The sequence below is a fragment of the Pseudomonas neustonica genome (assembly GCF_003797945.1).
In the GTDB taxonomy this organism is placed as follows: Bacteria; Pseudomonadota; Gammaproteobacteria; order Pseudomonadales; family Pseudomonadaceae; genus Halopseudomonas; species Halopseudomonas neustonica.
This window is the reverse complement of the sequence record NZ_RKKU01000018.1, coordinates 1-87,287: the sequence shown is the minus strand read 5'-3', so window position 1 is coordinate 87,287 and position 87,287 is coordinate 1. Positions and strand designations below refer to the sequence as shown.

Here is an 87,287-nt window from a genome sequence, read left to right as displayed (position 1 = left end):
TTGGGATTGATCTCGCTGCTGGATACCCAGCGGCGCCTTCAGTGTCAGTCATGAACCGCCGTATGCGGAACCGCACGTACGGTGGTGTGAGAGGGCGGCGGGAGTAATCCCGCTCCCTACTCGATCCCGGAGAAAAGCATGACCATTAACGTCGATGACGTAAAACTCTTAAAATCGCAGCGCCTGACCGATGAGGACGATGGCGGCGGTCGCGCCACGGGCGAGGCTGTGGTGGATGGTGAGATTAACAACCTGTTACCGGATATCAGCCGGCTTGACCGAACCCTTGGTCGTATCGCGCTGCGCAAAGTATTTGCTGGCGTGCTGACCGAGAATGCCGATCCGTACTTGGGCGCGCACTCCATTGTCACCAAGGCACCCGCTGATCCACGCGTGGCTGTGCTGCTATTCAACAGCAACAGCCAAACTGATGAGCGTGATGATGCGCGCTCGGTTATCGAGGGTTACGTGGTGCCCTCCACCGTGGCGCAGTTTGAGCTGCTGGGCGATCAGTTTGCAGGCCAGCGGGCGATCACAGGTATTCAGCGTCAGGAAGCGCGCGTGCCAGAAGTGGGCGACGTGTTCCAGCTGGTAACTAATGCCAGTAGTCAGTACGTGCGGGTGCAGGCGCTGGAGGCCACTCTGGAGGAGTTCATCTATGACTACGGCAACGGCAACTTTGTAAACTTCACGCGCCGCCGGTTGGCTATCACCATCAGCGCACCTTTGCTGGTCAAGTTCCCTGGTGGGCAAGCGGTGCCTGCAGGTACCACCAGTAAAAACCTGTCGGGTGATGACAAGGCGCGGGTGCTTGCAACACAGGTGGCGGACTCTGCCCGCTACTACGGCATCAGCCCTTTGGCTCAAGCAATCACAGCCGGGGACTTGTCGCTCAACGTGGCGTCGGTGTATTCGCAGCTAGTGCCTAGCGCGGTAAAAGAGAGCGCCCTGGTCAACCAGATCGGCGGCCCGCGTAAGCGCTTCATTGTGCCGGCCAGCCCTGATAGCCGCACCATCACGCTGAGCTTTGCTCAGGTAGTGGCTGGCCAAAGCCGCAGCTTTATCACCCACGGTGCCGCCTTGGGTAGCCTGTCGCTTAGCATCAATGGAGGCATATACGCGGACGAAGGGCAGGGCGAGCTGACCTGGCGCAGCGGCACCAACAGCTTTACCCGCATCACCATTGATTACGAAACCGGCGAGATCAACGCCTATCGGGCCAGCACTTTTACCGGCACCGCAAGCCTGACGTATCAGCCTGCGGCGGCGGTCACTGGCCAGTCAATCACGGGTGAAGTTGAGATCACCCTGGCCAGCCGCGGCTTCGCCTATACCCTTAACCTGGCAGACGCCAAGCCGCGCCCCGGCACCTTGTCGGTCAGCTTTATGGCGCTGGGCAAATGGTATGAGCTGCAGGATCTGGGCAACGGTGAGTTGTCTGGCGAGGGCAGCGGCACGGTGGACTTTGCCACGGGCGCCGTCAGCATCAGCCTCAACGCGCTGCCGGACGTAGACACCAGTTTGATTTACAGCTTTGTAGGTCAAGACGATGTGAACCTGCAAACCCACGTTGGTAGCGGTGATGTACCCATTATCCGCATAGATCATCAGCTGCCCTTTGATGGTGTTAATGCCGGCAGCCTGGTGGCAACGGTAATGCAGGGCGGCGTCAGCCAGACCCTGACCGATAACGGTGATGGCACGCTCAGCGGCGATGCGGGTACCGGCACCATTGCCTATGCTTCTGGCCGCGTCACCCTGGTGCTGAACAGCACGCCAGACCAAGGCAGCGCCATCGAGTTTGACTTTAACCAGGGCGGGGTGGATATAGACACGCCCCTGACTGGCAGCCCGGACACGGGCGGCATTATCACCGGCACTATACCGGGCGCGCCGCTTGAGCCGGGCTCGGTGCAGATCCGCTGGCAATCCAGCCAAGATCAAAAGGTGCCTGCGGGTGAAGGCACTTATGTGGGCACCACGCAGGTGGACTATGAGGCCAACGATGATGGCGCGGGCAATTGGGCTGGCTTCACCGGCAGCATCAATTACAGCACCGGCGTGTTTAGCCTCAAGGTCGAGCAGGAATACGGCTACACCGAGTTTTATACCGCCTACAAGAAAGGCACTTTCACCCGGCCAGCGCCAAGGCCCTACATGGCCGCGATCACTCAGCCACGGCAAGAGATCTTTGGCGGCACGCTGATGGTGCGCGCGCAAGAGGCGGGTGCCACTTACGCGGCTGAGAGCGACAGTGTGGCGGCGCCCGGTCTGCAGTGGGATCTGCTGCCGGCGGTGGGTGATCCGATTGTGCCAGGTAGCTTGCTGCTGCAATGGGGCGGTGAGACCTACGTGGATCGGTCGGGCATTCTGTTTCGCGGGCTGAGTACCACAACCAACGCCGGTACTGCCGTGGGCACCGTGGATTACGCCAGCGGTGTTGCCACGCTCACCAGTTACCCAGCGGGGCAAAGCGGCAATATCGACCGTGTTGCCTGTCTGACTGCCCGCGCAGGCTTCAGCACCACTCGTGCAACCTTTCGCACGCCGGGTGCGCCACTGCGTCCTGCAAGCCTGCAGGTGACAGCGGTGCGGGCTGACACGGCCGCGATTGTGACCGCCACGGCGGATCTCAATGGCGACATCAATGAGGGCATTGTGCGCGGTACCGTCGATAGCCAAACCGGCATTGTGCGGCTGAGTTTCACCACTGACCCTGATGATGATACCGACAGCAGTGATGTGCCGGTGATCGCCAGCCTGCTCAAGTACAACGCGGTGGTGCAAACCAGCTTACCGATGTCGGCCGAGCTGCTGGGGCTGGACCCGGTGCGCCTGCCGGCCGATGGGCGCGTGCCGGTTTTTCGTGATGGTGATGTGTTGGTGGTTCATCACACGGCAGAGCTGGAGGTGACGCCCGTGGCGGGACAGACCGTACTGCTGGACCGTGCCTATCAGGCCGCGATTGAGGTGGTCGATGCCAACGGCGTGTTAATGGCGCCGGACCAATACAGCGTTGACCGCGAGCAAGGATCGCTCACTTGGGGTAATCCGTTGCTGGTTGAGGATGCGGACGGTAACCCGTTGACCAGCCCGCTCTTTATTCAGGATCGCGTAGAGCACATGACGGTCTGCACTGAGGTGCAGATTACCGGCGCTATTGGTATTGGCTCGCCAGTGCCTTGGGATCTTCCCGCCGGCGAAGCCAGGGTAAGCAGTGCGGTGACCTGGGGCGATCTGCAGGCGCGGGTGTATCGCTGGTTTACGCAGCGCAGCTGGAACCAAGGCTCGCCCAATTGGGCGGATACGCCAAGTGGTGACAGCACAACGGCGCAATTCAACCTGCTGAACTGGCCTGTCGTGATCACTAATCAGGGCTCGATCTCTGGTAAGTGGGCAGTGGTATTCACCAGCGGCACGGCGTTCAACGTGGTTGAGCAAAGCCTGGGCGTAATCGCATCAGGCAACACCGCCACAGACTGTGCGCCAATCAATCCGGCGACGGGCTCGCCTTACTTCGTCATCAGTTGGCAGGGCTGGGGTACGGGTTGGGCGGCGGGTAATGCGGTGCGATTTAACACTGACGCCTGCCTGGGGCCAATGTGGGTAGTGCGCACTGTGCTTAGTGGGCAGGGCACGGTTGATGATGATCAATTCAAATTGCAGATCCGGGGAGACGCAGACTAATGGCTAATGCAACGTTGTACACCTCACAAGATCCAGGCGGTCCCGGTGTTTTTGCTAGGGGGCCAGTCCAATCTGCTTTTGATATTTTGGTACCTTGTTTAGTAACTGGATACGGTAATGGTTCTGACGCAAAGCCGGGTCAAGGCTGGACAATTTTTCATGCTGACTTGCCTACAGGTTTTATTCTGAAGGCCCCTGACGGTGTGTTCTATATCTTTATGATGCCGGTCGATACCAGCAAGGCTTATGACTACTACCAAGCTCAGATATGGATGGCTGAGTCTATATCTGAGCCAGTGACTTACCCTCCTGTGGGTACTAATGTTCGTTCAATGAACCATTCCCCGGACTACTCAACTGACTCTGATCGTCACTGGTTCCACTTTGGGAACTCAAATACTTATCCGGCTTATTGGGCAATAGCTGCCCGAGGTTCACAGGTCATTTTTTCTTTTTATACCAAGGCAAACGACTCGGGATACGGCAGCAATATGACCGCTACCAGTAACTATGGGGGGTCAACTTTTTTCGGTAATTTGAAGCTAAGAGAGCCAACAGCGCCAGTCTCAGGCCCTCAGAATTCTGCATTCATTGGGGGCGCTGGAGAGTACCCGGAAAGCCAGATTAGCTCGGCCAGATACTCCTTCAATATATATGGGTGCTACACGTATTTAAGGAACCCCTACACGGGCATCGCAGAGACCGGGTCGCTAGCGTCTCTGGTTGCTAGCCCCCTGCCTGGAGCGACCAATAACAGCTATAGAATCAATCCTGCTGATCCCGTTCTCAGTGACATTGTGCTAACTCAAGTTCAAGCATGGCTTTCAGGGACTGGCGCGGTGGGTTGGATACCCGGATTGTTTTATATGGGGTACACATCGCACTACGCTACGGCGGCTCTTATGGTAAGGCTGGGCAAGTCGGGCAGCTACTCAGAGCTTAGAAATCCAGTGTCTTTGGCGGGGGAGGAGTTCTACATATTTCCTAACTCTTTCGGGCACTGGACCGTCAGTCTTGATGAGAAGTACTGGCAATGAACATCTATTTTGCTCCAGTGGCGGAACTAGGGCGTGAGTTTCGTGCCAAGCTCACGGCAAGATTGCTCAGGAGGGATACGCCGGCCAGGTATGCGCAAGTGCCTTGGCCCAAACTGCCAAGGGTGCCTGTAAGTATTCAGGTCAATAGGGAAGGGGAGCCGTCAACTGACTACCTGGTGACAATGACCTCTGATGAAACCCTGACCATGCTTGCTTTGTTCACAAAGTATGGCCCCAAGACTCAGTGGTTTGATAGGGCGAAGATATACCAGACGGTCATTGCTCAAGCCTATGAGTATTCAGAGCCTCGGATGGGTATCACCCGCTGGCCAACGATTCAGCAGGGCGCGGACTCCTTTCTTTTTAACGTCATAGAGTCGGACGGTGGAAACCAAGTCTCCACCGTGCCTGCGTTGGTGGATGTGGCGGCATCGGTGGATGCGGTGCCGTCCGTTCGCAAGGTGGTTATCGTTGAGCTGATGGATGATGGCCAGTGGCGCGTTGCTGGTTACGGTGACTCTGACAAGGACGCTCTAGCAACACTGGATCTGCAGGTGACTACAACGGGTACGCACTTTGCGCTTGGGCTCGATGATTTTGGCTCTGTTTTTGTTCCGCGCCTGGATGTGTCTGTGGGGGATAGGGTTCGCCCCACACGCTTTAGAGGTTGGGTCTATACCGTCACTGAGTCGGGCGCATTACCGGAGGTTGAGCCAGTTTGGTGGCCCGTTGAAGGTGATAACTCGCCCCGCTTGTGTGGTACTGCGCGCCTGCAGGCGGTGCGCTATTACCGCCCCTTGGCGCATGGCCCGATAACTGTCGAGATGACCTGATGCTAACAACTGATATCCGTGCCGGCTGGAGCCGCGCGCGGCGTACCAGTGCGCGCGTAATTCACTCGCCCTGGTCTGGTATGCGCGCTGCTCAAGCGGCAGTTGCAAGTGGCTGGGAGTCAGCCGAGCAGGTGAGCCGTGAGGCAGCTTTGGGCTGGTCTGCGCTCGATGCCAAGGATGACAACAAGCAGCTTGCTTGGAGCGAGAGTGACAACCGTGACCACAGCGCGGCTAGTCCCTATGGGGCTGTGCCGGTGAAAGATGCAGGGCTGCGCGGTGCGTGGGATATGAGCATTGAGCGCACCGACCTGCGCATCATGCTGACGTACAACCCGAAGCCGGCGCGCAAAGACGCTGATACGTCTCCGCGCTATCAACGCAGTGATGAACATGGTCCTCGCTACGATGCCGCGCTGGAGCGTGAACGCAGCTTGTATGTGCCTGGCACTGGCCTGCTGGCGTTTAGCTTTGGCGGTCAGCGTTATGCACCCAGCACCGCGCCAAATGTGTTTTTTGATTTTCGCTATGAGCCGGCAGCGCGAGTGATTCAGCCGGTAGACAGCGGCACGACAATCAGCATCAACAAGGCGCGTAGCGTCAATCGGTTCTTGCATCTGTTGTGGGGTAGAGCGCGAGCGCTCGATCCGGTACCGACCGGCATTGAATACCCCGACTATCAAGGCCCTATCACGGTTATCGTGCCGCCCCCTGCAGAGCCCGACATTCTGGAGACCTACATGATTGCAAACAGCGTGAGCGTTGTTGTGCTGCCTGACCGCGTGCCGCTGGATATGACTGGTATCCGTATTGGCCGCGATATTGATTCATTCGCCTGGACACTATCGGCCCAGCTGTTTGGGCGCACATCGCTCAACCAGGTGCGGCCAGACGCTGCAGGCCCTAAGCAAGTGGAAGTGACCATCAATGGTCACGTGTGGGTGTTTCTGATCGAGCGCTACAGCGGCACCGGCAAGTTGGCAGATGAGCGCTACACCCTCACCGGCGCAAGCCGCACGCAGCTGCTGGCCGCCCCTTACGCACCGGCGCGTAGCCAAGTGAACACGGCTGCGATCAATGCAGAGCTGGCCGCCAGCAATGAGCTGATCAATACCGGCTTTACGCTTGAGTGGGATACCTGGCAGCTTGGCCCACCGGACTGGACGATGCCGGCGGGTGCTTTTAGCTATCAGGCCCAAACGCCAATGCAGGTGATTGCGGCCTTGGCAGAGACGGCGGGTGGTGTGGTCAGCCCTGCACTGGCTGATGACGTTCTAACCATTCTGCCGCGCTATCGCGCTCCGGTCTGGCAGTGGTCCAGCGCAATCATGGATCGCATTATCCCGGCGGCCATCGTCAGCGATTGGGGCAGCGAATGGCAGCCGCTGCCGGAGTGGAATAGCTGCTATGTGAGCGGCACCAATTACGGTGTTTCGGTCGATGTGCGCCGCGCCGGTACCGCCGGGGATAACCCAGCGCCGGACGTATTCACAGACTGGATGACCGGCACAGATCCGGCGCGCAGCAGGGGTACTGCCGAGCTGTGCAAAGGGGGCGATCAGGAGGTGGTCACCCTAGACTTGCCGCTCTTCCTGGAAGCCACCGCACCTGGCTTGGTGACGCCTGCGCAGCTGTGCGAAGTGCGCGACGTTGACGAAACCTGGCGCGGCCTGTGCCTGAGCACAGAGATCACCGCTGAAGGCGTTGGTGCAAGCCGGGTTAAGCAAACGCTGCGATTAGAGCGGCATCACAGAGAGGGCGCCTGATGGCAACGGTAAACCCCTGGAAGCGCTTCATCGGCCTGCTGCCCGGCGGTGAACGCACCGTTGGTACCGTCGCAGGCATTAACACCAGCGCCGGTACAACAACCCTCACTCTGCGCAATGGCGTGGCCGTTATGGTGCAAGGCACCAGTGTAGGGGTGGGGCAAAAGGCGTTTGTCGTGGACGGCAAAATAACCGGCCAAGCGCCGAACTTGCCGCAGTATGACGTAGAGGTGTGAGTAGTAAGTGGAAGCGGGAAAGAATGACAGCCCTACGGTCAATCGTCCCCGCTTATTACTTGGGTTGGCTTATGCCGCCTCGGCAACCTTTCGTCCAGTTACTGTCAGCGCTAACTGAGGATGATCCGTCACGTTGCCGCTCAGCTTCAGCTGGCCGTTCGCAATGGTTCCCTTAAATTCCACCTTGTAGTTGGTAATGCCCACCACTGAGCGATTACCTGCTTTCCATTGCTCTACAGAAATACTCGCAGTTACACCCGCATCTGTTCCGGTGAGAGTTCCGCGATAAAGAAAGTGGGCATCACCTCCGTTTACAGACCCATCTTTGATGACGATAAGGCCGCTACCAAAATCTTGTGTAGAGGCGCGGAAATTGACTTCGTAAATTCCATTGTCCATGGGCTTCCCTGATCTTTGAGTGTTGATCCTCGACACTAGCAGAAACGTGCTTTGTGACAAGCCATTTATCGCAGCCCGCTCATCCGGGCTTTTTCACTTCTGGAGAAAACAATGTCCTTAACCATTGTCCGCGCCGAGGCTATCGCTCCGGCGTTTACGCTGCTGCCTGCGAAAATGAGTAGCCCCGAGGCAGAAGTCATGTTGCTGGCCATCGGGCTGCAGGAGTCTCGCTTTACCTATCGCCGCCAGATCCGTGGGCCAGCGCGTGGTTTTTGGCAATTTGAGCAAGGCACGCAATCCAGCCGCGGCGGTGTATGGGGTGTTTTCCTGCATCACGCCAGCCGCGTCCATCTCCGGCGGCTGTGTGATGCGCGCGGAGTTGCGTTCGACCCTTTCGCGATCTACGCCAGGCTGGAGCATGACGACGTGCTGGCAGCAGGAGCAGCCAGGTTGATGCTTTGGACGGATCCGCACCCGTTGCCCGCGATTGGTGAGATGCAACAGGCGTGGGATTGCTACAGCGGGATCTGGCGGCCGGGCAAGCCGCATCCGGAGACGTGGCCAGCGCTTTACGCGCATGCGCTGGAGGTGCTGAGTGCTGACTAAATACAAGTTGGTTGGGCAAATCCTCGGAGTACTCGTCCTTGTCGCTGCGCTGATTGGTGGCGGCTTCGCTGCCGGTTGGCAATGGCAAGCGGCCAAGGGGGCAGCAGCACTTGCGACCGCTGATAGCCTTCACGCTCATGCCCTAGGCGAGATTACCCGCGCTGCTGCCGGCCAGTTGCAACGCCAACAACAGCGCGCTAATGAGCTGCAGCAGCAGCTCAGCGAGCTGGATAACAAACACTACGCGGAGATGACCGATGTACAACAAGACAATAACCAGCTTGCTGTTGAGCTTGCTGCTGCTGAGCAGCGGTTGTCAGTCCGTATCACCAACCCTGCAGCCGGTGCCGGTGGAGTGCCCAGCAGTGGCGCTGCCACCGGCGTGGACAATGGAGCCGGAGCCAGAGCAGACATACACCCAGCAATTGCGGCAAGCCTTGTCAGAGTGACGTCGCGGGCCGATGAGTGCCGCTCGCGGCTCACTGCGCTGCAGAATTGGGCGCGGTTGGTATCAACAAACTGAGGGATGAAGTAACACGGCCAGGACGGCCAAAGGAGGAGGGCGGTGCAGGTGATAATCCGCGTACATTGCGTTTTAGGATGCGCTCAATACGCGGTGTGCAGAGGGTGTAACGCGTACAAATTGTTTATTTAAGCTACTGATGCATAAGCTTTATAGGGTTGACTTGTAATCAGTAGGTCCCGAGTTCGACTCTTGGTGCCGGCACCATAGTTTTAATGCAAAAGGCTCATCTTCGGATGGGCCTTTTGCGTTTCTGCGCTTTGTCTATCGTTCCAAGTCCTGCTAATTCTCCTGCCGAAATTGCACTGGGTCACATCCCGCCTGCTGCACCGTTGCCTTTGAGTTTTTGTGTTCATAGCATCCAAGGTTCACAGGAGTGATAACAGCCAAAGGAGCTTGGCATGTCAGGCAAACCCGCCGCCCGTTTGGGCGATCCCACACAGTGTCCGCAGAGCGGGCACGGCAGTAATAACATCGCTACCGGCTCAGCCGATGTGCTATTCGATGGCCAGCCTGCGGCACGCCTGGGTGACAGCACCGCCTGTGGCAGCGCCTTAGTCGGGCAGGTCATCCCTAATGTGTTAATAAACGGTCGACCTGCCGCTGTGCTGGGTAGCACCGGTAGTCATGGTGATGTGGTTATCGGCGGTTCAGGAACTGTGATTATTGGTGGCGCTGTACAGGGTGACTCTGGTGGCGATTCCAATAGTGGCCGTTACTTTGTGCCGGGCTCTGCCGAGCCTACGCAGGCGCTGCGGCAAAGCACTTTTGATGACGGCGTTCCTTTCTCGGTCGAGGACGAAGAGGAAGAAGACGAGCAAGAGCTGCCGCTGCAACAGCGCATCACGCTGCGGGTGGGTATGTTTTTCGATGGCACCCTTAACAATATGAATAATGCTGCGTTTACGGCGCAGTGTAGGCAGGAGGATCTGAATCAGTTTGGCCAACCGACCTTGGAAGCTATCCGTAAGTTTTGTGAGGCGGAAGGCTATTCAGACTTCACCGAAGATGGGCGTTTTGAGTCTAGGCCAGATAACAGCTTTGGCAACGAAGCGAGCAATGTCGCTTTGCTGTATGACTTGTATATGGATCAGGCGGATATGCAGATAAATCCTGATGCTCAAGAGGCAAGTATTAAAGTTTACATCGACGGAATTGGAACCTTGAGCGGCGGGGATGATTCCCTTGCTGGATATGCCTTTGGGCAAGGTGAAACGGGTGTTTTAGCAAGAGTGAAACAAAGTCCTGAGGTTTTTATTAAGAAGTTGCGAGAGTTGTTGGATCACAACCCTGATGTTCTGATTGAAAAAGTTCAATTCGATATTTTTGGTTTTAGTCGTGGCGCAGCTGCGGCTAGGCACTTCGCGAATGAGGTGTTGTCGGCAGATGGCGGCGTTATGTCTCGCCATATTAGTAGCTCGCTCCCAACGTTTGTTGCTGACTTTAAATGGTCGTCCCACTCCAGCATCAACTTTATTGGCTTATTCGATACCGTGGCTGCGATTGGCGACCCTGCGCGCGGCCATATGAGTGTTGGTGACGCCAAAAACCCCGGAGTTAATTTGTATCTTGCCCGCGCTTGCGCCAAGCAAGTAGTGCACCTTACCGCCGCTGATGAGTGTCGGCATAACTTCAGCTTGAATCGGGTTAACACGAAGTATCACGAAGAACTGGTTTTGCCTGGCGTGCACTCCAATTTAGGTGGCGGGTACCCTAGTGTCATGCGGGAGAGGGTATTGCTAGGTAGGCCGAAATTGGTGCGCGGGAGTTACTACTCATTAACCGGTCTTGATAGGGCGCGCCTACAAGCCTCAATTGCGTGGCAGCAACGTGAAGCAGCGGAGGCAGCGTTTCGAGCTAAAGGTCTGCCGGGTAATGGGCGCTTCATTAAGCAAGAACTTAAACTGCTGCCGAGTAACCACAGAACGACAGGACAAGGCTCCGAGGGGGATGTCTTGCTGATGTTAAGTATGGATCGACTGGTGCGGGGCGAGCTATCGAGGGTCTCGCTGCGCGTAATGCACACCAAAGCCGTTGATGGAGGTGTACCGTTCGACACTCTCAACGAGCACGATAGGCGTTTCTCTATCCCCAATGATCTGCAGCCAATTGCTTCCAAAGTCATTTCGGCGGCAATGGCTGGCCAAAATGCAGTTTTGAGCGACAGCGAAAGGCACTATCTACATGGCCGCTATATACATGCTTCCGCTAACTGGAATGCCCGGTGGGGCTTTTTACCGAACAAGCCGCGCACTGATAACCAGCGAGCAATTTATGAGGATCAACAATGAAGAGGCTGTCTGCCATGGGTAAAACACTGATTGCGCTCACACTGCTGATTGCACTGACCGCGTGCGCTGGTGCGACTCCGTCGCAGCGTCCGTCTGACCCTGAGCTGCCTTACCGAACTTGGGAGATTGGGCTCTTGGCTCCAAACTACATGGAGGTCTGGGTGGAAAGCGTGGATGTAGTGGATCAACGCGGCTTTGCCTATGAGCGCGTGCATGGAGGCACATCATCTATTCAAAATCCGCCAGGAAATAAAGGAAATCCTGTTGGTTGGCCAAGTCGCCCGGGAGTTGGAGCAACTCGGCCAATGACAGGAATCGATTTGCCTCAGCACATTTTTGTGCGTTGGCAGTCTTTAGTCGAGCCGCAAATCTATAACGTGCGTGTTGATATCCCTGAGTGGGTTCGAGAAGAGATGGTCACGGGGCATACTGCCTATTGCCGCTTCGATGACAAGAATATAACGGGTTATCGCTACGCGGTTACTTTGGGTTTGGCGCCAGGGGGTATAGCCAAGGCATGGTTGACAGGCGCATGCCTTGAGCCAATAGAAATAGGGCGCTTTCAGGGAGTCGTCGAGCCCAAAGGCCCTTATGGCGGCACCTCGGGAGGTGAGTACTACCGTCCGCCAAGCGAGCACGCCCAGCACTACCTCGACACCCACGAAATCCCCTTCGAGAGTTGGTGAAGGAGACCGGCTGGCGCTATAAAGCGCCGGGTCGGAATGAGCGTTAATCCCGCTTTATTGGTGCGGCTGCCGCTATGGGTTTGTTTGTACTGGCTTCGTCTATACGCACAAAATCCACCACGCGATCCAGAGCCTGGTCGGATGCTTTTAGCAGTCCGGTATGCGCCTGAAATACATGCCAGAGTCCTTTGTAGCGCTCCAGTCGCACTTGCACGCCTTCGGCTCGTGCCGCATCGGCCAAACGCAGACTGTCATTTAACAGCAGTTCGTCTTCGCCTACTTGCAACAATAGCCTTGGTAGCCCTCTGAGCTTGCCGTACAAAGGGGAGACGGCAGGGTCGGCTCTGTCTTGTCCAGGTTGGCAGTAGGCATCACGGGCGAGATCCATCCAGGCTGGGTGGATCAGTGGGTCGCCGGCAGCGGGGTTGTGCATCTGCTCACCGGTAAAGTCGGTAACCGGTGAAAAGCACACCAATGACTCGGGCATGGGCAGGCCCAGTTGCTGCAGCCGCTGGGCGGTGACCAGTACCAGATTACCGCCGGCGGAATCACCGGCGATCGTGATTTGCTCGGGGCGATAGCCTCGGGTCAGCAAGGCCTGATAGGCAGCGACGCAATCATCGCGCGCGGCGGGGTTGGGATAGGTCGGTGCCAGCCGGTAATCCAGTGCGCAAAGATCCCATTTCCCGCGGCTGACCATGGCTGAGCACAGGCTTCGGTGAGTCGCGGGTGATCCCAGTATGAAGGCACCGCCATGCAGATACAGCATTACGCGCCCATCGCTACCTTCGGCCGGGCGATGCCATTCGCACGGACGTTCGGCGATCAGACCGCGGCGCCGGCTCACGCCACGCGCCAGTGGCATGGCGCAGGTCAAGGCCGATAGCACCAGACGCTGTAGCGCAAGCGGCACTGGTGGGCGAATCAAACCGCGAAAGAAAATACGTAGCACGGCGCGCAGAGAGGCGCGCAAGCGCGGCTGTGCTTCTGGTGTGAATTCCTGATCAACGTACGCAGTCATAGTCGCTCAGCCTTGGTTTGCGGGTGAGGTGGCGATAGGCAAAGGTGAAACCGGGCCAGTTCACCGTTTGCTTGCCCTCGGCGGTGAGGTACCAGCTGCTGCAACCTTGTGCCCAAACGGTGCGCTTGGCTGAGTGCTGAATGCGCTGATTGTAGTTCGACTGTGCTTCAGTTCTGACGTTGAGATAGCGCAGCCGACGGCGTTTTAGCGTTTGCAGGCACTGGGATATATAGCGGAATTGGCTTTCCAGCATATAGATGATCGAGTTATGCCCGAGGTTGGTGTTGGGGCCATAGAGCATGAACAGGTTGGGAAAGCCGCTGATACAGATGCCTTTGTAGGCCTCGGCGCCGCTTTGCCAGGTTTGGTTCAGATCCTGTCCGTGCAGGCCGGTAATCTGCATCGGTGAAAGAAACTCGGTGGCGGCAAAACCGGTCCCGTAGATCAATACGTCGGCCTGGTGAGTTTGGCCATCGCGGGTCTGCACGCCATCCGCCACGACTCTCTCAATGGCATCGGTTACCAGCGTCACCTTGTCATCCGCCATAGCGGGGTAGTAGTTATTACTGATGAGTACGCGTTTGCAGCCCATGGGGTAATCAGGCGTAAGTGCCGACCGTTTGTGCGGGTCTTTGATGTGTTTGTGCATGTGCTTGAGGGCCGATTTTTCCTCCCGTTTCGCCAGTGCCGGGAAGTAGACAAACGCCAGAGCACGGACTTCGTGGGTGCAGTACTGCCAGACGCGGTCGAGCTGATGCAGCCAGGCAAAGCGTGAGAGGCGAGCGCGCTTCTTATCGTCATATTGTCGATCGTCTTTGGGCAGGACATAGGGCGCGCTGCGCTGAAACAGTAACATGCTGGCGACCAGTGGCACTATTTGCGGCACAAATTGAATCGCGGATGCCCCCGTTCCGATGACCGCTACGCGTTTGCCGCTTAGATCTACGTCATGCTGCCAGCGCGCGGAATGGAAAGCGGGCCCGGCAAAGTATTCAAGCCCGTCGAGCTCGGGCATCACTGGCCGATTCAGTTGGCCGCAAGCAGTGATCAGGGCACGGCAGCGCAGTTCTTCGCCGTCGATACTGGTCAGGCACCAGAGCCCTTGGCCCTCATCGAAGCGGGCACTTTTTATCTCGCAACCCAGGCGCAGCCTTGAGCGCAGGCCGTATTTGCTGACGCAGTGTTTTATATAAGCGTGAATATCCGGCTGGCGTGCGTACTTGTGGGGCCAGTCGGTGCGAGGCTCGAACGAATAGGAGTAGAGGTGCGATGGCACGTCGCAGCCGGAGCCGGGGTAGTCGTTATCGCGCCATGTGCCGCCAACGTCGTTGGCTTTTTCGATGATCAGAAAGTCGCTGATGCCTGCCTGGTCCAGCTGTATCGCCATACCAATGCCGCCGAAGCCGCTGCCAATAATGATGGCGCTGAGTACGGTGTTGGAGTGATTTTTCTTATACATTGTTTTCTCCTGTTGCTGCCGCCCATCTTAGCGCTTGTATGGCGTTGCGTTTATGGCATAGTCGGTCATAAAACTGTGAATTTCGGACAGGCTTCCATCATGCAAACACTTTCTTGGCCAGCGCATAGCCGTATTACCAGCGTGCAACTTTTGGCTCAGTTCGGCACCGATAATGGCCTATCGCTGGATCAGTGTCTGCAAGGCACTGGGTTGAGTGTTTTAGCGTTGGCCAATCCTCAGCAGGAAGCAAATGCCAGTCAGGAGTTACAGCTCATCGCGAACCTGCTGGAGGGTTTATCAGATCAGCCAGCGTTGGGCCTCGCTGCCGGGCAGCGTTATCGTTTGTCGCACTACGGAATTTGGGGATACGCCTTGCTCAGCAGCGGCAGCCTTCGCGAGGCGCTGGATCTGGGGCTGCGCTATCTTGACCTCACTTTTGCCTTCAGCCGGATAGAGTTGCATGTCGAGGCTGATCGCGCTTTTCTGCAGCTTGATGCTCAAGTGCTGCCAAAGGCGTTACACGACTTTGTGCTATTGCGTGATTGCGCCGCCATTGCCTTGATTCAGCGCGAGCTCACCGGGCAGGAATCGCCCTTTGCTGCGGTAGAGCTGTGTTTGCCGATACCTGAAGCGCAAGAGCGAGTGCTTTATTGTGAGGCGCTGGGTTGTGAGCCGCGTTTCGCTCGACCGCATAACCGGATTGAACTCGACCAGCGACTGCTCGACTTGCCATTAGCGGGTGCTAACGCGGCAACGGCGCAGCTGTGTGAGGCGCAGTGCCGACAACTGCTGCAGAGCTACCGGTCGCGTGGCGGCTTGGCAGCGCAAGTCCGTGAGCTTCTGCTCAGCCGGCCCGGACGGGTGCTGGATATGCCGCAATTAGCTGCACGTCTGAACATTGGCGAGCGCACCTTGCGGCGACGGCTGGCGGCAGAGCAAGTCAGCTTCCGTCAGTTGCTGGATGAAAGTCGGCAGGCGCTGGCCGAAGAACTGCTGGCCGTTGAAGGAATGCCCTTGGAAGCCATAGCCCAGCGACTGGGCTATGGTGAGTTATCCAACTTCATACATGCGTTCAAGCGATGGAAGGGCATGCCCCCGCGCCGATACCGTCAACAGCGCAGTGTCGGTTGACGGTTTTGCCTCAGCGCTGTCATCAGTGCAGCTAATGGTTACCCATTCCGCCGACCAAAGGCGGCTCACCCAGAGCGCTGCTAAGAGTATCTTTGTTGATTACTGTGTTCTGTTCCTATCCAACATTAAGGAGAGTACCTGTGGCCGATCTTGATGCCTTCCGCCAGCAAACCCGTGCCTGGCTGGATGAAAACTGCCCACTGAGTATGCGTAAGCCGATGACCAAGGAAAGTGACCAGTGCTGGGGTGGTCGCAACTTCACGTTTGCCAGTGAAGACCAGAAGCTCTGGTTGGACCGCATGGCTGCCAAGGGCTGGACCGCGCCAGACTGGCCGACCGAGTATGGCGGTGGCGGTCTTTCGCAGGAAGAGCACAAGGTGCTGCGCGAGGAGCTGGCGCGGATCAGCGCGCGTCCTGCGCTGTCGAGCTTTGGGGTGTGGATGATTGGCCCGGCCATTCTCAAGTTTGGCTCTGAGGAGCTTAAGCGTCAGCATTTACCGCCAATCGTTCGCGGCGAGATTCGTTGGTGTCAGGGTTACAGCGAGCCGGGCGCCGGCTCCGATCTTGCCGGCCTGCAGAGCCGTGCGGTTGATGAGGGTGATCATTTTATTGTTAATGGCCAGAAGGTCTGGACTTCCTACGCTGATAAGGCTGATTGGATGTTCTGTCTGGTGCGTACCAACCCGGATGCCAAGAAGCAACTGGGCATCAGCCTGGTGCTGTTTGATATGACCACACCAGGCGTCAGCACCAAACCCATCAAGTTGATCTCCGGTAGCTCTCCTTTCTGCGAGACCTTCCTGGACAACGTGCGAGTTGAAAAGAGTCAGGTGGTGGGTGAGATCAACGCAGGTTGGACGATCGCTAAATACCTGCTGACCCATGAGCGCGAGATGATCGGCGGGATGGGCCGCACGGCCTCAGGACAGAAGACACTGGCGCAGATTGCGGTGGAGTGTATTGGCCTGGATGGCGGCAAGCTGGCGGACGATATGCTGCGCGGTGAAATCGCGCATTGGGATCTGGATGCCAAAGCCTTTGAGTTGACCGCCGAACGAGTGGTTGATGAAGCCAAGGCGGGGCAGGGCGTAGGTGCCGCATCGGCCATGCTCAAGTACTACGGCACTGAGCTGAACAAGCGTCGGCAGGAGCTCCTGGTGGCGCTGCATGGTAGCGACGGACTCGTCTGGGAAGGAGAGGCACACCGCGAGGGTGCGATTGCGCGTAACTGGCTGCGCTCCAAGGGCAACTCGATTGAGGGTGGCACGAGCGAGGTTCAGCTTAACGTCATCTCCCGCAACATTCTTGGGCTCCAGTAACCGGTTAGAGGATTACGTCATGTCAGCATTGGTATTGAACGAAGAACAACAGATGCTCAAGGATGCGGCCAAGCGCTTTATGTATGAAAGTGCGCCGGTCAGTCAGTTGCGCGCCTTGCGTGATAGTGAGGACGCAACCGGTTTCTCCCGTGAGTTGTGGCAGGGTATGGTTGAGATGGGCTTTGTCGGCACGCTTATTCCCGAGGCGCTGGGCGGCTCGCAGTTTGGCTACCTCGGTATGGGTCAGGTGTCTGAGCAGGCGGGTCGCAATCTCAGCGCTTCGCCCTTGCTTTCGACTGCTGTGGGCGGGGTTGCTGCACTGCTATTGGCGGGCTCCAACGATCAACAGCACGCGCTGCTACCCAAGGTGGCTGCCGGTGAGTTGTTACTCTCGCTGGCTGTGGATGAGACGCCTCGGCACAACCCCTCGCAGGTCAGTACCCGGTTGGAGTCCAAGGGCGATGGTTTTGTCCTCAATGGTCGCAAGCAGTTTGTGATCGATGGCCATGTTGCCGACAAACTGATCGTCTCCGCGCGCAGTAGTGGTGCCGATAGCGAGCGCGACGGCATCAGCCTGTTGCTGGTCGATCGCACGGCTGCCGGCGTTAAAGTCGAGCGTGTCAGCATGGCTGACAGTCGCAATGCGGCGCTGGTTACCTTTACCGATGTGGCGGTAGCAGCGAGCGATCTGCTCGGCGAGGCTGGTAAAGGTTTCGACGCGCTGGAGTTGACACTGGATGTGGTCAATGGGCAGTTGGCCGCCGAGTTGCTGGGCCTCTCGTTGGAAGCCTTTGAGCGTACTGTGGCCTACCTGCAGGAACGTAAGCAGTTTGGTGTAACGCTAAGCTCTTTCCAGGGGCTACAGCACCGTTGCGCGCATTTGTTCAGCGAGCTGGAGCTGATCAAATCGGTTGTACTGAAAGCGCTGATGGCGCTGGATGAGGGCGATGAAGATGCGTCCATGCTGGTGAGTCTGGCCAAGGCCAAGGCATCCGAAGTGGCTGAGCTGGCGACTAACGAGGCGGTGCAAATGCACGGCGGCATGGGCATGACCGATGAGTTTGATATCGGCCTGTTCATGAAGCGCGCGCGTTGCGTGCAAGCCCTGTTTGGTGACTTTCGCTATCACGCCAACCGTTTCGCCCTGCTGCGAGGTTATTGAGCGAAATACAGCATAGGCTCTTGCCTCGGCGCCAGACCAGCTATGCTGGTGCCTTGGTAAAACCTGAGGAACCCCGCATTGATCATTTGGTGCGGGGTTCTTTAATATTGGTCTGACCATTTTTGTCTTTTGGGTGCTGCTGCTCTGGTTGGGCATCCTACCGTTTACCAATTACTACGAAGGCAGGGCTAGGCACCCCGCGCTTGACTGGTTAACCTTGCTAGCACTTTGGCTTGAAGGACCCGACCATGCTGTTACGCGGAATGACCTGGCTGATCTTTTTTCAGCTGCTGGGGACAGGACTCAATGTCCTGCTGTTGCCTATTTTGCCGGGGCCTATCATCGGTATGGTACTGATGGTGGCTTATCTTTGCCTGCGCGGAGAGGTGAGTGAGTCTATTAGCCTGGCGGCCGGCGGCTTGTTGAAATATCTGCCTCTGATTCTGGTACCGCCAGCCGTCGGGATCATGGCCTATGGCGCCGAGATCGCGGCGGACGCGACCGCAATCCTGCTCACCCTGGCCATTTCGCTGGCGATCAGCTTGCCGTTTTGTGGTTGGTTGATGCAACGCATGATCCTGCGGCAGCAGGGCAGGGATGATTCGTGATGGGTAGCCTGCAAGAGGCCTGGGCGGCCATTCTCAGTCATCCTCTGTTCTGGGTCGGCATGACGCTGGCGGCCTACCAGTTCGGGCTGGCATTGTATGAAAGGACCAAGCTGGCAGTATTCCACCCGGTGCTGGTTTCCACGCCGGTGCTGGTGCTGCTGATTTGGCTGGCGGGCGAGGATTACGCACATTATCGGGACGCTGTCTCACCGTTGCTGGTGCTTCTGGGGCCTGCGACTGTCGCTCTGGCTATACCGTTGTACCTCAACCTGCGCCGGATTCGCAGTTTCTTCTGGCCCGTGGTGGTGTGTCTGCTGGTGGGCGGTGCCTTTGCTACTCTGATGGCGATTTTGCTGGCCTGGTTGCTGGGCGCTGAGCCCATGATCATGATGACCTTGGCACCCAAGTCTGTAACCTCGCCCATTGCCATGTTGGTTGCGGAGCAAATTGGTGGCGTTGCCGCCCTGGCAGCGGTCTTTGTGATGTTTACCGGTGTGCTGGGTGCGATCTTCGGCCCTTGGTTGTTGCGTATTTGTGGCGTTGATCATCCTGCCGCCTGGGGTATGGCGATGGGGATGACTGCTCACGCGGTAGGTACCTCGCGTGCCTTGGAAGAAGGTGAGGAGGCTGGCGCCTTCGCGGCCTTGTCGATGAGCCTGATGGGGATGGCGACCGCGCTGTTATTACCGCTCGCCGTCTCGTTATGGACTATGCTTTGAGTCAGATACGTTTTGGCCAGCTCTGTTGGGTAAGTGATCGCTCCCGATCCTGATTGCGTCTGATACACATCAGGCGCTTGCCTGCGGCAATTGGTCCGTTCCTTTATTGATCTATGTCAAGCAAACTGCAATCTGGAACATTCCAGTCTGTTGCGGAGTCACAGCCAGAGTCCCTGTCGCTTGCCACACTCTGTTAAACGGATAACCGGCGTCATAATTCCCAGAAGGAGCAGTACGCATGGAATTGGATCCTCTCCTGTTGTCACGCATGCAGTTTGCGTTCGTCGTGTCCTTTCACGCCATCTTTCCGGTGTTCAGTATTGGTCTCGCGACCTTCATCGCCTTCTTGGAAATGCTTTCATTCAAGACCGGTAACCCGGTTTGGGAGCGCTTGTCCAAGTTCTGGGTGCAGGTGTTTGCGGTGGTATTCGGCATGGGCGTGGTGTCGGGTATCGTCATGTCCTTCCAGTTCGGTACCAATTGGAGTAACTACTCCTACGCTGCGGCCAACTTTCTCGGGCCGATGCTCAGTTATGAAGTAATTACTGCCTTCTTCCTGGAAGCCGCCTTTCTCGGCGTATTGCTGTTTGGTCGTAACCGGGTACCCAAGGGCCTGCATTTATTTGCCGCCTGCATGGTGGCGCTGGGCACCATGATCTCAACCTTCTGGATTCTTTCCGCCAACAGCTGGATGCATACGCCAGCTGGCGTAGAGCTGCGTGATGGTGTGTTTTTCGTGACCTCCTGGAGTGAGGCGATCTTTAACCCATCCTTTCCCTATCGTTTGGCGCACATGGTGCTTGCCTCGTTCCTGACGGGTTCCTTTGTGGTCTCGGGGGTGAGTGCCTGGTATCTGCTGCGTGGCCGCGAGGTAGAGGTGAATCGCAAGGCGCTATCCATGTGCCTGTGGCTGATCCTGATCCTGGCACCTACGCAGGCGGTGGTCGGTGACTTTCATGGTCTTAATACCCTGGAGCATCAACCGACCAAGGTTGCGGCGATGGAAGCCAACTGGGAGACCTCATCGGGCGTGCCATTGTTGCTGTTTGCTTGGCCAGACAAGGAAAGCCAAAGCAATCTCATCGAGATTGGCATTCCCAAGCTGGCGAGCCTGATCCTGACCCACGACATTGATGGCGTAGTGCCAGGGCTCAAGGACGTACCTGTGGCCGAGCAACCCGAGGTGCCGCTGGTTTTCTGGGGCTTCCGCGTGATGGTCGGTTTGGGTCTGCTGATGATTGGCACTGCTTTTATTGGTTTGCTGCTGCGCTACAAGCAGCGTTACTGGCAGACGCCCTGGTTTTTGCAGGGGCTGCGGCTGATGAGTGTTACTCCCTTTATTGCGGTTCTAGCGGGGTGGGTCGTCACCGAAACCGGCCGATCGCCATGGTTGGTGTATGGAATGATGACGCACGCTGAGGGGGTTACGCCTTCACTAACGGGTGGTATGGCGCTGTTTACCCTGCTGGGCTACATCACGGTTTACTTGATGATCTTCAGTGCAGGCCTGTATTACCTGATGCGCGTATTGCAAGACGGTCTGGAAGTCGACGCTCTGCATGGCGAGGAGGACGATGATGTGCATCGGCCCTCACGTCCGCTGTCGGGTAGTGACGTGACATTCGAACACAAGGGGGCCTGAGCATGGAATCGCAAATCTTTGATCTGTCGATGATCTGGGCGATGATTATTGCCTTCGCGGTGATCATGTATGTGCTGATGGATGGCTTCGATCTGGGCGTCGGGATGCTGTTTCCGTTTGCCCCGGATGAAGATGCCCGCGACGTGATGATGAACTCGGTAGCGCCCGTCTGGGATGGCAACGAAACCTGGCTGGTGCTGGGTGGCGCTGGCCTGCTCGGGGCGTTTCCGCTGGTTTACTCGATCCTGCTACCGGCTTTGTACATTGGCGTCTTTTTGATGCTCGCGGGTCTGATCTTCCGTGGTGTGGCGTTCGAGTTTCGCTTCAAGGCGAAAACCTCACGCTATCTGTGGAACTGGGCCTTTGCCGGCGGCTCCTATCTGGCTGCTTTTGCCCAGGGCGTGGTGGTTGGCTCCTATATTCAGGGGTATAAAACCGAAGGGTTGGTTTACGCTGGTGGCGCCTTTGACTGGCTTACGCCTTTTACCGTGATGACCGGTGTAGGCCTTATGGCAGGCTACGCGTTGCTGGGTAGCACCTGGCTGATCATGAAAACCGAAGGTTATATCCAGCAGTGGGCCTACCGGGTTGCGCCCTGGTTGTTGGCTGCAGTGTTAGGTGTGTTTGGCATTATCAGTATCTGGACGCCGTCGGTGGACCCAAGTGCCTATGAGCGCTGGTTCTCTATGGTGCGCTGGATCTGGATATTCCCGCTGCTGGCGCTGTTTTTTGCCTATCAGATATGGAGTGGGCTGCGTAAACGCAAGGAAGTGGTACCGTTTTTGGCCACCATGGCGATGTTTTTCTCTACCTATTTTGCCTTGCTGTGGACCCGCTGGCCTTACGTTATTCCGCCCAATTTCACCTTGTGGGATGCCGCCTCGGCGCCGGGATCACAGCTGTTCCTGTTACTTGGGATGCTGTTTGTAATTCCGATCATCCTCGCCTACACGGCCTGGACCTACTGGATCTTCCGCGGCAAGGTGCGCGTGGGTGAAGGCTATCACTGAGTCTGGTCGCCGCAGTCGCAGCTGGCTGCGGCAGCAGGGGCTGGCTGTCAGGGGCTTGCTGCGTGCAGCGGTGCTGGCGGGGGTGCTGCAGACCCTCGCCATCATTGTACAGATGGGTTTGATCGCCTGGCTGGTGCATGCACTCCTGATTGTTGGGCTCCCTTTTACTTCTTTGTTCTGGCCGGCAGGCGGTTTGCTGCTGGCGATAATACTACGCGCGTTTGCTCAGGCCGCTCAGGAGCGCTGCGGCCAACATGCCAGTGCCAGGGTGCGACAGCAGGTACGTGAGCAGTTGGCTGCAGATTGGTCGTTACTTGGTCCGGTGCGCTTGGCCGATCGCTCCAGTGCGATGCTGACCAATCAATGGGTCGAGCAGGTCGAAGCCCTTGATGGTTATTACGCGCGTTATCTTCCGCAGCAGTGGCTCGCACTGCTGTCTCCTTTATTGATCCTGCTGCTGGTGTTCTGGCTTGACTGGCTCGCGGCGCTGTTTCTGTTGCTGGCGGCACCGCTGATCCCTCTGTTTATGGCGCTTATTGGCATGAGTGCGGAAAAGATCAGTCAGCAGCACGTGCTGGAGGCTGGGCGGCTGGCCGGGCATTTTCTTGATCGAGTACGTAGTCTTACCAGTCTGCAGCTGTTTGGTCAGACCGGGGCGGCCACAGCTTCGATTCGGGACGCGGCCGAGCGTTATCGTTCGGTAACCATGCGCACCTTGCGTGTGGCATTTCTGTCTTCTGCCGTGCTGGAGTTTTTTGCCTCGGTGGCGATTGCAGTAGTGGCGATGTACATCGGCTTCGGTTTGCTCGGTTATATAGATTACGGGCCAGCGGGGCAGTTGACGCTGTTCTCCGGCTTGCTGATCCTGCTACTTGCGCCCGAGTTCTTCCAGCCACTGCGCAGTCTGGCGCAGTCCTATCACGATCGCGCGGCCGCGCTTGGCGCAGCCGATGGCATGGCTGCATTACAGGTAGAAGCCGCCAGTGTGGCGCGTCCGCAAATGGTCGTGTCCGGTTCCGATGATAGCCTGGTGCAGATTAGCGGTCTGTCGCTGGACTATCCGGGCCGAGATCGGGCGTTGGACCAGGTTTCACTGGATATCCGCCGTGCTGAAGTGGTCGCGTTGGTTGGTCCTTCCGGGTCAGGCAAGTCGAGCCTGCTGCATTGTCTTGCCGGCTTCGTCACGCCGACGACAGGTGCTATCAGTCTGTTTGGGCAGTCGCCCGGTCAGCAGCCGCTGGCGTGGTTAGGCCAGCAACCCTTTTTGATCAAGGGAAGTTGGGCCGAGAATCTGCGTCTGACTGCACCGCAAGCGGATACCTCTGCGCTGTTGCAGGCGATTGAGGCGGTCGGCTTGAGCGCTCTGTTGGCCGCGCAACCACAGGGACTGGACACGCTGCTGGGCGAAGGCGGGCGAGGCCTTTCGGGCGGGCAGGCGCAACGCTTGGCATTGGCACGGGTGTGGCTGTCTGATGCTCCGCTGGTGCTGTTGGACGAGCCTACGGCCAGTTTGGATGAGCATAGTGAGGGCGCGGTCATTGTAGCGCTAAGGGCGCTGGCGGCGTCTGGCAGAACGCTGGTCATCGCTACGCATCACCCGAGCTTGATGGCGCTGGCCAGTCGACGCTACCACTTGGAAAAGGGGCGCCTGGCAGATGTCTGAGTTGAAGCCCTGGCTGGCCTTGATGATGCAGCGGCGTATGCGGCTGTTGCTGGGCGCCTTGCTGATGGCGCTGACGCTCTTTAGCGCGATAGGGTTGCTGGCGTTATCTGGCTGGTTTATTACCGCAACCGGGGTGACTGCACTGTTGTGGGCGGCAGGGCAGAAGGTGATGTTTGATATCTACATGCCGGGTAGCGGTATACGCTTCTTCGCGCTGACCCGCACAGTGGCGCGCTACTCAGAGCGCGTTTACAACCACAACACGGTACTCAGCCTGCTGGCAGATTTGCGCGGTCGGCATTTTGCTGCGCTGACGCTGCTTGATGGCGCGACCCTCAGTCGCCTGCGCGCTGCGCAGTGGTTAAACCGTCTGACGGCAGATATCGATACGCTGGATACGCTGTACCTGCGCTTGCTGGCGCCGCCTTTGGTGGCGCTGCTCGGCATTGTGCTGGTCTGCGGCTTGATCGCAGTCTTCCATGTGTCGCTGGCACTCATTGCCGGGGCAATGCTGCTGTCCTTGTTGCTTGCGCTGACCCTAGGTATGGCGCTTTTGGGTTTGCACTACAGCGCGCGACGGGTGGAGCAGTTGGACGCGTTACGCGTGCTGGCGTTAGAGCAGTTGCAGGGGCAGGCAGAGCTGGCGGCGGCGGGCGCCATTGAGCGGCATCGGCAGCACTTGCTGGCAGCCAGCCAGCAGATGCTAAGCGAACAGCTCGTGCTGCAGGGGCGTGTTGCCTGCGGGCAAGCACTGGCAACCCTGGGAGTAATGAGCACGGTAGCTGTGTGCCTGTTCGGCACGATCCAGGCTTATGCCGCTGGTGTGTTATCCGGGCCGGTGATGGTGATGATCCCGCTGGCGCTGATGGCCCTGAGCGAAGGCTTTGCGGGCTTGCCGGCGGCCTTCGCTCAGGGCGGTGCTACTCGCGCGGCTGCGACGCGCTTGAATCAGCAGGTCGCTATGAGCAGTCGTCTGGTCGAGCCGCTTGATCCTGCGCCCGTGCCTTCCGAGCTATCACTGCATTGGCAGGGCGTTGGCGTCCGGCACGCCGGTCTGCAGGATTTTGATCTGGTATTGCACAGCGGCGAGCGCTTGGCGCTGATCGGGCCCTCGGGTGCTGGCAAGTCCACGCTGGCGGCACTGGCATCACGTTTGATCGACCCGGATTGCGGGGTAGTCAGTGTGGGCGCTGCTGGCCCACGGGATGTATCGCTGCAGGCGCTCTCGCTGGAGCAGTGGCGAGCCAGGGTTGGTTATCTGACGCAGCAGACTGAACTGCTGCACGACAGCATCAGTGCCAACCTGCTGCTGGGTAACCCGGCAGCCACCAAAGAGCAGCTTTGGGCAGTGCTGGAGCTGGTAGATCTAGCGGATCTGGTCGATGCAATGCCAGCCGGTATGAATACCTGGGTGGGTGAGTCAGGTACACAGTTGTCCGGTGGTGAAGGGCGTCGCCTGGCGCTGGCGCGCGTGCTGCTCAAGGACGCGCCACTGATTATTCTCGACGAGCCATTCAGTGGTCTCGACGCCGCTACCCGAGACCGCGTCAGTGCGCGCCTGGAGCCTTGGCTGGCGGGTCGCACTGCCTTGTTTCTGGGGCATGACGCCGCACTGTTGCCACGGTCAGATCGCGTAGTGCTACTCGGCGACTAGTTCAGTCTCGTATCTTCTCCTCTTGATCTTTAATGCATGCTGCTGAGCCGCTGCGACCCCCCGTCGCAGCGGCTCAGCAGCTATTGTTGATGCATGTCAATTAGCCAGCTGCAAGCGCACTGTACTGTGGCTCGGCACTCAATGTGCAAAGGCTTGCGCGCTCGCGCCCAGCCCGCGGCTGACAAAACAGTCAAGGCTCCACGTTTGCCCTGAGACGGCTTTGTGCCAAGGGCTTGCCGGAGGTGCCAACCTGATCTGACGGCCCTTCCTGATTTTCCGCACTGCTACGGAGCATGCAGATGGACATTGTTGATCTTTCCAGAATGCAGTTTGCCCTGACTGCCATGATTCACTTTCTGTTCGTACCTCTGACGCTAGGGATGGCTTTTTTGCTGGCCATTATGGAGTCGGTGTATGTGATGACCGGCAAACAGATATACCGCGATATGACCCAGTTCTGGGGCAAGTTGTTCGGTATCAACTTTGCTCTTGGCGTAACCACCGGCTTGGCGATGGAGTTCCAGTTTGGTACGAACTGGGCCTACTACTCGCATTATGTCGGCGACATCTTTGGCGCGCCTCTGGCGATCGAAGCCTTGATGGCTTTCTTTCTTGAGTCCACGCTTTTTGGTCTGTTCTTCTTTGGCTGGGAGCGCATGAGTAAGGTCAAGCATCTGGCGGTGACCTGGTTAATGGCGATTGCCACCAACCTGTCGGCGCTATGGATCCTGATCGCCAACGGCTGGATGCAATACCCGATTGGCTCCGAGTTCAATATTGAAACCATGCGCATGGAAATGACCAGCTTCGCGGAAGTGCTGTTGAATCCGGTCGCGCAGGTCAAGTTTGTACATACCGTTTCGGCTGGCTATGTCACCGGCGCCATTTTCATGCTGGCCATTTCCAGCTGGTATCTGCTCAAGGGGCGTGATCTGCCGTTTGCCCGTCGCAGTTTTGCCATTGCATCCGCGTTTGGTCTGGCCGGCGTATTGTCGGTCATCGTCTTGGGTGACGAGTCGGGCTACGAGGCCGGTGAGGTGCAGCAAGTGAAGCTGGCCGCAATCGAGGCGGAGTGGGAAACCCAGGAAGCGCCTGCTGCCTTTACCCTGTTTGGCTTGCCCAACGAGGAAACGCAGCACACCGATTATGCCGTCAAGATTCCTGCGGTACTGGGCTTGATTGCGACTCGCTCGCTGGACGAGCAGGTGCCCGGCCTGCGTGAGATCAAAGAGAACAACCTGAAGCGAATCGTGCGTGGGCAGCAAGCTTACGATTTGATGCAGCGTATTCGTGCCGGCGACAAATCTGCGACCACGCTGGAGGCCTTTAACGCGGTGCGCGATGACCTCGGGTTTGGTCTGCTGCTCAGTGGTTATACCGACGATGTGCTTAACGCCAGCCCGGAAGAAATCGCGGCGGCAGTAGAGGCGACCGTGCCCAAGGTCTGGCCGCTGTTCTGGAGCTTCCGTGTGATGGTGGGCTGCGGCATGCTGATGTTGTTGCTGTTCGCTTGCGCCTTCTGGCATAGCGCGCGGCGCACTCCGGATAAACCCAAGTGGCTGCTCAAGTTCGCCATATTCAGTCTGCCGCTGCCTTGGATTGCCTGTGAGACCGGCTGGTTTGTTGCCGAATACGGCCGCCAGCCCTGGGCCATTGGTGAAATTCTGCCAACCCATTTGGCGGTGTCGAGTCTGTCGGTTAGCGAAGTGTGGTTCACGCTGATTTCCATTGCTGTGCTGTACACCATCTTCGTGATTATCGAGGTATGGCTGATGACCAAATATGCACGCAAGGGCCCGTCCAGCCTGCATACCGGTCGCTATGACCTTGAAACCACCCATGTACAGGAGGCTTGATCATGGATTATGAAGCGCTGCGGTTTATCTGGTGGTTGCTGATTGGTGTGCTACTGATTGGCTTTTCGGTCACCGACGGGTTTGATATGGGCGTGGCAGCACTGCTCAAGGTCGTGGGCAAGAACAACGACGAGCGCCGTGTCATGATCAATACCATTGCGCCACATTGGGATGGTAATCAGGTCTGGCTGGTGACGGCAGGCGGCGCGCTGTTCGCCGCCTGGCCGACGGTCTACGCCGCCTCGTTCAGTGGCTTTTATCTGGCCATGATGCTGACGCTATTTGCACTCTTCCTGCGCCCGCTGGCGCTGGAGTATCGCTCCAAGATCGACAATGAGCAGTGGCGCAGCCGCTGGGACTGGTTGCTGACGCTGGGCTCTGCTGTGCCAGCGCTGATCTTCGGTGTCGCCTTTGGCAACCTGTTGCAGGGCGTGCCCTTCCAGTTCGATAACCTGTTGCGACTGGACTACACCGGCAATCTGCTGGGTTTGCTCAATCCTTTTGCGTTGCTGGCCGGCGTTCTGAGCCTGCTGATGTTCGTCAATCACGGCGCAGCCTATCTGCAACTCAAGAGCGAAGGGCAAATCAAGGCGCGCAGCGAGCGGATCGCCAGTCTGCTGTCGCTGACTTGTGCCGTACTCTTTGTTCTCGGCGGTGTCTGGCTGTGGCTGGGGGTCGACGGTTACCAAGTGGTCAGTGTGATTGACACCAACGGTGCCAACCATACAACTGACAAGGTAGTGGAAGTGGTATCGGGTGCCTGGTTCAACAATTATGGCAAGCAACCGCTGCTGTGGCTGGTGCCGGCGTTGGGTGTTATCGGCTTCGTATTGTGCTCGCTGTTCAGTCGCTTGACCTGGCACGTGTCGGCCTTTGTCAGCTCGGCTTTGGCGATGGCGATGGTGCTGGTTACCACTGGCATCAGCATGTTCCCCTTCGTTATGCCGTCATCCTTGATGCCTAATCACAGTTTGACCATGTGGGATGCTACCGCCAGTGAAACCACGTTATCGATCATGTTTGTGGTGGCCTGTGTGTTTGTACCGCTGATTCTGGCCTACACCGCCTGGGGTTATTTCGTGATGCGCGGCCGCCTGAATGAACAGCAAATTCGCGACAACACTCACAGCATGTATTAAGGAGAACGCAATGTGGTATTTCGCTTGGATTCTGGGTGTGCTGCTGGCTTCGTCTTTCGCCATCGTCAACGCGATGTGGTTGGAACTCAACGGCTACGTGGGTGAAGAAGATCAGACCGACTGAGGCCTCTCGCGGCGGCGTACAGCACTGGCTGCGTCAGGTGCTGGCGCCGCACAAGCCATTGCTGAACGCTGCGCTGATGCTGGGCTATATCTCGGCCTTGCTGCTGGTGTGGCAAAGCTGGTTGCTGGCGCTATTGTTCTCCGATTGGCTAGTGGCGTGGCAGCAGCTAGGCGCCGCCGCGCTGAACGTCAGTCTGTTGCGCGATCTTCTGCCCTGGTTGCTGCTTTGTCTGCTGCTGCGCCCGCTGTTGCAGTATGGCCGCGAACGGCTCTGTCAGCAGGTCAGCCTGCGAGCGCGTAGCGGACTGCGTGAACAGTTGTTGGCACAGTTGGCGGCGCTGGGGCCAGGAAGGCAGGCGCTGGGCGCCGATGCGGTGTTGGGCAGCCGCCTGCTGGAGCAGGTTGATGCGCTGGATGGTTATATCAGCCGCTATCACGTGCAGCGCTATCTGGTGGTGTTGGTGCCGCTTACGCTGCTGCTCTGCATTTTCTATTACAGCCCACTGGCTGGCATCCTGATGCTGGTTACGGCACCGCTGGTACCGCTTTTTATGGTTTTGTTGGGTAAAGCGGCCGCCGCTGCCAGCCAGAAGCAGTTTGTTGCCCTGGCGCGTATGAGTGGCCGCTTTATGGATTTGTTGCGTGGCTTGAAGACGCTTCAGCATCTGCAGGCGGTACCGCAAGCCGAGGCTGAGGTGACCCAGGCGGCCGAGCACTACCGTGCCGGCACCATGGGCGTGCTGCGTATGGCCTTTTTGTCTGGTGCGGTACTGGAGTTCTTCTCGGCGCTGGCTATCGCGCTGGTGGCGCTTTACCTGGGCCTAGGTCTGCTGGGAATACTGCCCTGGGCCAAGGGCAGTATTCCGGTGCCTTACCAGGGCGCCTTGTTTATTCTGCTGTTGGCGCCCGAGTTTTATAACCCGTTGCGTCAGTTGGGCTCGGACTATCACGCCAAGGCAGAAGCCGAGGCCGCACTGACCGAGCTAATGCCGCTGCTTGAGTTGCAGGTTTGGCAGCATCCGGGGCAGCAGCCGTTGCAGTTGAGTACGGCGCCGTCACTGGCGTTTCACCAGCTCGACATAGCCCAGCGCCTGGCACCCTTCAACTTGCAGCTGGCTGCGGGTGAGCGAGTAGTGCTGCAGGGCGCCAGCGGCAGTGGCAAGTCCAGCCTGCTGCAGGCCGTGCTCGGTTTTCTCCCTTACGGTGGTGAGATTCGCATCAATCAGCAATCGCTGCTGACACTGCGGCGCGCAGATTGGCATCAACAGCTGGGCTTCCTGTCACAGCAGCCACAACTCCTGCACGGCAATCTGGCAGACAATCTGCGTCTGGCGGCCCCCGAAGCCAGCGACGCGCAATTGGTCGCGGTACTGGATCAGGTCGCCCTTTGGCCGCTTATCCGCCAGCTACCCTTGCAGCTACAAACGCCCCTGGGTGAGCGTGGGCTGGGGTTGTCGGGTGGTCAGCTGAGCCGATTGGCACTGGCGCAGCTGTTGCTGCGTGACACACCGGTCTGGCTGCTGGACGAACCTACAGCCCACCTTGATCCGCAAACAGCTGCGCATATCAACGCGTTGCTGGAGCGCCTCAGTCAGGGGCGCACTGTGCTGTTGGTCAGTCATGAACTCGGTGGCCTGGAGTGGGTGGACCGGGTCGTCAGTCTGGATGCGCCCAGCGTAACGCAGGTGACAGCATGAATCGGAAACTGAACTCGATACGGCTGCGCGGCTTGTTGCGTAGTCGTATGGGTGAGTGGAATCTGGCGCTGTTTCTGGGGGGCTGCACCCTGTTTGCTGCCATCTCGTTGCTGGCAATATCCGGCTGGTTTATCAGCGCGGCGGCACTGGCGGGTTTGACCACCACAGCGGCTTACGGCTTTGACTATTTTCGGCCGGCGGCACTGATTCGCCTGTGCGCCATTGTGCGCACTGGTGGACGCTACGCCGAGCGGCTGGCATCGCACCACGCAGCACTCGGCTTGCTAAAGGATTTGCGCATCAGCCTGTTCGCCCGTGTCGCGGGGCGCGGTCACAGCGCGGTGACCCGCTCCAGCAGCGCTATGCATCGTCTGGTAGCGGATATTGATCTGCTCGACTTCTTTCCCCTGCGGGTGGTCGCGCCCTGGTTCTGGGCGTCGCTGTTAACCGCGGTGTTGCTGGGTGGCTTTTATCTACTGGCGCCCTTGCTGGCGTTGGCAGCGCTGCCGGGTGTGCTGTTGGCCTGGTTGCTGTTGCCCTTGCTGGCGGGGCGGCACGCTGCTCGACTGGCACGGGCCGACGTCGGGCTCGCCGAGCAGCGGCGCATTCTGTTGCTGGATAATCTGCAGATGCTGACCCCGCTGCTGCTTTGGCAGCGTTGGTCGGCACGTCAGGCGGTGTTTGCTGGTGAAGATCAGCGCTTCAGCGCGCAGCGCCTGCGACAGCAGCAATGGGTCAGCCTGATTGCTGCGGGGCAACAGCTTGGCTTGTCCTTGAGTTTGTTGGGTATGCTCTGGCAGGGCGGCTTGCTGGTACAGGCTGGCGAACTTAGTTTGCCTTTGCTGTTGGCGGCGGTGCTGGGGCTGTTGGGCTTGACGGAGGTGCTGTTGCCGCTGGCGCAGAGTTTTATTGCATTGGGGTTGAGCCAGGCCGCGCGCGACCGACTGAACCAGTTGACCAGCGAGCCGGCAAAGCAGACAGAGCAGGGTGCGGCGGCACTGACCGAGTTGTACAGCTTGAGTCTGAGTGGTCTGAGCGCACGGCACGAGGGAGCGCTGAGCGGTCCGCAGCAGGTTGATCTGCAGCTGAAGGCGGGCGACGTACTATTGCTGAGCGGCCCCTCCGGTTGTGGCAAGTCTACCCTGCTGGAGGTGCTGGCCGGCGAACCGCTGGACTATAGTGGCGAGCGCTTGTTGAACGGCAAGGCATACGAGCACTGGCAGTGGCGCTCCGTCATCGGATACCTGCCGCAGCAGCTGGACATATTCGATATGACGCTGGCTGAAAACCTGCGTTTGGGGCAGCCAGCGGCTACGGAGCAGCAGCTCTGGGCAGTGCTGGAGGATGTTGCACTGGCGGATTGGGCGCGTGCTCGGCCGGCGCAGTTGAATACCACGCTTGGCGAGTACGGCGCGCAAGTCTCCGGCGGACAGGCGCGGCGCATTGCGCTGGCGCGATTGCTGCTGGCGCAGCGCCCGTTGTTGTTGCTGGATGAGCCCTTTGCCGGCCTGGATGCCGCTACCCGCGAGCAGGTATTGGCCGCGCTTTTGCGGCGCCAGGCGAGCGGTATGCTGGTGATTGTCAGCCATCAGCCGCTGGAGCTGGAAAAGGCTCAGCGGCTGCAGCTGACGATGAACTAAGCCGGATTACCAGGTATCCACGAACGGCCGAGTGCCTTTGCGGCGTGATTCAGCAGGCGCGGCGTTGAGGCCGCGCAGCAGCCAGTTACGCGTTTCCAGTGGATCAATCACGGCGTCTATTTCCAGGAAGCTGGCCATGCTGATGCCCTTGCCGCGGGCGTATAGCTCAGCCACCATCTTGTCGAAAAACGCCTGCTGTTCTTCGGGATCCTCCAGTGCTGCCAGTTCCTTGGCATAACCCAGCCGCACCGCACCTTCGAGTCCCATGGCGCCGAACTCGCTGCTTGGCCAGCCGATGGTAAACAGCGGCGCGTGGAAGCTGCCGGCGGCCATCGCCTGTGCGCCCAGCCCGTAGCCCTTGCGCAAAACCACAGTGAAGAACGGGATACTCAGACTGGCAGCGGTGACGAACATGCGCGAGACATGTCGCACAGTCGCCTGCTGCTCGGCGTCTGGACCGACCATGAAACCGGGGGTGTCGCACAGCGATACCATGGGCAGCCCATGCGCCTGACACAGCTGCATGAAGCGCGCCGCCTTGTCACCGGCCACCGCATCGATAGCGCCACCCAGATGCATGGGGTTATTAGCAATCAGGCCGAAGGGTTTGCCTTCGATACGGATCAGCGCGGTAATTAGCCCCGGCGCGAACTGTCGGCGTAATTCCAGTACCGAGCCGGCGTCGGCCAGCTTGTCGATGACTTGGCGGATGTCATACACACGCAGACGGTTTTCCGGTATCAGGTGGCGTAGCTCGCGCTGGTCGGCGCACTGCCAGTCAGGTGTGTCGCCCTGAAAGTACGAGAGGTATTGCTTGGCCACCTGAGTGGCGGCGGCTTCATCCGCCACTACCACATCAATCACGCCATTAGGGCTCTGCATGCTGACCGGGCCGACTTGCTCGGGAGTAAAGCGGCCCAGGCCACCACCCTCAATCATCGCCGGACCAGCCATGCCAATGGTGGCGTTTTCGGTCGCAATGATCACGTCGCAGCAACCCAATAGCGCGGCGTTACCGGCAAAGCAGCGGCCGGATACCACACCCACGGTCGGCACCATGCCGGACAGGCGCGCCATGCGCATGAAGGTAGTGCAATCGAGCCCGGCTACGCCCACCTTGTCGATATCACCGGGCCGGCCGCCGCCGCCCTCGGTGAAGAACACCAGCGGCAGCTGCCATTGCTCCGCCAATTCCAGCATGCGGTCGGTTTTCTTGTGATTGGTCACACCCTGGGTACCGGCAAATACGGTGTAGTCGTAGGACAGAGCCATGCAGCGTGCGGCTTCAGCGCCAAATTGCGCGGCGTTGATGGTGCCAATGCCAGTGATCAGGCCGTCAGCCGGGCTCATTTCCAGCAGCTCAGCGTGCGTGCGGCGGCTGCGCTGGGCGGCGAGCGCAAAGCCGCCGTATTCCATAAAGCTGCCGTCGTCGAGCAGATCCGCCAGGTTCTCCCGCGCGGTGCGCTGGCCGGTCTTACGGCGTTTGGCGACCGCCTTTGGGCGGCGCTCGTCGGTCAGGTCAGCCTGTCGCTCCAGTACTTCGTGTAGATCCGCACGAATGTACTCCAGATCAATGGCTTCTTCGCTCAGCTGTTGGTCAGCCGCCACCTCGGCAGGCTCAAGGTAGAGCAGGGCACTGCCCTCAAATACCCCCGCGCCGGGCTCGATCGCCAGCGCACGAACAATGCCGCTCTGTTCAGCCTTGACCACAAACTCCATCTTCATGGCTTCGAGTACCGCGACCTGCTGGCCGGCGGCGACGGCGTCGCCAATGGCCACATCCAGGCTGACCAGTACACCCTGCACGGGGGATTTGAGCGGCTCGGTTCCTGCGGGAGCGGCTATCGCCTCTTGCTGCTCGGTGCCTGCCGTCTTGCCGGCGCTGAAGTAGCGATGTGGGTGCGCGCTGGATTGGTTTGCGGTCAGCTCCGAAGCATGCGCCTCGATGAAGCCGGTACTGACATCGTTGGCCTTGACGGCTGCATGCTGCAGCAGGTTTTGCAGAAACTGCAGGTTGCTGCTCACCCCTTCCAGACGGAATTCGCAGAGAGCGCGGTAGGCGCGGCGCAGCACGCCAGCGTAGTCGTCATCGGCCTGCACAATCAGTTTGGCGATGAGCGAATCAAAGCGAGGGCTGGTGGTGTAGCCGCTATAGCCATAACCGTCTACACGTACGCCGGGGCCGCTGGGCGGCTCGTAGGCGCTCAAGATGCCACCTGCGGGGCGTGCGCTACCGTCCTCACCCATGCTCTCCAGGTTAACCCGTAGCTGCACTGCGAAGCCTGATGCGGCGGGTATCTGCGCCTGCTGCAGTCCCAGTTCGGCAAGGCTGGCGCCCGCGGCAAGACGAATCTGGGTTTGTGCCAGATCAATGCCGGTGACGGCTTCGGTGACCGTGTGTTCTACCTGAATACGCGGGTTGGCCTCCATAAACACAAAGTCGCCCGCGTCTTCATCCAGCAGAAACTCTACAGTGCACAGACCGCGGTAGCCGACGGCTTGGGTAAGGGTTCTGGCCGCAAGCAGCAGTTGCTCGCGGACACCGGCGTCGAGCGATGGGGCGGGGGCGATTTCCAGCAGTTTCTGATTGCGCCTTTGCAGGGTGCAGTCGCGCTCCCAGAGATGGCTAACCTCGTCGCCGTCGCCGATGACCTGTACTTCGATATGCCGGGCACGGGTAATCAGGCGCTCGATATAGAGCGACTCATTGCCAAACGCGCTTTTGGCTTCCGAGCTGCAGCGGGCAAAGGCTTCGTCCAGTTCATCCAGATGACGCACCGCGCGCATGCCACGTCCGCCGCCACCCGCCAGCGCCTTGAGCATCACTGCAGCACCCTCACCGAGTGATTGCATAAATTCGCGCGCTTGCTCCAGTGAGGTGGGCTCGTTGGTGCCTTGTACCAGTGGCACACCCTTCTGCAATGCCAGTCGCCGTGCGCTGGCCTTATCGCCGAAGGTCTCGAGTACCTCAGGCGCCGGGCCGATAAAGGTGATGCCCGCGGCCTGGCAACGGCGGGCAAACTCGGCGTTTTCGCTGAGAAAACCGTAGCCTGGGTGAATGCCATCACAGCCCTGCGCCTTGGCAGCGCTGATTAACTGCTCCATATCCAGATAGGCGGCGGCGCCCTGGCCCGTGAGGGCGATGGCTGAGTCGGCACGGCGTACATGTAGCGATTCGGCATCGTCTTCGGCGTAGACCGCGACGCTGGTGATATTCATCTCTGCCAGTGCGCGGGCAAGGCGGATGGCGATTTCGCCGCGGTTGGCGATCAGTACGCTGTTGAATGGCATGCTTAGTTGATCCAATCCTGTAGTTCCTGTTTTTTGACCTTGCCGGTCGCCGTCATGGGTAATGTATCCACCAGGCGGATCTCCGGCACCTTGAAAATGGCCATGGCGGACTTGCACCAGGCGTGCAGTGATTCGGCGCTGCTATTGCTGCCGGGCTTGCAGATAATGAAGGCCACGGGCATTTGCCCGCGCTGCTCATCAGGTCTGCCGATCACCGCTGAAGCAAGGATGTCCGGGTGCTGGCCAAGCATGGCTTCCAGTTCGCTGGGGAATACGCTCATGCCGTTGACCTTGAGCATCTCCTTGCGCCGCCCAAGATAACGAATGAAACCCTGTTCGGTAATCACGCCGCTGTCACCCGTATGCAACCAGCCATCGCGCAGCGCCTCGGCACTGGCCTCGGGTTTGTTCCAGTAGCCCTTTAGCAGTGAAGGTGTGCGTACGCACAGCTCGCCTTCGCTACCCAGTGGCAGCAGGTCGCCAGTGGCAAAATCGCAGACTTTGAACTCGGTGCCGGGCACCGGCAGGCCAACGAAAGTCGGTGCCGATTTGAGATCGAAATTATCTTTCTGCAGGCCTGCAGTAAAGGTATCGCAGGTATGGGTTTCGGTCATTCCGAAGCTGGTTTCAAACAGGGTGCAGCCCGTCAATGCGCGCCAGCGCTGTCGATACTCGGGCGTCAGCTTCTTGATGAAAGAGACGCAGCTGGTCGTTTCCAGCGAGCTTAAATCAAATTCGCTAACCTGCGGGTGATCGAGCACCTCGGAGGCGCTATCGACCAGCAGTCCGGTCTGCTTGACGCGGTAGTGTTGCACCGCGCTCATGAAGGTCAGGGCATCCCAGCGTGCCAGCAGTACCAGCGTGGTACCGGCGAAGACCGGATAGAGCAGGCCGGCATTTTCACCGGCAATCCAGAACTCGGGCATAAAGTTCAGGCTGATGCGCTCCGCATCAAGCCCGAGTGCAACCGGCAGGAAGCTGGCGCAGGTGTAGAGCATGTCGCCGTGGGTATGAATGCAGCCCTTGGGCAGTCCGGTGGTGCCGCCGGTGTAGTTCAGCGCAGCGATATCATCGAGGTTCAATTCGGGCAGGTTGTCTGCCGGTGCAATAGTCTGCAGGGCAGGCAGCATGTCGATGCTATCGGTGATCGGCAGTTTGGGCGCCTGCAGCAGATCGGGCACCGGGATGGGCGGCTGGGCCGGGCAGAGTTCGGACAGGCTGGTGCTGATCACCAACTGCAGGCTGGTCTCTGCCCGAATGTCGCGCACGACCGGTAATAACTGATCAAAGCAAACGATGGCATTGGCGCCACTGTCGTTTAGCTGATAGCTCAACTCCATACCCTTGGCCATCGGGCTAACGGGCGCATGAATGGCGCCGGCCTTGAGGATGCCGTAGAAGGCGATGTGCAGCTGCGGGCAGTTGGGCATGAACACCGCAACCCGGTCGCCAGGATTAATCCCTTGTTGATACAGCAGGGCGGCAAAACGATTACTCAGGTCGTCCAGTTCGGCGTAGCTGAGTTGATGGCCATAAAAATGAATGGCGGTTTTATTCGGTGACTTTTTTGCCCAGTGTTGCAGGTAACGAGTCAGCGGTTGCTCGCCCAATGGATATACCGGCTCGGTGGGCGCGTCGGAGGGCCATGCGGCCTGCTGCAGGGCGCGTAAAGTGGTCAAGTAATCGATTTCCTGCATCTTATTGCCCTCGGTTATTAATTGTTGTGTTGTGCAGCTTAGGCTTTAGAGGCGCTGGTATGAAGCGAAGCTTATTCATCTATAATCATGAATAAGCTTCATATGTTGTCGTTTTAATCGTCTTCATTGTGCTTCATCCGGGTTTAAAGGCTTCTTGTTATGAATGAAATGAATGCTATTCCATCGATTGCGCGCATGGATCTGAATCTGTTTCGGGTCTTCGAGGTGGTTTTTCGTGAGCGCAGTCTGACGCGTTCCGCAGCGGTTCTGCATGTCAGTCAATCTGCAGTGAGTCACTCATTGGCGCGCTTGCGCGAGCAGTTCAGTGATCCGCTGTTTGTGCGTGAAGGGCGCGGGGTGACACCCACGGCGTTGGCCCTGCGCCTGGCGCCAGTAATCAGTGACAGCCTTGCGCGCCTGCAGCGCAGTCTTGATGGGCTACAGGACTTCGACCCGCTGCGGGATGAGCGCACGTTCACTTTGAGCCTGCCAGAGCAGTTGGAGCTGGTTTTATTGCCACCACTGCTGGCTCATCTGCAACGCTGTGCGCCCAGATGCAAGGTGCGTACGGCGGGTTTGCGCTGGTCTGAATTGAAGCTTGAGCTGGCAGCAGGGCGGATTGATCTGGCGGTGCAGATAGCACGTCCGGTTGACGCCAACTTGCGGCAGATGCAGTTGCTGGCTGAACCCTTATGCGTGGTTGCAGGCCCCGGGTTTGAGGGCGATCTGACTACTGAGCGTTATCTGGCCGCCGAGCATGTTGCGGTGGCGTCATGGCGTAGAGGGTTGTCTTACGAGGATTTGGCGTTAGGGCATATGGGCTTGATGCGACGAGTAGTTCACCGCTGCCAGAACTATCAGGCGGCGAGCCTGGTGGTTGCACAGAGCAATCTGTTACTGACGATGTCCAGGCGGCATGCCGAGCTGACTAACGCAGCGCTGGGTACGCGATTACTGGACATGCCACTGCCATTGCCCTCCATCGGCCTCAACCTTTACTGGCATGAGGCCGCGGAGCACGATCCGGTTAATCGCTGGCTACGTCAGCAACTGTTGACGCTATCTCAGAACAGCTCAAGCGGGGTAGAGGCGCCGCCGCTGCCATAGCCACCCAAGCCGAGCTCGCTATACGGTGGTGGTGCGTCTTCCTGCTTGAATATTTCCATGAACGCGTTTCTGCTGCCTGGCGGTGCGCTGCGCCCTGTGTCGGCGTCGATGCGCGCCGTAACCATGCCTCTGGGCATGCGTAGCCTTTCCTCTGGAACGCCTTCCAGTGCAGGGCCCATGAACTTCATCCAGATTGGTAATGCCGCAGTGCCGCCAAACTCCCGACGTCCCAATGTGCTTGGTTGGTCAAAGCCGACCCATGCCGTTGCCACCAGTCCCGGGTTGAAGCCGGAGAACCATGCGTCTTTTTGCTCGTTGGTGGTACCCGTCTTGCCCGCCAGGTCATTACGGTTCAGTGCACGGGCACGCACACCCGTACCCCGCCGGATGACATCGCGCAGCATGCTGTTGAGCTGGTAAACAGTGCGCCCATCTACTACGCGCTCTGCTTTTTCAACTTCGGGTGCTGGGCCTTCGGGCTTGCGCAGATAATACGCATCAAGTCTGGCTTGCTCCTGCTCCATTTGCGCTGGTGTAACGGCCGGACGAGCATAGTCGATCAGCTCAGCGTAGCGGTTTTCGATACGATCGATCAGGTAGGGTTTAACCGCATAACCGCCGTTGGCGAAGGTGGTGTAACCCTGCGCAATTTGCAGTGGCGTCTGCTCGGATGTGCCGAGGGCGGCTGAAAGGTGGCGCGGCAGTTCCGACTTGGAGAAACCGAAACGCTCTATGTAGGTCATGGCATGGTCTACGCCAAGGTCCTGCAGTAGGCGGATGGATACCAGGTTACGTGAACGGTACAAGGCTTCGCGCAAACGGATCGGGCCAAGGAAATCGCCACCCGAGTTTTTGGGGCGCCAAATGGAATCCAGATAGTCGTCGACGAACACCAGCGGGGCATCGTTGACTAGGCTGGCAGGTGTATAGCCGTTATCCAGCGCAGCGCAGTAGAGGAATGGCTTGAAGCTGGAGCCGGGCTGCCGGCGGGCCTGGGTTGCGCGGTTATAGTTGCTCTCGACAAATGAGAAGCCGCCGATGAGCGCTTTGATGCTGCCATCTTGTGGGCCAAGTACCACAAGGGCACTTTGTGCCTTGGGCAGTTGAGCAAGCCGGTATTGATTTTCGCCCTCAACCGAGCTGACACGGACTATGTCGCCGGGTTGAAGCACGTCAGCAGGTTTTCCTGGGCGAGGCCCCATGCCGTTTGCGCTCAAATAAGGCCGAGCCCATTTCATATCATCCCAGGCAATAGTGCCGGGCGGGTCACGGCGGAATGCCAGTTCCACATTGTCTTCATTCACAGCAATAACGAGCGCAGGCTCAAGGCCACCAAGACTTTGGTAATTATTCAGCAGGCTGGCGCCTTTTTCCAAGGTGATGTCTGGATTGCGCGCCTCGGGTCCACGGTAGCCATGGCGTTGGTCATATTCCTGCAGACCAGTGCGCAGCGCATGGTTGGCCAGGTCCTGCATCTCGCTGCTGACTGTAGTGTATACGTTGTAGCCTTGGGTATAGGCTTCGTCGCCAAAACGTTCAACCATTTCTAGTCTGGCCATTTCAGCAATATAAGGCGCCTCCATTTCTGGATTGGCTCCGTGGTTGCTGGCAGTGATGGGTTTAGCTACTGCGGTCTCGTAGCTGGCCTGGTCAATGTAGCCCAACGTAAGCATTCGCCGTAGGATCCAGTCCCGCCGCTCTTTGGTGCGTTCTGGGTTGGATATCGGGTTATACCGTGACGGTGCCTTGGGCAGCCCGGCAATCATGGCGAGATCTGCGAGCGGTAACTCGCTGATGGACTTGCCGTAGTAGACCTGTGCTGCAGCCTCGATGCCGTAGGCACGGTTGCCCAGGTAGATCTTATTAATGTAGAGCTCAAAGATTTCCTGCTTGGTCAGGTTGCGCTCAATTTGCAGTGCCAGCAGGATCTCGTTTAGCTTGCGCGAGAATACCCGGTTGCTGGACAGGAAGTAGTTTTTGGCGACCTGCATGGTGATAGTGCTGCCACCGGTTTGAATGTGGCCGGTCTGTATAAGCTCTGCAGCGGCGCGTACCAAGCCTGCTGGGTCAACGCCATGGTGATGAAGGAAATTATCGTCCTCGGCGGCCAGTAGAGCGTGCACAAATGTGCTCGGCACCTCATCGTAGGTAATTGGGAAGCGGCGCATCTCACCAAACTCTGCAATCAGCTTATTATCTGTGCTATATATCCGCAGTGGTGTCTGCAGCTCAACGTCCCGAAGGGTGTCTACGTCTGGTAAAGCCGGACTGAGATAAAGTGCGACGCCACTAAGCACCATTACTGGGGTGCAAGCTAGTGCTAAAAGTGACCAGAATATAAATTTTAATAAACGCATAAGGGATGCGGAATTCCCTGAATAATTAGAAAGTTAGCAGTATGGCTGCTCTTCGAAGGGTGTAGCAGGGTGCATTATAAGCGTATTTTTTTTGATTTAGCTATTTGCGCTTGTACAAGTACTGTTATTTAATGTAGGAAAACATAAACCGTCCGTAAGTGTCGGATGCTGATAGGAAATTGGCTGTGCTAGGGCTCATAAAGAAAAAAGCGAATACGCTTCTGGGTATCGATATCAGCTCCACAACCGTGAAGCTGCTCGAGCTTAGTCGCTCAGGCAACCGCTACAAGGTCGAAGCCTACGCGGTTGAACCTTTGCCATCCGGCGCGGTGGTTGAGAAAAATATTGTCGAACTCGAAGGCGTTGGCCAGGCGTTGGAGAAAGTGCTCGCGCGCTCTCGCTCCTCGTTGAAGCAGGCTGCCGTCGCTGTGGCAGGTTCGGCCGTGATCACCAAAACCATCGAGATGGATGCTGGTCTGGATCCCGATGAGATGGAAGAGCAGATCAAGCTCGAGGCTGATCAGTACATTCCTTACCCGCTCGATGAAGTCGCTATCGATTTCGAAGTTCAAGGTGTCTCCCCTCGTAATGCCGAGCGCGAAGAAGTGCTGCTGGCAGCCTGCCGTCGAGAGAATGTTGATATTCGCGAAGCTGCTCTGGCGCTAGCCGGGTTGACCGCCAAAGTGGTGGAAGTCGAGGCCTATGCGATGGAGCGGGCATGTGAGCTGGTTATCCATCAGCTCGATGCTGGTGATGATGGGCTGACCATTGCCGTGATTGATATCGGCGCTACCATGATGACGTTGAGTGTGCTCAGTCAAGGGCGGATCATTTATACCCGTGAGCAGCTATTTGGCGGCAAGCAGCTGACCGACGAAATTCAGCGGCGATATGGCTTGTCGCAGGAAGAAGCAGGCTTGGCCAAGAAGCAGGGCGGCCTGCCTGACGACTTTGAAAGTGAAGTGCTAGGTCCGTTCAAGGACGCAGTGGTGCAGCAGGTTTCTCGTTCGCTGCAGTTTTTCTTCGCTGGCGGTCAATACAACGACGTGGACTACATCCTGCTCGCGGGTGGTACTGCCTCTATCCCGGGTCTTGATCAGTTGGTTCAGCAGAAGATCGGCACAACAACCCTGGTTGCCAACCCATTCGCAAACATGACCCTGTCGAACAAGGTTGATGCTGTGGCGCTGAGTAATGATGCGCCTGCATTGATGATTGCCTGTGGTCTGGCAATGAGGAGTTTTGACTAATGGCTCGCATTAACCTTTTGCCTTGGCGCGAGCAGCTAAGGGAAGAACGAAAAAAGGAGTTTTTGACCATTCTCGCGCTGGTAGTCGTCTTTGCTGGCGCTTTGGTCTTCCTCGGTGATCGTCACCTGAACGGCAAAATTGAGCACCAGAAAGCCCGCAACGCTTTTCTTCAGAAGGAGATCACTCTTCTGGAATCGCGTATCAAGGAAATCGAAGAGTTGCAGGCCCGCCGTACTCAGCTGCTGGATCGCATGAAGATCATTCAGGATCTTCAGGGCAATCGTCCCATTATCGTCAGGGTATTTGATGAGTTGACTCGGACCTTGCCGGACGGCGTCTATTTTACATCTGTCGCCATGAAGGGGGCTTCTGTAAGCATCCAAGGTGGTGCCGAGTCCAATAGCCGTGTATCCAAATTGATGCGTCAGATGGATGCCTCTGATTGGCTGGTTTCACCAAACTTGACGGCAGTACGAGCGGTTACTTCTGGAGCGCTTGATCAGGCTAACGTCTTCGAGCTGACAGTGAAGCAAACTGAGCCGCGTGCCAGTGCCGCTGAGGGAGAACAGCAGCCATGAGTCTTTCGCAATCGATTGAGAGCTTGAAGAAGGTTGATTTAAATAACCTGGACTTCAATAACATTGGTTCCTGGCCCGGCGCACTCAAGGTGATTGTTTGTGTGCTGGTGTTTGTCGTGCTGCTGCTGTTGGGCTATCAGTTTCATCTGAAAGACCTCCAGTCAGGCCTGGAGCGGGTAGAGTCGCAAGAGGTTACGCTGCGCAAGGAGTATCAAGATAAGTCGTTTCGTGCCGCTAATCTGGAAGCCTATAAGGAGCAGCTGGCAGAAATCGAGGAGCGCTTCAGCGGCTTGCTGAAGCAGTTGCCGAAAGACAGTGAGGTTCCTGGTCTGCTGGAGGATATTACACAGATGGGCCTCAATAGCGGCTTGGAGTTTGAGTCGATTACACTGCAGCCTGAAGTGGCACAACAGTTTTACGTTGAGCTGCCAATTAATATCGTGGTTCGGGGTAGTTACCATGATCTCGCGACTTTTGTTAGCAGTGTTGCAGGTTTGCCCCGCATCGTGACGCTCAATGACTTTGTGATCGAGCCGATTAGTGCGGACAATCCAGACCTTCTGACAATGAATATTGTGGCCAAGACCTATCGCTACAATGATGCAGGAGGCCAAGAATAATGATTAACAAGAACCTAACCTGCATATCGCTTCTCGCCATATTTGGTTTGGCGGGGTGTGGTGGTAATGAGTTTGCTGATCTGCAGCGCTTTATGGATGAAACGCGTGCCAGACCAGCCGGGAAAATCGAGCCTTTACCGCGCTTTGAGCCCTATGAGGCTTTCACTTACAGCGCAGCTTCTTTGAGAAGTCCCTTTCAGCCGCCCATTCGCATAGATCTAACCCAGCGTCAGCGTGGCTCTCAGGACATTAAGCCGGACGAGAATCGCGTAAAGCAGTTTCTTGAAGGCTTTAATATTGAAAGCTTCGAAATGGTTGGTACTTTGAGCAATAACAACGGCATGCAGGCCCTTATTCAGGGTGCTGGAAGTGTGCATCGAGTCAAGGTTGGTGACTATCTGGGGCGTAACTATGGCCGCATTACGGGGATTCAGGATAACCGGGTCGACGTGGTCGAGATCGTGCCGGACGGTGAAGGGGGTTGGTTGGAGCGCCCGCGGACTCTCAGCTTGCCTGAGCGCGGATAGGTCAACCAGGGAGAGATAATATGAACTGCAAACAGTCACGCGTGGAACGCAAGCAAATGCCTCTAACCAGAAAACTATCGTTGGCAGCCGCACTCGCGCTGCTGAGCCCATTGGCCCTGGCCGCAGATTTACAGAAGATGGACGTTGCGTCTCTGCCGGGTGATCGCGTTGAGCTGAAGCTGACGTTTGATGAGCCGGTTAACGGGTCGCCTAAAGGTTATACCATTGACGAGCCTGCTCGTATCGCCTTGGATCTGCCGGGTGTTAAGAACAAGTTGGGTGAGCGTAATCGTGAATTGGGGCTGGGTAACGCCCGCAGCGTTACCGTCGTAGAGGCGAACGATCGTACTCGTCTGATTATCAATCTGGCCGATTTGGCACCTTACACAACGCGCGCTGAAGGCAATAGCCTGTTCGTGCTGGTGGGTGGCGCTCCTGTAGCCTCCACGAATGCCTCCGCATCCGAGACAGCTGTGGCGCGCAATGATAATTGGCGTGCTGAATCTGAGCCTGCAGTCTCTGGCGCAGTGACTTCTGGTCGTGCCATTAGCAGTCTGGACTTTCAGCGCGGCGATGACGGCGAAGGTAACGTTATTGTTGATTTGACCGACCCCTCAATCCGGGTAGATGTTGAAGAGCAGGGTGGGCGAGTCAAGCTTAATTTTCCAAATACTCGCTTGCCTGATGAGTTGCGAGTCCAGTTGGATGTTAAAGACTTCGCTACGCCGGTTAACTTTATCAACGCGTCCAGCAACGGTAACAACGCCAGTATTGTTATTGAGCCAACTGGTCAGTATGAGCACTTGGTTTATCAAACTGATAATCGTCTGACAGTCAGTTTCAAGCCACTTACTCGCGCAGAGGTGGAGCAGCGTCGTGCGGACTCCTTTACATACTCGGGTGAGAAGCTGTCGCTGAATTTTCAGGATATTGAGGTTCGCTCGGTGTTGCAGTTGATTGCGGACTTTACTGATTTGAACCTGGTTGCCAGTGACACTGTGCAGGGAAGCATTACCTTGCGCCTGCAGAATGTGCCTTGGGATCAGGCATTGGATTTGGTTCTGAAAACCAAGGGCTTGGATAAGCGCCAAATAGGTAATGTATTACTGGTTGCGCCAGCTGACGAGATTGCCGCTCGCGAGCGTCAGGAGCTTGAGTCGCAGAAGCAAATTTCAGAGTTGGCTCCGCTGCGTCGTGAGTTAATTCAGGTAAATTATGCCAATGCAGCAGACATCGCGCAGTTATTCCAATCGGTCACTGCCACAGACACAGACTCCCAGCGAGGATCGTTAACCGTTGATGCCCGTACCAACAGTATTATTGCATTGGAAACTCAAGAGAAGCTTGATGAGTTGAGGCGCATCGTTACTCAGTTGGATATTCCGGTACGCCAGGTCATGATAGAAGCCCGAATTGTAGAAGCTAACGTTGGTTTCGATAAGGCGCTCGGTGTCCGTTGGGGGGGAAGTCTGAATCTGGGTAGCCGATTCAATGCATTCGGTAAAGATACTCAAACGTCTATCGGCGAAGCTCCAGATTTTGTCCCTGATGGAACTACTACAGGGGGATACTACGGTATAGCCGAGCGGGACCCGAATTCACCCTTTGTAGATATGGGTGTGATTGGCGCCACATCAGGAATTGGCATTGGCTTTATCACTGACAATGCTATTCTTGATTTGCAACTTTCGGCTATGGAGAGCACAGGTAATGGGGAAATTATATCTCAGCCTAAGGTTGTCACCTCAGACAAAGAGACGGCCAAAATCCTGAAGGGGTCAGAGATTCCCTACCAAGAGGCCAGCTCAAGTGGAGCAACAACTACTGCCTTTGCTGAAGCTGTTCTTTCTCTCGAAGTCACTCCACAGATAACTCCAGATAATCAGGTTATTATGGAGGTGGTTGTTACTAAGGATGAGGCTGACTTTACTCAGGTGGTAAATGGCGTGCCGACTATCCGTAAAAACGAAGTGGATGCCAAAATACTCGTTGCCGATGGTGAGACTATTGTGATTGGTGGCGTTTTCTCTAGCCAAACTCAAAGTGCCGAGGAGAAGGTGCCCTTTCTTGGTGATTTGCCGCTGTTAGGGCGAGCTTTTCGTCGAGATGTTACTAACGAGAGTAAGAATGAGCTGTTGATCTTCCTCACTCCGCGCATTATCAACAACGGCGCCATTACGCTTGCAAGATAATGGGCTTGAATAACGTTTTTCTGGTAGGCCCGATGGGGGCAGGTAAAAGCACCATCGGGCGTCTTCTTGCCAAGGAACTCAAATACCCGTTCAAGGACTCTGATCGTGAGATTGAGGTGCGAACGGGTGCGGATATTCCCTGGATCTTTGATGTTGAAGGTGAAGAAGGCTTCAGGCAGCGTGAAGAGGCTATGATCGCCGAGCTCGTGCAAGAAGACGGGATAGTGCTCGCTACCGGCGGTGGCGTCGTTATGCGTGATGCAAATCGCTCTGCATTGGCGGCACATGGCTTAGTGGTTTACCTGCGTACCAGCGTCGAACAGCAATTACAGCGCACAGCTAAAGATCGGCAACGTCCCTTGTTGCAGACTAGCGATCCGGAGAGCGTTTTGCGTGACCTGATGGCCAAGCGCGATCCGCTTTATATGGATATAGCTGACCTGGTTATAGAGACAGATCAGCGTGGCCCCAAAAACGTAGTCAACACCATAGTGACCAAGTTGCTGGAGGGATAGCTCGCACCTGGTGTGCGGGCTGGATGCCTTTCGTGCTTTATTGATTGCATTGCCCTTTAAGTAACTCACTTCTCCCTGATCTGATTTCTTCGCTTTAAAGGCTTTTGCGTGGGCGGCATATCCGCGCGAAGGCCGTATGTTGTATGCTTCGCGAACGCTAGAGGGAGAAGTTGGATGCAGTGTTTGAATGTCGATCTTGGTGACCGTAGTTATCCTATTTATATAGGGTCGGGCCTTTTTGAAAAGCCTGGTCTTTTGGCGTCGCACATCAAGGGCAAGCAGGTTTGTATCGTCACCGACGATACGGTCGCGCCTCTTTACCTGGATGCCCTGGAATCGGCTTTGAGTGGTTACAGGATCACCAGAGTAATATTGCCTACGGGCGAGGCGTTCAAGAACTGGACTACCCTGCAGCAGATATTTGATGCGCTGCTGACTGACAGACATGATCGCAGGACTACCTTGATTGCATTAGGTGGCGGCGTAATAGGTGATATGACGGGGTTTGCCGCTGCGTGCTATCAACGAGGTGTGGATTTCATTCAGATACCCACGACTCTCCTATCTCAAGTTGACTCGTCAGTAGGCGGGAAAACCGGCATTAACCACCCTGCCGGCAAAAACATGATTGGTGCTTTCTATCAGCCCCAAGCGGTATTGATAGATACCGCCAGCTTGCAAACGCTGCCTCCGCGTGAGGTTAGCGCAGGCTTGGCGGAAATCATCAAATACGGCTTTATTCGTGATGCTCTTTTTTTGACGTGGCTAGAGTCCAATATGCCGCGCCTGCGTGCGCTTGATCCCGGCGCAGTGACCGAGGCGATTGAGCGCTCCTGTTCGATTAAAGCCGAAGTGGTGGCAGAAGACGAGCGAGAGGGCGGTGTGCGCGCACTGCTGAACTTTGGGCATACCTTTGGCCATGCCATCGAAACGCATCAGGGCTATGGCGTTTGGTTACACGGTGAGGCGGTAGGTGCTGGAATGGTAATGGCGCTGGATCTTTCTGCGCGTATGGGCTGGATTGGTTCTGACGAGCTTGCTCGCGGCAAAGATATAGTTGCCTCGGCGGGCTTGCCGGTGACACCTCCCCAAAGCATGTTGGCAGCAGACTTCAGGCGTCTTATGGCGGTCGACAAAAAAGTGCTGGATGGGCAGCTACGCTTGGTTCTGCTTAAGGGGCTGGGCGACGCGATCGTAACCGCGGATTTTGATACAACGGCACTATCAGACTGCTTGGCGATGTCGCCAGAATGACGTCAAACAAGGAAGAGGGTTTCACCTCAATGAATGAAATCGACCGGTTGCTGGATTATTATCAGTTCAGCCACGATCCCTTTGCTCCTCGTACGCCGGGCTTCAAGTTCTTTACGCCGAAGCGCAAGCCCGTTCTAGCAGAGCTGCATCATCTGGCTCGCTATAGTAGCCAAATGCTCGTGGTTACGGGGCCAGAAGGTAGTGGCAAAACCTTGTTACGCCAAGCTTTGGTCGCCAGCAGTAACAAGGAGAGCGTGCAATGCGTTGTGCTGTCTGCGCGCGAATTTTCCGCTGAAGATGCCTTGCTGGGTTATGTCTGCCAAGCGGTCAATGCCGACGGCCGTGATGTTGGAAGCCTGTTGGATAAGTCGCAGTCTAGCGACGCTGTAGGTATTCAGCTTTATCTGGTTATTGACGATGCGGAAGCGTTGGAGCCATCTGCTCTCAGTATGCTTACTGAAATCGCCGAAGCGGGTCAGACTGCCCCTCGCGTGTTTTTGTTTGCGGATGCAGAGCTAATCGCGCCTGCATTAGAGTCGTTGCAGGCATCTCCGGAAGACAGTGCGTTCCACCTTGCTGCGCTGCAGCCGCTTGATCTGGATGAGACTCGCGATTACCTCGGGCAGCGCCTCGAAGGGGCTGGTCAAGGCATTGAGTTGCTGTCAGATGAGCAGATTGCTGCTGTCCATGATCAGTCGGGAGGCTGGCCGGGCGCTATTAATGAAGCGGGTCGTCGGATTATGCTCGAATCCATGGAGCAAGCACCTCTGGCTGCTGCCGAGCGGGCCAAGCGCGGTGGGCTGCCGATTGGTACTTTGGCCGCATTGGCCTTGGTAGCGCTGGGTGTGGGCGTTGCATGGTACATGGGCGATCAGCCCAAAGAACCGGAAACGACTGTTTTGGCGTTGCCTGAGCCTATCCCGGAAGTGCGTTTGAATGGGGATGCTGAGCTTGAGAGTCCCGTGCCGCCAACTGCACCGCTGCCTGCGGGTAGTGATATGGCGACAGGTGTTTCGCCTTCTCCCGTTGCAGAAACTGATGATGCTGATGTTCCAGAAGTAGTTGAAGCTGCCCCCGCGCCAGAGCCAGAGTCGCCGCCGCCAGTGGTTGCGGCAACAAGCGCTGCTGAGTCTGCAGCAAGCAGCCCACCGGTCGCTCCGGTCGCTGCTCCAGCGTTGCCTGCTCCAGCGAGTCCTGCGGCTACTGCTGTTGCTGCGAGCAACGATCCGCCCAAGGCAAGCTCGGTAGCTCAAGGCAGCACAGGCGCGCGTCAGACACCGTGGTATCGAGAGCAGGCCGCCAGCCGCTATGCGATTCAGCTATTGGGGACGCGCGCCGAGCAGTCGGCGGTCAGCTTTGTTGAAGCGCACGCGCAGCTAAATGATATTGGTTACTTCGAAACAACCCATCAGGGTGCTCCGTGGTTCGTTGTTACTCAAGGTAGCTATGGCGGCCGCCAAGCCGCTCAGGACGGAATTGCTGGCTTGCCGCAGGCATTGCGCAACAGTAAACCTTGGCCGCGCAGTTTCGGCGATATCCAAAAGTCGCTGCGTTGATTTCAGAGGGCAGAGACGTCGATTTGATGGCGTCTCTGCTTCGCTGAAGAGGGCTTGGATCAGTGTTTGAATTAGCGCTATAGTAAAGCGCAAACTTGCCTATTTACGACATTTGAATATGCGAATGCGGCATGCTGGCCTCAAAAAAAATTGTGGCCAGGTATGTCGCTGTGTACAATTACCCCCCTTTTGTCCGGCGCCTGGCCAGATCAATGCTTTTTTGATTCTTGTAAGCGCTTGAATTCAATAGCTTTTTGAGAGCGTGCCTATGAAAGCAGGTTTATACCAGCCTGATCAGTTCAAGGATAACTGTGGCTTCGGCTTGATTGCCCACATGGAAGGTCAGCCCAGTCATCACTTACTCCAGACGGCTATTGAAGCCCTGACATGCATGACACACCGTGGCGGTATCAATGCCGACGGCAAGACCGGTGACGGTTGTGGTCTGCTTATTCAGAAGCCTGATCGTTTTCTGCGCGCAGTGGCGCAGGAGCAATTGTCCGTGCAGCTACCCGAGCAATACGCTGTCGGGATGGTCTTTATGGGCGCCGATGCGGCGGCAACCGCTGCTGCGAAGCAGGCATTTGCCGACGCGCTGGCGGATCAAGGGCTGACCAGTCTGGGTTGGCGTGAGGTGCCCGTTGACCAGACGGTATTGGGGCCACTGGCGCTGAGCAGCATGCCGCGCATTGAGCAGTTGTTCGTTTCCGGTGATGGCCTCGACGAGCAGCAGTTTGGCGTCAAGCTATTCTATGTGCGTCGCAAGGCGGAAATCGCCATGCAGGCCGATAGCAATTTTTACGTCTGTAGTCTGTCGCACAAAGTTATCTCCTACAAAGGCCTGATGATGCCGGCCGATCTGGATAAGTTTTATCCGGATTTGGGCGATGACCGCATGGAAACCGCCATCAGCGTGTTCCATCAGCGTTTCTCTACCAATACCTTGCCAAAGTGGCCGCTTGCACAGCCATTCCGTCTGGTCGCGCATAACGGTGAGATAAATACCATCACCGCTAACCGCAACTGGGCTCATGCACGTCGTAACAAATTCACCAACGATTTGATGCCTGACCTGGAAAGTCTGGCTCCGCTGGTCAATACCACCGGGTCCGACTCCTCAAGCATGGACAATATGCTTGAGTTATTGATTACTGGTGGTATGGATTTGTTCCGCGCCATTCGCATGGTTGTTCCGCCCGCATGGCAGAACGTAGAGACCATGGATGCCGACTTGCGTGCATTTTATGAATACAACTCCATGCACATGGAGGCCTGGGATGGTCCGGCGGGTATCGTACTGACCGAAGGTCGTTATGCAGTGTGTCTGCTCGACCGCAACGGTCTGCGCCCTGCGCGCTACGTTGTAACCAAGAACGGTTACATCACGCTCGCCTCAGAAATCGGCGTGTGGAATTACCAGCCTGAAGACGTGATCAGTAAAGGCCGCGTTGGTCCTGGTCAGATTCTGGCAGTCGATACCGAAACCGGTGAAGTGCTGCATACCGATGATGTTGCTGATCGCCTCAAGTCGCGCCACCCCTACCGCAAGTGGCTGAAAGAAAATGCCCTGCGTATTCAGGCAAAGCTTGATGACCGCGATCACGGCTCCGACTTTTTGGGCGCCGAACGTCTGAAGCAGTATATGAAAATGTTCCAGGTCACCTTCGAAGAGCGTGATCAGGTACTGCGTCCGTTGGCCGAGAATGGTCAGGAAGCGGTTGGTTCCATGGGCGACGATACCCCGATGGCGGTATTGTCCAGCCGGGTTCGCTCGGTCTATGACTACTTCCGTCAGCAGTTTGCCCAGGTGACCAATCCGCCTATCGATCCGCTGCGCGAAGCCATTGTCATGTCCCTTGAGACCTGTCTTGGCGCTGAGCGTAATGTCTTTGAAGAGACTGCTGATCACGCTAACCGTGCGATCCTGAGCTCTCCTGTGATTTCGCCTGCGAAGTGGCGCACGCTGATGCATCTGGAGCGCCCTGGATTCTCTGTACACACGATCGATCTCAACGTGGACGAGTCCATGCCGCTGGGCGATGCGGTAAGTGATATCGCCAGGCAGGCTGAAGCCGCAGTACGTGAAGGCAAGTCACTCATCGTGCTCAGTGACCGCTTAATTGAAACGGGCAAACTGCCAGTGCACGCTGCACTGGCAGTGGGTGCTGTGCACCACCATTTGACTGCGGTCGGTATTCGTTCCGAGTGCAACATCCTGGTTGAGACGGCGACCACGCGTGATCCACATCATTATGCGGTGTTGATCGGTTTTGGTGCCTCTGCAGTCTATCCGTACCTGGCGTATGAAGTGCTGGGTGACCTGCTGCGCACCGGTGAGGTCATCGGCGACTTGTACGAAGTCTTCAAGAGCTACCGCAAAGGTATCTCAAAAGGCTTGTTGAAAATCCTGTCGAAGATGGGTATCTCGACCATCGCCTCTTACCGGGGTGCGCAACTGTTTGAAGCCGTTGGCTTGGCCGATGAGATCGTTGACCTTTGTTTCAAGGGTGTCGCCAGCCGCATTCAGGGCGCGCGTTTCTGCGATCTGCAGGATGAACAGCTACTGCTGGCCAAGGAAGCCTGGAATCCACGCAAGTCGATTCAGCAAGGTGGCTTGTTGAAATTTGTCTTCGGTGGTGAGTACCACGCGTACAACCCTGATGTGGTACGTGCGTTGCAGGATGCCGTGCAGGGTGATAGCTACGATAAGTACCTTGAATACGCGGCTTTGGTAAACAACCGCCCGGTGGCGTCGCTGCGTGACCTGCTGAAAGTGCGTGATGATCAGGCGCCGATCGCGCTCGACCAAGTTGAGCCCCTTGAGCAGATATTCAAGCGCTTTGACTCGGCGGGTATCTCGCTCGGAGCCTTGTCGCCTGAGGCGCATGAGGCCATTGCCGAGGCAATGAACCGTCTTGGCGCTCGCTCCAACTCCGGTGAGGGGGGTGAAGACCCTGCGCGTTACGGTACCGAGCGTACCTCGCGTATCAAGCAGATTGCGTCCGGACGCTTTGGTGTGACGCCTGAGTATCTGGTTAACGCCGATGTGCTGCAGATCAAGGTCGCGCAGGGTGCCAAGCCCGGCGAAGGTGGTCAGTTGCCGGGTGGTAAGGTAAACGAGCTGATTGCTCGCCTGCGTTATGCTGTGCCTGGCGTCACACTTATTTCGCCACCGCCGCATCACGATATCTATTCCATCGAAGATTTGTCTCAGCTGATCTTTGACCTGAAACAGGTTAATCCGGCTGCGCTGGTGTCGGTTAAGCTGGTATCCGAGCCTGGTGTTGGCACTATCGCCGCGGGTGTGGCCAAGGCTTACGCTGACCTGATTACCATCTCCGGTTACGACGGCGGCACTGGTGCTTCGCCGCTGACGTCCATTCGTTATGCCGGTTCGCCATGGGAACTTGGGCTGTCTGAAGCGCATCAGACGCTGCGTGGTAATGACCTGCGCGGAAAGGTCCGGGTACAGACAGACGGTGGCTTGAAAACCGGTCTTGATGTGATCAAGGCAGCCATTCTTGGCGCCGAAAGCTTTGGCTTCGGTACCGGCCCGATGATCGCGCTGGGTTGTAAGTACCTGCGCATCTGTCACCTGAACAACTGCGCAACCGGTGTCGCAACACAGAATGAGCACCTGCGTGACAACCACTATATTGGTACTGTCGAGATGGTGATGAATTACTTCACCTATGTCGCTACCGAAACCCGTGAATGGCTAGCCAAGCTGGGTGTGAGCTCTCTGGAAGAGCTTATTGGTCGTACTGATCTTTTGGAGATTCTGCCAGGCAGCACCAGCAAGCAGCAGAACCTGGATCTTGAGCCGCTGCTGTTCAGCAAGGATGTGGCGGCCGATAAGCCGCAGTTCTGCATGCAGCCGCGCAATCCGCCTTTTGACAAGGGCGAGACCGCCGAGAAGATGGTCGAAATGGCGCGTGCCTGTATCGATGGGCGCACCGGTGGTGAGTTTGAGATGAAGCTGACCAACTGTGATCGCTCCATTGGCGCACGCGTCTCGGGCGAGATCGCCAAGGTGCATGGCAACCAGGGCATGGTCAGTGCGCCTATTACCTATCGCTTCAAGGGTACTGCGGGTCAGAGTTTCGGTGTTTGGAATGCCGGTGGCTTGAACATGTACCTGGAAGGTGATGCCAACGACTATGTCGGTAAGGGCATGACCGGCGGTAAGCTGGTCATAGTGCCGCCACAGGGCAGTCCGTTCCGCTCCGAGCATACATCTATTATCGGCAATACCTGCCTGTATGGTTCGACCGGTGGCAAGCTGTTTGCTGCCGGTATTGCGGGTGAGCGATTTGCGGTGCGCAACTCCGGTTGCCACGCAGTCATTGAAGGTGCCGGTGATCACTGCTGTGAGTATATGACTGGCGGCATGGTCTGTGTGCTAGGCAGTACTGGTCACAACTTTGGTGCGGGTATGACGGGTGGTTTCGCCTACGTACTGGATCGTGACAACAGTTTCTTTGACAAGCTGAACCATGAGCTGGTCGAGCTGCATCGCATCAGTAGCGAGTCAATGGAAGTCTACCGCAGTCATTTGACGCAGGTGCTGACCGAGTATGTAGCCGAGACGGGCAGCCCATGGGGTGCTGAGGTGCTGGACAACCTGGACGACTTTATTCGTCGCTTCTGGTTGGTCAAGCCTAAGGCCGCCAGCTTGCGCGCGCTCTTGACCAGCACCAGAGCCAACCCGCAGTAATCAGCGGGAATACCTGCGACCGGGCAGCCCGTGCCGCCCGGTCAGCGATAGAGATTCGGCAGCGCCACAGGTAATGGTTGCGCTGCACTGATGAGGTTTAGATATGGCAGACCGTTTAAGTAACGACTTCCAGTTTATCGATGTTGGTCGTGAAGACCCGAAAAAGCGCGCGCTGCGCACGCGCAAGACTCAGTTCGTAGAAATCCACGAGCAGTTCAAGCCGGAAGAGGCTGCGGATCAGTCACATCGTTGTCTGGAGTGCGGCAACCCCTATTGTGAGTGGAAGTGTCCTGTGCACAACTTCATTCCCAACTGGCTGAAGCTGGTGTCTGAAGGCAACATCCTGGAAGCGGCCGAGCTGTCGCATCAGACCAATACGTTGCCGGAAGTCTGTGGTCGGGTTTGCCCACAGGACCGCCTCTGTGAAGGTGCCTGCACGCTGAATGATGGTTTTGGTGCGGTGACTATCGGCAACGTCGAGAAGTACATCACTGATACTGCATTCGCGATGGGCTGGCGTCCCGATCTGTCCGCGGTTGTTCCTACCGGTAAGCGCGTCGCCATCATCGGTGCTGGTCCGGCGGGTCTCGGGTGTGCAGATGTGCTGGCAAGAGCTGGTGTGAGTCCGGTGGTATTTGATCGCTATCCTGAAATCGGTGGTCTGCTTACCTTTGGTATTCCCGAGTTCAAGCTGGAAAAAACGGTCATGTCGCGGCGTCGCGAGATTTTTGAGGGTATGGGCATCGAGTTTCGCCTGAACACCGAGATCGGCAAGGACGTGAGTATTGACGACCTGCTTGAGGAGTACGACGCGGTCTTTATGGGTATGGGTACTTATACCTACATGAAGGGCGGCTTCCCGGGCGAAGACCTGCCAGGTGTACACGACGCGCTGGACTTCCTGGTTGCCAACGTCAATCGCAACCTGGGTTTTGAGAAAGCGCCGGAAGACTTTATTGGCTTGAAAGGCAAGAAAGTAGTGGTGCTGGGTGGTGGTGATACTGCGATGGATTGCAATCGCACCTCGATCCGCCAGGGTGCCTCTTCGGTCGCCTGTGCCTACCGGCGCGACGAGGCCAACATGCCGGGCTCGCGCAAGGAAGTGAAGAACGCCAAGGACGAAGGGGTCAAGTTTCTGTTCAACCGTCAGCCTATCGCCATCGTCGGTGAAGATCGGGTCGAAGGCGTCAAGGTTGTAGAAACGCGCCTGGGTGAGCCCGATGCACGTGGCCGTCGCAGTCCTGAGCCGATCCCTGGCTCGGAAGAGGTGCTGCCGGCAGATGCGGTAATCATCGCCTTTGGCTTTCGTCCCAGTCCTGCAGACTGGTTCTCCGAGAAGGAAGTGGGTACCGATAGCCAGGGCCGCGTAGTCGCGCCTGAGGAAGGTCAGTACAAGTTCCAGACGACCAACCCCAAGATCTTCGCTGGTGGTGATATGGTTCGCGGCTCTGATCTGGTCGTGACCGCCATCTGGGAGGGCCGTCAGGCTGCTGAAGGTATTCTCGAGTATCTTGAGCTGTAACCAGCTGTTTGTTCATTGCGGTTCAACAAGGGCGCCCTAGGGCGCCCTTGTTATTTCAGGGCGCCTGATCTTTGTCCGCATTCCCGGTACAATGCCCGCTGATATGGTAACTGGATAACTACCCCATGACTGAACTCAAGAATGATCGCTTTCTTCGTGCCCTGCAGCGTCAGCCGGTCGATGTCACGCCGGTATGGATGATGCGGCAGGCCGGGCGCTATTTGCCTGAGTACCGTGAGTCGCGCGCACGCGCAGGTGATTTCATGGGACTGTGCACCAATCCGGATATGGCTTGCGAGGTAACCCTGCAGCCGCTGGAGCGCTATCCGTTGGATGCCGCCATTCTGTTTTCCGACATTCTGACCATTCCCGATGCAATGGGTCAGGGTCTTTATTTCGAGACCGGCGAAGGTCCGCGCTTCCGCAAGGTTATCGATACCCCGGCGGACATCGAGGCGTTGCCGATCCCAGATCCCGAGAAAGACCTGGGTTATGTAATGGGTGCCGTGCGTACAATTCGCCGCGAGTTGAATGGTCGGGTGCCGCTAATCGGCTTCTCTGGCAGTCCCTGGACGCTAGCGACCTATATGGTTGAGGGCGGCTCATCCAAGGATTTTCGCAAGACCAAGGCGATGCTTTACGATCAACCTGAAGCCATGCATCTGCTGCTCGACAAGCTGGCTGATTCGGTTATCAGTTATTTGAACGGCCAGATCATGGCTGGCGCTCAGGCGGTGCAAATTTTCGATACCTGGGGCGGCAATCTGTCGTCCGATGCCTATCAGAAGTTCTCGCTCGCATACATGCGCAAGATTGTCGCCGGTCTTATTCGCGAGAATGATGGCCGTAAAGTGCCCGTTATCCTGTTCACCAAAAACGGCGGTTTGTGGCTGGAGAGCATTGCCGATGTTGGCGCGGATGCACTGGGGCTGGACTGGACCATGGATATGGGGGTAGCTCGTTCACGCGTTGGTGCCAAGGTAGCTCTGCAGGGCAACATGGATCCGACCGTGCTTTATGCCAAGCCTGCGGCCATCCGCGCCGAAGTGGCGCGTATTCTGGCTAGTTATGGCAAGGGTAATGGTCATGTATTCAACCTGGGCCATGGCATCACGCCTGAGGTAGACCCGGCGCATGCGGGTGCCTTTATTGAGGCAGTGCACGAAATGTCAGCTATTTATCATGATCCGGCTGCTATCGTAGGCTGAGAAAGGTTGCGTATCTGGCCCGCCGGGCCAGATACTGAACCGGTTGTTCACCAACAGGCTATCGGAAAGGAGAGGCGTATGCGCAGGGTGGTATTCAACCAGAAGGGCGGTGTCGGTAAATCCAGTATTGCCTGCAACCTGGCCGCAGTAAGCGCGGCGGCAGGATACAAGACGCTGGTCATCGATCTGGATCCGCAGGCCAACTCAAGCCATTACTTGCTTGGTGAGGGCATGGCGGATATCGACACCACCATCGCCGAGTTCTTTACGCAAACCCTGACCAGCGGACTGTTTGGCAAAAAAGCCGAGCAGTTCGTGGTGGAAACGCCCTTCGAAAACCTATGGTTGATGCCCGGTAGTCCTGAGCTGGCCGACCTGCAGCACAAGTTGGAGTCACGTTACAAAATTCAGAAGTTGCGCAAGCTGCTCAAGGATCTGAAGGACAGTTATGAGCGTATCTACATTGATACCGCTCCCGCCTTCAACTTCTACACCATGTCAGCACTGATTGCCGCAGATCGTGTATTGATCCCGTTCGACTGTGATGCGTTTTCGCGGCAGGCGCTTTACGGGCTGTTGGCGGAGCTGAATGATGTGCGTGAAGAGCATAACGAAGACTTGCAGGTAGAAGGTATTGTGGTTAATCAGTTTCAGCCACGTGCCGCTTTGCCACAGCAGATTCTGGACGAGCTCATAGCCGAAGGTTTGCCGGTATTACCGGTTTATCTCAATAGCTCGGTGCGTATGCGCGAGTCGCACCAGGCAGCTACGCCGCTGATCTTTCTCGATGGCCGGCATAAGCTGACGCAACAGTTCATTGCCTTGCACGATCATATCGAAGGCCAGTAAGCGTCGGTTTTGGCGTGCCATAACGCAACGGTAGTTTGATTGACCGATTGCGTTACCTTCTGCATGCTCGGTGCTGGACTTCATAACAAGGACAGCGCCATGAAACTGGAAACGCTCGCCATACACGCTGGTTACACCCCCGATCCCACCACTCATGCGGTGGCCGTACCTATTTACCAAACTACCTCATACTCTTTTGATGATACTCAGCACGGGGCCGACCTTTTCGACCTGAAAGTGCCGGGTAATATCTACTCGCGGATCATGAACCCGACCAACGACGTGCTGGAGCAGCGCGTTGCTGCGCTGGAAGGCGGCGTGGGCGCACTGGCTATGGCATCGGGTATGGCAGCTATTACTGCGGCCATTCAAACCCTGGCGGAGACGGGCGACAACATCGTTTCGGTGGCCAAGCTCTATGGCGGCACCTATAACCTATTTGCCCACACGCTACCGCGTCAGGGTATCGAGGTGCGTTTTGCGGCGCATGACGATGTGGCGGCGCTGGAGCAATTGATTGATAGCCGTACCAAGGCAGTGTTCTGCGAATCAATCGGTAACCCCTCGGGCAATATTCTGGACATTCAGGCACTGGCTGACGCTGCCCATCGGCATGGCGTGCCGCTGATTGTGGACAACACGGTCGCGACGCCAGCGCTCTGTCGTCCGTTTGAGTTCGGCGCCGATATCGTGGTTCACTCGTTGACTAAGTACATGGGCGGCCACGGCACCACACTGGGCGGCATCGTGGTTGACGGTGGCAGCTTCCCCTGGACGCAGCAGGCAGAGCGTTTTCCCTTGCTGAATACGCCTGATCCGTCCTATCACGGTGTGGTCTATACCGAGGCCTTTGGTCCTGCTGCCTTTATTGGCCGCTGCCGGGTTGTGCCGTTGCGCAACATGGGCGCCGCTCTGTCGCCCTTCAATGCCTTCATGATTCTGCAGGGGATGGAGACGCTGGCGTTGCGTATGGAGCGGCACTGCGACAATGCGATCGCGGTAGCACGGTACCTGAAAGACCATGACCAGGTTGTTTGGGTGCAGTACGCGGGTTTGGAGGACCATCCCGAGCACGCGCTGGCGCAGCGTTATATGGGCGGCAAGCCTGCTTCAGTGCTGTCGTTTGGCATCAAGGGCGGACAGGAAGCAGGAGCGCGTTTTATCGATGCGCTAGAGTTGGTGGTACGCTTGGTCAACATCGGTGATGCCAAATCTCTGGCCTGTCATCCGGCCTCAACGACCCATCGCCAGCTTGATGATGAGGAACTCGCCAAGGCGGGTGTGCCGCGCGATATGGTGCGGCTGTCGATCGGTATCGAGCACATCGATGACATTCTGGCTGACCTGCAGCAGGCGCTGGACGCCTCGCGCTAGGCGAGCGGTAAGCTAGAAGCTAGAAGTAAACCCGCGGGTTCCGACCTGCGGGTTTTTTTGGTTCTGGGTAGCGCATACGTTGGTAGAAACCCCTTGACGACCGCGCGGCAGCATCCACGCTTCTTGCAGCTTGCAGCTTGCAGCTTGCAGCTTGCAGCTTGCAGCTTGCACGCGCCAGCGCGACCCTTATGGGAACAGAGGCCAGATCAAGGGGATGATCAGCGAGCCAGCGGCCCACATGATGAGGTTGAGTGGCACACCAATGCGCATGAAGTCGCTGAAGCGGTAGCCACCGGCGCTGTATACGAAGGTATTGGTCTGGTAGCCAATGGGCGTCGCAAAGCTGGCACTGGCCGCAAACATCACCGCCACCACAAAGGGGCGAGGGTCCGCGCCCAGCTGCTGCGCGACACCAATGGCGATGGGTGTGACCAGCACGGCCACCGCGTTGTTGCTGATCACTTCGGTAAGCACTGACGTCAGCAAGTAAATAAAGGACAGCATGAACAGCGGACCGAGTAACGGCGCTAAGGTCATCACATGACTGACCACCGTATCGACCAGCCCGACCTTGTTCATGGCGATACTGATGGCCAGCATGCCGAAGATCAGAGTGAGAATGCGCCAGTCGATGGCCTTGTAGGCGTCTTCGGTATCCAGGCAGCCGGTGGCAACCACCAGCGCGGCCGCGATCATGGCCAGGCCTTCTATCGGCATGACCTTCAGCGCGGCCAGCACCATCACCGCAACCACGGCGGCTATCGCGATCGGTGCCTTGTTGCGACGGTAAGCCCGCTCCTGCACCGAGTTCAGGCTGATTAATTCGCCGTTGTCGGCGAATTTCTTGATCTGGGCGGGCGTGCCTTCTACCAGCATGACATCGCCAAACTGCAGCTGGAACTCATCCAGGTTGTTCTGAATGTTCTCGTTCTGACGGTGAATCGCTAATACGTGAATACCGTAACGGGCGGTCAGGTTGAGGTCGCGCATGGGGCGGTGGCTGTATCGCGAATTGCGCCCAACTATAGCCTCTGCCAGCATCACATCACGGGTCGAGATGGTTTCAAAGTTGGCACTGTCTTCGCGGTTAAAGGCGAGCAGGCCGTTTTGCCGCAATTCAACAAAATCGCGCATGGTGGTATGCAGCACCAGGCGGTCGCCCGCGTGCAGCAGGGTGTCGTTTAGCGGAGTGGATAACTCCTCATCGCCACGGAATATCTTTAGTACGCTTATGCCGCTGTTGCCGTTAAGGCTGGCCTGGCTGATGGTTTGGTTGACCACTGGCGAGTCATGTGGAACCAGCAGCTCGGTCATGAAGGTGCGCGCCTGATCCGGACGTAACTGACGCGAAAGGCTCTCGCGCTCGGGCAGCAGTCGATAACCGATCAGCAGAATGAAGACCATGCCGATGGCTGCCAGGATGGCGCCGGGCAGGGTAATGTCGAACATGCCGAAGGGCTCCATGCCCATTTGCCGAGCCACACCATCCACCAGAATGTTGGTCGAGGTGCCGATCATGGTCATGGTGCCGCCCAATATAGTGGCGTAGGACAAGGGGATCAGCATCTTCGATGGCTTGCTGCCAACCTGCGTGGCCAGTGCAATGGCGACCGGCGTCAGGATGGCGACCACTGGCGTGTTGTTGATGAAGGTGGATAGCAGCATCGCTGTCATCATCAGACTGAACAGGGTGCGCCACGGGCTGCCGCCACCCATGCGCGACAACCAGTTACCCAGGGTTTCTACGCAACCGGTGCGTTCCAGCGCGCCGGACAAGATAAACATGCAGGCAATAGTGATGGGTGCGCTGTTGGACAGCACACTCAGAACATCGGCGGGTGATAACAGCTGACTTACCAGTAGTACGGCGACAGCAATCCCGACCACCACATCGGGGCTGAACTTCTCCCGTGCAAAGGAGTAAAACACCCAGCACAGTAGTAGTGCGACGCCAATCAATGGCAGCGAATCCCAGCTCATGGTTACCTGAATCTCGTGTGAGGTATTCGGCTCCACCTGTCGGAACCCGTATGGGCGCCACATTAAGAGGGATTCTTAAGTTTGTCCAAGTACAAAAACTGATTTTTATATGCTTAAAAAGAATAAAAAACGGTGTCTATTTAACCAGCTTCAGGATGAGCAACTGATCTCCAGGTGTTTGCCCCAGTCCGGTGGCGCTGCAGCGTATTCTTCGGCGTCGGTCTGCCTGGTAAAGGGCGTTGTCAGCAGGTCGTGCAGCTTCCTGACCTCAGTGAAGTCACCTTGCTCAGCGGCAGCAATCGCGTTCTGCGCCAAGTAATTGCGTAGCAGGTAAATCGGGTTGGCCTGCAAGGCTTCGGCCTGTTCTGCGTTGCCACCCCTGCGGTGCAAGTGCTCGGCATGCCAGCGATCGAAGGCGTCACGGTCAACAAAGTGATCGCGCAGCGCTGTACTGTCTTCTGCCAGAAGGCGCAGGCAGAGAGTGAAGTCGCTCCCGCTGTCCTGCATCAGCTGCAGTAGTTGTTCTATAAGATCGCCATCTCCGCGTTGGGCATCTGCCCACCCCAGTCGCCGTCGCATCAGCTCCAGATAGTGCTGTTCAAAGGTCGGCATAAAGCTGGCGACTTCGGTCTTCAGGGTTTCTACATCAATAAAGGGAGTTAGTGCCTGCGCCAGGCAGGCGAGGTTCCATTGCGCGATGGCGGGTTGGCGATGAAAGGCGTAACGGCCTTCATGGTCGGAGTGATTGCAGACGTGGCGTACGTCGAATGCATCGAGGAAGGCGTAGGGGCCAAAGTCGAAGGTAATGCCCAGAATCGACATGTTGTCGGTGTTCATCACGCCGTGGCAGAAGCCGTAGGCTTGCCACCAGGCAATCATCTCAGCGGTTCGTTTCAGCACTTCACGGTACATAGCCAGTTCTGGCTGTGCGTCTGTGAGGCATTCTGGGTAGCAAGTACGCAGGGTAAAGTTAAGCAGCTCGCGGAGGGCATCATGCTGGCGGGTGTAATAAAAGTATTCGAAGTGACCAAAGCGAATGTGCGACTGTGATAGCCGCAGCAGCATGGCTGCTCGCTCCTCGCGTTCGCGGTAAACGGGATTGTCACCCAAGGTGACGCAGAGTGCGCGGCTGGTGGGTATGCCGAGCGCATGCAGCGCTTCCGAGCCAAGGAATTCTCGAATTGATGAGCGCAGCACTGCGCGGCCATCGCCCATGCGCGAATAGGGGGTGCTGCCCGCGCCCTTGAGGTGCAGGTCCCAGTGTTCGCCGGCCTGATTGAGTACTTCGCCCAGTAACAGGCCCCGGCCGTCACCCAGCTTGGGGTTGTAGCCGCCGAACTGATGGCCGGAGTAAACCATTGCCCGTGGTTCTGCGCTGCTCCAGATCTTGTGCCCGGAGAAGAGTTCGGTAAATAGCTCGCTATTGGCTTCTTCTGGCGTCAGGTCGATTAGACGCATGGCGCTGGGGCTACTGATCACCAACCTCGGGTTTTGCAGCGGTTCCGGCGTAACTCGAGTAGAAAAAGTGTCGCCCAGTTGGGCGAAGCGGTTGTCGAACTGCAGGTCCGCAAGTGAAGCCAAGATAGATCCTTCTGCGTCAGGCGCAGGCTGGAAAACGAGGTGACCATGCTAGGGGGTCTTGCTCTGCGACCGCAAGGGACTTGGCGCTTTAAGGTTCATCAGTCAGGCGCAATCAGGGTGCTTGGTCCTGTGTTATGGCCTAGCATCAAGCGAGGTAATGGTCCCTACCGCAGCTTGACCTGGTGGCTGCAGATCCCTAGTGTTCAAACACCTGTATGAATAGCTGCCGCCGGTATGGTCCGGCTGCACTTGGAGAGCCGACATGCCCGAATACAAAGCCCCTTTACGTGACATGCACTTCGTTATGGATGAAGTGCTCGATTTTGCCGCCAGTTATGAGGCCTACGGTCTAGAAGATGCCTCGCCGGATCTGGTCAACGCCATTCTTGAAGAAGGTGGCAAGTTCGCTGGCGAAGTACTTGCGCCGCTGAACCGCACTGGTGACGAAGAAGGTTGCCATATCGATGATGGCGTCGTCACCACGCCCAAAGGCTTTAAAGAAGCCTACCAACAGTATGTCGATAACGGTTGGGGCTCCATGACTGGCTCTACCGAGTACGGCGGCCAGGGCTTGCCTTTCTCGCTGGGCCTGGTGATCAGTGAAATGGTTGCCTCGGCAAACTATGCCTTCAGTATGTATCCGGGTCTGTCCCACGGTTGTTCCGCGGCCATCAGTGCACATGGCACGCAGGAGCAGAAGGATCAGTATCTAAGCAAGCTGACTCCCGGCACCTGGACTGGCACCATGTGTCTGACCGAGCCGCATTGCGGTACCGATTTGGGCTTGATCAAGACGCGGGCAGTACCCGAGTCCGATGGTAGTTACAAAATTACCGGCACCAAGATCTTTATCTCCTGCGGTGAGCATGACATGGCCGAGAATATCGTCCATTTGGTGCTGGCCAAACTGCCCGACGCGCCTGCCGGTACCAAAGGTATCTCACTGTTCATCGTGCCCAAGTTCCTGCTCGATGCCAACGGCGAGAAAGGCGAGCGTAATACCCTGAAGTGCGGTTCCATTGAGCACAAAATGGGTATCAAGGCATCCGCCACTTGCGTCATGAACTTTGATGACGCCACTGGTTATCTGATCGGCGAAGCCAACAAGGGCTTGAACTGCATGTTCACCATGATGAACCACGCGCGCCTGGGTACCGGCATGCAGGGGCTGTGTCATGGCGAAGCCTCTTACCAGTCGGCCTTGGTATACGCCAAAGACCGTTTGCAGATGCGTTCACTGACTGGCGCTAAAGAGCCAGAGAAAGCCGCTGACCCGATCATCGTGCATCCTGATGTGCGTCGCATGCTGCTGACCATGAAAGCCTTTAATGAAGGCAACCGCGCGCTGACCTACTACACCGCGCAACTGCTCGACCAGGCTCATTACTCCAAAGACGAAGGTGAGCGCGCCAATGCTGATGCCCTGCTGGCATTCCTGACGCCAATCTGTAAGGCGTTCATGACCGAAACCGGCATGGAAGTAACCAGCCTGGGTATGCAGGTGTTTGGGGGCCATGGTTACATTCGTGAATGGGGCCAGGAGCAGCAGATGCGTGATTGCCGCATCGCGCCCATCTATGAGGGTACCAATGGTATTCAGGCGCTGGACCTTCTGGGTCGCAAGGTGCTGGGTAGCCAAGGCAAGTTGCTGTCTGCCTTTACCAAACAGGTTCACAAGTTTTGCCAGGCTAACGAGGGCAACAGCCAGTTCGCTGGCGAGCTGGCCAAGCTGAACCAGCTGAATACACAATGGGGCGAGATCACGCAAAGCATCGCTGGTCGCGCGATGCAGAACCGGGAAGAAGTGGGCGCTTGCTCCATGGACTTCCTGATGTTCTCGGGTTATGTGATCCACGCGTTCATGTGGCTGAAGATGGCCATTGTGGCGCAGCAGCAGCTGGCCGCCGGCACCTCTGAAGAGGATTTCTACAAAGCCAAGGTGGCTACGCAGAGCTTCTATTTCAAGCGCCTGCTACCGCGCGCTCAGGCTCACGTTGAAGCGCTGAACTCCGGTGCCGACAGCCTGATGGATATGACTGCCGAGCAGTTCTGAAGCTTCGCTGTAAGCGCTAAGCGGTAAACAAAAAGCCCCGACTGGTTCGGGGCTTTTTTTCGTCTTCTGGCTGGCGCTCAGGCGCAGCCGATGCCATCGAGCCGTTGCTATTGAGTGGTTGAAGAATGGTTTGTCAGGTGCGTGACTGATTCTTTGCAAAAAGTCATAAAAAGACGCTACAGGTTTTTTCGTTGCCGGGATACAATCCTTGCTCTGCTCCGGTATGTTCCGGACAAATCTGTTGATGAGGAGATTTTGATGGCTGACTACAAAGCCCCCTTGCGTGATATCCGTTTCGTGCTCAATGAAGTGTTTGAGGCCGATGCTCTGTGGCAGAGCCTGCCCGGACTGGACGGTGCCATCGATGCGGAAACGGCCGATGCCATGCTCGAGGAAGCCGGCAAGATCACCTCGCAGACCATTGCTCCGCTGAACCGCAGTGGCGACGAGGAAGGTGCGCAGTGGAATGCCGGTGAAGTCACTACGCCAAGCGGCTTCAAGGCCGCGTTCAAAACCTATGCCGAAGGTGGCTGGGTTGGCTTGGGCGGCAACCCCGAGTACGGCGGACTGGGCATGCCCAAGACGCTGGGTGTGCAGGTCGAGGAAATGGTCTACGGTGCCAACAATAGCTTTGCACTCTATCCGGCTCTGACCGCCGGTTGCTGTCTGGCGCTTGATGCCCACGGCAGTGAAGAGCTGAAGCAGGCTTACCTGCCGAACATGTACGCAGGTATCTGGTCTGGCACCATGTGTCTGACTGAGCCGCACTGTGGTACTGACCTGGGCATCATCCGCACCAAGGCCGTGCCCGAAGCGGACGGCAGCTACCTGGTGACCGGTACCAAGATTTTCATCACCGGCGGTGAGCACGATCTGACCGAGAATATTATTCACCTGGTGCTGGCGAAATTGCCCGACGCTCCGGCGGGTCCCAAGGGCATCTCTCTGTTCCTGGTGCCCAAGTTCCTGGTCAACGAAGACGGCTCTATGGGCGAGCGCAATCCGGTCAACTGCGGCTCCATCGAGCACAAGATGGGCATCAAGGGTTCAGCTACCTGCGTTATGAACTTTGATTCTGCCCGTGGTTATCTGGTCGGGGAGGTCAATAAAGGCCTTAATGCCATGTTCACCATGATGAACTATGAGCGTTTGTCTATTGGTATTCAGGGCATCGGCTGCTCAGAAGCGTCGTATCAGAGCGCGGTTGATTATGCTCGCGAGCGTATCCAGAGCCGGGCGCCAACGGGTGCCGTGCAGCCAGAAAAGGCGGCCGATCCTATCATCGTCCACCCCGACGTGCGCCGTATGTTGCTGACCATGAAAGCCATGACCGAAGGCAGTCGTGCGTTCTCTACCTATGTGGGCATGCAACTGGATATCAGCAAGTATGCTGATGAGCCAGAGTCGAAAAAGAAAGGCGAGGATCTGGTTGCGCTGCTGACGCCGGTAGCCAAGGCATTCTTTACCGACGTCGGTCTGGAGAACTGTGTGCACGGCCAGCAGGTCTTTGGCGGCCACGGCTACATTCGTGAGTGGGGCCAGGAGCAGTTGGTGCGTGACGTGCGTATCGCGCAGATCTACGAAGGCACCAACGGCATTCAGGCGCTCGACTTGATGGGACGCAAGACGGTTGCCAATGGCGGCGCTTTCTTCAAGGTATTTGCCGAGGAAGTCCGCAATTTCGTTACCGAAAATTCCGCAGACGCCATGGCCGAGTTTGTTCAGCCGTTGGCCAAGGCGATAGCTAATCTGGAAGAGCTGACCGCTGGCGTGATTGAGCGCAGCAAGAGCAACCCGAACGAAGTAGGCGCGGCCTCGGTCGAGTATCTGCATGTATTTGGCTATACCGCTTACGCTTATATGTGGGCCAAGATGGCCAAGGTTGCGCTATCCAAGGCAGAGGCGGATGAAATCGGTTTCTATAGCGCCAAGCTGGGCACTGCCAAGTTCTTCTTCCAGCGTTTGCTACCACGCATTCACTCGCTGAGTGAGTCGGTCAACGCGGGCAGTGAGTCCTTGTACGAGTTGGACGCGGTGCAGTTCTGAGCGATCGACTCTGCCGGCTAACTGCAGAGTCGACTAAATGTAAGCAAATGCTTACACGCTGTGATGACAATGGCTTATGGGCACTTCCTGCGGACCTGCGTAGTATCAATCGCGCTAGGAGCATCGCAGGAAGCGACTCAAACAACAGGGAATAGGGATAGTGCCTCGGAGGCACTGCTATTACGGATGATCAGGAACTATTCTGCAAAACCCCGCCTCGGCGGGGTTTTTTCTTTTCTGCACTACAATCTCAGCTTCAAGCGTTGAAGCTGCAGCTCACCTCACCCAGCTCGCCCATACGCAACGTCAACTGATCTCCTGCGGCAATCGGATGCAGTCCGGTCAAGGCGCCAGTCAGGATGATGTCGCCGGTCTTGATGCTTATGCCTTGCTTCAGCCGGTCGCGCACCAGCCACAGGCACGCCTCTAGCGGGTCACCCATTGCACTGCCGGTATTGCCCTCGGCAACCTGCTCGCCATTGATTTCCAGTGTGGCAATCAGTTGGCTTAGGTCCAGCGCACCGGGCACGTTCTGCTGGTTGCCCAGCACGTATGCGCCGGAAGAGAGGTTGTCTGCTACGGCGTCAAAAATTGTGGTGGGCCAGCCTGCGATCGCTGAGTCGCAGATCTCAAGGGCGGGCACGACGGTTTGTAGCGCCGCGATCAGTTGACTTCTGTCCAGCTCGGGATCAGTCAGCTCATGCGCAAATACCATCGCTACCTCGATTTCGGCACGTGGCGCGATAAAGTCACGGTAGTTCAGCTCTTGCCCCGCTTGGCGCAGACCGCTGGCCATCAATACGCCCTGCAATGGACCGGGCAAACCGAGCTTGGCTTGCACTGCCGGGTTGCTGACGCCGAGCTTATAACCTCTGACGCTGTCACCCTGCGCAAGACTTAGACGCTGCCAATGTTGTTGCGCCGAATAGGCCTGCTGCAAATTGGCGATTTGGTGGGTCTCGGCTATTGCTGCGCGGGGCGCGCGTTCAGCGCGGGCAGCCAGTAGCAGCTCGGCGGCGATGGCGTGGTTATTCACAGACTGATTCATGCAATGCTTCCTCGGGTGGGTTTCTCGCCAACGACGGTGGTGCGATACATCTCGCGGCGCGCGCCAAAATAATCTGATACGGGTTGATGCCAGACGCAGCGGTTGTCCCAGATCGCCAACGTGCCAGGCGTCCAGCGCATGCGGCAGGTAAAGGCCGGGGCCAGTGCCACGCTATAGAGGTAATCAAGGATTGGGCGTGACTCCTCGGCTTTCATGCCGGAAATCCCAAGGGTGTAGACCGGATTGGCAAAGAGTACGTTGCGCCCGGTTTCCGGGTGACGGGTAATCAGCGGATGGCTGCGGACATTGTCGTCTACGTTTTCGCCGTAGACAATTTTCATGCTCTCCAGACCCGCGTTGTGTTTGGCATTGGGGCCGTAACCAAATTCCGGGCTGTGTATGCCATCCAGCCCATGCAGGGTTTTGCGCAGGGTGTCAGACAGCCACTCACAGGCCAGATACATATTATTGAACAGAGTGTCGCCACCTGTAAGCGGAACATCCTTGCCATAAAGCAGGGTGAAGGCCGGCGGTTTTTCCTGAAAGGACCAGTCCGAGTGCCAGGCGCCGCCAAATACCACCGGTGTCTGCTCACTCGCCTCTTTTACTACGTGCACTACATGCGGATGTTCAGGCATGGGTTTGACGTAGGGCTCGGTACCAAATTCACCGAAGCGCTGGGTAACGGCTTCCAGTTGCTCAACGCTGAGTTGCTGATCGCGAATGAAGAGCACGCCGTGATCCATAAGCGCCTGGCGCAGCGCTATCTGGCCTCGCTCACTGAGGTTGTTAAGGTCAATATCGTGAATATCGGCGCCCAGTGACCCGGCAACCGGCGTCACGGTGAAATGCTCACTGGGACGTGCCTGATTGTTGCCTGCGTGGGTGTAGAAGAATTCGGGCATAGTCTCGCCTCTATATTTTTGTTGTTGGGGTAGTTAGCCCAGCTTGCCGTAACCATTAGCGCTCAGCCATGATCGAATCTGCCATAAGATGATCTTTTCTGCCAATCAGGCTCGGGAGTGGTGCCTGTTGCAGCGCTAGCCGGTGCGCGAATAAAGCATTCGCATACTTGGTCGGTGCAGCGCGAAAGCGCTCGTGTTGTGGGCGGGGCATTAGTTGGCGATTCAGCGATCTGAGCACAGCGCTTGGCGTGCAGGCGTCGCAGCAGGCAAGATAGGGGCATGTGAACAGCCGAGGTACGCCATGAATTCTTGCCCAGACGATTTTGTTGTAGTGTCCAGTCCTGAAGAGGCGGTTGATCGCCTAGCAGCTCTGTATCAGCAGGCCACTAGTGCCTTGCGCGAGGCGCTCAAGAAGTATTTGGCAGACCGTACGCACCCGTCTGAGAGTCGCTGCGCCTTCAGGTATCCGGAGCTGCGTTTGATCTATCACTGCCAGGGCGAGGTGCCTAGCACCGTGCGCGCCTATGCCAAGGTGCAGGTGCCCGGCACCTACAGCGTTACCGTTACCCAGCCAGCCGCCTTCCGGCGTTATCTGCTGGATCAGTTGCGGCCCCTGATGAGCGATTTTACCGTCACGGTTGAGGTCGGCTCCAGTCAAGCCAATATCCCTTATCCCTACGTGGTCGAGCAGGGAGATGAGCTGGGCGCCTCAGGGGTGACCGCGGCTGAGTTGGCACGGGTATTCCCGAGTACTGATTTGTCGGCCGCCAACGACGGCACTGCCGATGGGCTTTACGATTGGGAAAATATCGATCCGCTGCCACTTGCGCTATTCGACGCCGCGCGCACCGATTTCTCGCTGCGCCGGCTGGTGCATTACACCGGTAGCGACTGGCGGCACGTGCAACCCTGGATTCTGCTCACCAACTACCATCGCTACGTTGACCAGTTCATTCGCCACGGGCTGGACATGTTGCAAGCTGACTCGCGCTTTCAACGCATGGTCTTGCCGGGCAATGTGGTGATTGAGCGTGGTATGGCGGAAGGCGAGATGCAGGCCATTATCGAGACAGTCGTCTGGCACCGTTACCAGATGCCGGCGTATCACCTGCAGGCAGAGAATCCGGCAGAGGGTATCACCTTGGTTAACATTGGCGTTGGGCCATCCAACGCCAAGAACATCACCGATCATTTGGCCGTGCTGCGTCCGCATTGCTGGTTGATGATTGGTCATTGCGGCGGCCTGCGCCAGTCGCAGACTATCGGTGACTACGTTCTGGCGCATGCCTATATGCGCCGCGACGGTATTCTCGACCGCGTGCTGCCACCGAACATTCCGTTGCCGGCGCTGGCCGAAGTACAGCAGGCGCTGCAGCAGGCCGCTGCCGAGGTTACCGGCGAGCAGGGTGATGCACTCAAGCGTCGGCTACGCACCGGTACGGTACTGACCTACGATGATCGTAACTGGGAACTGCGCTGGGCGCAGGAGCGTCCGCTGATCAATATGGCGCGCGCCATTGCCGTCGACATGGAAAGCGGCACCATTGCCGCTCAGGGTTATCGCCTGCGGGTGCCTTACGGCACGCTCTTGTGCGTCTCGGATAAACCGCTGCACAGCGAAATCAAATTGCCCGGTGCTGCCGGCGCCTTCTACGAACGCGCGGTTACCCAGCATCTGCACATTGGCATTCATGCGCTGGAGCTGTTGCGCAGTCAGTTGGACTCGCTGCATTCACGCAAGCTGCGCAGTTTTGATGAGCCGCCATTTCGCTGAAATACGTCACCCTGGCGCAGCAAGAGCGTGCCAGGGTGATCTTGCCCTCCAATGTACGCTGAGCAGTAATCTTTTTGAATTATCCTGTTACATCTCGCCATCGTAATGTAACCGCTCTGTCTCGGGCCTCTCACACGCATCTCATAGCCTTCCAGACTCTATAAACGCAGTCTGAAAGGGAATTAAGATGTTTATTCGAACGGGATTTATTTGTTTGGCTGCCGGAGGTTTGCTGACCGGTTGTCTGTCCTCCAGCAGTAGCGACAATGATGAAAATGTCAGCCAGCCAGCGCCGCCAGCGGTGCAGGCCGCGCTGCGGGTTGGTGTCATTCCTGATACCCAGGGCGGTGGTCAGAATTCGTCGATTATGCCAATGCGCGCGCTGATGGAGTTTTATCGCGAGCAAGATGTTGATCTGCTGCTGTTGGTTGGTGATTTGTCAGAAGAGGCTACGCCAGCAGAGTACGCGCAGTGGCGCAGCGTGGTGGATGATTATCGTGACGACTTTGTCATGCTGCCGCTGCAGGGTAATCATGACATCAAGGGCACTGACCAGGATTGGTACGACAACGTCAGCGATCTGATTCCGGCCGATGCCATTCAAATGACCGGGCAGCGCGACAAGAACTAGGCCGTTGTTCGCGGTAACGTGCTTATTATCACGCTCTCTTATGGGCAGTTGCCCTTCACCTACGACTTCACGCGCGAAATGATTGAGACTTATCGCGATCAGGTCGATCATATTATTGTGTCTACCCATAACACCATGGTGGGCTCGCGCTACGGCAATATTCGAGAGCGGGTAGTAGAGGCTTACGATACGTCTGAAGGCGATCAGCAGTTTTTGCTGGTGCATAGCGATTACCGACAGTTGTTCGCCGATAACGACGTGATCTATGTAGCGGGGCACGAGCACCAGTATCTGCGCAGCCTGGTATCCGGTTATTACGGTGGGCATTACACAGAGCTGGTCAGTGGCAGCGCTTCTTATAAGGGTTACGACTCGCGCTATGGCGAGAGCGAACTGATCCAGAGCATGCTCATGGTCAAGATCAACGACGGTAGTTCTGGGTCATTGGATGTAAACGCATCCATCCTGAGCTTCGAAGGCGACCTGGTTGATTACCGCTCTTACTATGAAGCTCATACTATTACGCGTAACGAGGATGGTATGCGTGAGCTGGCGCAGCCTGATTGGAAGTTGATAGACCGTTTTACGCGCACGGCTGAGCGCTGTGACAAGATCGTTTACCCCTCCAGTATTCCGGCCAGTAATCAGCTTAATATGACGCACGACAAAAGCTATCGCACGAGTGCCTGCGTCTCGGCTAATGGTTTTTCGGCACGTATTCTTGATGGTGAAAATGCAATTTTCAACCGCTACGATACGCGTACCAGAACCACTAATTTTGAGCCCGGTGTATCCACGGCAAAAAGCAATGCTGAGCTGGCGGCTCGCTATTTCCGTTACCTGCACATACCGCACGCAAGTTACTCACCTAATCTGAACAACAGCCAGCGTGTGCGCTTGATCAATCAGGGTACTGCTGACGAGGAAGTCGAGATTCGTGAAACCACTATCGATCTGAAAAAACAGGTTTCCTTGAGTTGGGTTCCCCCTTACGAGGGTGCCGAGTCTGATGTGCTGATCGTCAGCGGAATCCAGGGGCAGGATGGTACTTACAGCAGCGCTAAAGGTGTTATGAAGAATATCCAGGCTGACGTTGGTTTTGCCGGTAGTTTTGGTGATGGCAGCGAGAGGGGCAAGCAACCGGTGACGCTCCCGAACGATCGCGTAAACAGCAACTCGATATTGGATGACGATGCCCGCGGCGACGACTTTGTCCTGCAGTTCAATTTACCGGCTGTGGCGGAAGCAGAGAGTTTGACCCTTGGGCGCTGGAATACCGAGACAGAAGGATGGGATCCTGTTGTAGCGGCAGACTGTATCAGTGCGGCCAGCTATGACAGCAGTTATTTGACTGACCTGCCGGCGGACGTTCCGCAAAGTTGTGAGACGGCCGCCGGTATGGTTACGGTAGGTGCCGGGTATGCATGGGCTCGTCTGCAAAAGGACGGCGCTTACGCACTTATCGTGCGCTGAGTATTCAGGAAAACCGCACCGTGTCGTGCGGTTTTCCTGCCTCCGTCGCGTCCTTCTGTTCAGCATGAATTAGTCACGGACTTCACGCGTTTCTCCCCAAGGTCACAGAGCTTTGGGGTATTGTTCTACCGCCCCGCCTGCAATTAACGCTACTCTTATTTTCCATACTTCGACGTCATACGAATGAATGTTGCTGCCTATGTGCGCTTTCATTGTCTCGACGTTGAGATAAAAGTGACTGTACTAGCCAGCTTCGGATCGCGCCTCGTGGTGATCCAGCTGCTAGAGTGTATAAACAAAATAATTAATTCCGTGCCGTGATGAGGTCTTTATGAATCTGTTGACCATTAATGGTGAGCAACACCAACTCGATGTTCCGGACGATACCCCCTTGCTATGGGTGTTACGCGATGTGCTGGGGCTAACCGGAACCAAGTTTGGCTGCGGTATCGCCCAATGTGGCGCCTGTACCGTGCACCTTGATGGCGAAGCTGTGCGTTCCTGCGTGCTGCCAGTTGGCTCCGTTGCTGGCAAGTCGGTGACAACCATCGAAGCCATTGCCGAGAATGCGGTTGGTGCCAAGGTCCAGCAGGCCTGGCTGGAACACGAGGTGGTGCAATGTGGTTACTGCCAGTCTGGTCAGATCATGTCGGCCACGGCGCTGCTGCAACATAACCCGTCTCCGAGTGATGCGGATATCGACGCCGGCATGGCAGGCAATATCTGCCGCTGCGGCACTTACACCCGTATTCGTGCCGCGATCAAAGACATCGGCCAAGCCTGAGGAGAATAGCTAATGGGTAAATCGACATTTGCAGTCTCACGGCGTGGCTTCCTGAAAGGGTCAAGTGCAGCATTGGGTGGTTTGGTGCTGAGCACCTGGCTACCTGCGTTTACACCCCGCAGCGTAGCTGCCGAGGCCACCGCGGCTGGCCGATTGGGTGATCAGTCGCCCCGCGCTTATGGCGCCTATGTGCGGGTAGGGCATGACGGTCTGGTAACTGTTATTTCGCCCAAGATCGAGATGGGCCAAGGCGCGCACACCGGCATTGCGATGATGGTTGCAGAAGAGCTGGAAGTGCCCCTGAGTGCCGTCACCATCGAAGATGCGCCACCGGATAGCGAGCTCTATGCCGACTCACTGATGCAGTTTCAGGCGACTGGCGGCTCTACTTCGACCCGCCACTCCTGGAAGCCGCTGCGCGAAGCGGGTGCAACGGCGCGTCTGCTACTGATTCAGGCGGCCGCAACGCGCTGGGGCGTTGAAGCGTCGCAGTGCCACGCCAGCAATGGCGAAGTCTTCGGGCCTGCGGACCAGAAACTGGGTTACGGCGAACTGGTCGATGCTGCCAGCGAGCTGCCGCTGCCAACCGAGGTGGTGTTGAAAACACCTGAGCAGTTCATCCTGCTGGGCACCGCGGCACCGCGCATAGATACCCCCAACAAGGTCAACGGCAAGGCGCAGTTCACGATCGATCTGAGCGTGCCGGACATGCTGATTGCTTCTACGCTGACCTGCCCGGTTTACGGCGGCACCCTGAGTAGCTTGGATGCCTCTGATGCCAAGAAGGTGCCGGGCGTGCGTGACGTGATCAAGCTGGATAATGCCGTAGCGGTTACGGCGAGTAATTACTGGGCCTGTCAAAAGGGACTGAAGGCGCTCAAGGTCGAGTGGGATCTGGGCGAGCACGCCAGCATCAATTCAGCTCAGCTGGATGACGCTCTGCTACAAGCCAGCTCGCGCGATGGTGTGGTTGCCCATAGTACGGGCGATATCGCCAAAGCACTCGAGGGCGCTGCCAGTCAGTTTGAGGCGGTGTACGAACAGGCGTTCCTGTCGCATTCGCCGCTTGAGCCCATGACCTGTGTCGTGCATGTACGCCCGGACGCCTGCGAGCTTTGGGTAGGTACTCAGGTGCCGGTCTTTGCGCAGCAGACCGCAGCCAAAATCAGTGGTCTGCCGGCGGACAAGATCATTGTGAATAACCAGCTGATTGGCGGCGCTTTTGGCCGCCGGCTGGATTATGACTTTATCACCCAGGCAGTGGATGTGGCGCGCCATGTCAGCTACCCGATCAAGTTGATCTGGAGTCGTGAAGAAGACATGACCCACGATCTTTATCGGCCACAGTATGCGGATCGACTGACCGCCGCCCTGGACGCCGATGGCAAACCGGTTGGCTGGCAACACCGGATTGCTGGCGCATCGGTACTGGGTCGCTATATGGGTAGTCTGCCTGAGAGCGGTATCGACGCCGATGCGGTCGAGGTGGCCATTGAGCCTATCTACTCGCTGCAGAATCTGCTGGTCAATTATGTGCGTGAAGAGCCCAAGGTCATCCCGGTGTCCTGGTGGCGCGGCGTGGGTCCGTTGCGTAGCACCTACGCGCTGGAGTGCTTTATCGACGAGTTGGCGCTGAACGCGGGTGCTGATCCGGTCGAATACCGCTTGAGTCTGATGTCTGAGCAGCCCCGTGCCCAGGCCGTATTGCGTTTGGCTGCCGAAAAGGCGGATTGGGGGAGCGCGTTGCCGGCCGGTCGTGGCCGAGGTGTTGCGGTGAGTGCGGTGTTTGGCAGCTACGTGGCGACCGTGGTGGAAATGGAAATGCGCGGCGACAAGGCAATCCGCATCACTCGTCTGGTGAGTGCTATCGACTGCGGTCTGGTGACTAACCCGACCTCGGTGCACGCGCAGATCGAGGGCGGAACCCTGTTTGGTCTGTCAGCCTCGATGTTCAATGAAATTCTGATTGAGCAGGGCGTCGTCCAGCAGAGCAACTTCAACAATTACCGCCAGCTGCGCATCAGCGAGGCGCCCGGGGTTGAGGTCCACATAGTGCCTAGCCTGGAGGCGCCGGGCGGCGTCGGTGAGACCGGTACCGCGCTGATTGGACCAGCTCTGGTCAATGCGTTGCATGCTGCATCCGGGACGCGTCTGCGTCGTCTACCACTAAGCCGTGCCGGCTATTACCCGGTTTAAGGAGACAGGCCAATGCGTTTTACTCAATTAGTTGTAATGGGTCTTGGATTCGCCGGATTTTCGAGCACCGCACTCGCGGCTGACGCGGATCTGATCGAGCGGGGCAAGTACCTGACCGACGCCGCCGACTGTGTAGCGTGTCACACCACGTCCGGCGGTAAGCCCTTCGCCGGTGGCGTTGAATTCAAATTGCCCTTTGGCTCGTTGTATTCACCCAATATCACACCGGATGAAGAGACCGGTATCGGCAGCTGGAGCGATGAAGACTTCGTCAGGGCGCTGCATTCGGGCGTCGGCAAGGACGGCAAGCACTACTATCCGGCCTTTCCCTACACCTCCTATACGCTGATGCCAGAAGATGAGGTGCTGGCGATCAAGGCCTATCTATCGAGTCTTGAGCCGGTCAAGAACACGCCGCCGGAAAACACTCTGTCTTTTCCGTTCAACCAGCGCTGGGGCATGATTTTCTGGAATATGCTGTTTCTGGATGACGAGCGCTTTGAACCTGAGGCAGATCAGTCCGAGCAGTGGAACCGCGGTGCTTATCTGGTTCAGGGGCCGGGCCACTGCGCCGAGTGTCACACGCCACGTAACCTGTTCCAGGCTCTGGACAGCAGTCAGCCACTGGCTGGCAACCTGGTTCAGGACTGGCAAGCCTACAACATCAGTTCGGATGAGGTGCATGGCATAGGTGCCTGGAGCGAGGCTGAGCTGGTGAGTTACTTCAGCAAAGGCCATGCGGCAGGAAAAGGCGTCGCTGCTGGCCCCATGGGTGAAGTGGTGAGCAATAGCCTGCGTCATCTGGAACAGAGCGATCTGTCTGCGATGGCAACCTACCTGCTCTCGACTGAGCCACAAAGCGCGGGTGTTGCCCGTCCTGAGGTGAAGCAGCTGAGCATGCCGACCGCTGAAGAAGCCGGGCTGGGCAGCAAGGTGTTTGCCGACTCTTGCGCCAGCTGTCACCGCTGGGATGGTAAGGGCACGCAAAGCCCGATTGCATCACTCGCGGGGCTGAAAACGGTGAATGATCCGGCGGCTACCAACCTGTTAGGTATTTTGCTCACCGGACACAGCAACCCGGAGCAGCAGGTTGACCAGCGTATGCCACGTTTTGCCGAGAACTACAGCGATCCTGAGCTGGCCGCGGTCAGCAGCTTTGTGCTGCAGCACTTCGGTCAGAGCGGCGGCAGCGTTAGCGCCGAACAGGTTGCCGCCAAGCGCGGTAATACCGGGCATTGATCAGCGTGCTATCGGTTTTTGCTGGCAGGAGGCATTGAGTGGCTGCAGTTGAGCAATTGTTGCGAGCCGTTGATGCGGTTGCCGAGCAGGGTGAAGAAGCCGTGCTGGCCACCGTGGTCAAAGTTGAGGGCTCCGCCTATCGACGGCCCGGCGCGCGCATGCTGATTACCGCGCTGGGACAGACTGAAGGCACCATCAGTGGTGGCTGTCTGGAGAGCGAGGTGGCGCGCACCGCATGGTGGCTTACCGAGAGCGGACCGGCACTGCGCAGCTATAGCACGGCCGATGACGAGGAGGACGGCGATGTTGCCGTCAGCTTCGGGCTTGGCTGTAACGGCAAGGTGCATATTCTCTTCGAGCGTATAGATGCTCCCGCTGGACGCGTGTTGTTGCGCGGCTTGCGCGCGCTGCAGGCGGATGGTGAGGGCAGGGCACTGGCAACCCTGGTGAGTGCTTCGCCAGACCTGGGGCAGCGCCAACTGTTGAACCCTGATGGCGGTCTGGAGGGGCAGCTGCCGCAAGCCTTGCAGGCGCCCGTGCAGCAGGCGCTGCAGCAGGCTTTGGTCGAGCGCGGGACCAGTCTGCACCGTTTTCAGCAGGCAGGCAGCGAGGTGCAGGTATTGGTCGAGTATCTCGCGCCCGCACGGCGACTGGTTATTTTTGGCGGTGGTCACGATGCACAGCCCTTGGTGCGCATGGCCAAGTTGTTGGGCTGGCACGTAACTGTCATCGATAGCCGCGCGCATTTTGCCCGTGACAGTCGCTTCCCCGACGCAGACCAGGTGCTGCATGGCCAGTTAACCGACCGCTTTGATCCGTTACCTCTGCTGCAAGGTGCAGCGGTAGCGGTCATGACCCACAGTCTGCAACAGGATGCCCACTGGTTAGCCTGTGCCCTGGCCTCGGAGGCGGTCTACATTGGCCAACTTGGGCCGCGCGACCGTACTGAACGGTTATTGCGGGAGATGACAGCTGAGCGTAGCGTTGCACCCGGGCTTGAGCGTTTGTATTACCCTATCGGTCTGGATCTTGGCGGCGATACGCCAGAGTCCGTCGCCATGGCGATTCTTGGCGAGATGACAGCGGTGTTCAATGGTCGCCAGGGCGGCATGCTCAAGGGGCGCACGTCATCGATTCATGATGTTTCACCTACTCACTATCATCAGGTTGCCGCCGACGCTGAGCAGCAAGCTGACCCATTACTTCGCACCGAGACTTATTAGATGTCAGATACCATTACTGTTGTTGCTGTGTTGCGTGCTGTTGATGGTGCTGCGGCCAAGGTTGCCGAAATCCTGCATAACGCCGTGGAGCCTTCGCGCGCCGAGGCGGGTTGCCGTGGCTATGTGCTGCATCACGATCGCAGTGAAGATCACAAATTTGTGTTTGTTGAGCACTGGGCCGGCATGGAGGCCATTGAGGCGCACCGCCAGGCCCCGCATTATCAGGCCATGGGCGAAGCGTTGAAGGGTTTGCTCGCCGAGCGTGAAGTCATGCTGCTGGACGCTCAAGCCTGAGCCGATCAGCACCCCGTGTTGCCGGGCTGATGCTGGCCGCAGGGCAATCCAGGCGCTTTGGCAGTGACAAGCGCGTTGCGCTGTTGCCTGACGGCCATACGTTGCTTGCCACTAGCTTGCAGCGTGCTCTCTGCGCTTTCGCGCAGGTTGCTCTGGTGCTACGAGCGGATGATGATGCCGCCGAGCTGGGCGTACCCGAGCAGGTCAAGGTGGTGCGTAACGCCAATAGCCAACAGGGCATGGCCAGCAGTCTGGTCGTTGGGATTCAGGCGCTGCAGTCAGCGGATGTTGATGCCGTGGCGGTCCTGCTGGCTGATATGCCGCAGATTCAGCCTGCGACCTTTGCGGCGCTGGCTGCCATGGCATCGCCTGAGCATATCGTGGTACCGGTGTATCAAGGGCAGCGTGGGCACCCGGTACTATTTGGTCGTTCGTTCTGGTCCGAGTTGACCACAGTGCAGGGTGACGCTGGCGCGCGTGATGTTGTGCGCCGTTATCCCGCTTGCGTTAAGGTGCTGACGGTGCAAGACCCCGGCGTCTGCATTGACGTGGACGATGCCGCTGCGCTGGCATGTCTGTCGCAAGAACACGTTTGAGTCAGCGAGGAGAGAGTAGGTGAAGTCGGTTTACCTGGCAGGGTTTGATGTTTTTTGTACGGATGCCATCGAGCGTGGCGAACATCTCAAGCAACTCTGCGCCGAGCACGGGTTGATTGGCCTCTATCCGCTGGATGATCAACCGCCCGCCGACGTCGTGGATATGGCCAGCTGGATTTGTCAGGCCAATCTCAACAAGATCCGCCGCGCCGATGCGGTGCTGGCAAACCTCGACAACTTTCGTGGTGCTGAGCCCGATTCGGGTACGGTGTTCGAGATCGGTTTCGCCTGTGCGCTGGGTAAACCGGTGTGGGGTTACTTTCCCGATCACCGCTCAATGCTCGAGCAGCTGTCGCACGATGCTGACGGCTACTGCGCGGCAGGTTATCAGGTCGAGAACTTTGGTTTGCCCAAAAATCTGATGCTGGCTTGCAGTTGGTCTGGTGCTAGCCAGTCGGCCGAGGTTGCCATCGTGGCATTGGCAAGCTACCTGAGTTAAAGCCTGTATCAGGTCTCAAGGTTATCCTGCCAGCGGTTACCGTTCTGTGGGCCGTTCCGTGGTTTGGTGCTGTTCAGGCAAATAGAAAGCTGAAATAATTACGTTATTATATTTCATTTCTAGGTGTCCTTGTCCTTTATGTCTTCCCATCGTCTGCTCTCGATCGACGCTCTGCGCGGTCTGGTTATTCTCCTGATGTTGCTCGATCACGTCCGCGAAACCTTTTATATGCATATGCAGGTATCCGACCCCATGGATGTCATGCAGACCGATCCCGCGCTGTTCTTCAGTCGTTCGCTGGCGCACCTGTGTGCGCCGGTATTCATCCTGCTTACGGGGTTGGCAGCGTTTCTCTATGGCGAAAAGCAGCAGAGCAAATCTGCCGTCACTACTTTTCTGTTCAAGCGCGGGCTTTTTCTTATCGTCCTGGAGCTCACCCTGGTGGGGTTTGCCTGGACCTTTCAATTCCCGCCCACGGTCATCTACCTGCAGGTGATCTGGGCAATTGGTTTGAGCATGCTGGCGCTCTCGTTGCTGCTCTGGTTGCCGCGCAGCCTGCTCGTGTTGCTCGCTTTTGTGCTGATTGCCGGTCATAACCTGCTGGATGGAGTGCATTTTGCCGTCGATTCCTGGATGCACCTGCCGTGGGCCGTTTTGCATGATCGTGGTTGGATTGCGTTGTCGGACGAGGTGCGCATGCGCACCTCGTATCCGTTGTTGCCGTGGATTGGCGTGATCGCATTGGGTTACTCGATAGGGCCCTGGTTCTGTGGGGCAACCTCGGCTAGTCGACGGCGCGCCTATTTACTCGCCAGCGGTTGTTGCGCATTGCTCGTCTTTATGTCGCTGCGTTTGCTTAATGGCTACGGTGAGCAACCCTGGACGCAAGGAAGTACTTGGGTAATCACACTAATGAGTTTCTTCAACATGACCAAGTATCCGCCGTCACTACTATTTCTGGCGCTCACGCTGGGAATTGGCCTGTTGCTGCTAGCGTGCTTTGAGCGTCGCAATAACAGCATCATGGTGGCTGTCTTAGCGGTGTTTGGCGCGGCGCCCATGTTTTTCTATCTTCTTCACTTGTATGTGCTGAAGTTGCTGTCTCTGGGGGCTTTGGCGATATTCGGTGCCAATCAGGGTGAGTACTTTAGCTTCGATTCGGTGCTGGCGCTCTGGCTGACGGCGCTGTTTCTAGCCTTGGCGCTGTTTGCGCCGGTACAGTGGTTTGCGCGCCTGAAGGCACGTCGGCGCGATATAAGCTGGTTGAAATACTTGTAGCGGGTTGCTCCTGCTTGGAGCAAGAGTAGCCTGGCAGCCTGCCAGGCTACTGGTAATGAAAATGCGGGGGGTAGTTCGGGGTTAGAGCTTCATATCAACAGACACAAAGCCGGACCGCCCCGGTGCTGGCGAGAACATGGGCTGATCGTCGCCACCCCAGAAGAAGTTGTCGTACCACACGTATTCGTACTCGCGATCGGTCAGGTTCTTGAGCTGTAAGCCAAGGCTCAGCGTATCGGTAAGCTGGTACTTAGTGCTTGCGTCCAGCACCGCAAAGCCACCGTACTTGCCTTGCTCGTTGCGTTCGTCAATGTAGTAGTCGCCCTGTGCCCTGGCTTGCATACCAAACTGCCAGCGGTCATTAAACTGATAGTCGGCTCCCAGGTTGCTTATGTAGCGGGGAGTGGAGAAGACCTCTTTGCCCGCCAGTGAATCTCCCCCCGCAGTGTAGGCACTGACTACTTTCGCTTCCTGCATCGCGTGTGAAGCCCAGACCGTTAACTGGTCGGTCAAGCGGCTGTTGATCTGCAGGTCAAGGCCGCGTCTGCGGGTTTCACCTAACCCAACGGTGGTACCGGTACTGGGCATGTTGGCGACTTCGTCAGTTGCATCTTGCTGCCAAACCGCAACCCGTACATCGGTATTGGCTGCCGGACTGAACTTGATGCCCAGCTCCTTACCGGTGTTGATGGACGGCTTGAAGCGGGTTTGTCCTGCCGTCATATAGGCTGGGGCAGTTGAGCCGGTCAGGACCTGGAAGGTACGGCCCCAATTGGCGTATACGCTGACATCATCGCTGATGCTGTAGATGACGCTGAGCTTTGGTTGCTGGATCCAGCCATAGTCTTGCAACGAAGCATTTACGTTGTTGGGCAGATGTGTACTGCCGGAAAACCGGTCTAAGCGCCAGGCCGGGATGATTTTCAATGAGTCGAATGGCTCAATGATCGCCTGTGCGTAGCCACCAAGGTTATGCAGCGTGTAGCTATCATCGTTTTGGGTGCGTGCAGGTGCTGCATCGAAATCAGTCGGTAGGCTAAAGTTATAACGATAACGACGATATTCGTTGTCCTGGTGCTCATAGTTTATCCCGCCTTCCAGTGCGATCACGTCGTTGGCGCGCCACGTCAGGGTGCTTAATACACCTGTCTGCTTTTCATTCCATTGCCGACGCTGGCGTGGGGCATTCCCGAGAGGGTAGTCGGTGAAGGTGATGGTTCGGTCGTCATCGTAGCTATTAAAGTACAGCTTGTTACTCAAGCTGAGGTCGTCGTTCAGCTGCCAGGTGATATCAGCGCTCAGCTGTTTCATATCACGGTCATCACCATCATTGGCGTTCTTGTCCGGCGATTGAGTTCTGCTGGCATGCAATTGTTGCGCGGTCAGAAAGCCTGACTCCTGCGCCTGGTGATGATAGAGGCGAGCGCTCAGCCCGGCAGTAAAGGTATCGGTATCATCGGTATAAAACCACTTGCCACCCAGTGAGTATTTGTTCGAGTTACTGTGGTCGCGAAAGCCGTCACTGTCCTGCTTTGCCAAAAAGTAATTCTGGGCAAAGTTACCGTTCTCATGGCCGACCGCCAACTGGAACTCGCGGGTATTGAAGCTGCCGTAGGTGACCCTGCCGTCGGTATAGTTGCCGCCCTGACGCGTGACGAAGTTGATGTTGCCGCCGATATTATGCAGCCCGTAGCGCGGATCATTGGTGCCGCGGACGACTTCAATCAGGTCGATATCCAGCGGGAAAACCATATCGATAAAGCGCTGATTGCCGCTGTTTACGTTACTGGGGATGCCATCAATCAGTACCTTGATGCCATTGATATAGCCCTCGCCGTTGAATGCGCGAAACGTAGCCTTGCCTGACTCCGCGCCCTGCCCCGTCTCCGTGAGTTGAATACCGGGCATCTGTCCCAGCAGCTCCCAGCTGTTGCTCACATTCTTATCTTCGACCTGTTCTGCGCCCATGATGTCGACTGACGTCATGATGCTGTCGGTACGCAGGGGGCCGCTGGATTTTGCTGTGACATAAAGCCCTCCGAGCGTAATCGTCGAGTCGGCAGATTGAGCCTTCACCGTTGCAGTGCTTAAGAGCGCGGTGATCACAGCGAGCGAGGTAGATACTACTTTCATGCTTTTTCCTATTCTGGTCGTTTTAAATCGCGCCAATCTTACATGTATTGCGTTGTTATATCATAACGTTTTGAGTCGCGATTTTATTAGCCAAAAGTGCTTGGCTGATCTGAGCAGGAGTGGATGATTGGCACTTTTTTTGATCCAAGAGGCGCAAGGCTGGCTGGCTGGGCAGCAACGGGATCTATTACCAATAGAGGAATAAGGGAAATCCAAGAGTCTTTTTGGTAGGGCGGGGCGTCGGTTATCGCTGTGGGTAAGTTCGTCGGGCCTTGTCGGTGGCCCAGGTTATTGGGTGGTGGTGCGGTGGCAAGCGCGCAGCCCACTTAGGCTGGCGCTTGCCTGGTCAGCTATCTTAGGTGCTTAAAACAGTAAGTATCCAGGCATATAGCTCGATACCTACTAGTACGTTGAATGGGAATGTAATGCCGAGCGAAGCCAGCATGACCAGTCCGATATCCGCGTCGGCTATCGCGTGGCGTACTGCGACCGGCGCTGCGATATAGGATGCGCTAGCGGTTAGCGTTGCCAGGACGACAGTGGTGCCTGGCGCCAGTCCCAACGCCATACCGGTTAGCAAGCCCGGTAACGCCAGCACGGTGGGCATACACAGGGCGAAGGCAATGACGCGCCAATGACGCAGCTGAACCTTGCGCAGGGTTTCAGCTGCCACCAGACCCATTTCAAGCAAGAAGAGTGCGAGGATCAACGCGAAGGCACTGGTCAGTGTTCCGGTCACCTGACTGCCGTTGTCCTTACCGTAGAGCAGGCCGATCACCACGCCACCCACCAGCAGTATCACGCTGCGGTTGGTGAGCGTTTCTTGCCATAGCGGCGTAGTTTTGGCCGCGTCTGCTTGCCCAGCCGATGGGCTGAAACGTCGGTAGAGCCATAAACCGGTAATGATGGCTGGCAACTCCAATAGCACCAGGTAAAGCGTGACCTGGCCACTGGTTGCCAGACCGCGCGACTCGGTCCAGGCCAGTGCCACGGCGAAGGTCCCGGCACTGACCGAACCATAGTGCGCACAAAAACTGGCCGCGTCGGCGATCTTGAGTTTAACCAGGTAGCGCAGCATGGGATAAAGCAGCAGCGGAATCAGGAAGCCGAGTGCGGTGACTGCCAGCACCTCCGACAATAAAGACCAGTGCAACTTGCCGTACAGTGCCATACCGCCTTTCAGGCCAATGGTGAGCATCAGCAACAAGGACAGAATGTCATAGACGGCCTTGGGAATGGCCAGGTCCGAGCGCAATGAGCCAGCGATCAGGCCAAGCAGGAAAAACATCACAATGATATCGGGCATGGGCCGCGTTCCAGTCGATGAAGTAAAGGTTAACGTACAGGCAAAAAAGAGCCCCTTAACGGGGCTCTGGTCAATACCTGGCTAGTCTCAAGCATGCTGCCTCTCAACAGTGCCAAAGACTAAAGGGTCAAAGGGTTTGCGGGTGCGGCTGGTGGTTGCTTCTGCAGGCGCTATCACTTCATAGACGTGGAATGCCTGCGGACCAAAAGGGTCCAGGGCCGTATCCACGTGGTTATAGCTGACCGGTACCGGATCGCCTGAGCTAACTACCATGAACTGGTGCTCGGTAACCGGCAGATCAATTCTCAGCGGTTCCTCGACCCAAAGATAAACCCGTTTCTGCGCAACCACATACTCGCAGCGTACGATCCGGTATCCATCGCGTAAAGCGAGAGTGCTGACCTGTTTGTCGCTTTCGAGCTGATACTGGTGAATGGTTTTCATGGCCTTTCTCCCTGCTGTTGAAGACAGTTGTATAGTCAGGCAATGATAGGTCGAAATAAACAGCGTTAAATCTGTTTTATAGTTCGGTTTTTTCGATGCTATCGTCAAGCTCTGCACGTTCCATCAGCAGTGCCTGGATGGCAATATTGTGTCCGGTTCGCGCCCGCGTAATGGCATATAGCGTCTCTCTGACTTGCTCAATCGAGCCGATGCACTCAACCTCGTATTGTCGACACACCTCATGCTGAATGACCGTGGGCGCGGCAAAGTAGCCGATGCCCTCGCGGCCGAACACTTTGATCAATGCGCTATCGTCGACTTCGGCGACGACCTTGACCTGGATGCGTTGCGCCGCGAACCAGTTCATCAGCTCGTTGATGTAAGGTGCATTCAGAGACGTGGTTAAAAACGGCTGATGATCCAGGCTGGCAGGAAAGCCCGGCTTGAGCTTGCTCGCTAGCGTCGGGGCCGCAAATAGTGAGATAGATGAGCTTGCCAGTCGGTGCGCTCGGAACTGGCCTGCATCCTTGAAATCCGGTTGCCGGTCGGTCAAGAGTACATCCAAGTCGCGCTGGCCAAGCGCTTTGAGAAGCTGATTGGTTTCCCCGGTCTGACAGCGCAGGTGGACTTCCCTTGATAGTGCTAACGCTGGAGCGGTGAGATGGTAGGCAATGAGTTTGTGAATAGAGGCGGCGACACCTACCGACAAGTTGAGTGGACGCTCCTCGGGCGGCTGCTGAATGACTTCGTCCAGGGCCTGTGCCGTCTGAAAGATGTCGTCGGCGTAGGCAAACACTGTCTGGCCGAATTCGGTCAGTTGCAGAGAGCGATTAGTACGCCTGAACAGCGCATTGCCCAAGTCCGCCTCAAGCGTTGCCAGTTGTCCGCTCAAGGTTTGCGGTGAAAGGTTCATGCTCTCTGCCGCTCGCACGATCGAACCGCTACGCGCGATCATCCAGAAATACTGGAGATGGCGAAGATTAAGGCGGTTCATGTCTTGGCTCCACTTGCGCTAGTGCCGGTATTCATAAGGCTACCTTGATCGGCCATTCGAGAGGGTGACGCGCGCTGATCCGCAGGATCCACAATATCCGTATCCTAGCGCTTTTGTGCGCAACCCTCATCGTTTTGCCGGTTAGCCTCTTGCACGCTAGCGAAAATCGAAAAGCTCGCTGTGCAGGTTTTGCTGTGGAATCTGGTGACTAATCATTAGCTGGCGTACCTTGACCAATAACCCCTGGGGGCCACAGAAGCTGACATGAACCTTGTGCGGTTCGGTGTTTGCCACTGCTTGACCTAATACCTCGGCTATCGACTCCATACCACTGGGGTTGCTGACAAAGTGAGCGCCACGCAATGTGGCCATAGCTTGCAGTTGGTCCGCCGGAGGAAAGGCGCGTCCGGGATTAAAACAATAGACCAGCGTTGCTTTCTCGAAGTCTTTGACGTCCGTGTCCTGCAGCCAGGAAATAAAAGGCGAAATGCCCACGCCAGCACCGATCCAGATTTCGCGCTCGGCCTTGGCCTGTCGCTTAAAGCGTCCGTATGGCGCATACAGGTCAGCATGCATACCTACTTTGGCGCTCGCGCAGAGTTTTTTGGTGTAATCCCCCAGCCCTCTGATCACAAATTCGACCTGTCCGTTTGCAGCGTTCGCACTGGCGATGGTGAAGGGATGGGGTTCACGCAAGCCTTTTTGCTGCATCGCAATAAAAGCAAATTGGCCGGCTTTGAAGTCGAATTTTTTGTTTATCGGTTCCAGAGTTAAATGCAGGGCACCTTTGTCCGTAGAAACGGCGATCACCCGGTACTCGCCAGCGCGCGCAACGAAGGGGTAAAGCACTAGCTTGTATAGGGCTGCCAATACGCCTGCACTGCACAAAAGCGTTAACCAGATGCCTGAGGGGCTGGCGAGGGTGATGGGTGATTTGAAGCTTAGCCAGTGCAGAATCACTATCAGGAATAGCGGCCCGGAAAGCTTGTGCCACCAGCGCCACTGGCTGTAAGGGATTTTGCGATTCAACGCCAGCAGAACGATCAGACCCAGTGCGACATAGCTCAGCTGGCGTACCAAACGGGTCCAGTATTTGGGCAGCTCCAGGATAGGTACGCTGTTCCACACATCCAGGTTGGCTTTGAATACGAAGTGATACGTGGCAAAAATAAGCGCCCAAACGCCCAGCCATTTGTGCGTTTCATAGACACGGTCAAGACCGCTAAAAACGTTCTCAACCGCTCGCCAGCGGCTGGCAAGCAAGCATGATACCGCCATGTAGGCCAGTGCCGCTGCGCCGAGGATCATGCTCAGAGTGGCTGAGGTAAGCCAGGTATCGCTGGGTATTTCAAGCAGCAAAGTGAGTGTGGTGATCAGCAGTATGCCCACGATGCAGTGCCAGGTTTTCAAGGTAGGATCTCCAGTCGAAATCTAGTCGGGGGAATTGGAAGGCGGTCTATAACCCGCATTCCAGAGCGGTCGGCATTCCATCAGTAACGGCCTGCAGAGTTGTTGACTCAGGTCATATCCCGGCTGGTGGTATAGGAAGATTTGGGGGGGAGGTGATCAAACCGCTAGTGAGTTTGCTGAATGCGTTGGTCCCATGGTGGGACTCTCGGTTCATCCGGATATCAGGGCTAGTTGCTGCCTGTTAAGCCGTGGCGCAGCGCTATCGTGTCGTAAACACCATTATCGCGCAGTGTTTTCAGGGCTGTATTGAATCTCTCGAGTAATTGCGGAGCCTCCGGGTAATTAAGAGATGTCATCAGATAGTTGTAACCCACATTCAAGGGGGTATCCAGAACATAAAAGTTTGCATGGTCCTCTGGGGGGAAGGTCTTGCGTATGATATTCCAGCCGACCGACTCCACTGCCGGTACCAGTTCGACCCGCCCTGCACGCAGCTTCCTGAAACTCAACTCTTCACTGTTGGTTAGCTCCAATCTGAGCCCGGCTCGAGCGAACCTGTCCAGATAGTAGTAGCCGCGTACGCCACCTATCCTGTGCGGACTAAGCTCGTTCAAGTGACAGAACGTCATAGGTACCCGTGGCTCATCGTCGCTGTAGTGAAACAGCACGGTGCGCTTGGTGTACAGAGGTTCTGAGAATAGAAATTTTTTATTACGTTCAGGTGTGGGCACGTAGGGCATGGTAGCCCACGCCTTTAGCCCGGATTTCTCATGAGGGGATAAAAGAAAGCGGCTGAAAGTGCTATAGTTTCAGGACCTTACACCGTTCACCAAGCACCAACAGCCGCTATCCAAAATGGTACCTGAAAAACTGACCTTCTCG

General features: G+C 56.9%; 66 protein-coding genes. 50 read left to right on the top strand and 16 right to left on the bottom strand.

Annotated elements, in window-relative coordinates:
• Nucleotides 1–138 precede the first annotated feature (138 nt).
• The 5 genes from EF096_RS13855 to EF096_RS13835 all read left to right on the top strand — a co-directional run bounded on the left by EF096_RS13855 (nt 139) and on the right by EF096_RS13835 (nt 7,556).
• Nucleotides 139–3,687: a hypothetical protein gene (locus EF096_RS13855; RefSeq protein ID WP_123890372.1), complete on the top strand. Its 3,549-nt coding sequence runs from the start codon at nt 139–141 to the stop codon at nt 3,685–3,687.
• Nucleotides 3,687–4,724 carry a hypothetical protein gene (locus tag EF096_RS13850; protein WP_123890370.1) on the top strand — a complete coding sequence of 346 codons (1,038 nt, stop codon included), beginning with the start codon at nt 3,687–3,689 and terminating at the stop codon, nt 4,722–4,724. The genes EF096_RS13855 and EF096_RS13850 overlap by 1 nt, the downstream gene beginning before the upstream one ends.
• 176 nt (nt 4,725–4,900) lie before the next feature.
• Nucleotides 4,901–5,557: a hypothetical protein gene (locus EF096_RS13845; protein WP_123890369.1), complete on the top strand. Its 657-nt coding sequence runs from the start codon at nt 4,901–4,903 to the stop codon at nt 5,555–5,557.
• Nucleotides 5,557–7,320 (top strand): hypothetical protein, encoded by a 1,764-nt coding sequence (locus EF096_RS13840; protein ID WP_177412348.1) that lies wholly within the window; start codon nt 5,557–5,559, stop codon nt 7,318–7,320. The genes EF096_RS13845 and EF096_RS13840 overlap by 1 nt, the downstream gene beginning before the upstream one ends.
• Complete coding sequence (locus EF096_RS13835; protein ID WP_123890367.1) at nt 7,320–7,556, top strand: hypothetical protein; 237 nt, start codon at nt 7,320–7,322, stop codon at nt 7,554–7,556. The genes EF096_RS13840 and EF096_RS13835 overlap by 1 nt, the downstream gene beginning before the upstream one ends.
• A gap of 69 nt (nt 7,557–7,625) precedes the next feature.
• On the opposite strand, the gene EF096_RS13830 is transcribed toward EF096_RS13835, so the two are convergent.
• Nucleotides 7,626–7,955, bottom strand: a complete 330-nt coding sequence (locus tag EF096_RS13830) for a GrlR family regulatory protein (RefSeq protein ID WP_123890365.1) — start codon at nt 7,953–7,955, stop codon at nt 7,626–7,628.
• A 111-nt stretch (nt 7,956–8,066) separates the two neighbouring features.
• Here EF096_RS13830 and EF096_RS13825 point away from each other — a divergent pair, with 111 nt between their 5' ends.
• From EF096_RS13825 to EF096_RS13810, 4 genes are all read left to right on the top strand, one after another.
• The gene (locus EF096_RS13825) at nt 8,067–8,561 is read left to right on the top strand and encodes a hypothetical protein (protein WP_123890363.1); all 495 of its coding nucleotides are present in this window, start codon (nt 8,067–8,069) and stop codon (nt 8,559–8,561) included.
• Nucleotides 8,551–9,084: a lysis system i-spanin subunit Rz gene (locus EF096_RS13820; protein ID WP_123890361.1), complete on the top strand. Its 534-nt coding sequence runs from the start codon at nt 8,551–8,553 to the stop codon at nt 9,082–9,084. The genes EF096_RS13825 and EF096_RS13820 overlap by 11 nt, the downstream gene beginning before the upstream one ends.
• Before the next feature lie 401 nt (nt 9,085–9,485).
• Nucleotides 9,486–11,375 (top strand): PAAR domain-containing protein, encoded by a 1,890-nt coding sequence (locus EF096_RS13815; RefSeq protein WP_123890359.1) that lies wholly within the window; start codon nt 9,486–9,488, stop codon nt 11,373–11,375.
• Nucleotides 11,372–12,061 carry a DUF2931 family protein gene (locus EF096_RS13810; RefSeq protein ID WP_235869743.1) on the top strand — a complete coding sequence of 230 codons (690 nt, stop codon included), beginning with the start codon at nt 11,372–11,374 and terminating at the stop codon, nt 12,059–12,061. The genes EF096_RS13815 and EF096_RS13810 overlap by 4 nt, the downstream gene beginning before the upstream one ends.
• Before the next feature lie 43 nt (nt 12,062–12,104).
• Here EF096_RS13810 and EF096_RS13805 read toward each other — a convergent pair whose 3' ends face one another.
• The gene (locus EF096_RS13805; RefSeq protein ID WP_123890357.1) at nt 12,105–13,082 is read right to left on the bottom strand and encodes an alpha/beta hydrolase; all 978 of its coding nucleotides are present in this window, start codon (nt 13,080–13,082) and stop codon (nt 12,105–12,107) included.
• On the bottom strand, nt 13,066–14,541 hold the full coding sequence (locus EF096_RS13800) for a flavin-containing monooxygenase (protein WP_123890355.1): 1,476 nt from the start codon (nt 14,539–14,541) through the stop codon (nt 13,066–13,068). Before EF096_RS13800 ends, EF096_RS13805 begins: the two co-directional genes overlap by 17 nt.
• 99 nt (nt 14,542–14,640) lie before the next feature.
• Here EF096_RS13800 and EF096_RS13795 point away from each other — a divergent pair, with 99 nt between their 5' ends.
• The 14 genes from EF096_RS13795 to EF096_RS13730 all read left to right on the top strand — a co-directional run bounded on the left by EF096_RS13795 (nt 14,641) and on the right by EF096_RS13730 (nt 31,904).
• The gene (locus EF096_RS13795) at nt 14,641–15,672 is read left to right on the top strand and encodes an AraC family transcriptional regulator (RefSeq protein ID WP_123890354.1); all 1,032 of its coding nucleotides are present in this window, start codon (nt 14,641–14,643) and stop codon (nt 15,670–15,672) included.
• Between the two features lie 140 nt (nt 15,673–15,812).
• Entirely contained in the window at nt 15,813–16,991 is a 1,179-nt protein-coding gene (locus tag EF096_RS13790) for an acyl-CoA dehydrogenase family protein (RefSeq protein WP_123890352.1), read from the top strand.
• A 19-nt stretch (nt 16,992–17,010) separates the two neighbouring features.
• Nucleotides 17,011–18,153 carry an acyl-CoA dehydrogenase family protein gene (locus tag EF096_RS13785; RefSeq protein WP_123890350.1) on the top strand — a complete coding sequence of 381 codons (1,143 nt, stop codon included), beginning with the start codon at nt 17,011–17,013 and terminating at the stop codon, nt 18,151–18,153.
• A gap of 248 nt (nt 18,154–18,401) precedes the next feature.
• Nucleotides 18,402–18,761, top strand: coding sequence for a CidA/LrgA family protein (locus EF096_RS13780; RefSeq protein WP_123890348.1), 360 nt, complete (start codon nt 18,402–18,404; stop codon nt 18,759–18,761).
• Nucleotides 18,761–19,480, top strand: coding sequence for an LrgB family protein (locus tag EF096_RS13775; RefSeq protein ID WP_123890346.1), 720 nt, complete (start codon nt 18,761–18,763; stop codon nt 19,478–19,480). The genes EF096_RS13780 and EF096_RS13775 overlap by 1 nt, the downstream gene beginning before the upstream one ends.
• Nucleotides 19,481–19,718: 238 nt before the next feature.
• Complete coding sequence (locus EF096_RS13770; protein WP_123890344.1) at nt 19,719–21,122, top strand: cytochrome ubiquinol oxidase subunit I; 1,404 nt, start codon at nt 19,719–19,721, stop codon at nt 21,120–21,122.
• A 2-nt stretch (nt 21,123–21,124) separates the two neighbouring features.
• Entirely contained in the window at nt 21,125–22,132 is a 1,008-nt protein-coding gene (cydB, locus tag EF096_RS13765) for a cytochrome d ubiquinol oxidase subunit II (RefSeq protein WP_123890342.1), read from the top strand.
• Entirely contained in the window at nt 22,116–23,795 is a 1,680-nt protein-coding gene (gene cydD, locus EF096_RS13760; RefSeq protein WP_123890340.1) for a thiol reductant ABC exporter subunit CydD, read from the top strand. The genes cydB (EF096_RS13765) and cydD (EF096_RS13760) overlap by 17 nt, the downstream gene beginning before the upstream one ends.
• Entirely contained in the window at nt 23,788–25,449 is a 1,662-nt protein-coding gene (gene cydC, locus EF096_RS13755) for a thiol reductant ABC exporter subunit CydC (RefSeq protein WP_123890339.1), read from the top strand. Before cydD (EF096_RS13760) ends, cydC begins: the two co-directional genes overlap by 8 nt.
• A 299-nt stretch (nt 25,450–25,748) precedes the next feature.
• Nucleotides 25,749–27,305, top strand: coding sequence for a cytochrome ubiquinol oxidase subunit I (locus EF096_RS13750; protein WP_177412346.1), 1,557 nt, complete (start codon nt 25,749–25,751; stop codon nt 27,303–27,305).
• Nucleotides 27,305–28,444: a cytochrome d ubiquinol oxidase subunit II gene (cydB, locus tag EF096_RS13745; RefSeq protein ID WP_177412350.1), complete on the top strand. Its 1,140-nt coding sequence runs from the start codon at nt 27,305–27,307 to the stop codon at nt 28,442–28,444. The genes EF096_RS13750 and cydB (EF096_RS13745) overlap by 1 nt, the downstream gene beginning before the upstream one ends.
• Nucleotides 28,445–28,454: 10 nt before the next feature.
• Nucleotides 28,455–28,568 (top strand): cytochrome bd-I oxidase subunit CydX, encoded by a 114-nt coding sequence (gene cydX, locus EF096_RS13740; protein WP_123890335.1) that lies wholly within the window; start codon nt 28,455–28,457, stop codon nt 28,566–28,568.
• On the top strand, nt 28,546–30,264 hold the full coding sequence (cydD, locus tag EF096_RS13735; protein WP_235869742.1) for a thiol reductant ABC exporter subunit CydD: 1,719 nt from the start codon (nt 28,546–28,548) through the stop codon (nt 30,262–30,264). Before cydX ends, cydD (EF096_RS13735) begins: the two co-directional genes overlap by 23 nt.
• A complete protein-coding gene (locus EF096_RS13730) occupies nt 30,261–31,904 on the top strand; it encodes an amino acid ABC transporter ATP-binding/permease protein (RefSeq protein WP_123890333.1) in 1,644 nt (547 codons plus the stop codon). The genes cydD (EF096_RS13735) and EF096_RS13730 overlap by 4 nt, the downstream gene beginning before the upstream one ends.
• A 6-nt stretch (nt 31,905–31,910) precedes the next feature.
• Here the strand turns inward: EF096_RS13730 and EF096_RS13725 are convergent, their stop codons facing one another.
• Both EF096_RS13725 and EF096_RS13720 read right to left on the bottom strand, forming a co-directional pair.
• A complete protein-coding gene (locus tag EF096_RS13725) occupies nt 31,911–35,195 on the bottom strand; it encodes a carboxyl transferase domain-containing protein (RefSeq protein ID WP_123890331.1) in 3,285 nt (1,094 codons plus the stop codon).
• Between the two features lie 2 nt (nt 35,196–35,197).
• Nucleotides 35,198–36,874 (bottom strand): AMP-binding protein, encoded by a 1,677-nt coding sequence (locus EF096_RS13720; RefSeq protein WP_235869741.1) that lies wholly within the window; start codon nt 36,872–36,874, stop codon nt 35,198–35,200.
• A gap of 177 nt (nt 36,875–37,051) precedes the next feature.
• On the opposite strand from EF096_RS13720, the gene EF096_RS13715 reads away from it, so the two are divergent.
• Complete coding sequence (locus EF096_RS13715) at nt 37,052–37,999, top strand: LysR family transcriptional regulator (RefSeq protein WP_123890327.1); 948 nt, start codon at nt 37,052–37,054, stop codon at nt 37,997–37,999.
• Here the strand turns inward: EF096_RS13715 and EF096_RS13710 are convergent.
• Nucleotides 37,957–40,356: a penicillin-binding protein 1A gene (locus tag EF096_RS13710; RefSeq protein WP_123890325.1), complete on the bottom strand. Its 2,400-nt coding sequence runs from the start codon at nt 40,354–40,356 to the stop codon at nt 37,957–37,959. The two genes, EF096_RS13715 and EF096_RS13710, sit on opposite strands and share 43 nt — an antisense overlap.
• Nucleotides 40,357–40,541: 185 nt before the next feature.
• Between EF096_RS13710 and EF096_RS13705 the strand changes: the two genes are divergently transcribed.
• The 13 genes from EF096_RS13705 (at nt 40,542) to EF096_RS13645 (ending at nt 58,518) form a co-directional block, all read left to right on the top strand.
• Nucleotides 40,542–41,606: a pilus assembly protein PilM gene (locus EF096_RS13705; protein ID WP_123890323.1), complete on the top strand. Its 1,065-nt coding sequence runs from the start codon at nt 40,542–40,544 to the stop codon at nt 41,604–41,606.
• Nucleotides 41,606–42,184 carry a PilN domain-containing protein gene (locus tag EF096_RS13700; protein ID WP_123890321.1) on the top strand — a complete coding sequence of 193 codons (579 nt, stop codon included), beginning with the start codon at nt 41,606–41,608 and terminating at the stop codon, nt 42,182–42,184. Before EF096_RS13705 ends, EF096_RS13700 begins: the two co-directional genes overlap by 1 nt.
• Nucleotides 42,181–42,804 (top strand): type IV pilus inner membrane component PilO, encoded by a 624-nt coding sequence (locus EF096_RS13695; RefSeq protein ID WP_123890319.1) that lies wholly within the window; start codon nt 42,181–42,183, stop codon nt 42,802–42,804. The genes EF096_RS13700 and EF096_RS13695 overlap by 4 nt, the downstream gene beginning before the upstream one ends.
• Nucleotides 42,804–43,331: a type 4a pilus biogenesis lipoprotein PilP gene (gene pilP / locus EF096_RS13690; RefSeq protein ID WP_123890317.1), complete on the top strand. Its 528-nt coding sequence runs from the start codon at nt 42,804–42,806 to the stop codon at nt 43,329–43,331. Before EF096_RS13695 ends, pilP begins: the two co-directional genes overlap by 1 nt.
• A gap of 56 nt (nt 43,332–43,387) precedes the next feature.
• The gene (gene pilQ / locus EF096_RS13685) at nt 43,388–45,523 is read left to right on the top strand and encodes a type IV pilus secretin PilQ (protein WP_123890374.1); all 2,136 of its coding nucleotides are present in this window, start codon (nt 43,388–43,390) and stop codon (nt 45,521–45,523) included.
• A 5-nt stretch (nt 45,524–45,528) separates the two neighbouring features.
• Nucleotides 45,529–46,038 carry a shikimate kinase AroK gene (gene aroK / locus EF096_RS13680; RefSeq protein WP_123890315.1) on the top strand — a complete coding sequence of 170 codons (510 nt, stop codon included), beginning with the start codon at nt 45,529–45,531 and terminating at the stop codon, nt 46,036–46,038.
• Between the two features lie 174 nt (nt 46,039–46,212).
• Complete coding sequence (gene aroB / locus EF096_RS13675) at nt 46,213–47,292, top strand: 3-dehydroquinate synthase (protein WP_123890313.1); 1,080 nt, start codon at nt 46,213–46,215, stop codon at nt 47,290–47,292.
• Entirely contained in the window at nt 47,289–48,848 is a 1,560-nt protein-coding gene (locus EF096_RS13670) for an AAA family ATPase (protein ID WP_123890312.1), read from the top strand. Before aroB ends, EF096_RS13670 begins: the two co-directional genes overlap by 4 nt.
• Before the next feature lie 268 nt (nt 48,849–49,116).
• Nucleotides 49,117–53,565, top strand: coding sequence for a glutamate synthase large subunit (gene gltB, locus EF096_RS13665; protein ID WP_123890310.1), 4,449 nt, complete (start codon nt 49,117–49,119; stop codon nt 53,563–53,565).
• 103 nt (nt 53,566–53,668) lie between these two features.
• On the top strand, nt 53,669–55,087 hold the full coding sequence (locus EF096_RS13660; protein WP_123890308.1) for an FAD-dependent oxidoreductase: 1,419 nt from the start codon (nt 53,669–53,671) through the stop codon (nt 55,085–55,087).
• A gap of 125 nt (nt 55,088–55,212) precedes the next feature.
• Nucleotides 55,213–56,295, top strand: coding sequence for a uroporphyrinogen decarboxylase (gene hemE, locus EF096_RS13655; RefSeq protein WP_123890306.1), 1,083 nt, complete (start codon nt 55,213–55,215; stop codon nt 56,293–56,295).
• Between the two features lie 78 nt (nt 56,296–56,373).
• The gene (locus EF096_RS13650) at nt 56,374–57,144 is read left to right on the top strand and encodes a ParA family protein (protein ID WP_123890304.1); all 771 of its coding nucleotides are present in this window, start codon (nt 56,374–56,376) and stop codon (nt 57,142–57,144) included.
• A 99-nt stretch (nt 57,145–57,243) separates the two neighbouring features.
• Entirely contained in the window at nt 57,244–58,518 is a 1,275-nt protein-coding gene (locus EF096_RS13645) for a bifunctional O-acetylhomoserine aminocarboxypropyltransferase/cysteine synthase (RefSeq protein ID WP_123890303.1), read from the top strand.
• A gap of 186 nt (nt 58,519–58,704) precedes the next feature.
• Here the strand turns inward: EF096_RS13645 and EF096_RS13640 are convergent, their stop codons facing one another.
• On the bottom strand, nt 58,705–60,534 hold the full coding sequence (locus tag EF096_RS13640; protein WP_256671396.1) for an SLC13 family permease: 1,830 nt from the start codon (nt 60,532–60,534) through the stop codon (nt 58,705–58,707).
• A 114-nt stretch (nt 60,535–60,648) separates the two neighbouring features.
• Complete coding sequence (selO, locus tag EF096_RS13635; protein ID WP_123890299.1) at nt 60,649–62,079, bottom strand: protein adenylyltransferase SelO; 1,431 nt, start codon at nt 62,077–62,079, stop codon at nt 60,649–60,651.
• 262 nt (nt 62,080–62,341) lie between these two features.
• On the opposite strand from selO, the gene EF096_RS13630 reads away from it, so the two are divergent.
• A complete protein-coding gene (locus EF096_RS13630) occupies nt 62,342–64,132 on the top strand; it encodes an acyl-CoA dehydrogenase C-terminal domain-containing protein (RefSeq protein ID WP_123890297.1) in 1,791 nt (596 codons plus the stop codon).
• Nucleotides 64,133–64,390: 258 nt separating this feature from the next.
• Nucleotides 64,391–66,178: an acyl-CoA dehydrogenase C-terminal domain-containing protein gene (locus EF096_RS13625; protein ID WP_123890296.1), complete on the top strand. Its 1,788-nt coding sequence runs from the start codon at nt 64,391–64,393 to the stop codon at nt 66,176–66,178.
• Nucleotides 66,179–66,434: 256 nt separating this feature from the next.
• Here the strand turns inward: EF096_RS13625 and EF096_RS13620 are convergent, their stop codons facing one another.
• On the bottom strand, nt 66,435–67,226 hold the full coding sequence (locus tag EF096_RS13620; RefSeq protein WP_123890294.1) for a 2-keto-4-pentenoate hydratase: 792 nt from the start codon (nt 67,224–67,226) through the stop codon (nt 66,435–66,437).
• Complete coding sequence (locus EF096_RS13615; RefSeq protein WP_123890292.1) at nt 67,223–68,131, bottom strand: TauD/TfdA dioxygenase family protein; 909 nt, start codon at nt 68,129–68,131, stop codon at nt 67,223–67,225. The genes EF096_RS13620 and EF096_RS13615 overlap by 4 nt, the downstream gene beginning before the upstream one ends.
• A gap of 301 nt (nt 68,132–68,432) precedes the next feature.
• On the opposite strand from EF096_RS13615, the gene amn reads away from it, so the two are divergent.
• The 11 genes from amn to EF096_RS13560 all read left to right on the top strand — a co-directional run bounded on the left by amn (nt 68,433) and on the right by EF096_RS13560 (nt 80,118).
• Complete coding sequence (amn, locus tag EF096_RS13610; protein ID WP_123890290.1) at nt 68,433–69,905, top strand: AMP nucleosidase; 1,473 nt, start codon at nt 68,433–68,435, stop codon at nt 69,903–69,905.
• Between the two features lie 187 nt (nt 69,906–70,092).
• Complete coding sequence (locus EF096_RS13605) at nt 70,093–70,536, top strand: metallophosphoesterase (protein ID WP_123890288.1); 444 nt, start codon at nt 70,093–70,095, stop codon at nt 70,534–70,536.
• Between the two features lie 18 nt (nt 70,537–70,554).
• Nucleotides 70,555–72,009: a metallophosphoesterase gene (locus EF096_RS13600; RefSeq protein WP_123890286.1), complete on the top strand. Its 1,455-nt coding sequence runs from the start codon at nt 70,555–70,557 to the stop codon at nt 72,007–72,009.
• A 331-nt stretch (nt 72,010–72,340) separates the two neighbouring features.
• A complete protein-coding gene (locus EF096_RS13595) occupies nt 72,341–72,793 on the top strand; it encodes a (2Fe-2S)-binding protein (RefSeq protein ID WP_123890285.1) in 453 nt (150 codons plus the stop codon).
• 12 nt (nt 72,794–72,805) lie between these two features.
• Nucleotides 72,806–74,989, top strand: a complete 2,184-nt coding sequence (locus EF096_RS13590; protein WP_123890283.1) for a xanthine dehydrogenase family protein molybdopterin-binding subunit — start codon at nt 72,806–72,808, stop codon at nt 74,987–74,989.
• 12 nt (nt 74,990–75,001) lie between these two features.
• On the top strand, nt 75,002–76,228 hold the full coding sequence (locus EF096_RS13585) for a cytochrome c (protein ID WP_123890281.1): 1,227 nt from the start codon (nt 75,002–75,004) through the stop codon (nt 76,226–76,228).
• Between the two features lie 38 nt (nt 76,229–76,266).
• Entirely contained in the window at nt 76,267–77,451 is a 1,185-nt protein-coding gene (locus tag EF096_RS13580; RefSeq protein ID WP_123890279.1) for an XdhC family protein, read from the top strand.
• Entirely contained in the window at nt 77,452–77,745 is a 294-nt protein-coding gene (locus EF096_RS13575) for a putative quinol monooxygenase (protein ID WP_123890277.1), read from the top strand.
• 29 nt (nt 77,746–77,774) lie between these two features.
• Complete coding sequence (locus tag EF096_RS13570) at nt 77,775–78,341, top strand: nucleotidyltransferase family protein (protein ID WP_123890275.1); 567 nt, start codon at nt 77,775–77,777, stop codon at nt 78,339–78,341.
• A gap of 19 nt (nt 78,342–78,360) precedes the next feature.
• Nucleotides 78,361–78,840, top strand: a complete 480-nt coding sequence (locus EF096_RS13565) for a nucleoside 2-deoxyribosyltransferase (protein WP_123890273.1) — start codon at nt 78,361–78,363, stop codon at nt 78,838–78,840.
• Between the two features lie 138 nt (nt 78,841–78,978).
• Entirely contained in the window at nt 78,979–80,118 is a 1,140-nt protein-coding gene (locus EF096_RS13560) for a DUF1624 domain-containing protein (RefSeq protein ID WP_123890271.1), read from the top strand.
• A gap of 81 nt (nt 80,119–80,199) precedes the next feature.
• On the opposite strand, the gene EF096_RS13555 is transcribed toward EF096_RS13560, so the two are convergent.
• The 6 genes from EF096_RS13555 to EF096_RS13530 all read right to left on the bottom strand — a co-directional run bounded on the left by EF096_RS13555 (nt 80,200) and on the right by EF096_RS13530 (nt 87,145).
• A complete protein-coding gene (locus EF096_RS13555) occupies nt 80,200–82,251 on the bottom strand; it encodes a TonB-dependent receptor (RefSeq protein ID WP_123890269.1) in 2,052 nt (683 codons plus the stop codon).
• Nucleotides 82,252–82,606: 355 nt separating this feature from the next.
• Nucleotides 82,607–83,557 (bottom strand): sodium-dependent bicarbonate transport family permease, encoded by a 951-nt coding sequence (locus EF096_RS13550; protein ID WP_123890267.1) that lies wholly within the window; start codon nt 83,555–83,557, stop codon nt 82,607–82,609.
• 87 nt (nt 83,558–83,644) lie between these two features.
• Nucleotides 83,645–84,001, bottom strand: a complete 357-nt coding sequence (locus EF096_RS13545; protein ID WP_177412344.1) for a DUF7352 domain-containing protein — start codon at nt 83,999–84,001, stop codon at nt 83,645–83,647.
• A 76-nt stretch (nt 84,002–84,077) separates the two neighbouring features.
• Nucleotides 84,078–84,995 carry a LysR substrate-binding domain-containing protein gene (locus EF096_RS13540; protein ID WP_123890265.1) on the bottom strand — a complete coding sequence of 306 codons (918 nt, stop codon included), beginning with the start codon at nt 84,993–84,995 and terminating at the stop codon, nt 84,078–84,080.
• Between the two features lie 156 nt (nt 84,996–85,151).
• Nucleotides 85,152–86,405 carry a ferredoxin reductase family protein gene (locus EF096_RS13535; protein WP_123890263.1) on the bottom strand — a complete coding sequence of 418 codons (1,254 nt, stop codon included), beginning with the start codon at nt 86,403–86,405 and terminating at the stop codon, nt 85,152–85,154.
• Nucleotides 86,406–86,632: 227 nt separating this feature from the next.
• Nucleotides 86,633–87,145: a substrate-binding periplasmic protein gene (locus EF096_RS13530; RefSeq protein WP_123890261.1), complete on the bottom strand. Its 513-nt coding sequence runs from the start codon at nt 87,143–87,145 to the stop codon at nt 86,633–86,635.
• Between the last annotated feature and the right edge of the window lie 142 nt (nt 87,146–87,287).

Bases quoted from the DNA above. Each gene is read 5' to 3' on its own strand.
- EF096_RS13645 (WP_123890303.1), top strand. From the start codon at position 57,244: ATGAAACTGGAAACGCTCGCCATACACGCTGGTTACACCCCCGATCCC.
- EF096_RS13855 (WP_123890372.1), top strand. From the start codon at position 139: ATGACCATTAACGTCGATGACGTAAAACTCTTAAAATCGCAGCGCCTG.
- cydB (WP_123890342.1), top strand. From the start codon at position 21,125: ATGGAATCGCAAATCTTTGATCTGTCGATGATCTGGGCGATGATTATT.
- EF096_RS13775 (WP_123890346.1), top strand. From the start codon at position 18,761: ATGGGTAGCCTGCAAGAGGCCTGGGCGGCCATTCTCAGTCATCCTCTG.
- EF096_RS13795 (WP_123890354.1), top strand. From the start codon at position 14,641: ATGCAAACACTTTCTTGGCCAGCGCATAGCCGTATTACCAGCGTGCAA.
- EF096_RS13835 (WP_123890367.1), top strand. From the start codon at position 7,320: ATGGCAACGGTAAACCCCTGGAAGCGCTTCATCGGCCTGCTGCCCGGC.
- EF096_RS13800 (WP_123890355.1), bottom strand. From the start codon at position 14,541: ATGTATAAGAAAAATCACTCCAACACCGTACTCAGCGCCATCATTATT.
- EF096_RS13595 (WP_123890285.1), top strand. From the start codon at position 72,341: ATGAATCTGTTGACCATTAATGGTGAGCAACACCAACTCGATGTTCCG.
- EF096_RS13730 (WP_123890333.1), top strand. From the start codon at position 30,261: ATGAATCGGAAACTGAACTCGATACGGCTGCGCGGCTTGTTGCGTAGT.
- EF096_RS13750 (WP_177412346.1), top strand. From the start codon at position 25,749: ATGGACATTGTTGATCTTTCCAGAATGCAGTTTGCCCTGACTGCCATG.
- EF096_RS13560 (WP_123890271.1), top strand. From the start codon at position 78,979: ATGTCTTCCCATCGTCTGCTCTCGATCGACGCTCTGCGCGGTCTGGTT.
- EF096_RS13695 (WP_123890319.1), top strand. From the start codon at position 42,181: ATGAGTCTTTCGCAATCGATTGAGAGCTTGAAGAAGGTTGATTTAAAT.
- EF096_RS13575 (WP_123890277.1), top strand. From the start codon at position 77,452: ATGTCAGATACCATTACTGTTGTTGCTGTGTTGCGTGCTGTTGATGGT.
- pilP (WP_123890317.1), top strand. From the start codon at position 42,804: ATGATTAACAAGAACCTAACCTGCATATCGCTTCTCGCCATATTTGGT.
- EF096_RS13570 (WP_123890275.1), top strand. From the start codon at position 77,775: ATGCTGGCCGCAGGGCAATCCAGGCGCTTTGGCAGTGACAAGCGCGTT.
- EF096_RS13810 (WP_235869743.1), top strand. From the start codon at position 11,372: ATGAAGAGGCTGTCTGCCATGGGTAAAACACTGATTGCGCTCACACTG.
- EF096_RS13550 (WP_123890267.1), bottom strand. From the start codon at position 83,557: ATGCCCGATATCATTGTGATGTTTTTCCTGCTTGGCCTGATCGCTGGC.
- EF096_RS13715 (WP_123890327.1), top strand. From the start codon at position 37,052: ATGAATGAAATGAATGCTATTCCATCGATTGCGCGCATGGATCTGAAT.
- EF096_RS13770 (WP_123890344.1), top strand. From the start codon at position 19,719: ATGGAATTGGATCCTCTCCTGTTGTCACGCATGCAGTTTGCGTTCGTC.
- EF096_RS13805 (WP_123890357.1), bottom strand. From the start codon at position 13,082: ATGACTGCGTACGTTGATCAGGAATTCACACCAGAAGCACAGCCGCGC.
- hemE (WP_123890306.1), top strand. From the start codon at position 55,213: ATGACTGAACTCAAGAATGATCGCTTTCTTCGTGCCCTGCAGCGTCAG.
- EF096_RS13815 (WP_123890359.1), top strand. From the start codon at position 9,486: ATGTCAGGCAAACCCGCCGCCCGTTTGGGCGATCCCACACAGTGTCCG.
- EF096_RS13615 (WP_123890292.1), bottom strand. From the start codon at position 68,131: ATGCCCGAATTCTTCTACACCCACGCAGGCAACAATCAGGCACGTCCC.
- EF096_RS13830 (WP_123890365.1), bottom strand. From the start codon at position 7,955: ATGGACAATGGAATTTACGAAGTCAATTTCCGCGCCTCTACACAAGAT.
- cydC (WP_123890339.1), top strand. From the start codon at position 23,788: ATGTCTGAGTTGAAGCCCTGGCTGGCCTTGATGATGCAGCGGCGTATG.
- EF096_RS13590 (WP_123890283.1), top strand. From the start codon at position 72,806: ATGGGTAAATCGACATTTGCAGTCTCACGGCGTGGCTTCCTGAAAGGG.
- EF096_RS13545 (WP_177412344.1), bottom strand. From the start codon at position 84,001: ATGAAAACCATTCACCAGTATCAGCTCGAAAGCGACAAACAGGTCAGC.
- EF096_RS13540 (WP_123890265.1), bottom strand. From the start codon at position 84,995: ATGAACCGCCTTAATCTTCGCCATCTCCAGTATTTCTGGATGATCGCG.
- EF096_RS13585 (WP_123890281.1), top strand. From the start codon at position 75,002: ATGCGTTTTACTCAATTAGTTGTAATGGGTCTTGGATTCGCCGGATTT.
- EF096_RS13605 (WP_123890288.1), top strand. From the start codon at position 70,093: ATGTTTATTCGAACGGGATTTATTTGTTTGGCTGCCGGAGGTTTGCTG.
- EF096_RS13785 (WP_123890350.1), top strand. From the start codon at position 17,011: ATGTCAGCATTGGTATTGAACGAAGAACAACAGATGCTCAAGGATGCG.
- gltB (WP_123890310.1), top strand. From the start codon at position 49,117: ATGAAAGCAGGTTTATACCAGCCTGATCAGTTCAAGGATAACTGTGGC.
- EF096_RS13620 (WP_123890294.1), bottom strand. From the start codon at position 67,226: ATGAATCAGTCTGTGAATAACCACGCCATCGCCGCCGAGCTGCTACTG.
- pilQ (WP_123890374.1), top strand. From the start codon at position 43,388: ATGCCTCTAACCAGAAAACTATCGTTGGCAGCCGCACTCGCGCTGCTG.
- aroB (WP_123890313.1), top strand. From the start codon at position 46,213: ATGCAGTGTTTGAATGTCGATCTTGGTGACCGTAGTTATCCTATTTAT.
- EF096_RS13625 (WP_123890296.1), top strand. From the start codon at position 64,391: ATGGCTGACTACAAAGCCCCCTTGCGTGATATCCGTTTCGTGCTCAAT.
- EF096_RS13660 (WP_123890308.1), top strand. From the start codon at position 53,669: ATGGCAGACCGTTTAAGTAACGACTTCCAGTTTATCGATGTTGGTCGT.
- cydX (WP_123890335.1), top strand. From the start codon at position 28,455: ATGTGGTATTTCGCTTGGATTCTGGGTGTGCTGCTGGCTTCGTCTTTC.
- EF096_RS13710 (WP_123890325.1), bottom strand. From the start codon at position 40,356: ATGCGTTTATTAAAATTTATATTCTGGTCACTTTTAGCACTAGCTTGC.
- EF096_RS13650 (WP_123890304.1), top strand. From the start codon at position 56,374: ATGCGCAGGGTGGTATTCAACCAGAAGGGCGGTGTCGGTAAATCCAGT.
- EF096_RS13850 (WP_123890370.1), top strand. From the start codon at position 3,687: ATGGCTAATGCAACGTTGTACACCTCACAAGATCCAGGCGGTCCCGGT.
- EF096_RS13825 (WP_123890363.1), top strand. From the start codon at position 8,067: ATGTCCTTAACCATTGTCCGCGCCGAGGCTATCGCTCCGGCGTTTACG.
- EF096_RS13555 (WP_123890269.1), bottom strand. From the start codon at position 82,251: ATGAAAGTAGTATCTACCTCGCTCGCTGTGATCACCGCGCTCTTAAGC.
- EF096_RS13780 (WP_123890348.1), top strand. From the start codon at position 18,402: ATGCTGTTACGCGGAATGACCTGGCTGATCTTTTTTCAGCTGCTGGGG.
- EF096_RS13630 (WP_123890297.1), top strand. From the start codon at position 62,342: ATGCCCGAATACAAAGCCCCTTTACGTGACATGCACTTCGTTATGGAT.
- EF096_RS13725 (WP_123890331.1), bottom strand. From the start codon at position 35,195: ATGCCATTCAACAGCGTACTGATCGCCAACCGCGGCGAAATCGCCATC.
- EF096_RS13530 (WP_123890261.1), bottom strand. From the start codon at position 87,145: ATGCCCTACGTGCCCACACCTGAACGTAATAAAAAATTTCTATTCTCA.
- EF096_RS13840 (WP_177412348.1), top strand. From the start codon at position 5,557: ATGCTAACAACTGATATCCGTGCCGGCTGGAGCCGCGCGCGGCGTACC.
- amn (WP_123890290.1), top strand. From the start codon at position 68,433: ATGAATTCTTGCCCAGACGATTTTGTTGTAGTGTCCAGTCCTGAAGAG.
- EF096_RS13670 (WP_123890312.1), top strand. From the start codon at position 47,289: ATGACGTCAAACAAGGAAGAGGGTTTCACCTCAATGAATGAAATCGAC.
- EF096_RS13700 (WP_123890321.1), top strand. From the start codon at position 41,606: ATGGCTCGCATTAACCTTTTGCCTTGGCGCGAGCAGCTAAGGGAAGAA.